General features: G+C 62.0%; 106 protein-coding genes and 2 pseudogenes (1 of these 108 cut by a window edge). 63 read left to right on the top strand and 45 right to left on the bottom strand.

Features of this window, described 5'->3' with window-relative positions; translation table 11 throughout:
- The 19 genes from yidD to glmS all read left to right on the top strand — a co-directional run.
- Positions 1-46 carry the end of a membrane protein insertion efficiency factor YidD gene (gene yidD / locus IRZ77_RS04740; protein ID WP_015268406.1) on the top strand. It extends 200 nt beyond the left edge of the window, so the window shows 46 of its 246 coding nt (coding positions 201-246); the start codon falls outside the window, past its left edge; the stop codon is at positions 44-46.
- A 2-nt stretch (positions 47-48) separates the two neighbouring features.
- Complete coding sequence (gene yidC, locus IRZ77_RS04735; RefSeq protein ID WP_046615326.1) at positions 49-1,731, top strand: membrane protein insertase YidC; 1,683 nt, start codon at positions 49-51, stop codon at positions 1,729-1,731.
- Positions 1,732-1,819: 88 nt separating this feature from the next.
- A complete protein-coding gene (mnmE, locus tag IRZ77_RS04730) occupies positions 1,820-3,190 on the top strand; it encodes a tRNA uridine-5-carboxymethylaminomethyl(34) synthesis GTPase MnmE (protein WP_085601066.1) in 1,371 nt (456 codons plus the stop codon).
- Between the two features lie 570 nt (positions 3,191-3,760).
- Entirely contained in the window at positions 3,761-5,653 is a 1,893-nt protein-coding gene (gene mnmG / locus IRZ77_RS04725; protein WP_108480426.1) for a tRNA uridine-5-carboxymethylaminomethyl(34) synthesis enzyme MnmG, read from the top strand.
- On the top strand, positions 5,650-6,300 hold the full coding sequence (rsmG, locus tag IRZ77_RS04720; RefSeq protein WP_046615330.1) for a 16S rRNA (guanine(527)-N(7))-methyltransferase RsmG: 651 nt from the start codon (positions 5,650-5,652) through the stop codon (positions 6,298-6,300). Before mnmG ends, rsmG begins: the two co-directional genes overlap by 4 nt.
- An 18-nt stretch (positions 6,301-6,318) precedes the next feature.
- Positions 6,319-7,110 (top strand): ParA family protein, encoded by a 792-nt coding sequence (locus IRZ77_RS04715; RefSeq protein ID WP_012274913.1) that lies wholly within the window; start codon positions 6,319-6,321, stop codon positions 7,108-7,110.
- A 9-nt stretch (positions 7,111-7,119) separates the two neighbouring features.
- Positions 7,120-7,992, top strand: a complete 873-nt coding sequence (locus IRZ77_RS04710) for a ParB/RepB/Spo0J family partition protein (RefSeq protein ID WP_046615331.1) — start codon at positions 7,120-7,122, stop codon at positions 7,990-7,992.
- A 149-nt stretch (positions 7,993-8,141) separates the two neighbouring features.
- Positions 8,142-8,549 (top strand): F0F1 ATP synthase subunit I, encoded by a 408-nt coding sequence (locus IRZ77_RS04705; RefSeq protein ID WP_008092225.1) that lies wholly within the window; start codon positions 8,142-8,144, stop codon positions 8,547-8,549.
- 16 nt (positions 8,550-8,565) lie between these two features.
- Positions 8,566-9,435, top strand: a complete 870-nt coding sequence (gene atpB / locus IRZ77_RS04700) for a F0F1 ATP synthase subunit A (protein WP_023383137.1) — start codon at positions 8,566-8,568, stop codon at positions 9,433-9,435.
- 144 nt (positions 9,436-9,579) lie between these two features.
- Positions 9,580-9,837, top strand: a complete 258-nt coding sequence (gene atpE / locus IRZ77_RS04695) for a F0F1 ATP synthase subunit C (RefSeq protein WP_003097235.1) — start codon at positions 9,580-9,582, stop codon at positions 9,835-9,837.
- A 57-nt stretch (positions 9,838-9,894) separates the two neighbouring features.
- Positions 9,895-10,365 carry a F0F1 ATP synthase subunit B gene (locus IRZ77_RS04690; protein ID WP_023383136.1) on the top strand — a complete coding sequence of 157 codons (471 nt, stop codon included), beginning with the start codon at positions 9,895-9,897 and terminating at the stop codon, positions 10,363-10,365.
- A gap of 12 nt (positions 10,366-10,377) precedes the next feature.
- Positions 10,378-10,914 carry a F0F1 ATP synthase subunit delta gene (locus IRZ77_RS04685; protein ID WP_043214190.1) on the top strand — a complete coding sequence of 179 codons (537 nt, stop codon included), beginning with the start codon at positions 10,378-10,380 and terminating at the stop codon, positions 10,912-10,914.
- 21 nt (positions 10,915-10,935) lie between these two features.
- Positions 10,936-12,480 carry a F0F1 ATP synthase subunit alpha gene (gene atpA / locus IRZ77_RS04680; protein ID WP_046615332.1) on the top strand — a complete coding sequence of 515 codons (1,545 nt, stop codon included), beginning with the start codon at positions 10,936-10,938 and terminating at the stop codon, positions 12,478-12,480.
- 48 nt (positions 12,481-12,528) lie between these two features.
- Positions 12,529-13,389, top strand: coding sequence for a F0F1 ATP synthase subunit gamma (atpG, locus tag IRZ77_RS04675; RefSeq protein ID WP_023383133.1), 861 nt, complete (start codon positions 12,529-12,531; stop codon positions 13,387-13,389).
- 27 nt (positions 13,390-13,416) lie between these two features.
- Positions 13,417-14,793: a F0F1 ATP synthase subunit beta gene (atpD, locus tag IRZ77_RS04670; protein ID WP_023383132.1), complete on the top strand. Its 1,377-nt coding sequence runs from the start codon at positions 13,417-13,419 to the stop codon at positions 14,791-14,793.
- Positions 14,794-14,836: 43 nt separating this feature from the next.
- Positions 14,837-15,256, top strand: a complete 420-nt coding sequence (locus IRZ77_RS04665; protein ID WP_003260039.1) for a F0F1 ATP synthase subunit epsilon — start codon at positions 14,837-14,839, stop codon at positions 15,254-15,256.
- Positions 15,257-15,378: 122 nt separating this feature from the next.
- The gene (glmU, locus tag IRZ77_RS04660; protein ID WP_108480427.1) at positions 15,379-16,746 is read left to right on the top strand and encodes a bifunctional UDP-N-acetylglucosamine diphosphorylase/glucosamine-1-phosphate N-acetyltransferase GlmU; all 1,368 of its coding nucleotides are present in this window, start codon (positions 15,379-15,381) and stop codon (positions 16,744-16,746) included.
- 275 nt (positions 16,747-17,021) lie between these two features.
- A complete protein-coding gene (locus tag IRZ77_RS04655) occupies positions 17,022-17,798 on the top strand; it encodes a DeoR/GlpR family DNA-binding transcription regulator (RefSeq protein ID WP_015268400.1) in 777 nt (258 codons plus the stop codon).
- A gap of 3 nt (positions 17,799-17,801) precedes the next feature.
- On the top strand, positions 17,802-19,637 hold the full coding sequence (gene glmS, locus IRZ77_RS04650) for a glutamine--fructose-6-phosphate transaminase (isomerizing) (RefSeq protein ID WP_108480428.1): 1,836 nt from the start codon (positions 17,802-17,804) through the stop codon (positions 19,635-19,637).
- A gap of 113 nt (positions 19,638-19,750) precedes the next feature.
- On the opposite strand, the gene lpdA is transcribed toward glmS, so the two are convergent.
- Entirely contained in the window at positions 19,751-21,151 is a 1,401-nt protein-coding gene (gene lpdA / locus IRZ77_RS04645) for a dihydrolipoyl dehydrogenase (protein ID WP_153670609.1), read from the bottom strand.
- 208 nt (positions 21,152-21,359) lie between these two features.
- On the opposite strand from lpdA, the gene cfaB reads away from it, so the two are divergent.
- Positions 21,360-22,544, top strand: coding sequence for a C17 cyclopropane fatty acid synthase CfaB (cfaB, locus tag IRZ77_RS04640; protein ID WP_085601071.1), 1,185 nt, complete (start codon positions 21,360-21,362; stop codon positions 22,542-22,544).
- Positions 22,545-22,665: 121 nt separating this feature from the next.
- On the opposite strand, the gene cls is transcribed toward cfaB, so the two are convergent.
- Positions 22,666-24,105, bottom strand: coding sequence for a cardiolipin synthase (cls, locus tag IRZ77_RS04635; RefSeq protein WP_108480430.1), 1,440 nt, complete (start codon positions 24,103-24,105; stop codon positions 22,666-22,668).
- A 132-nt stretch (positions 24,106-24,237) separates the two neighbouring features.
- Here cls and IRZ77_RS04630 point away from each other — a divergent pair, with 132 nt between their 5' ends.
- Positions 24,238-24,765, top strand: a complete 528-nt coding sequence (locus tag IRZ77_RS04630) for a DUF3617 domain-containing protein (protein ID WP_015272374.1) — start codon at positions 24,238-24,240, stop codon at positions 24,763-24,765.
- Here the strand turns inward: IRZ77_RS04630 and folE2 are convergent.
- On the bottom strand, positions 24,749-25,654 hold the full coding sequence (gene folE2, locus IRZ77_RS04625; RefSeq protein ID WP_135001763.1) for a GTP cyclohydrolase FolE2: 906 nt from the start codon (positions 25,652-25,654) through the stop codon (positions 24,749-24,751). The genes IRZ77_RS04630 and folE2 overlap by 17 nt on opposite strands.
- Positions 25,655-25,776: 122 nt before the next feature.
- Between folE2 and zigA the strand changes: the two genes are divergently transcribed.
- The 3 genes from zigA to IRZ77_RS04610 are packed head-to-tail and all read left to right on the top strand — an operon-like array spanning position 25,777 to position 28,617.
- Positions 25,777-26,985, top strand: coding sequence for a zinc metallochaperone GTPase ZigA (gene zigA / locus IRZ77_RS04620; RefSeq protein WP_085601073.1), 1,209 nt, complete (start codon positions 25,777-25,779; stop codon positions 26,983-26,985).
- On the top strand, positions 26,982-27,608 hold the full coding sequence (locus tag IRZ77_RS04615) for a DUF1826 domain-containing protein (RefSeq protein WP_046615340.1): 627 nt from the start codon (positions 26,982-26,984) through the stop codon (positions 27,606-27,608). The genes zigA and IRZ77_RS04615 overlap by 4 nt, the downstream gene beginning before the upstream one ends.
- Before the next feature lie 40 nt (positions 27,609-27,648).
- Positions 27,649-28,617, top strand: coding sequence for a CobW family GTP-binding protein (locus IRZ77_RS04610; RefSeq protein WP_108480433.1), 969 nt, complete (start codon positions 27,649-27,651; stop codon positions 28,615-28,617).
- Here the strand turns inward: IRZ77_RS04610 and IRZ77_RS04605 are convergent, their stop codons facing one another.
- Complete coding sequence (locus tag IRZ77_RS04605; protein WP_015272369.1) at positions 28,618-29,010, bottom strand: DUF3301 domain-containing protein; 393 nt, start codon at positions 29,008-29,010, stop codon at positions 28,618-28,620.
- A gap of 120 nt (positions 29,011-29,130) precedes the next feature.
- On the opposite strand from IRZ77_RS04605, the gene pdxY reads away from it, so the two are divergent.
- Positions 29,131-30,003 carry a pyridoxal kinase PdxY gene (gene pdxY / locus IRZ77_RS04600; protein WP_046615342.1) on the top strand — a complete coding sequence of 291 codons (873 nt, stop codon included), beginning with the start codon at positions 29,131-29,133 and terminating at the stop codon, positions 30,001-30,003.
- Here pdxY and IRZ77_RS04595 read toward each other — a convergent pair.
- Entirely contained in the window at positions 30,000-30,485 is a 486-nt protein-coding gene (locus tag IRZ77_RS04595; RefSeq protein ID WP_003260046.1) for an acyl-CoA thioesterase, read from the bottom strand. The genes pdxY and IRZ77_RS04595 overlap by 4 nt on opposite strands.
- A gap of 342 nt (positions 30,486-30,827) precedes the next feature.
- Here IRZ77_RS04595 and IRZ77_RS04590 point away from each other — a divergent pair, with 342 nt between their 5' ends.
- Entirely contained in the window at positions 30,828-32,588 is a 1,761-nt protein-coding gene (locus IRZ77_RS04590) for a cation:proton antiporter (RefSeq protein WP_108480434.1), read from the top strand.
- A 197-nt stretch (positions 32,589-32,785) separates the two neighbouring features.
- On the opposite strand, the gene IRZ77_RS04585 is transcribed toward IRZ77_RS04590, so the two are convergent.
- From IRZ77_RS04585 to zwf, 5 genes are all read right to left on the bottom strand, one after another.
- Positions 32,786-33,193: an SMI1/KNR4 family protein gene (locus IRZ77_RS04585; protein WP_085601078.1), complete on the bottom strand. Its 408-nt coding sequence runs from the start codon at positions 33,191-33,193 to the stop codon at positions 32,786-32,788.
- A gap of 114 nt (positions 33,194-33,307) precedes the next feature.
- Complete coding sequence (locus IRZ77_RS04580) at positions 33,308-34,162, bottom strand: Tim44 domain-containing protein (protein WP_013974842.1); 855 nt, start codon at positions 34,160-34,162, stop codon at positions 33,308-33,310.
- Between the two features lie 255 nt (positions 34,163-34,417).
- Complete coding sequence (uvrD, locus tag IRZ77_RS04575) at positions 34,418-36,604, bottom strand: DNA helicase II (RefSeq protein ID WP_196173017.1); 2,187 nt, start codon at positions 36,602-36,604, stop codon at positions 34,418-34,420.
- A gap of 130 nt (positions 36,605-36,734) precedes the next feature.
- On the bottom strand, positions 36,735-37,049 hold the full coding sequence (locus IRZ77_RS04570; RefSeq protein ID WP_046615345.1) for a hypothetical protein: 315 nt from the start codon (positions 37,047-37,049) through the stop codon (positions 36,735-36,737).
- A gap of 88 nt (positions 37,050-37,137) precedes the next feature.
- A complete protein-coding gene (gene zwf, locus IRZ77_RS04565) occupies positions 37,138-38,580 on the bottom strand; it encodes a glucose-6-phosphate dehydrogenase (RefSeq protein ID WP_085601080.1) in 1,443 nt (480 codons plus the stop codon).
- A 103-nt stretch (positions 38,581-38,683) separates the two neighbouring features.
- Between zwf and hexR the strand changes: the two genes are divergently transcribed.
- The gene (gene hexR / locus IRZ77_RS04560) at positions 38,684-39,550 is read left to right on the top strand and encodes a transcriptional regulator HexR (protein WP_011536461.1); all 867 of its coding nucleotides are present in this window, start codon (positions 38,684-38,686) and stop codon (positions 39,548-39,550) included.
- 216 nt (positions 39,551-39,766) lie between these two features.
- On the top strand, positions 39,767-39,985 hold the full coding sequence (locus tag IRZ77_RS04555; protein WP_080958475.1) for a PA3496 family putative envelope integrity protein: 219 nt from the start codon (positions 39,767-39,769) through the stop codon (positions 39,983-39,985).
- Here the strand turns inward: IRZ77_RS04555 and IRZ77_RS04550 are convergent.
- Entirely contained in the window at positions 39,927-40,889 is a 963-nt protein-coding gene (locus IRZ77_RS04550) for a LysR family transcriptional regulator (protein WP_085601081.1), read from the bottom strand. The genes IRZ77_RS04555 and IRZ77_RS04550 overlap by 59 nt on opposite strands.
- Positions 40,890-41,078: 189 nt before the next feature.
- Between IRZ77_RS04550 and IRZ77_RS04545 the strand changes: the two genes are divergently transcribed.
- The 4 genes and pseudogenes from IRZ77_RS04545 to IRZ77_RS04530 all read left to right on the top strand — a co-directional run bounded on the left by IRZ77_RS04545 (position 41,079) and on the right by IRZ77_RS04530 (position 45,181).
- Positions 41,079-42,494: an acetyl-CoA carboxylase biotin carboxylase subunit gene (locus tag IRZ77_RS04545; protein ID WP_013974837.1), complete on the top strand. Its 1,416-nt coding sequence runs from the start codon at positions 41,079-41,081 to the stop codon at positions 42,492-42,494.
- Between the two features lie 11 nt (positions 42,495-42,505).
- Positions 42,506-44,314 (top strand): sodium-extruding oxaloacetate decarboxylase subunit alpha, encoded by a 1,809-nt coding sequence (oadA, locus tag IRZ77_RS04540; protein WP_085601082.1) that lies wholly within the window; start codon positions 42,506-42,508, stop codon positions 44,312-44,314.
- An 88-nt stretch (positions 44,315-44,402) separates the two neighbouring features.
- A pseudogene (locus IRZ77_RS04535) lies at positions 44,403-44,906 on the top strand (type II toxin-antitoxin system HipA family toxin); the annotation flags it as partial.
- Entirely contained in the window at positions 44,903-45,181 is a 279-nt protein-coding gene (locus IRZ77_RS04530; RefSeq protein ID WP_046615350.1) for a helix-turn-helix domain-containing protein, read from the top strand. The pseudogene IRZ77_RS04535 and the gene IRZ77_RS04530, both read left to right, overlap by 4 nt.
- A gap of 48 nt (positions 45,182-45,229) precedes the next feature.
- Here IRZ77_RS04530 and IRZ77_RS04525 read toward each other — a convergent pair whose 3' ends face one another.
- From IRZ77_RS04525 to IRZ77_RS04515, 3 genes are read right to left on the bottom strand one after another with little or no spacing between them, the layout of a single operon-like run.
- Entirely contained in the window at positions 45,230-45,901 is a 672-nt protein-coding gene (locus tag IRZ77_RS04525; protein ID WP_085601083.1) for a GNAT family N-acetyltransferase, read from the bottom strand.
- Between the two features lie 7 nt (positions 45,902-45,908).
- Positions 45,909-46,355, bottom strand: a complete 447-nt coding sequence (locus tag IRZ77_RS04520) for a GNAT family N-acetyltransferase (protein WP_046615352.1) — start codon at positions 46,353-46,355, stop codon at positions 45,909-45,911.
- Between the two features lie 11 nt (positions 46,356-46,366).
- On the bottom strand, positions 46,367-46,996 hold the full coding sequence (locus IRZ77_RS04515) for an FMN-binding negative transcriptional regulator (RefSeq protein WP_046615353.1): 630 nt from the start codon (positions 46,994-46,996) through the stop codon (positions 46,367-46,369).
- Positions 46,997-47,086: 90 nt separating this feature from the next.
- Here IRZ77_RS04515 and pdxR point away from each other — a divergent pair, with 90 nt between their 5' ends.
- The gene (gene pdxR, locus IRZ77_RS04510) at positions 47,087-48,631 is read left to right on the top strand and encodes a MocR-like pyridoxine biosynthesis transcription factor PdxR (protein WP_196173015.1); all 1,545 of its coding nucleotides are present in this window, start codon (positions 47,087-47,089) and stop codon (positions 48,629-48,631) included.
- Positions 48,632-48,759: 128 nt separating this feature from the next.
- On the opposite strand, the gene IRZ77_RS04505 is transcribed toward pdxR, so the two are convergent.
- From IRZ77_RS04505 to aspA, 4 genes are all read right to left on the bottom strand, one after another.
- Complete coding sequence (locus IRZ77_RS04505; protein WP_196173013.1) at positions 48,760-49,863, bottom strand: polyamine ABC transporter substrate-binding protein; 1,104 nt, start codon at positions 49,861-49,863, stop codon at positions 48,760-48,762.
- The gene (locus IRZ77_RS04500) at positions 49,863-50,906 is read right to left on the bottom strand and encodes a histone deacetylase family protein (protein ID WP_085601087.1); all 1,044 of its coding nucleotides are present in this window, start codon (positions 50,904-50,906) and stop codon (positions 49,863-49,865) included. The genes IRZ77_RS04505 and IRZ77_RS04500 overlap by 1 nt, the downstream gene beginning before the upstream one ends.
- Before the next feature lie 231 nt (positions 50,907-51,137).
- Positions 51,138-52,130: an AraC family transcriptional regulator gene (locus tag IRZ77_RS04495; RefSeq protein WP_085601088.1), complete on the bottom strand. Its 993-nt coding sequence runs from the start codon at positions 52,128-52,130 to the stop codon at positions 51,138-51,140.
- Between the two features lie 229 nt (positions 52,131-52,359).
- Positions 52,360-53,784, bottom strand: a complete 1,425-nt coding sequence (gene aspA / locus IRZ77_RS04490) for an aspartate ammonia-lyase (protein ID WP_003260072.1) — start codon at positions 53,782-53,784, stop codon at positions 52,360-52,362.
- 182 nt (positions 53,785-53,966) lie between these two features.
- On the opposite strand from aspA, the gene IRZ77_RS04485 reads away from it, so the two are divergent.
- From IRZ77_RS04485 to IRZ77_RS04465, 5 genes are all read left to right on the top strand, one after another.
- Complete coding sequence (locus IRZ77_RS04485) at positions 53,967-54,899, top strand: LysR substrate-binding domain-containing protein (RefSeq protein ID WP_161797629.1); 933 nt, start codon at positions 53,967-53,969, stop codon at positions 54,897-54,899.
- 171 nt (positions 54,900-55,070) lie between these two features.
- Positions 55,071-55,562, top strand: a complete 492-nt coding sequence (gene purE, locus IRZ77_RS04480) for a 5-(carboxyamino)imidazole ribonucleotide mutase (protein WP_003253304.1) — start codon at positions 55,071-55,073, stop codon at positions 55,560-55,562.
- A gap of 10 nt (positions 55,563-55,572) precedes the next feature.
- On the top strand, positions 55,573-56,655 hold the full coding sequence (locus IRZ77_RS04475; protein WP_025341133.1) for a 5-(carboxyamino)imidazole ribonucleotide synthase: 1,083 nt from the start codon (positions 55,573-55,575) through the stop codon (positions 56,653-56,655).
- Positions 56,656-56,751: 96 nt separating this feature from the next.
- Positions 56,752-56,997: a GlsB/YeaQ/YmgE family stress response membrane protein gene (locus IRZ77_RS04470; protein ID WP_196173011.1), complete on the top strand. Its 246-nt coding sequence runs from the start codon at positions 56,752-56,754 to the stop codon at positions 56,995-56,997.
- Positions 56,998-57,045: 48 nt separating this feature from the next.
- A complete protein-coding gene (locus IRZ77_RS04465) occupies positions 57,046-57,579 on the top strand; it encodes a DUF3299 domain-containing protein (RefSeq protein WP_178081789.1) in 534 nt (177 codons plus the stop codon).
- Positions 57,580-57,702: 123 nt separating this feature from the next.
- Here the strand turns inward: IRZ77_RS04465 and IRZ77_RS04460 are convergent, their stop codons facing one another.
- Both IRZ77_RS04460 and IRZ77_RS04455 read right to left on the bottom strand, forming a co-directional pair.
- Positions 57,703-58,599 (bottom strand): D-hexose-6-phosphate mutarotase, encoded by an 897-nt coding sequence (locus IRZ77_RS04460; RefSeq protein WP_046613716.1) that lies wholly within the window; start codon positions 58,597-58,599, stop codon positions 57,703-57,705.
- Between the two features lie 71 nt (positions 58,600-58,670).
- Positions 58,671-59,069 carry an acyl-CoA thioesterase gene (locus IRZ77_RS04455; protein ID WP_003253317.1) on the bottom strand — a complete coding sequence of 133 codons (399 nt, stop codon included), beginning with the start codon at positions 59,067-59,069 and terminating at the stop codon, positions 58,671-58,673.
- A 359-nt stretch (positions 59,070-59,428) separates the two neighbouring features.
- Here IRZ77_RS04455 and IRZ77_RS04450 point away from each other — a divergent pair, with 359 nt between their 5' ends.
- The 8 genes from IRZ77_RS04450 to IRZ77_RS04415 all read left to right on the top strand — a co-directional run bounded on the left by IRZ77_RS04450 (position 59,429) and on the right by IRZ77_RS04415 (position 69,905).
- A complete protein-coding gene (locus IRZ77_RS04450) occupies positions 59,429-60,718 on the top strand; it encodes an MFS transporter (RefSeq protein ID WP_046613715.1) in 1,290 nt (429 codons plus the stop codon).
- A 223-nt stretch (positions 60,719-60,941) separates the two neighbouring features.
- Positions 60,942-61,940 (top strand): phosphate ABC transporter substrate-binding protein PstS, encoded by a 999-nt coding sequence (locus tag IRZ77_RS04445; RefSeq protein ID WP_013974822.1) that lies wholly within the window; start codon positions 60,942-60,944, stop codon positions 61,938-61,940.
- Between the two features lie 138 nt (positions 61,941-62,078).
- Complete coding sequence (locus IRZ77_RS04440; protein WP_108480438.1) at positions 62,079-64,367, top strand: ABC transporter permease subunit; 2,289 nt, start codon at positions 62,079-62,081, stop codon at positions 64,365-64,367.
- Between the two features lie 71 nt (positions 64,368-64,438).
- Positions 64,439-66,055: a phosphate ABC transporter permease PstA gene (pstA, locus tag IRZ77_RS04435; RefSeq protein ID WP_153670637.1), complete on the top strand. Its 1,617-nt coding sequence runs from the start codon at positions 64,439-64,441 to the stop codon at positions 66,053-66,055.
- Between the two features lie 72 nt (positions 66,056-66,127).
- Positions 66,128-66,961 (top strand): phosphate ABC transporter ATP-binding protein PstB, encoded by an 834-nt coding sequence (gene pstB, locus IRZ77_RS04430; protein ID WP_046613712.1) that lies wholly within the window; start codon positions 66,128-66,130, stop codon positions 66,959-66,961.
- 63 nt (positions 66,962-67,024) lie between these two features.
- A complete protein-coding gene (gene phoU, locus IRZ77_RS04425; protein ID WP_013974818.1) occupies positions 67,025-67,795 on the top strand; it encodes a phosphate signaling complex protein PhoU in 771 nt (256 codons plus the stop codon).
- A 164-nt stretch (positions 67,796-67,959) separates the two neighbouring features.
- On the top strand, positions 67,960-68,856 hold the full coding sequence (locus IRZ77_RS04420) for a response regulator (protein WP_046613711.1): 897 nt from the start codon (positions 67,960-67,962) through the stop codon (positions 68,854-68,856).
- 152 nt (positions 68,857-69,008) lie between these two features.
- The gene (locus IRZ77_RS04415; protein WP_046613710.1) at positions 69,009-69,905 is read left to right on the top strand and encodes a M23 family metallopeptidase; all 897 of its coding nucleotides are present in this window, start codon (positions 69,009-69,011) and stop codon (positions 69,903-69,905) included.
- Between the two features lie 100 nt (positions 69,906-70,005).
- On the opposite strand, the gene IRZ77_RS04410 is transcribed toward IRZ77_RS04415, so the two are convergent.
- From IRZ77_RS04410 to phoB, 3 genes are all read right to left on the bottom strand, one after another.
- Positions 70,006-71,346 carry a hemolysin family protein gene (locus IRZ77_RS04410; protein ID WP_013974815.1) on the bottom strand — a complete coding sequence of 447 codons (1,341 nt, stop codon included), beginning with the start codon at positions 71,344-71,346 and terminating at the stop codon, positions 70,006-70,008.
- A 173-nt stretch (positions 71,347-71,519) separates the two neighbouring features.
- Entirely contained in the window at positions 71,520-72,827 is a 1,308-nt protein-coding gene (gene phoR / locus IRZ77_RS04405; RefSeq protein WP_046613709.1) for a phosphate regulon sensor histidine kinase PhoR, read from the bottom strand.
- Between the two features lie 48 nt (positions 72,828-72,875).
- Complete coding sequence (phoB, locus tag IRZ77_RS04400) at positions 72,876-73,565, bottom strand: phosphate regulon transcriptional regulator PhoB (RefSeq protein ID WP_003253341.1); 690 nt, start codon at positions 73,563-73,565, stop codon at positions 72,876-72,878.
- Between the two features lie 173 nt (positions 73,566-73,738).
- Here phoB and IRZ77_RS04395 point away from each other — a divergent pair, with 173 nt between their 5' ends.
- Entirely contained in the window at positions 73,739-74,110 is a 372-nt protein-coding gene (locus IRZ77_RS04395) for a COG4315 family predicted lipoprotein (protein ID WP_085601096.1), read from the top strand.
- A 119-nt stretch (positions 74,111-74,229) separates the two neighbouring features.
- Here IRZ77_RS04395 and ubiA read toward each other — a convergent pair whose 3' ends face one another.
- Together ubiA and IRZ77_RS04385 are read right to left on the bottom strand one after the other, a co-directional pair.
- Positions 74,230-75,120 (bottom strand): 4-hydroxybenzoate octaprenyltransferase, encoded by an 891-nt coding sequence (gene ubiA / locus IRZ77_RS04390; RefSeq protein WP_015272345.1) that lies wholly within the window; start codon positions 75,118-75,120, stop codon positions 74,230-74,232.
- Complete coding sequence (locus IRZ77_RS04385; RefSeq protein WP_085601097.1) at positions 75,120-75,677, bottom strand: chorismate--pyruvate lyase family protein; 558 nt, start codon at positions 75,675-75,677, stop codon at positions 75,120-75,122. Before IRZ77_RS04385 ends, ubiA begins: the two co-directional genes overlap by 1 nt.
- A gap of 247 nt (positions 75,678-75,924) precedes the next feature.
- On the opposite strand from IRZ77_RS04385, the gene IRZ77_RS04380 reads away from it, so the two are divergent.
- The 4 genes from IRZ77_RS04380 (at position 75,925) to IRZ77_RS04365 (ending at position 78,266) form a co-directional block, all read left to right on the top strand.
- A complete protein-coding gene (locus IRZ77_RS04380; protein ID WP_003253349.1) occupies positions 75,925-76,092 on the top strand; it encodes a rubredoxin in 168 nt (55 codons plus the stop codon).
- Positions 76,093-76,108: 16 nt separating this feature from the next.
- Positions 76,109-77,257, top strand: coding sequence for an NAD(P)/FAD-dependent oxidoreductase (locus IRZ77_RS04375; protein ID WP_135002283.1), 1,149 nt, complete (start codon positions 76,109-76,111; stop codon positions 77,255-77,257).
- A gap of 186 nt (positions 77,258-77,443) precedes the next feature.
- Complete coding sequence (locus IRZ77_RS04370) at positions 77,444-77,743, top strand: HU family DNA-binding protein (protein ID WP_013974808.1); 300 nt, start codon at positions 77,444-77,446, stop codon at positions 77,741-77,743.
- Between the two features lie 148 nt (positions 77,744-77,891).
- Entirely contained in the window at positions 77,892-78,266 is a 375-nt protein-coding gene (locus IRZ77_RS04365; protein WP_025341122.1) for an SCP2 sterol-binding domain-containing protein, read from the top strand.
- A gap of 134 nt (positions 78,267-78,400) precedes the next feature.
- Here the strand turns inward: IRZ77_RS04365 and IRZ77_RS04360 are convergent, their stop codons facing one another.
- The 6 genes from IRZ77_RS04360 to exbB form a co-directional block, all read right to left on the bottom strand.
- Positions 78,401-79,804, bottom strand: a complete 1,404-nt coding sequence (locus IRZ77_RS04360; protein ID WP_046613705.1) for an aminoacyl-tRNA deacylase and HDOD domain-containing protein — start codon at positions 79,802-79,804, stop codon at positions 78,401-78,403.
- 78 nt (positions 79,805-79,882) lie between these two features.
- Positions 79,883-81,961: an ATP-dependent DNA helicase RecG gene (gene recG, locus IRZ77_RS04355; protein ID WP_153670616.1), complete on the bottom strand. Its 2,079-nt coding sequence runs from the start codon at positions 81,959-81,961 to the stop codon at positions 79,883-79,885.
- 3 nt (positions 81,962-81,964) lie between these two features.
- Positions 81,965-82,891 (bottom strand): hydrogen peroxide-inducible genes activator, encoded by a 927-nt coding sequence (locus IRZ77_RS04350; RefSeq protein WP_196173009.1) that lies wholly within the window; start codon positions 82,889-82,891, stop codon positions 81,965-81,967.
- 94 nt (positions 82,892-82,985) lie between these two features.
- The gene (locus tag IRZ77_RS04345; RefSeq protein WP_046613703.1) at positions 82,986-83,717 is read right to left on the bottom strand and encodes an energy transducer TonB; all 732 of its coding nucleotides are present in this window, start codon (positions 83,715-83,717) and stop codon (positions 82,986-82,988) included.
- A complete protein-coding gene (gene exbD, locus IRZ77_RS04340; RefSeq protein ID WP_013974803.1) occupies positions 83,714-84,142 on the bottom strand; it encodes a TonB system transport protein ExbD in 429 nt (142 codons plus the stop codon). The genes IRZ77_RS04345 and exbD overlap by 4 nt, the downstream gene beginning before the upstream one ends.
- 3 nt (positions 84,143-84,145) lie before the next feature.
- On the bottom strand, positions 84,146-85,105 hold the full coding sequence (gene exbB / locus IRZ77_RS04335; protein ID WP_085601102.1) for a tonB-system energizer ExbB: 960 nt from the start codon (positions 85,103-85,105) through the stop codon (positions 84,146-84,148).
- Positions 85,106-85,295: 190 nt separating this feature from the next.
- Between exbB and IRZ77_RS04330 the strand changes: the two genes are divergently transcribed.
- Positions 85,296-86,153 (top strand): SDR family oxidoreductase, encoded by an 858-nt coding sequence (locus tag IRZ77_RS04330; RefSeq protein ID WP_085601103.1) that lies wholly within the window; start codon positions 85,296-85,298, stop codon positions 86,151-86,153.
- A gap of 130 nt (positions 86,154-86,283) precedes the next feature.
- Here the strand turns inward: IRZ77_RS04330 and IRZ77_RS04325 are convergent, their stop codons facing one another.
- The 5 genes from IRZ77_RS04325 to IRZ77_RS04305 all read right to left on the bottom strand — a co-directional run bounded on the left by IRZ77_RS04325 (position 86,284) and on the right by IRZ77_RS04305 (position 91,045).
- On the bottom strand, positions 86,284-87,015 hold the full coding sequence (locus tag IRZ77_RS04325; RefSeq protein ID WP_085601104.1) for a hypothetical protein: 732 nt from the start codon (positions 87,013-87,015) through the stop codon (positions 86,284-86,286).
- A 59-nt stretch (positions 87,016-87,074) separates the two neighbouring features.
- A complete protein-coding gene (locus IRZ77_RS04320; RefSeq protein WP_009684531.1) occupies positions 87,075-87,455 on the bottom strand; it encodes a RidA family protein in 381 nt (126 codons plus the stop codon).
- Between the two features lie 23 nt (positions 87,456-87,478).
- Entirely contained in the window at positions 87,479-89,587 is a 2,109-nt protein-coding gene (spoT, locus tag IRZ77_RS04315) for a bifunctional GTP diphosphokinase/guanosine-3',5'-bis pyrophosphate 3'-pyrophosphohydrolase (RefSeq protein ID WP_013974799.1), read from the bottom strand.
- A gap of 59 nt (positions 89,588-89,646) precedes the next feature.
- A complete protein-coding gene (rpoZ, locus tag IRZ77_RS04310; RefSeq protein WP_003253383.1) occupies positions 89,647-89,910 on the bottom strand; it encodes a DNA-directed RNA polymerase subunit omega in 264 nt (87 codons plus the stop codon).
- Positions 89,911-90,172: 262 nt separating this feature from the next.
- Positions 90,173-91,045: a LysR family transcriptional regulator gene (locus IRZ77_RS04305; protein WP_013974798.1), complete on the bottom strand. Its 873-nt coding sequence runs from the start codon at positions 91,043-91,045 to the stop codon at positions 90,173-90,175.
- A 207-nt stretch (positions 91,046-91,252) separates the two neighbouring features.
- Here IRZ77_RS04305 and IRZ77_RS04300 point away from each other — a divergent pair, with 207 nt between their 5' ends.
- The 3 genes from IRZ77_RS04300 (at position 91,253) to IRZ77_RS04290 (ending at position 95,068) form a co-directional block, all read left to right on the top strand.
- Complete coding sequence (locus IRZ77_RS04300) at positions 91,253-92,635, top strand: glutamine synthetase family protein (protein WP_046613699.1); 1,383 nt, start codon at positions 91,253-91,255, stop codon at positions 92,633-92,635.
- Positions 92,636-92,639: 4 nt separating this feature from the next.
- Entirely contained in the window at positions 92,640-93,413 is a 774-nt protein-coding gene (locus IRZ77_RS04295) for a gamma-glutamyl-gamma-aminobutyrate hydrolase family protein (RefSeq protein WP_046613698.1), read from the top strand.
- A gap of 113 nt (positions 93,414-93,526) precedes the next feature.
- Positions 93,527-95,068, top strand: a complete 1,542-nt coding sequence (locus tag IRZ77_RS04290; protein ID WP_013974795.1) for an APC family permease — start codon at positions 93,527-93,529, stop codon at positions 95,066-95,068.
- Between the two features lie 123 nt (positions 95,069-95,191).
- On the opposite strand, the gene gmk is transcribed toward IRZ77_RS04290, so the two are convergent.
- Positions 95,192-95,812, bottom strand: coding sequence for a guanylate kinase (gmk, locus tag IRZ77_RS04285; protein ID WP_046613697.1), 621 nt, complete (start codon positions 95,810-95,812; stop codon positions 95,192-95,194).
- A 13-nt stretch (positions 95,813-95,825) separates the two neighbouring features.
- On the bottom strand, positions 95,826-96,689 hold the full coding sequence (locus IRZ77_RS04280; protein WP_046613696.1) for a YicC/YloC family endoribonuclease: 864 nt from the start codon (positions 96,687-96,689) through the stop codon (positions 95,826-95,828).
- A 228-nt stretch (positions 96,690-96,917) separates the two neighbouring features.
- Here IRZ77_RS04280 and rph point away from each other — a divergent pair, with 228 nt between their 5' ends.
- Together rph and IRZ77_RS04270 are read left to right on the top strand one after the other, a co-directional pair.
- Positions 96,918-97,640: a ribonuclease PH gene (gene rph, locus IRZ77_RS04275; protein WP_046613695.1), complete on the top strand. Its 723-nt coding sequence runs from the start codon at positions 96,918-96,920 to the stop codon at positions 97,638-97,640.
- A gap of 22 nt (positions 97,641-97,662) precedes the next feature.
- The gene (locus tag IRZ77_RS04270) at positions 97,663-98,031 is read left to right on the top strand and encodes a DUF4870 domain-containing protein (RefSeq protein ID WP_046613694.1); all 369 of its coding nucleotides are present in this window, start codon (positions 97,663-97,665) and stop codon (positions 98,029-98,031) included.
- Between the two features lie 116 nt (positions 98,032-98,147).
- Here the strand turns inward: IRZ77_RS04270 and IRZ77_RS04265 are convergent, their stop codons facing one another.
- On the bottom strand, positions 98,148-98,927 hold the full coding sequence (locus tag IRZ77_RS04265; RefSeq protein WP_003253401.1) for an exodeoxyribonuclease III: 780 nt from the start codon (positions 98,925-98,927) through the stop codon (positions 98,148-98,150).
- A gap of 80 nt (positions 98,928-99,007) precedes the next feature.
- Between IRZ77_RS04265 and pyrE the strand changes: the two genes are divergently transcribed.
- Positions 99,008-99,649: an orotate phosphoribosyltransferase gene (gene pyrE, locus IRZ77_RS04260; RefSeq protein ID WP_003253405.1), complete on the top strand. Its 642-nt coding sequence runs from the start codon at positions 99,008-99,010 to the stop codon at positions 99,647-99,649.
- 174 nt (positions 99,650-99,823) lie between these two features.
- Here pyrE and argB read toward each other — a convergent pair whose 3' ends face one another.
- The 4 genes and pseudogenes from argB to coaBC all read right to left on the bottom strand — a co-directional run bounded on the left by argB (position 99,824) and on the right by coaBC (position 103,944).
- Positions 99,824-100,729 (bottom strand): acetylglutamate kinase, encoded by a 906-nt coding sequence (argB, locus tag IRZ77_RS04255; protein ID WP_003258198.1) that lies wholly within the window; start codon positions 100,727-100,729, stop codon positions 99,824-99,826.
- 30 nt (positions 100,730-100,759) lie between these two features.
- Positions 100,760-102,127, bottom strand: a pseudogene (locus IRZ77_RS04250) (phosphomannomutase/phosphoglucomutase); the annotation flags it as partial.
- 144 nt (positions 102,128-102,271) lie between these two features.
- Positions 102,272-102,727: a dUTP diphosphatase gene (gene dut, locus IRZ77_RS04245; RefSeq protein WP_015272329.1), complete on the bottom strand. Its 456-nt coding sequence runs from the start codon at positions 102,725-102,727 to the stop codon at positions 102,272-102,274.
- Positions 102,728-102,732: 5 nt separating this feature from the next.
- Positions 102,733-103,944: a bifunctional phosphopantothenoylcysteine decarboxylase/phosphopantothenate--cysteine ligase CoaBC gene (coaBC, locus tag IRZ77_RS04240; protein WP_003253409.1), complete on the bottom strand. Its 1,212-nt coding sequence runs from the start codon at positions 103,942-103,944 to the stop codon at positions 102,733-102,735.
- Positions 103,945-104,072: 128 nt separating this feature from the next.
- On the opposite strand from coaBC, the gene radC reads away from it, so the two are divergent.
- Entirely contained in the window at positions 104,073-104,753 is a 681-nt protein-coding gene (gene radC / locus IRZ77_RS04235) for a RadC family protein (RefSeq protein ID WP_046613692.1), read from the top strand.
- Positions 104,754-104,857: 104 nt separating this feature from the next.
- On the opposite strand, the gene IRZ77_RS04230 is transcribed toward radC, so the two are convergent.
- Entirely contained in the window at positions 104,858-106,465 is a 1,608-nt protein-coding gene (locus IRZ77_RS04230) for an ABC transporter substrate-binding protein (RefSeq protein ID WP_135002285.1), read from the bottom strand.
- A 361-nt stretch (positions 106,466-106,826) separates the two neighbouring features.
- Here IRZ77_RS04230 and rpmB point away from each other — a divergent pair, with 361 nt between their 5' ends.
- Together rpmB and rpmG are read left to right on the top strand one after the other, a co-directional pair.
- Entirely contained in the window at positions 106,827-107,063 is a 237-nt protein-coding gene (gene rpmB, locus IRZ77_RS04225) for a 50S ribosomal protein L28 (protein WP_003258972.1), read from the top strand.
- 10 nt (positions 107,064-107,073) lie between these two features.
- Positions 107,074-107,229 carry a 50S ribosomal protein L33 gene (gene rpmG, locus IRZ77_RS04220; protein WP_003253507.1) on the top strand — a complete coding sequence of 52 codons (156 nt, stop codon included), beginning with the start codon at positions 107,074-107,076 and terminating at the stop codon, positions 107,227-107,229.
- Between the two features lie 70 nt (positions 107,230-107,299).
- On the opposite strand, the gene IRZ77_RS04215 is transcribed toward rpmG, so the two are convergent.
- The gene (locus IRZ77_RS04215; RefSeq protein WP_003258971.1) at positions 107,300-107,659 is read right to left on the bottom strand and encodes a cupin domain-containing protein; all 360 of its coding nucleotides are present in this window, start codon (positions 107,657-107,659) and stop codon (positions 107,300-107,302) included.
- A 196-nt stretch (positions 107,660-107,855) separates the two neighbouring features.
- On the opposite strand from IRZ77_RS04215, the gene IRZ77_RS04210 reads away from it, so the two are divergent.
- Together IRZ77_RS04210 and IRZ77_RS04205 are read left to right on the top strand one after the other, a co-directional pair.
- Positions 107,856-109,349 (top strand): aldehyde dehydrogenase, encoded by a 1,494-nt coding sequence (locus IRZ77_RS04210; RefSeq protein ID WP_046613689.1) that lies wholly within the window; start codon positions 107,856-107,858, stop codon positions 109,347-109,349.
- Between the two features lie 201 nt (positions 109,350-109,550).
- A complete protein-coding gene (locus tag IRZ77_RS04205; protein ID WP_085601128.1) occupies positions 109,551-110,690 on the top strand; it encodes an MFS transporter in 1,140 nt (379 codons plus the stop codon).
- Positions 110,691-110,821 lie beyond the last annotated feature (131 nt).

The raw sequence follows: 110,821 nt of genomic DNA, 5'->3' as shown, positions 1-110,821 counted from the left end.
CGTTCCTCCCGCTCCTTCCTCCCGAACTTCTTCGATAGCCGAGTAATCATGGATATTAAACGCACGATCCTGATCGTCGCCCTGGCAATCGTGTCCTACGTCATGGTCCTCAAGTGGAACCAGGACTACGGCCAGGCTGCCCTGCCGACTCAGAATACTGCTGCCAGCACCGTTGCCCCGGGTTTGCCGGATGGCGTACCGGCCGGTAATGCCGGCGCCAGCGCCGATGTGCCAAGCGCCAACGCCGAAACCAGCGCAGCCGAACTGGCACCGGTTGCGGTCAGCAAGGACCTGATCCGGGTCAAGACCGATGTCCTGGAGCTGGCTATCGATCCGGTTGGCGGTGACATCGTCCAGCTGAACCTGCCGCAATACCCACGTCGCCAGGATCACCCGGACATTCCGTTCCAGCTGTTCGACAACGGTGGCGAGCGTGTCTACCTGGCACAAAGCGGCCTGACCGGCGTAAACGGTCCGGATGCCCGTCCTGCCGGTCGCCCTCTATACGCTACCGACAAGAAGGGTTACCAGCTGGCCGATGGCCAGGAACAACTGGTGGTCGACCTGAAGTTCAGCGACAACGGCGTCAACTACATCAAGCGCTTCACCTTTAAGCGCGGCGAATATGACCTGACCGTCAGCTACCTGATCGACAACCAGAGCGGCCAGGCTTGGAGCGGCAACATGTTTGCCCAGCTCAAGCGTGACGCCAGCTCCGATCCGTCTTCGAGCACCGCCACCGGTACCGCCACCTACCTGGGCGCTGCCCTGTGGACTGCTTCCGAGCCTTACAAAAAGGTCTCGATGAAGGACATCGACAAAGGTAGTTTGAAAGAAAATGTGTCCGGCGGCTGGGTTGCCTGGCTGCAGCACTACTTCGTGACCGCCTGGATTCCGGCCAAGTCGGACAACAACGTTGTCCAGACCCGCAAGGACAGCCAGGGCAACTACATCATCGGCTACACCGGCCCGGCCATCAGCGTGCCTGCTGGCGGCAAGGTCGAAACCAGCGCCATGCTGTACGCCGGCCCGAAAATCCAGTCCAAGCTGAAAGAGTTGTCCCCAGGCCTGGAACTGACCGTCGACTATGGCTTCCTGTGGTTCATCGCCCAGCCGATCTTCTGGCTGCTGCAACATATCCACAGCCTGCTGGGTAACTGGGGCTGGTCGATCATCGTGCTGACCATGCTGATCAAAGGCCTGTTCTTCCCGCTGTCGGCTGCCAGCTACCGTTCGATGGCGCGCATGCGTGCCGTTGCGCCGAAGCTCGCTGCACTGAAGGAACGCTTCGGTGACGATCGCCAGAAGATGTCCCAGGCGATGATGGAGCTGTACAAAAAGGAGAAGATCAACCCGCTGGGCGGCTGCCTGCCGATCCTGGTGCAGATGCCAGTGTTCCTGGCCCTGTACTGGGTACTGCTGGAAAGCGTGGAAATGCGCCAGGCTCCATGGATGCTGTGGATTACCGACCTGTCGATCAAGGATCCGTTCTTCATCCTGCCGATCATCATGGGCGCCACCATGTTCATCCAGCAGCGCCTGAACCCGACGCCGCCGGATCCAATGCAGGCCAAGGTGATGAAAATGATGCCGATCATCTTCACCTTCTTCTTCCTGTGGTTCCCGGCTGGTCTGGTGCTGTACTGGGTTGTGAACAACTGCCTGTCGATCGCACAGCAGTGGTACATCACCCGCAGCATCGAAGCAGCCAGCAAAAAAGCTGCTGCTTGACAGGCTACTGCGCTAGCCTGTGAATAAAAAACGCCCCCTAGTGGGGCGTTTTTGCTATCTGTCGTTTTTGTCGTAGAGGCTTTCGAGCATGAACACTGTGCGTGAAACCATCGCCGCCATCGCCACCGCCCAAGGCCGTGGCGGTGTGGGTATTGTCAGGTTGTCCGGCCCTCTGGCTGCCAAGGCCGGCCAGTTGATCACCGGCCGTACGCTTACCCCGCGCCACGCCCATTACGGCCCGTTCCGCGACGAGGAAGGCCTGGTGCTGGACGAAGGGATCGCGCTGTTCTTCCCCGGGCCGAATTCGTTCACCGGCGAGGACGTGCTGGAACTGCAGGGCCACGGTGGCCCGGTGGTGCTGGATATGCTGCTGCAGCGCTGTGTACAGGTTGGTTGCCGGCTGGCTCGCCCGGGTGAGTTCAGCGAACGTGCATTCCTCAATGACAAGCTCGACCTGGCCCAGGCCGAAGCCATTGCCGACCTGATCGAAGCCAGTTCCAGCCAGGCTGCGCGCAACGCACTGCGTTCGCTGCAGGGCGAGTTCTCCAAGCGTGTGCACAGCCTGACCGAAGCACTGATAGCCCTGCGCATCTACGTCGAGGCGGCGATCGACTTCCCCGAGGAAGAAATCGACTTCCTCGCTGATGGCCATGTACTTTCGATGCTCGATAACGTTCGCGGCGAGTTGTCCACAGTGCAGCGGGAAGCCGGGCAGGGCGCTTTGCTGCGCGACGGCATGACCGTGGTCATCGCCGGTCGGCCGAATGCTGGCAAGTCGAGCCTGCTGAACCAGCTGGCGGGGCGGGAAGCGGCCATCGTCACCGATATTGCCGGCACCACGCGGGACATCCTGCGCGAACATATCCACATCGACGGCATGCCGCTGCACGTGGTCGATACTGCCGGTTTGCGCGACACCGATGACCATGTGGAAAAGATTGGCGTGGAACGTGCGCTGAAGGCCATTGGCGAGGCAGACCGGGTGTTGTTGGTGGTGGATTCCACCGCGCCCGAGGCCAGCGACCCGTTCGCCCTGTGGCCAGAATTTCTCGACCAGCGGCCAGACCCGGCCAAGGTGACGCTGATTCGGAACAAGGCCGATCTTAGTGGTGAGCAGGTAGCGCTGGAACAGTGCGATGACGGCCATGTAACGATCACCCTCAGTGCCAAAGGGGACGATGCAGGGCTGCAGTTGTTGCGTGACCACCTGAAAGCCTGCATGGGTTATGAACAGACGGCCGAGAGTGGTTTCAGCGCTCGCCGGCGCCATCTGGATGCCCTGCGCCAGGCCAGTGAGCACCTGGAACATGGCCGTGCACAACTGACCTTGGCTGGCGCGGGTGAGCTGTTGGCGGAAGACCTGCGCCAGGCGCAGCAGGCCCTGGGGGAGATTACCGGGGCATTCAGCTCTGACGACCTGCTGGGGCGGATTTTCTCCAGCTTCTGCATCGGTAAGTAATTCACAGCCAGGCAAAACCAAGAGCCGCTCCTTCGTGAGCGGCTTTTTTTTACCTCAAATTTCGCAGCTTCTACGGAAATCGCGCCGCACCTGAAGGCTGTGCAGAACCCTGTGGGAGCGGGTTCACCCGCGAAGAGGCCGGTGCAGGTTCATATTTTTTTCATTCACCTACCCCAATCTTCTCTCAGGAGCCCTGTGGAAAACTCGCCTTCAGCTCCGTTGATAAGCAGGATTTTTTTCTGAGGATAAACCCGCCTGTGGGTAACAAGCCATTTAATCCACAGGCTAAATCGTCTTATCCAGAGCCCTCATGGTACTCCAGCCACAGGGTTTAATTTTGCTCTACACAGCATGGGTAAAGGCCTGCATGAGCTTATCCACAGAAAAGCTTGTGCATAAGAATAAACATAAAAACAAAGCTTTTTTAACTTTCTCCTTTTTGATTTCTGTTGGCTGCCACTCATCCACAGACTGGTCAAAATTTGCTCAGACGGTTTCTTTAAAGGGTGTGAAGTCCCTATACTTGTCCGCTTACCTTCTCTATTCGCAAAAACAGGCACGAGGTGCGTGGTGGATTTCCCTTCCCGTTTTGAAGTGATCGTCATCGGCGGCGGCCATGCCGGTACCGAGGCTGCGCTTGCGTCTGCACGCATGGGTGTGAAAACCCTGCTGCTGACCCATAACGTGGAAACCCTCGGTCACATGAGCTGCAACCCCGCCATTGGCGGTATTGGCAAAAGCCATCTGGTCAAAGAGATCGATGCCCTCGGCGGCGCCATGGCGCTGGCCACCGACAAGAGCGGCATCCAGTTCCGCGTTTTGAACAACCGCAAGGGCCCGGCCGTACGCGCCACCCGTGCACAGGCCGACCGCGCTATCTACAAGGCAGTGGTGCGTGAAATCCTGGAAAACCAGCCGAACCTGTGGATATTCCAGCAGTCCTGCGACGACCTGATCGTCGAGCAGGACCAGGTCAAAGGCGTGGTGACCCAGATGGGCCTGCGTTTCTTCGCCGAATCGGTGGTACTGACCACCGGTACCTTCCTTGGCGGCCTTATCCACATTGGTCTGCAAAACCATTCCGGCGGTCGCGCCGGCGATCCACCTTCGATCGCCCTGGCCCACCGCATGCGTGAATTGCCGTTGCGCGTCGGCCGCCTGAAAACCGGTACTCCGCCGCGTATCGACGGCCGTTCGGTGGACTTCTCGGTGATGACCGAGCAGCCAGGCGATACGCCGATTCCTGTGATGTCCTTCATGGGCAATGCCCAGATGCACCCGCGCCAGGTGAGCTGCTGGATTACCCACACAAATGCGCGCACCCACGAGATCATCGCCTCGAACCTCGACCGTTCGCCGATGTACTCGGGTGTGATCGAAGGTGTCGGCCCGCGCTACTGCCCGTCGATCGAGGACAAGATCCACCGCTTCGCCGACAAGGAAAGCCACCAGGTGTTCATCGAGCCGGAAGGCCTGACCACCCATGAGCTGTACCCCAACGGTATTTCCACTTCGCTACCGTTCGACGTGCAGCTGGAGTTGGTACGGTCGATCCGCGGCATGGAGAACGCCCACATCGTCCGCCCGGGCTATGCCATCGAATACGACTACTTCGACCCGCGTGACCTCAAGTACAGCCTCGAGACCAAAGTCATCGGCGGCCTGTTCTTCGCCGGCCAGATCAACGGCACCACCGGTTACGAAGAAGCCGGCGCTCAGGGTTTGCTGGCCGGGACCAACGCAGCCCTGCGGGCGCTGGGCCGAGACAGCTGGTGCCCGCGCCGCGACGAGGCGTACATCGGCGTACTGGTCGACGACCTGATTACCCTGGGTACCCAGGAGCCGTACCGCATGTTCACTTCGCGTGCCGAGTACCGCCTGATCCTGCGCGAAGACAACGCCGACCTGCGCCTGACCGAAAAGGGCCGCGAGCTCGGCCTGATCGACGACCAGCGTTGGTCTGCCTTTTGCGCCAAGCGCGACGGCATCGAACGCGAGGAGCAGCGCCTGAAGTCGACCTGGGTACGCCCGAACACCGAGCAAGGTCAGGCCATTGTGGATAAGTTCGGTACCCCGCTCAGCCACGAGTACAGCCTGCTGAACCTGCTTGCCCGCCCGGAAATCGACTACGCCGGGCTGATCGAGGCAACCGGTGGCGAAGCGATCGATCCACAGGTCGCCGAGCAGGTCGAGATCCGCACCAAGTACGCCGGTTACATCGACCGCCAGCAGGATGAAATCGCACGTCTGCGCGCCAGTGAAGACACTCGCCTGCCTGTGGATATCGATTACTCGACGATTTCCGGCCTGTCCAAGGAAATCCAGGGCAAGCTTGGCCAGACCCGTCCGGAAACCCTGGGCCAGGCTTCGCGCATCCCGGGCGTGACCCCGGCAGCGATTTCCTTGTTGCTGATTCACTTGAAAAAACGCGGCGCTGGCCGCGAATTGGAGCAAAGCGCTTGAGTTCCCTGGTCACCCCGCAACACGCTGAAGAGTTGTCCACAGGTGCGCGCCAGCTCGGTGTCGAGCTGAACGCCGAGCATCATGAAAAGCTGCTCGGCTACCTGGCCCTGTTGATCAAATGGAACAAAGCCTACAACCTCACCGCCGTGCGCGACCCCGACGAGATGGTGTCGCGTCACCTGCTCGACAGCCTCAGTGTCATGCCGTTTATCCACAGCGAGCGTGACAACTGGCTGGATGTCGGAAGTGGCGGTGGCATGCCCGGTATCCCGTTGGCTATCCTGCATCCTCACAAGCGCGTGACGGTGCTGGACGCCAATGGCAAGAAGACCCGTTTCCTGACCCAGGTGAAAATGGAACTCAAGCTGGACAACCTCACGGTTATCCACAGCCGGGTCGAAGCCTTCCAGCCTACACAACCGTTCAGCGGAATCATCTCCCGCGCCTTCAGCAGCATGGAGAACTTCACCAACTGGACCCGCCACCTTGGCGACACCGGGACGCAATGGCTTGCAATGAAGGGGCTGCATCCTGCCGATGAACTGGTAGCATTGCCCGCAGACTTCACAGTGGAAAGCGAGCAGGCCCTGACCGTTCCAGGTTGCCAGGGCCAGCGCCATCTGCTGATACTGCGCCGCAAGGCATGACTGGGAACACACGCAACAATGGCTAAGGTATTCGCAATCGCGAACCAGAAAGGTGGTGTGGGCAAGACAACCACCTGTATCAATCTCGCTGCTTCGCTGGCCGCGACCAAGCGTCGTGTGCTGCTGATCGACCTCGATCCGCAGGGCAACGCCACCATGGGCAGCGGTGTGGACAAGCACGAGCTCGAGCACTCGGTCTACGACCTGTTGATCGGGGAATGCGACCTGGCTCAGGCCATGCATTACTCCGAGCACGGGGGTTTCCAGTTGCTGCCAGCCAACCGTGACCTGACCGCCGCCGAAGTGGTGCTGCTGGAAATGCAGGTCAAGGAGAGCCGCCTGCGCAACGCCCTGGCGCCGATCCGCGAGAACTACGACTACATCCTCATCGACTGCCCTCCGTCTTTGTCGATGCTCACGCTCAATGCCCTGGTCGCCTCCGATGGGGTGATCATCCCGATGCAGTGTGAGTACTACGCACTGGAAGGTCTCAGCGACCTTGTGGATAACATCAAACGCATCGCCGCCCGGCTTAACCCGGAGCTGAAGATCGAGGGCCTGCTGCGGACCATGTACGATCCGCGCCTGAGCCTGAACAACGACGTATCGGCGCAGTTGAAGGAGCACTTTGGTCCGCAGCTGTACGACACGGTCATTCCGCGCAACATTCGCCTGGCCGAGGCCCCGAGCTTCGGCATGCCGGCCCTGGCCTACGACAAGCAATCGCGAGGCGCGCTGGCTTATCTGGCCCTGGCCGGGGAACTGGTACGCCGTCAACGCCGTCAATCCCGCACTGCACAAACAACTTAAGGAATCCGTATGGCCGTCAAGAAACGGGGTCTCGGACGTGGGTTGGATGCACTGCTCAGTGGTCCTTCCGTCAGCGCGCTCGAAGAGCAGGCTGTGAAGATCGACCAGAAAGAACTGCAACACCTGCCGGTCGAGGTGATCCAGCGTGGCAAGTACCAGCCGCGCCGGGACATGGATCCGGAGGCGCTGGAAGAGCTCGCGCACTCGATTCGCAACCATGGCGTCATGCAGCCGATCGTGGTGCGCCCGATCGACGGCAACCGCTACGAGATCATCGCCGGTGAGCGCCGCTGGCGCGCCACCCAGCAGGCTGGCCTGGACAAGATCCCGGCGATGGTCCGCGAAGTGCCCGACGAAGCCGCCATAGCCATGGCGCTGATCGAGAACATCCAGCGCGAAGACCTCAACCCGCTGGAAGAGGCTCTGGCCCTGCAGCGCCTGCAGCAAGAGTTCGAGCTCACCCAGCAACAGGTGGCCGATGCCGTCGGCAAGTCGCGGGTGACCGTGGCGAACCTGCTGCGCCTGATCACCCTGCCCGATGCGATCAAGACCATGCTCGCCCATGGTGACCTGGAGATGGGCCATGCCCGTGCACTGCTCGGGCTGGAAGAACACCGTCAGGAAGAGGGGGCGCGTCATGTTGTCGCACGTGGCCTCACCGTGCGCCAAACCGAGGCACTGGTTCGTCAATGGCTCAGCGACAAACCTGATCCGGTCGAACCGAGCAAACCTGATCCGGATATCGCACGCCTTGAACAGCGGCTCGCAGAGCGCCTGGGCTCGGCCGTGCAGATCCGCCATGGCAACAAGGGCAAAGGCCAATTGGTTATTCGCTACAACTCGCTTGACGAGTTGCAAGGCGTGCTTGCTCACATCCGCTGAAACAATTCCCGTTGTAGCGCGCAGTCGGAAATCACTACCGAATAGTTGAATAGGGGTTAATCCACCCCTATACTCTGCGCGCATTTTGTCGGCACAAATTATGCCAAGTCATAACTGACTTGCTGGTCGACTTCCGAGGAGCAGTTGTGATGGAAATCCGCACGCCAAACCGCCTGCCTTTCCATCGCTGGGCGGTTTTCCCGGTACTGCTGGCTCAATTCGTCGTACTGCTGCTGGCAACGTTGGTGTTGTGGCAGTGGAAAGGGGCGGTCAGTGGATATTCAGGCCTTTGCGGAGGTTTGATTGCCTGGCTACCCAATGTGTATTTCGCCTGGAAGGCTTTTCGCTTCAGCGGGGCCCGGGCGGCACAAGCCATCGTCAAGTCGTTCTACGCTGGCGAGGCAGGCAAGATGATTTTGACGGCAGTGCTTTTTGCACTGACCTTCGCAGGAGTGAAGCCACTGGCGCCGTTAGCAGTATTCGGCGTCTTCGTGTTGACCCTTTTGGTCAGCTGGTTCGCGCCCCTGCTGATGAATAAAAGACTTTCGAGACCTTAGGGCGTTTGAGGCAACCATGGCAGCAGAAACCGCTTCGGGCTATATCCAGCACCACTTGCAGAACCTGACCTACGGTCAACTACCAGACGGCAGCTGGGGCTTCGCCCATTCGGCTGCAGAAGCCAAGGCAATGGGCTTCTGGGCGTTCCACCTGGACACCCTGGGTTGGTCCGTCGCGCTGGGTCTGATCTTCCTGTTCATCTTCCGCATGGCGGCCAAGAAGGCGACTTCGGGCCAACCTGGCGGCCTGCAGAACTTCGTTGAAGTGCTGGTAGACTTCGTCAACGGCAGCGTGAAGGACTCCTTCCACGGCCGTAGCCCGGTAATCGCTCCGCTGGCGCTGACCATTTTCGTCTGGGTGTTCCTGATGAACGCCATCGACCTAGTACCGGTCGACTGGATTCCTCAGCTGGCCATCCTGATCTCCGGTGATCCGCACATTCCGTTCCGCGCCGTGTCTACCACCGACCCGAACGCGACCCTGGCCATGGCCTTCTGTGTGTTCGCCCTGATCATCTTCTACAGCATCAAGGTCAAGGGCCTGGGCGGCTTCATCGGCGAGCTGACCCTGCACCCGTTCGGCAGCAAGAACATCTTCGTTCAGATCCTGCTGATCCCGGTCAACTTCCTGCTGGAATTCGTCACCCTGATCGCCAAGCCGATCTCGCTGGCACTGCGTCTGTTCGGCAACATGTACGCCGGCGAGCTGGTGTTCATCCTGATCGCCGTGATGTTCGGCGCCGGTATCCTCTGGCTCAGCGGCCTGGGTGTGGTGCTGCAGTGGGCGTGGGCTGTGTTCCACATCCTGATCATCACCCTGCAAGCCTTCATCTTCATGATGCTTACCATCGTCTACCTGTCGATGGCTCACGAAGATAACCATTAAGACCGCCTGGCGTGTCTGATAGCCTTCCCCGCTCGTTTGGGGGGAGGGCTTAAAAAGTCCGCAAGGGCATGCTGTACCAAACGATTTGTTTTACCGCTTCAAACTAAAAACCTAACCAATACGACGTAAAAGTCGGGAGGAAAGATGGAAACTGTAGTTGGTCTGACCGCTATCGCTGTTGCTCTGCTGATCGGCCTGGGTGCTCTGGGTACCGCCATTGGTTTCGGCCTGCTGGGCGGCAAGTTCCTGGAAGGCGCTGCTCGTCAGCCTGAGATGGTTCCGATGCTGCAGGTCAAAATGTTCATCGTTGCCGGTCTGCTCGACGCCGTAACCATGATCGGTGTTGGTATCGCTCTGTTCTTCACCTTCGCGAACCCCTTCGTTGGTCAGATCGCCGGCTAATCACTCGTTTCTACGAGTTGATTGGTGTGATGGACAAAGACCGAGCGAGGTGTTGGCGTGAACATTAATGCAACCCTGATTGGCCAATCCGTTGCTTTTCTGATTTTTGTACTCTTCTGCATGAAGTATGTATGGCCTCCGGTCATCACTGCCCTGCAAGAGCGCCAAAAGAAGATTGCCGACGGCTTGGACGCTGCCAACCGCGCAGCTCGCGACCTGGAGCTGGCCCAAGAGAAAGCGGGTCAGCAACTGCGTGAAGCGAAGGCACAGGCAGCCGAAATCATTGAGCAAAGCAAGAAACGCGCTGCTCAGCTTGTCGAGGAAGCCCGTGAACAGGCTCGCGTCGAAGCTGACCGTGTGAAGGCTCAGGCTCAAGCCGAGATCGAACAGGAACTGAACAGCGTCAAAGACGCCCTGCGTGCCCAAGTGGGTGCCCTGGCTGTTGGCGGTGCTGAAAAGATCCTTGGCGCCACAATCGATCAAAACGCGCATGCGGAGCTGGTTAACAAACTGGCCGCTGAAATTTAAGCGAGGGCGATCATGGCAGAACTGACCACGTTGGCCCGACCTTACGCTAAGGCTGCCTTTGAGCATGCCCAGGCCCATCAGCAACTGGCCAATTGGTCAGCCATGCTCGGCCTGGCTGCTGCGGTGTCGGAAGACGACACCATGCAGCGCCTGCTCAAGGCCCCGCGACTGACAAGCGCAGAAAAGGCCGCCGCATTCATTGAAGTGTGCGGTGACAAGTTCGATGCACAGGCACAGAATTTCATTCATGTTGCCGCGGAAAACGACCGTCTCCTGCTTCTGCCGGAGATTGCCGCCCTGTTCGACCTGTACAAGGCCGAGCAAGAGAAATCCGTGGACGTGGAAGTCACCAGTGCTTTTGCGTTGAACCAAGAACAGCAAGACAAACTCGCCAAGGTTCTCAGTGCACGGCTCAGCCGGGAAGTGCGCCTGCACGCGTCGGAGGATGCCAGCCTGATCGGCGGCGTCGTCATCCGCGCCGGCGACCTGGTAATCGATGGCTCGGTTCGCGGCAAGATCGCGAAACTGGCCGAAGCATTGAAATCTTGAGTTTGAAGGGGCAGCAGAGCAATGCAGCAACTCAATCCTTCCGAAATTAGTGAAATCATCAAGGGTCGCATCGAGAAGCTCGATGTCGGCTCCCAAGCCCGTAACGAAGGTACCGTCGTAAGCGTTTCCGACGGTATCGTACGGATCCACGGTCTGGCCGACGCTATGTACGGCGAAATGATCGAGTTCCCGGGCGGCGTATACGGTATGGCACTGAACCTGGAGCAAGACTCCGTAGGTGCGGTGGTACTGGGTGCGTACACCTCCCTCGCCGAGGGCATGAGCGCCAAGTGCACCGGTCGCATCCTGGAAGTTCCGGTCGGCAAAGGCCTGCTGGGCCGCGTCGTCGACGCTCTGGGTAACCCGATCGATGGCAAAGGTCCTCTGGCCACCACCGAAACCGACGCGGTCGAAAAGGTCGCTCCGGGTGTTATCTGGCGTAAATCGGTAGACCAGCCTGTACAGACTGGCTACAAGTCGGTTGACGCCATGATCCCGGTTGGCCGTGGCCAGCGCGAGCTGATCATCGGTGACCGTCAGATCGGTAAGACCGCCATGGCGGTCGACGCGATCATCAACCAGAAAAACAGCGGTATCTTCTGCGTATACGTGGCCGTAGGCCAGAAGCAGTCGACCATCGCCAACGTTGTGCGCAAGCTGGAAGAAGCCGGCGCCCTGGCCAACACCATCGTTGTTGCTGCCAGCGCCTCGGAATCGGCCGCGCTGCAGTTCCTGGCTCCTTATGCCGGCTGCACCATGGGCGAGTACTTCCGTGACCGCGGCGAAGACGCCCTGATCGTTTACGATGACCTGTCCAAGCAGGCCGTTGCCTACCGTCAGATCTCCCTGCTGCTGCGTCGTCCACCAGGACGCGAAGCGTACCCAGGTGACGTGTTCTATCTCCACTCCCGTCTGCTGGAGCGTGCATCGCGCGTTTCGGAAGAGTACGTCGAGAAGTTCACCAACGGCGCAGTCACTGGCAAGACCGGTTCCCTGACCGCCCTGCCGATCATCGAAACCCAGGCTGGCGACGTTTCCGCGTTCGTTCCGACCAACGTGATCTCCATCACCGACGGTCAGATCTTCCTGGAATCGGCCATGTTCAACTCGGGCATCCGCCCTGCAGTGAACGCCGGTGTTTCGGTATCCCGCGTAGGTGGTGCCGCTCAGACCAAGATCATCAAGAAGCTGTCCGGTGGTATCCGTACCGCTCTGGCTCAGTACCGTGAACTGGCTGCATTCGCCCAGTTCGCTTCCGATCTGGACGAAGCGACCCGCAAGCAGTTGGAGCATGGTCAGCGCGTTACCGAGCTGATGAAGCAGAAGCAGTACGCGCCAATGTCCATCGCGGACATGGCTCTGTCGCTGTACGCCGCTGAGCGTGGTTTCCTGACCGACGTAGAAGTCAACAAGGTCGGTAGCTTCGAGCAAGCTCTGATCGCCTACTTCAACCGTGATCACGCCGAACTGATGGCGAAGATCAACGTGAAGGGTGACTTCAACGACGAAATCGACGCTGGCATGAAAGCCGGTATCGAGAAGTTCAAGGCCACCCAGACCTGGTAAGCCGCAGCGGGGGCTGCGGCCCCCGCTTGCTAACCTGATAGGTGATACATGGCAGGCGCAAAAGAGATTCGCAGTAAGATTGCGAGCATCAAAAGCACGCAAAAAATTACCAGCGCCATGGAGAAAGTGGCGGTCAGCAAGATGCGCAAGGCACAACTGCGCATGGCTGCTAGCCGTCCTTACGCGGAGCGTATCCGCCAGGTGATCGGTCATCTGGCCAACGCCAACCCGGAATACCGCCACCCGTTCATGATCGAGCGCCCTGTAAAGCGCGCCGGTTATATCGTGGTGAGCAGTGACCGCGGTCTGTGCGGTGGCTTGAACACCAACCTGTTCAAGGCCCTGGTCAAGGACATGAACGAAAACCGCGAACAGGGCGTGGAAATCGACCTGTGCGTGATCGGCAGCAAGGGTGCGACTTTCTTCCGCATCTTTGGCGGCAACGTCGTAGCCGCGATCAGCCACTTGGGCGAAGAGCCATCGATCAACGATCTGATCGGCTCCGTCAAAGTGATGCTGGACGCCTACCTGGACGGCCGCATCGATCGCCTCTCGGTGGTTTCGAACAAGTTCATCAACACCATGACCCAAAAACCGACGGTCGAGCAATTGGTACCGTTGGTGGCAACCCCGGATCAGGATCTCAAGCATCACTGGGACTACCTGTACGAACCCGACGCAAAAGAGCTGCTGGACGGCTTGATGGTGCGTTACGTGGAGTCGCAGGTGTACCAGGCGGTGGTCGAGAACAACGCTGCTGAACAAGCGGCCCGGATGATCGCCATGAAGAACGCCACAGACAACGCCGGTGATTTGATCAGCGAACTCCAGCTGATCTACAACAAGGCGCGTCAGGCTGCGATCACCCAGGAGATCTCGGAAATCGTCGGCGGCGCTGCCGCGGTTTAACGGTTCAAAAATTCAGAGGATCCAGCTATGAGTAGCGGACGTATCGTTCAAATCATCGGCGCCGTCATCGACGTGGAATTCCCACGCGACGTCGTGCCGAGTGTTTACAACGCGCTGAAAGTACAAGGCGCGGAAACCACCCTGGAAGTTCAGCAGCAGCTGGGCGACGGCGTGGTTCGTACCATTGCGATGGGCTCTACCGAAGGCCTGAAGCGCGGTCTGGATGTCGTCGACACCGGCGCTGCCATTTCCGTTCCTGTTGGTAAGGCCACTCTGGGCCGTATCATGGACGTTCTGGGCAACCCGATCGACGAAGCTGGCCCGATCGGCGAAGAAGAGCGTCGTGGTATCCACCAGAAGGCTCCTTCCTTCGCTGACCAGGCAGGCGGCAACGACCTGCTGGAAACCGGCATCAAGGTTATCGACCTGGTTTGCCCGTTCGCCAAGGGTGGTAAGGTTGGTCTGTTCGGTGGTGCCGGCGTCGGCAAGACCGTTAACATGATGGAACTGATCCGTAACATCGCCATCGAGCACAGCGGTTACTCCGTGTTCGCCGGTGTGGGTGAGCGTACTCGTGAGGGTAACGACTTCTACCACGAGATGAAGGACTCCAACGTTCTCGACAAGGTAGCGCTGGTCTACGGTCAGATGAACGAGCCACCAGGAAACCGTCTGCGCGTAGCGCTGACCGGCCTGACCATGGCTGAGAAGTTCCGTGACGAAGGTAACGACGTTCTGCTGTTCGTCGACAACATCTATCGTTACACCCTGGCCGGTACCGAAGTATCCGCACTGCTGGGCCGTATGCCTTCCGCAGTAGGCTACCAGCCAACCCTGGCCGAAGAGATGGGCGTTCTGCAAGAGCGTATTACTTCGACCAAAGAAGGTTCGATCACCTCGATCCAGGCCGTATACGTACCTGCGGACGACCTGACCGACCCGTCGCCAGCCACTACCTTCGCCCACTTGGACGCCACCGTCGTTCTGTCCCGTGACATCGCCTCCCTGGGTATCTACCCAGCGGTCGATCCACTGGACTCGACTTCGCGCCAGCTGGACCCGAACGTGATCGGCAACGAACACTACGAAACTGCCCGTCAGGTTCAGTATGTTCTGCAGCGCTACAAAGAGCTGAAGGACATCATCGCGATCCTGGGTATGGACGAACTGTCCGAAGCCGACAAGCAACTGGTAGCCCGTGCTCGTAAGATCCAGCGCTTCCTGTCGCAGCCGTTCTTCGTGGCCGAAGTCTTCACCGGTTCGCCAGGCAAGTACGTTTCCCTGAAAGACACCATCGCTGGCTTCAGCGGCATCCTCAAAGGTGACTACGACCACCTGCCAGAACAAGCGTTCTACATGGTCGGCAGCATCGACGAAGCGATCGAGAAAGCCAAGAAACTGTAATTCCTGCGCCCCGCGAGGGGCGCTATCAGGTTGAGGCAAGCAGATGGCTATGACAGTCCATTGCGATATCGTCAGCGCGGAAGGAGAGATCTTCTCCGGCCTGGTCGAGATGGTAGTTGCGCACGGTAACCTGGGTGATCTTGGTATCGCTCCGGGCCACGCGCCGCTGATCACCAATCTCAAGCCTGGTCCGATCACGCTGACCAAGCAGGGTGGCGCCCAAGAGGTGTTCTACATCTCTGGTGGTTTCCTCGAGGTTCAGCCGAACATGGTCAAGGTGCTTGCCGATACCGTGCAACGTGCTGCAGACCTGGATGAAGCTCAGGCTCAGGAAGCCCTCAAGGCTGCCGAGAACGCCCTGAATCTGAAAGGCGCGGACTTCGACTACGGCGCCGCCGCCGCACGTCTGGCCGAAGCCGCAGCTCAGCTGCGTACCGTCCAGCAAATGCGCAGAGGCAAGTAATCGGCCCTCGGCTGATAACTTCTGTTGCGATTGAGTAAAAGGGTAGCCTCGGCTACCCTTTTTCTTTTTCTGATTTCTCCCTCCCGGTCATTTCACTGACCACCCAGGATTGGTAGCCAGTAATGTCACTCGATATCGTTATTCTCGCCGCCGGCCAAGGCACCCGAATGCGCTCGGCGCTGCCCAAGGTGCTGCACCCGGTGGCCGGCAACTCCATGCTCGGCCATGTTATCCACAGCGCGCGCCAGCTGCAGCCGCAAGGTATTCATGTGGTCATTGGCCATGGTGCCGAGCTGGTTCGCGAGCGCCTGGCCGCCGACGATCTGAACTTTGTCATGCAGGACAAGCAGCTGGGTACCGGCCATGCTGTTGCCCAGGCACTACCGGCCTTGACCGCCGAAACCGTACTGGTGCTGTACGGTGATGTTCCGTTGATCGAAGTGGAAACCCTGCAGCGTCTGCTGGCCAAGGCCAACGAGCAGCAGCTGGGCCTGCTCACGGTGACCCTCGACGACCCGACCGGCTATGGCCGCATCGTGCGTGACGAGCAGGGCAAGGTGACGGCCATCGTTGAGCACAAGGACGCCGACGATGCGCAGAGAGCGATCAAGGAAGGCAACACCGGTATCCTGGCACTGCCAGCCGCGCGCCTGGCCGACTGGATGGGCCGCCTGTCGAACAACAACGCCCAGGGCGAGTATTACCTGACCGACGTCATCGCCATGGCTGTGGCCGATGGCCTGGTGGTGGCTACCGAACAGCCGCACGACCCGATGGAAGTGCAAGGCGCCAACGACCGTCGCCAGCTGTCCGAACTGGAGCGCCACTACCAGATGCGCGAAGGCCGTCGCCTGATGGCCCTGGGTGTGACCCTGCGCGACCCGGCGCGCTTCGATGTCCGCGGTGAAGTGACCGTTGGCCGCGACGTGCTGATCGACATCAACGTGATTCTCGAAGGCAAGGTGGTCATCGAGGACGATGTGCAGATCGGCCCTAACTGCGTGATCAAGAACACCACCCTGCGCAAAGGCGCAGTGGTCAAGGCCAACAGCCACCTCGAAGGCGCCGTGATGGGCGAGGGCAGCGATGCCGGCCCGTTCGCCCGCCTGCGCCCGGGCAGTGTGCTGGACGCCAAGGCCCATGTGGGTAATTTCGTCGAACTGAAAAACGCCCACCTCGGGGAAGGCGCCAAGGCCGGTCACCTGACCTACCTGGGCGATGCCGAAATCGGTGCACGGACCAACATCGGCGCCGGCACCATCACCTGCAACTACGATGGCGCCAACAAGTTCAAGACAGTGATGGGCGAGGACGTCTTCATCGGCTCGAACAACTCATTGGTAGCGCCTGTGGAAATCAAGGCTGGTGCGACCACTGCTGCCGGTTCGACCATTACCCAGACTGTGGAAGCAGGCGACCTCGCAGTGGCTCGTGCGCGCCAGCGCAACATCTCGGGCTGGAAGCGGCCGGAAAAGATAAAGAAGAGCTGAGTTATACACAGCTGTTTCGATCGAAAGCCGACTTATGTGAATAAGTCGGCTTTTTTTGGCGAATCGTCTCTAAGGGCTGGCACGATCTCTGCGGGAGCGGCTTCAGCCGCGAACACCGGCGAAGCCGGTGCCATATCATTGCGTTGGTTTCTTCGCGGGTGAACCCGCTCCCACAGGGTGCCCATTTTCCGTTGGGGTTTATCCACAACTTGACGAATCGCTCATCTTAGGTTTTGATTGCCATCATTATCTTTCGAATCGAAACTTAAGCGCTTATGTCGAAACGAAACACCCCACAGCGGCGGCACAACATCCTGGCTTTGCTCAGCGAGCAGGGCGAGGTCAGTGTGGACGCGTTGGCCAAGCGTTTCGCTACCTCGGAAGTCACCATCCGCAAGGACCTTGCTGCCCTCGAAACCAACGGCCTGTTGCTACGGCGCTACGGTGGCGCGGTCCCGGTGCCACAAGAGCTGCTCGGTGAACCTGCCCAACCGGTGTCTTCCTATAAAAAGGCTATCGCCCGCGCTGCGGTGGCACGTATCCGCGAACATGCGCGCATCATCATCGACAGTGGCAGCACCACGGCAGCCATGATCCCCGAACTGGGGCGCCACCCTGGTCTGGTGGTGATGACCAATTCGATGAACGTGGCCCGCGCCATCTGCGACCTCGAACACGAGCCGGTGCTGCTGATGACCGGTGGCACCTGGGACCCGCATTCCGAGTCGTTCCAGGGCCAGGTGGCCGAGCAGGTGTTGCGCTCCTACGATTTCGACCAACTGTTCATCGGTGCCGACGGCATCGACCTCGGCCGCGGTACCACCACCTTCAACGAACTCCTTGGGTTGAGCCGGGTCATGGCCGAAGTCGCTCGCGAAGTGATCGTGATGGTCGAATCGGACAAGGTAGGGCGCAAAATCCCCAACCTCGAGCTGCCCTGGGGCAGCGTACACACTCTCATTACTGACGAACGCCTGCCCGCAGCGGCACGCGAACAAATTCAAGCCCGCGGCATCAACCTGATCTGCGCCGCGATCAGCCAGGAGCAATAAACCATGTGTGGAATCGTTGGTGCCGTCGCCGAGCGCAACATCACAGCCATCCTGATCGAAGGTCTCAAGCGCCTTGAGTACCGCGGCTACGACAGCGCCGGCCTGGCTGTCCTCACCCAGAACGGTGAACTGCAGCGCCGTCGTCGTATCGGCAAGGTCAGTGAACTGGAGGCCGCTGTTGCCGCCGAGCCACTGGCCGGCCAGCTGGGCATTGCCCACACCCGCTGGGCCACCCACGGTGCGCCGACCGAGGGCAACGCCCACCCGCATTTCTCGGGCAATGAAGTGGCCGTGGTGCACAACGGCATCATCGAGAACCACGAAGAACTGCGCGAAGAGCTGAAGGGCCTTGGCTATGTCTTCACTTCACAGACCGATACCGAAGTCATCGTCCACCTGATCCACCACACCCTGAAAAGCATTCCGGACTTGGCTGATGCCCTGAAGGCCGCGGTAAAGCGCCTGCATGGTGCTTACGGCCTGGCTCTGATCAGTGCCAAGCAGCCTGACCGCCTGGTAGCCGCACGCAGTGGTAGCCCGCTGGTCATCGGCCTGGGCCTGGGCGAGAACTTCCTGGCGTCCGACCAACTGGCCCTGCGCCAGGTCACTGACCGCTTCATGTACCTGGAAGAAGGCGACATCGCTGAAATTCGCCGTGACCAGGTCTCCATCTGGGACCAGGATGGCCATAAGGTCCAGCGCGAAACCGTGCAGTACCACGAAGGTGCCGAAGCTGCCGACAAGGGTGCCTACCGCCACTTCATGCTCAAGGAAATCCACGAGCAGCCAAGCGTGGTGCAGCGCACCCTGGAAGGCCGCCTGGGCAAGGACAACGTGATGGTCCAGGCCTTCGGCCCGCAGGCTGCCGAACTGTTCGCAAAGGTGCGCAACGTGCAGATCGTTGCCTGCGGTACCAGCTACCACGCTGGCATGGTCGCCCGTTACTGGCTGGAAAGCCTGGCTGGCATCCCATGCCAGGTCGAGGTGGCCAGCGAGTTCCGTTACCGCAAGGTGGTAGTGCAGCCGGACACCCTGTTCGTCTCCATCTCGCAGTCTGGCGAAACCGCCGACACCCTGGCCGCGCTGCGCAACGCCAAGGAGCTGGGCTTCCTCGGCAGCCTGGCGATCTGCAACGTCGGTATCAGCTCGCTGGTGCGTGAGTCGGACCTGACCCTGCTGACCCTGGCCGGCCCGGAAATCGGCGTGGCCTCGACCAAGGCTTTCACCACCCAGCTGGTTTCGCTGATGCTGCTGACTCTGGCTCTGGGCCAAGTGCGCGGTACCCTGGAAGCCGGTGTAGAGGCCGAACTGGTCGAAGAACTGCGCCGTCTGCCGGCCCGCCTGGGCGAAGCCCTGGCCATGGACGCCACCGTCGAAAAGATCGCCGAACTGTTCGCCGACAAGCACCACACCCTGTTCCTCGGCCGTGGTGCGCAGTACCCGGTGGCGATGGAAGGTGCACTCAAGCTCAAGGAAATCTCCTACATCCACGCCGAAGCCTATCCGGCAGGCGAGCTGAAGCACGGCCCGCTGGCGCTGGTGGACAGCGACATGCCAGTGGTAACCGTTGCGCCGAACAACGAACTGTTGGAGAAGCTGAAATCCAACCTGCAGGAAGTACGCGCCCGTGGTGGCGAGCTGGTAGTGTTTGCCGATGAGCAGGCCGGCATGACCAATGGCGAAGGTACCCACGTGATCAAGGTGCCGCACATCGCCGACGCCCTGGCGCCGATCCTGTACACCATCCCGCTGCAGTTGCTGTCTTACTACGTGGCGGTGCTCAAGGGTACCGACGTGGACCAGCCGCGTAACCTGGCCAAGTCGGTTACGGTCGAGTAAGCCAGAAGCCAGGGCGCTTTCCGCGCCCCATCGCGAAAGGCCGCTACGGAATCTCGTTTTCCTGTAGCGGCCTTGTCGCGATGGGCAGTAAGGAAGCCCCCGGCTATCTCGCATCAGATCTGCATCGCCATCCCGTCCACATTCATCGCTGCCTGGCGCAAGGCCTCGGAGCGGGTCGGGTGGGGGTGGCAAGTAAGGGCGATGTCTTCCGCCGAGGCCGAGAACTCCATGGCTACGCAGAACTCGCCGATCATCTCGCTGACACTTGGGCCTACCAGGTGCACACCCAGCACTTCATCGGTCTCGGCATCGGCGATGACCTTGGCGAAGCCTTCGGTCTCATGGTTTATCTTGGCGCGGCTGTTGGCCGTGAACGGGAACTTGCCGACTTTATAGGCACGCCCTTCGGCCTTGAGCTGCTCTTCGGTCTTGCCCACGGTAGCCAGCTCCGGGCGGGTGTAGATCACACCAGGGATAAGGTTGTAGTTGACCTCGTGAGGCTTGCCGGCGATGCGTTCGATGCAGGCAACCGCTTCGTCTTCGGCTTTGTGCGCCAGCATCGGGCCGGAGGTGACGTCGCCAATCACCCAGATACCCGGCACGGAAGTGCGGTGGTGATCGTTGCCGAGCATGCCGCGCTTGTCGGTCTCCAGGCCCACGCTTTCCAGGTTCAGCCCTTTGGTATAGGGGCGGCGGCCGATGGCGACCAGTACATAGTCAGCCTGCAGCGTTTCTGCGGTGCCGCCGGCGGCCGGCTCCAGGGTCAGGCTAACGCCATCGGCGCCGGCGCTGGCCTGTGTCACCTTGCTGCCCAGCTTGAACACCATGCCTTGCTTGGCCAAGGCCTTCTGCAGGGTCTTGGCGGTTTCTTCGTCAGTGCCCGGGCAGATGCGGTCGAGGTATTCGATGACCGTGACCTGGCTGCCCAGGCGGCGCCATACCGAACCCAGCTCGAGGCCGATCACGCCGGCGCCGATGACGACCAGATGCTTGGGCACCTGTGGCAACGATAACGCGCCAGTCGAGTCGATGATGCGCTGGTTGTCGATGATCACGCCCGGCAGGGGCGTAGGTTCGGAGCCGGTGGCAATGACCACATCCTTGGCTTGTAGTGTGGTTTCGCTACCGTCCTCAGCCTTCACCACCACCTTGCCGACGCCGTCCAGGCGACCCCAGCCCTTGACCCAGTCGACCTTGTTCTTGCGGAACAGGTACTCGATGCCCTTGGTCAGGCCGGTCACGCTCTCGTCCTTCTGTTTCATCATCTGGGCGAGGTTGAGGGTAGGTTTGACTTCGATACCGAGGTGGGCGAACTCGTCACCAATGGCGGCTTCGTACAGCTCGGAAGCATGCAACAACGCCTTGGAGGGCATACAACCCACGTTAAGGCAGGTGCCGCCCAAGGTGGAGCGGCCCTCCACGCAGGCTACGCTCAGGCCCAGCTGGCCGGCACGGATGGCTGCGTTATAACCGCCAGGGCCACCGCCGATGATCACCACGTCATAGGATTTCATGGGTTCAACTCCAGGATGAAGAAGCACAAGAGGGGGCACAAGGTTAAGCTGAGATGCAAAAATTGTATACAATCTGATGTGGGGATAAGATCAGTCGGCTCTAGACCATGGTCTCGTTTAGAGGAAACATCCCACGAATGAACTACTCTGATCCGGCGACGTTCGAAATATCAGGCGTCGTGGCCAAATACGGACAGGAGGGTCGTTCATGCTTGCGCAACTTCCACCGGCACTGCAGAGCCTGCATCTGCCGCTGCGGCTGAAACTGTGGGACGGTAACCAGTTCGATCTGGGGCCTAGCCCGCAGGTCACTATCCTGGTCAAGGAGCCACAGCTGATCAGCCAGTTGAGCCACCCGAGCATGGACCAGCTGGGCACGGCATTCGTCGAGGGCAAGCTGGAGCTGGAGGGCGATATTGGTGAAGCCATCCGCGTATGCGATGAGCTTAGCGAAGCGCTGCTGACCGATGAGGACGAAACCCCACCGCAGCGCCTGGCCCATGACAAGAGCACCGACGCCGAAGCCATTTCCTACCATTACGATGTTTCCAATGCGTTCTACCAGCTATGGCTGGATCAGGACATGGCCTACTCTTGCGCCTACTTCCGCGAGCCAGACAACACGCTGGATCAGGCACAGCAGGACAAATTCGATCATTTGTGTCGCAAGCTGCGCCTGGAAGCGGGTGAATACCTGCTCGACGTAGGCTGCGGCTGGGGCGGGCTGGCGCGTTTCGCTGCTCGTGAGTATGGCGCCAAGGTGTTTGGTATCACCTTGAGCAAGGAGCAGCTCAAGCTCGGCCGTGAGCGGGTTAAGGCCGAGGGGCTGGCTGAGAAGGTCGACCTGCAGATTCTCGACTACCGCGACCTGCCTCAGGATGGCCGCTTCGACAAGGTTGTCAGCGTCGGCATGTTCGAGCATGTCGGGCATGCCAACTTGGCGCTGTATAGCCAGAAGCTGTTCGGTGCCGTGAGGGAAGGCGGCCTGGTGATGAATCACGGTATCACCGCCAAGCACGTCGATGGCCGCCCGGTCGGGCGTGGCGCTGGTGAGTTCATCGATCGCTACGTGTTCCCCCATGGCGAGCTGCCGCACCTGTCGATGATCAGTGCCAGCATCTGTGAGGCGGGGCTGGAGGTGGTAGACGTGGAAAGCCTGCGTTTGCACTACGCCAAGACCTTGCACCACTGGAGCGAGAACCTGGAGAACCAGTTGCACAAGGCGGCGGCGCTGGTGCCCGAGAAGACCTTGCGCATCTGGCGCTTGTATCTGGCCGGGTGTGCCTATGCCTTCCAGAAGGGCTGGATCAACCTGCATCAGATTCTGGCCGTGAAGCCTTACGCGGATGGGCATCATGACTTACCCTGGACGCGCGAGGATCTGTATCGCTGAATTGCGACAAAGCACGCAAGCGCGACACCGAACCCTGTGGGAGCGGGTTGGCCCGCGAATGCGTCGGTACAGCCGCTGACGTCTTCGCGGGTAAACCCGCTCCCACAATGTACGCGACACGTCAGAGAATCGGCGAAATCAGCCGCGCAATCCGCATCCCCAGTTGCTGCAGCCGATGAGTATCGCGGCTGTCCTCCGCAGTAATTTCCCGAGCCTGTTCAAAGTCATTGATCAGCATGCGCTCGACCTGATCGGCGAAGCTGCGGTCGATCGTGAGCAGGGTGATCTCGAAGTTCAGGCGGAACGAGCGGTTGTCCAGGTTGGCACTGCCGATCGCGCTGACATCGTCATCCACCAGAACCACTTTCTGATGCAGGAAGCCCGGTTGGTAGCGGAACATGCGTACACCTGCACGTACCGCTTCGAAGGCGAAAAGGCTGGACGCGGCATAGACGATGCGATGGTCTGGGCGTGACGGAATCAGCACTCGCACATCGACCCCACGCAGTACCGCCAAACGCAACGCGGCGAACACTGCCTCGTCGGGGATGAAGTACGGGCTGGTGATCCACACGCGGCGGGTGGCTGAATGGATCGCCTCAAGGAAGAAAAGCGAGCAGGTTTCCTGTGGGTCGGCCGGGCCGCTGGCCAAGGCTTGGCACAGCACGCCGTTGTCCGGGTAGGCGTCCGGCAGAATCAGGGGCGGTAGCTGGCGTGTGGCCCAGTACCAGTCCTCGGCAAACGACTCCTGCAGGCAGGCCAGCACCGGCCCGCTGATCTGCACATGGGTGTCGCGCCAGGGTGAGAGCTGCGGGTGGCCACCGAGGTACTCATCGCCCACGTTGTGCCCGCCGATGAAACCGAGCAGGCCATCCACCACCACGATCTTGCGGTGGTTTCGGAAGTTCACCTGGAAGCGGTTGAACCAGCCACGACGGGTTGCGAAGGCATGAATCTGTACACCGCCGTCGCGCAGCAGTTGGCTGTAGCTTGCCGGCAAGGCATGGCTGCCGACGCGATCATACAGCACGAACACCTGCACCCCCTCGGCGGCCTTGCGCAGCAGCAGTTGTTGCAGCGCTTTGCCTACGCTGTCGTCATGGATGATGAAGAACTGTACCAGCACCACTTCGCGGGCTTTTTCGATGGCTGCGAATATTGCGTCGAATGTGGCCCCGCCATCGATCAGCAGTTTCACCTCGTTATTGGCAAGACAGGGCATGCGCCCGAGCTTGGGCATGGCACGCAACGCCGCATAGCTCTCCGACTCACGGGCGGTAAGTGCTTCTTCTACCCAAGGCCGCCAGTTGAGGTTGGCCATGGCCACATGCATTTCCTGGTTAGCTTGGCGCCGGGCCTTGATGTAGGCATAGAACGAGCGCGCACCGAAGATCAGGTAAGGGATCAGGGTTAGGTAGGGGATGAAAAACAACGGCATTGCCCAGGCGATGGCGCCTTGGGCTGTGCGCACGGTGAACAATGCGTGCAGTGCGGCGACAATACCCAGCAGGTGAACCAGGCCGAGTAGATAACCGAAGAAGTAGGGGCTGTGGTAGTCCATATGCATCCTGCTTGCCGAGTACACTTGAGTAACAGAACACGTTCCCGGTCCGCCTTGCAACCTGCAGGTTGATTTGGCGTCTAAGGCTCAGTCCGGCCCGCTTGGCCGGCTTTTTTTCAGGAGCGTTCGTCCATGAAGATTCGTCTGCCACTGTTGGCGTTGGCCCTAGGTGTGAGCAGCCCGCTGGTGCATGCTCAGATGTTGCAGCCTGGCTTGTGGGAGCTGACCACCAGCAACATGCAGGTCGATGGCAAGCCGTTACCTGACATGGAGTTCATGCTCGGCCAGTTGAAGAACCTGCCGCCGGAGCAGCGCGCGATGATGGAAGGGGTGCTGGCCAAACAGGGGGTGACTGTAGGGGGTAAGGGGGTGCGCTCGTGCCTCACGCCAGAACAGGTGGCAACCAACGATATCCCGCTGCAGGATCCGAAGTCAGGCTGTACCCAGAAGATCACCGATCGCACCGGCAATGTGTGGAAGTTTCAATTCAGCTGTCCCAAAGCGCAGGGCAGCGGTCAGGCGACTTTCCTCAGTGACCGGGAATTCACTACCCAGGTCAACGGTACGTTCAACGCGTCGGGTGTACAGCAGCAAGGCAGCATGAACACCCGTGCCGTGTGGTTGGGCAATGACTGCGGCTCGGTCAAGCCGCGCAGCTGACGTCCCATTGCCACTGGCTGGCCGCGACAGCGTCGTGGGCATGCAGGCTTTCTGCATGTTCCACGCGCAGCTTGAAAGCCGTGCTCCATTCTATTTGCCGTAGCGCCTTGTACAGGCGACGCGCGGCGTCTTCGCAGAACATCAGGTTCTGGCCGTTGGCTAAGGCAAAGGCTTGTTCGTCTGCGCGCTTGACTGCGGTCTGCACCGCTGTCCCAAGGCTTGCTTCTATGCGGTCGATCAGCTCGGTGATTGGCAGAACCTGCTGATTGCTGCGCAACCTTACCTGAATTTGCGCGTAACTACGTTGGCTATGGGGCGTCGCTACGATGCCTTCGGCGCTGCCAAGCCATTGTAGTACCGCTGATTTATCGACCAGCTCGGCGCTGAAATGCGCTTGGAACTGCTGCTGAATCAGCTGACGTGCAAGTGCGGCCGAGCACGGGCAGGTCGAGGAGTAAGGGATGGAAACGGATAGTTCCACGTGGAACATTTCATTTTCGATTTTTGCGTCGACTGCGACGGCATAGCTTTTCCAACCTTCCAATGGGCTGATCAAAGCAGGTCTTTTCAGCAGATGCTCGAAGCGCAGACGCAAATAAGCTGCGGAAGAAAGGCCTTCGTGGCTGCTCAGGAAGTCAGCCAGCAGTTTGCGTATTGTGAGCGGCGACAGGGGTTGGTGCTCCAAAGACTCCAGGGCGAGATAAAGCCGTGACATATGGATACCGCGTGAGCTTCCGTCTACCAGGCTAACGCCTGCGTCGACAGTAGCAGCTGCTGTGCGCCCTTCGAATTGCACAGGTTGGGCGATCCCGCACATGCCCACCCAGTTCAAAGGCAAGGCGTATTCCTGGGTTTGTGCGGCAATGTCGGGGAGCTTGAGCTGGGTCATTTGGCATTCCAAACAGAGGAGGAGCACGCGTCCATCGAGAACGGCTTGGCGAAATTGTATTGTTACTTTATAACATTGTGCAATGCATCGTTTCGAATGCGCTCGCCTGAAGAGGTTTCGCCATGTCCAACCGTCTCCCTGTCACCGTGCTGTCCGGCTTCCTTGGCGCCGGCAAGAGCACCTTGCTCAACCATGTACTGCGTAACCGCGACAACCTGCGGGTTGCGGTCATCGTCAATGACATGAGCGAAATCAACATCGATGCCAGCGAGGTGCAGCGCAACGTGAGCCTCAACCGTGCCGAGGAGAAGTTGGTGGAGATGAGCAATGGCTGCATCTGCTGCACGCTGCGTGAAGACCTGCTTGAGGAAGTCGCGAGGCTGGCCGAAGAAGGGCGCTTTGATTATCTGCTTATCGAGTCCACGGGGATCTCGGAACCACTGCCGGTGGCCGAGACCTTCACCTTCCGGGACGAACAGGGCCGCAGCTTGTCCGACATGGCGCGCCTGGACACCATGGTCACCGTGGTCGATGGGCTGAACTTCCTACGTGATTACCAGGCAGCAGACAGCTTGGCCAGCCGCGGCGAAACCCTGGGTGAGGAGGACGAGCGCTCGATCAGTGACTTGCTGATCGAACAGGTCGAGTTCGCCGATGTACTGTTGCTGAGCAAGATCGATCTGATCAGCCAGCACGAGCGCGAAGAACTCATGGCCATTCTGCGCAGCCTCAATGCCCGGGCACAGATCGTGCCCATGGTCATGGGCCGGGTACCGCTGGAGCGCATCCTCGATACCGGCCTGTTCGACTTCGACCAGGCTGCCCAGGCACCGGGCTGGCTGCAGGAGTTGCGTGGCGAGCATGTGCCGGAAACCGAAGAGTACGGCATTGCCGCCACCACCTGGCAGGCCCGGCGGCCCCTTCATCCACAGCGCTTTTTCGACTTTATCCACACGCCCTGGAGCAATGGCCGACTGTTGCGTTCGAAAGGTTTTTTCTGGCTGGCCAGCAAATACCAGGAAGCCGGAAGCTGGTCGCAGGCAGGCGGCATGATGCGCCATGGCCTGGCGGGCCGCTGGTGGCGTTTCGTGCCGCGCGAGCAGTGGCCACAGGACGTGGATAACACTGCCGCAATCTTGAAGAACTGGGTTGCCGAGAGCGGTGATTGCCGGCAGGAACTGGTGTTCATCGGACAGAATATCGACTTCGAAAAATTATCCACAGAACTCGATGCATGCCTTTTGACCGATCAGGAAATGGAGCTGGGGCACATGGGCTGGTTGCGCCTGCCCGATCCGTTTGGTCCATGGCATGAGGAGGCCGCAGCATGAACCCTGCACGCAAGCCTGTGGATATTTTCCAGGTATTTGGCGAGACACCGCAGGTGCTGACCGATGTGCTGCAGGATGGCGTGAACCTGGCGGTATGGCGACGACGTCTGCCGCCACAACTGGAGGACTTTGCCGCGCTGGTGGTCAGCCTTGGCCAGCCCTTGGCTGACCAGCGCGTCATCGATGTGGACGAGCAGCGCATGCCGGTATTCACCGAACTCTTGCGCGAAGCGGCCGATTTGCACGGCTATGAGGCATTCGTGTCGGATGTTGCCTGGCTGGTGGCGGCCTATACCTGCCTGGTGGGTGCGCAGCGGGTCGGTCTGCGCCTGCGGGTACTGACAGGTCCCATGTGCCCGCGCTTCCATGTGGATAACGTTCCGCTGCGCCTGCTCACCACCTACGCTGGCCCAGGTAGCGAGTGGTTGAAAGAGGACGCGAGCCCTCGGGGTGACTTACACACAGCAGTGCCGCCTGTGGATAACGTACAGCACTTGCAAGCTGGCGACGTGGCGGTGCTCAAAGGTGAAAAGTGGCAGGGCAACGAAGGCGCGGGCCTGGTGCATCGTTCGCCCTCGGGGCAGCTGGGGCGCCTGCTGCTCAGCCTTGACTGGCTGGCCTGACGGCGCATAGTGAGGCATCAACATCGCCCGAAGCCGCCCCATGTTGCAGAACATTCCAACTCACGTGATTGCCGGCCCGCTGGGGGCCGGCAAAACCACCCTGATCCGTCATTTGCTGGCCCAGCGCCCGGCCAATGAGCGCTGGGCTGTATTGATCAACGAATTCGGCCTGGTAGGCCTGGATGCGGCCTTGCTAAGCCGTGACGAGGACGGCATCGCCATCGGTGAGGTCGCAGGTGGCTGCCTGTGCTGCGTCAATGGCATGCCGTTCCAGGTGGGCCTGGGTCGACTGCTGCGCAAGTCCCGCCCTGACCGGCTGTTCATCGAGCCGTCCGGGCTGGGTCATCCTTTGCAGTTGCTTGCTCAGTTGCAACAACCTCCTTGGGCTGGCGTGCTGAAAATACAGCCATTACTGATGGTCGTGGACGCACAGTCCATGGTCCGGAACGAGCAGCTTCTGGAGGCTCAACGGCAGGCGTTCGATGCTGCTGATTGGATTGTCTTGAACAAATCCGAGGTTGTGGATGAAAAATATAAGTCATTGATAAATAATAAATTATCTGGGAAGAAAATATTCTGGACCGTCCAAGGGAAGCTGCCCTTGTCGGACCTTCCCGATGTAACCCATGGCATGGTCGACAGCTTGGTTGTGGATAACAGGATTACCGACAATTTTCGAAGTCCACCGGCGCTATGGGCTGATCCCGGCCAGCCTATCTGTCTTGCCCAGCAGGGAGAGGGGGGTTGGAGCATTGGCTGGCGATGGCACCCTGGCCAGCAGTTTTATCCACAACGGCTGCAGGCATTCTTGCGCACTTGGCCATGGCGGCGCGCCAAGGGGGTTATCCACAGCGTGGAGGGCTGGCAGTCGTTCAATGGCCTGAATGGGGACATGCCCGCCTGGCAGCCCAGCGACTGGCGCAGGGATACGCGTATCGAGCTGATTTTCGACCAGCCGCAATCGCAATCAGTGCTGCAGGCCGGGTTGAGCGAATGTCGTGTCAGCTGATCAATTGCGCCAGCGGTTGTGCTCCTGGCGCCACTGCTGCATCTCGATGACATTGTCGGTGCGCGGTGGGGTCTTGATCTCGAACGGGTAGGGCGCCAGTTCTATCTGCACGCTGTGGGCGCCGAACTGGGTCACGGTACCGGGGTGGCGCTGTTCGCCCGTGACGGTGAACTCGAAGGCGTAGACGCGCGCCAGGCGCTTGCGGCCGTTGGCGTCACGGACAAAGGCGATTCGCTTGAGCGCGACCGCGTCGTCGAGTAGTTCGAGGTCTAGCTTGGCGCAATGCTGTTTGACCCGTTCCAGGGCTTTCTCGCGCAACCCATGGTTGTGCCACAACCAGGCGCCTGCAGTGGCGACCAGCATCAGGACGAAGAGGTTTTCCAGGGTCAACATTTGCATATGCTCCAAACAGGTCGATCCAGCTTAACTGCGTCCCTGGCCTGTCGTACAGGTGGCAATCAAGTTCATACTGCGTTGCGCACAATCCCTGAAACAGCTTTGGAAACCTCCCGCATGAAACGTACCCCGCACTTGCTCGCCATTCAGTCCCACGTGGTGTTCGGCCACGCCGGCAACAGCGCCGCGGTGTTTCCCATGCAGCGCATCGGGGTCAACGTGTGGCCGCTCAATACCGTGCAGTTCTCCAATCACACACAGTATGGCCAGTGGGCAGGTGAAGTGCTTGCCCCTGCGCAAATTCCTGCGTTGGTGGAAGGCATTTCCAACATCGGCGAGCTGGGACATTGCGACGCGGTGTTGTCCGGTTACCTGGGCAGTGCCGAACAAGGTCGGGCGATTCTGGCCGGCGTCGAGCGGATCAAGGCGGTGAACCCAAAGGCTTTGTACCTGTGTGACCCGGTCATGGGGCACCCGGAGAAGGGCTGCATCGTGCCAGCAGAAGTCAGCGAGTTCCTGCTCGACGAGGCGGCCGCCAGGGCTGACATCCTGTGCCCCAACCAGCTGGAGCTGGACAGCTTCTGTGGCCGCCGAGCGCAGTCGCTGGAGGACTGCGTGAACATGGCGCGCAGCCTGCTGCAGCGCGGGCCGCAGGTGGTGCTGGTCAAGCACCTGGCCTACCCCGGACGCGCCGAAGATCAGTTTGAGATGCTGCTGGTGACCGCCGAGCAAAGCTGGCACCTGCGCCGCCCGCTGCTGGCGTTCCCGCGGCAGCCGGTAGGGGTGGGGGACCTGACTTCAGGCCTGTTCCTGGCCCGAGCCCTGCTTGGCGACAGCTGGGTGCAGGCGTTCGAATTCACCGCTGCGGCGGTACACGAAGTGCTGCTGGAAACCCAGGCCTGTGCCAGCTATGAACTGCAGCTGGTGCGGGCCCAGGACCGCATCGCGCACCCAAGGGTGCGCTTCGAGGCACAGCTGCTGGCGCTTTAAATCGCGTCGGTTTTCAGATCCTGGTAGCGTTTTTCCAGCTCCTGGCGGATCTGTCGGCGCTGCTGGCCCTGCAGGAAGCGGCGCTTTTCTTCACTGCTTTGCGGCTGGCGCGGCGGCACCTGCACCGGGCGACGGTTGTCGTCGACCGCGACCATGGTGAAGAAGCAACTGTTGGAATGGCGCACCGAGCGCTCGCGGATGTTCTCGGTCACCACCTTGATGCCCACCTCCATCGAGGTGTTGCCGGTGTAGTTTACTGATGCCAGGAAGGTCACAAGTTCACCCACGTGCACGGGCTCGCGGAAGATCACCTGGTCGACCGACAGGGTGACTACATAGCTGCCGGCATAGCGGCTGGCGCACGCATAGGCCACTTCGTCGAGGTACTTGAGCAGTGTGCCGCCATGTACGTTGCCAGAAAAGTTGGCCATGTCCGGGGTCATCAGGACGGTCATGCTCAGCTGGGCGTTTCCAGGTTCCATAGTGTGCTCACGGTGAGGTTGCGCTGAATCGGGCGAATGGGGGGCATTATCTGCAGACACTTCTGTTCCCCTCTTTTGAATTTGCCTTCCTGGTACGGGACGTTGGCTGACGCTCCATCGTCACGCCGATCATGCCATCACCGGCGCTTTTCCAGCCGATCTGTTTCTGCATATTGCACCGCCTTTTTGCGGCGGGGTGCGATGTTAACCTGACTACACCCATGCAACATGGGCTTTTCCTGCATTAAAACAGTATGTACTTGCTGCTCGCTCAGGGTTGCCTTGGCGGAGGAGCGGTCTGCCCAGGCACCCGGCAACGGACGAGAAAAGGAGTATCACGCCATGCATGCCATCAGCTTTATCCAGGACCTGGCAGTCATCATGCTGGTTGCTGGCGTGGTCACCATTCTCTTTCACCGCCTCAAGCAGCCTGTGGTGCTGGGCTACATCGTCGCCGGCTTCATCATCGGCCCGCACACTCCACCGTTCGGCCTGATCCACGACGAAGACACCATCAAGACCCTCGCCGAGCTGGGGGTGATTTTCCTGATGTTCTGCCTGGGGCTCGAATTCAGCCTGCGCAAGCTGTTCAAGGTAGGCGCCACGGCGTTCATCGCGGCGTTTCTGGAAATCGTGCTGATGATCTGGATCGGCTTCGAGATTGGCCGCTGGTTCGGCTGGAACACCATGGATTCGCTGTTCCTCGGCGCCATCCTGGCGATTTCCTCGACCACCATCATCGTCAAGGCGCTCAATGACCTTAAAATGAAGAACGAGCGTTTCGCCCAGCTGATATTCGGCGTGCTGATCGTCGAGGACATCCTCGGTATCGGCATCATTGCCCTGCTGTCGGGCATCGCCGTCAGCGGTACGGTCAGCTCGGGCGAGGTGTTCTCCACTGTCGGCAAGCTGTCGCTGTTCATGATCGTCGCGCTGGTCGTCGGCATCCTGTTGGTGCCGCGGCTGCTGGCCTACGTGGCCAAGTTCGAAAGCAACGAGATGCTGCTGATAACCGTATTGGGCCTGTGCTTCGGCTTCTGCCTGCTGGTGGTGAAGCTCGAGTACAGCATGGTGCTTGGCGCCTTCCTGATTGGCGCGATCATGGCCGAGTCGCGCCAGTTGCTGAAGATCGAGAGCCTGATCGAACCGGTACGCGACCTGTTCAGCGCCATCTTCTTCGTCGCCATCGGCCTGATGATCGACCCCCAGGTGCTGATCGACTATGCCTGGCCGATCGTGGTCATTACCCTGGCGGTGGTGATGGGCAAGATGCTCTCGTGCGGTATGGGCGCGTTCATTGCCGGCAATGACGGGCGTACATCGCTGCGAGTGGGCATGGGGCTTTCGCAGATTGGCGAGTTTTCCTTCATCATCGCCGCGCTGGGCATGACCCTGCAGGTGACCAGCGACTTCCTCTACCCGGTGGCGGTGGCTGTATCCGCAATCACCACGCTGCTGACACCCTACCTGATCCGTGCCGCCGACCCGCTGTCGCTCAAGCTGGGCAAGGTAGTGCCCAGCCGTCTGGCGCGGGTGCTGTCGTTGTATGGCGAATGGTTGCGCAGCATCCAGCCGCAGGGCGAGGGCGCCATGCTCGCGGCGATGATCCGGCGCATCCTGTTGCAGGTTGGGGTGAACCTGGCGCTGGTGATCGCCATCTTCTTCAGTGGTGGCTATTTCGCCGGGCGTATCGGTAACTGGCTCAGCGAGTGGGTCAGCGATGCCAGCCAACAGAAAGCACTGATCTGGGGCGCAGCGTTATTGCTGTCGTTGCCATTCCTGATTGCTGCCTATCGCAAGCTCAAGGCGCTGTCGATGCTACTGGCAGAGATGGGCGTCAAGCCGGAAACGGCCGGGCGGCATACCCAGCGGGTGCGCCGTGTGATTGCCGAGGTAATCCCGCTTTTGTCGCTGCTGGTAATTTTCCTGCTGCTGTCGGCGCTGTCGGCGAGCATTCTGCCGACCAGCGAGCTGCTGTTGGTGATTGCCGTGGTGGCTGCGGTGGTGGTGGCCTTGCTGTGGCGCTGGTTTATCCGCGTGCATACGCGCATGCAGATTGCCTTGCTGGAGACGCTGGAGAACAGCCGCGAGAATACGCACTGAAGGGGCAATGCTCCCTGCGCAAGATTTCACCGTCGTCCGAGGGGATGGAGCGGTAGCGATGTCGTCATGCGCAGAAAGCCTGGCGATCTTAACTATACCAGTGGCATTAGGCCATAAATTCCCATTTCTGTGCCGGCCTCTACGCAGGTAAACCCGCGAAGAGGCCGGCACAAGCAGCACCAGATCAGAGATCGAAATCAGCTCTCCAACCAGACATCCCGCGCCCAGTGCCACACCGATTCCCAGCTGTCTTCACCGACGATTTGCTCTTCGGCATCCCACAGCACCACGGTGCCATCCTCTTCGACGCAGTAGTAGTTGTCGCCGTCCTGGCATAGTGGAATCAGGTCACGTGGTACGCCGGCATCCCAGGCGTTGGCGGCGACTTCTGGCAGGTAGGTATGCGACTGTGGGTCGGTAACGGTCACCGGCTCCAGTGAGCCATAAACCACGTCACTGACGGTCAGCAGGAACTCTTTGAACACGAACGGAATGTTGATGAACAGCTCTTCTTCGATCTCGACCAGCTGGTCCTCATCGGGAAGCTCAAGGGGCACCGGCACTGGCTCATTGGCTTCACGGAGTTGCTCGATCACTTCTTCCACGGTTCACTTCCTCTGACCTAGATGACAACGCTGCGCGTTATACCCTAGTAGGCCACTCTGGCAAAAGCAAAAACCCCGGGGCAGGCCCGGGGTTTTTTGTGCAGCACGCAGCGGTTAGCCGTTTTGACGGATACCGGCCACCAGCCAAGGCTGGTTTTCGCCCTGGGCGCGGACCATGTGCCAGCTTTCGCTGAACACTTCGCCCTGGTCGAAGCGCGAGTTCTTCGACACGCCACGGAAGGTCAGGGTGGCGTCAGTACGGTCGGCACGGTCGTCGACACCGTCCAGCTGCACCTCGAGGTTGTCGATATAGGTGGACTGGAAGCCATCACCCAGTTCAGCGCGCTCGCGCTTGAGGAACTCGAGCATCTGAGGGGTGACGAACTCGGCGATCTTGTCCATCTCGTTAGCGTCCCAGTGCTGCTGCAGCGCCTGGAAGTGGTTACGGGCAGCAGCCAGGAAGTTCTGCTCGTTGAACCAGGCCGGGGCGTTGATCACCGGTGCGGCTGCGGCAGCAGGTGCAGCCGAACCACCGAAGATCGATGGCTGGGCAGGCTGTGCGTGAGCTTCACGCTGCATCGGCGCATGGCCCGGCATGGCCATTTGTGGCTGCTGCTGGCGACGGCGCGCTGCGATGAAGCGGAACACCAGGAAGGCGATGAGCGCCACGATCAGGAAGTCCATGATCTGGAAACCTTCGAAACCGTCGCCCATGAACATGGAAGCCAGCAGGCCGCCTGCGGCGAGGCCGGCCAGAGGGCCCAACCAGCGCGAAGCACCGCTGGCGGCCGGAGCGGCACGGCCAGGTGCGGTCGGCGCGGCGGCAGGCGTGGTTGGCGTGGCCTGGCGGGTCTGGTGAATAGGCGCGGAGCCCGAGCTCTTGCCGCCGCCAAAACGCTTGGCGTTGGCGTCCAGGCTCAGCGTCAGGCCGACGCAGAGCGCCAGAGCGATGCTAAGAAAACGTTGCATAAATGGGATATCCCCTGTTGTGGATTGCACGCGCGTCATGGTGCACAGGTTCCCGGGCACATGACCAGCGACATAATGTTTCTAGCTTTTGCCTGAGTGTTACAACGTGCTTTTGACGGACTTGTAGGAGCGGCCTTGTGTCACGAAAGGGCTGCGAAGCAGCCCCAAGATATCAGCGTCAACGCCACTATGGTGGGGCCGCTTTGCGGCCCTATCGCGACACAAGGCCGCTCCTACAAGGACCTGCGCAGGCTTTTAGATAGCCTCGAGCTTGGCATACCCCAGCATCAGCCACTTGCTGCCTTCGGCAAAATTCACCTGCACCCGCGCCTGGGCGCCGGAGCCCTCGAAGTTGAGGATCACGCCTTCGCCGAATACCGCATGCTGCACACGCTGGCCCAGGTTGAACGCGGTCTGCGGAATGCTGGCATTTGCGAACAGGTTGCTGTTCGTGGCCGTCTTTGCACCGCCGAACGGGCGGCTGACACTGTTGGACAGGCGCACTTCCTGAACCAGGCCCGCCGGAATTTCGCGTACGAAACGTGAAACCTTGTTGTAGGTCTCGCTGCCATACAGGCGACGCGTTTCGGCGTAGGTCATGACCAGCTGGCGCATGGCGCGGGTGATGCCCACATAAGCCAGGCGGCGTTCCTCTTCCAAACGGCCAGGCTCTTCCAGGCTCATCTTGTGCGGGAACAGGCCTTCTTCCATACCCACCAGGAACACATACGGGAACTCCAGGCCCTTGGCGCTGTGCAAGGTCATCAGTTGGACGCTGTCCTCATGCTCGTCGGCTTGGGCATCGCCTGCCTCGAGCGAGGCGTGGCCGAGGAATGCCGAGAGTGGCGAGAGGTCGGCGTCTTCGTCGGTGGACTCGAAGTTGCGCGCTGCGCTGACCAGTTCCTCAAGGTTTTCTACCCGTGCCTGGCCCTTCTCACCTTTTTCTTCCTGGTGATAGATGATCAGCCCGGACTGCTCGATGGTGGTCTGGGTCATGGTATGCAGTGGCATGTCCACGACCTTGGCAGCCAACCCCTCGATCAGCTCGATGAACGCACCCAGGGCACTGGCGGCGCGGCCTTTCAGGGCTTTGGCGGCGAGCAGCTGGCACATGGCCTCCCACATCGACAGCTGGCTGTGGCGGGCGTGCTCGCGGATGGCTTCGACGGTTTTTTCGCCAATGCCACGTGGCGGCACATTGATCACCCGCTCCAGGGCGGCATCGTTGCCACGGCCTTCGATCAGCCGCAGGTAAGCCATGGCGTTCTTGATTTCCGCGCGCTCGAAGAAGCGCTGGCCACCGTAGATGCGGTAGGGGATGCGTTCGCGCAGCAGTGCTTCTTCCAGCACCCGTGACTGGGCGTTGGAACGGTACAGAATGGCGATCTCGTTGCGTGCATTGCCCTGCTTGACCAGGCTCTCGATGGTTTCTACCACGTAGCGCGCTTCGTCATGCTCGTTGTAGGCCGCATACAGGGTCAGCGGTTCGCCTTCACCCATGTCGGTCCACAGCTCTTTGCCCAGGCGCCCGCTGTTATTGGCGATCAGCGCATTTGCAGCCTTGAGGATGCCGCCGGTGGAGCGGTAATTCTGCTCCAGGCGGATCATTTCGGCGTCGGGGAAGTCGGCAGTGTACTGGTGAATGTTCTCGATCTTGGCACCGCGCCAGCCGTAGATCGACTGGTCGTCATCGCCCACCGCCATCAGGCTGTCACCGCCGCGCGCCAGCAGGCGCAGCCAGGCGTACTGCACGGCGTTGGTATCCTGGAACTCGTCCACCAGCACGTGGCGGAAGCGCCGTTGGTAGTGCTCCAGCAGGCCCGGATGGTCGCGCCACAGGTCCAGGCCGCGCAGCAGCAGCTCGGAGAAGTCGATGACCCCGGCGCGCTCGCAGGCTTGCTCGTAGGCGGTATAGACGTCGCGCATGGTCGACAGGAACAGGTCGCCCCCGGCCTGGATATGCTGTGGGCGCAGGCCTTCGTCCTTCTGCCCGTTGATGAACCACTGGGCCTGGCGTGCCGGCCATTTCTGCTCGTCCAGGCCCAGCTCGCGCATCACCCGTTTGATCAGGCGCTGCTGGTCGTCGCTGTCGAGGATCTGGAAGTTCTGCACCAGCCGTGCTTCCTGCCAGTGGGCCCGCAGCAGGCGATGGGCCAGGCCGTGGAAGGTGCCGACCCACATGCCTGCCGGGTTGATGCCCAGCAGTTGCTCGATCCGCTGGCGCATTTCTGCCGCAGCCTTGTTGGTGAAGGTCACCGACAGGATCGAGTGCGGCGATGCCTGCTCCACCTGGATCAACCAGGCAATGCGGTGCACCAGCACGCGGGTTTTACCGGAACCGGCGCCAGCAAGCACCAGTTGACGCCCGAGCGTGGCCGCTACGGCCTGGCGTTGGGCATCGTTGAGGGAATTCAGCAGGAGGGAGAGGTCGTCTGTGCGCATCGGGCCATTCTAGGGCGCGGCAGGAAATGGGGCAAACCTCCACTGTATAAATATTCACCTGCCGCATGCCCGTTCATCGAGCTGATGGCAGGTGCCAGGCCACCGCTCGGGCGACCTGGCCGGCAGCGGCTCAGTCAATCGCCTCGATGGTGCGAATTTCGCAGCGCTGCGAACTGTCGGCATGGATTATCTCCACGGTTTTCCAGCCAGTGCCGCCTGCACGTTCGAAGACCACGGTTTTTTCCGTCAGCACCTGCGGTGTGATTGCGCCGCTATCCAGCAGTTGAAGCTCCAGCACTTCCCAGCCACCCCTGTGGCGCACCTTGGGCTCGACCAGTACCGGTTCGATGGCCGGGGAGGCGACCGTAACCGTGCCATGAACCCTGAAAACCTGCTTGCCGTGGGCGATGTCGTTGATTGCAACGAGGTTGGTGATAGTAGCCATTGTCTGCTCCTGTCTAGGGTTGAAAGTAGCGCCAGCGCGCTGGGGCTACTTTCTGCCCTTTCGCCTGACACGGGAGCAGGGCAGTGCTTCAGCTATGCCAGTGCCTGCCGTGCCTGGCCAGCAGGCTGTTGGCTTGCTCCGGCCCGTTACTGCCTGCCGGGTACGGGCGCGGTGCCTGGAAGTGCTCTTCACAGCCCTTGATGATCGGGTCGATCCAGGCCCAGGCCGCTTCCACTTCATCGCGGCGCATGAACAGCGTCGAGTCGCCCTCCAGTACATCCAGCAGCAGGCGCTCGTAGGCGTCCCAGCGGCGGGTCTGGCTGAACACCTGGGCCAGGTTCAGATCCAGGTCCACAGGTTCCAGGCGCATGCCCTTGCCCGGGCTCTTGGTCATCATGCGCAGGCTGATGCGTTCGTCCGGTTGCAACTGGATCAGCAGCTGGTTGACCTGGCCACCGTTGAACAGCTCGTGGGGCACCGGCCTGAACTGGATGACGATCTGCGATGAGCGCCGTGCCATGCGCTTGCCCGTACGCAGGTAGAAGGGCACGCCCGCCCAGCGCCAATTGTCGATGTGCGCCTCGATGGCGATGAAGGTCTCGGTGTCACTGTCGTTGTCGACGTCCTTTTCGAAATAATAGGCCGGCACTTCCTGGCCGCCGATGCGCCCGGCGCCATACTGGCCGCGTACGGTCTTGTCCTGCACATCCTGGCCAGTGATGGGCTTGAGAGCCCGCAGAATCTTCACCTTCTCGTCACGCACCGCTTCGGCTTCAAACTGCGCGGGGGGCTCCATGGCCACCAGGCATAGCAGCTGTAGCAAGTGGTTCTGCAGCATGTCGCGGGTCGCCCCGGCGCGGTCGTAGTAGGCGCCGCGGTTCTCTACCCCCAAGGTCTCGCATACGCTGATCTGCACGTGGTCGACCTGGTTGTTGCGCCACACCGGCTCCAGCAGGGCGTTGGCAAAACGCAGGGCCATGAGGTTCTGCACGGTTTCCTTGCCCAGGTAGTGGTCGATGCGAAATACCTGGTTTTCCTCCAGCACTGCGCCAATCGCTTCGTTGATGGCGGTAGCCGATTCCAGCGAGTGGCCGATCGGCTTTTCCAGCACGATGCGCGCTTCGGCGTCGGCCAGGCCGGCGTTATGCAGGTGCTTGGCAATAGGCACGAACAGGTTGGGAGCGGTGGCCAGGTAGAAGATGCGCGTCAAGCCGCCGGGCTCGCCCAGGTAGCGCGCCAGGCGGCCGAAATCGGCGCTTTGCGAAGCATCCATGGCGAAATAGTCGACTCGTGCTGAAAACCGCTGCCAGACCTCTTCGTCGAAGTCGTTGCGGGCAATCTGTGCCCGGCAATGGCGCTCGGCAAGCTTGAGATAATCGTTACGTGGCAAGTTGCGTCGTGCCAGCGCGATGATCCGCACGGCGTTGTTCAAACGGGCCTCGCGAAACAGGTGGTAGAGCGCCGGAAGCAATTTGTGCAGGGCCAGATCGCCGGTGCCGCCGAAGACCAGAATGTCGCAAGGAATAGTCAAACCACCACTCTCCACGTTCGTTTAACTGGGCGGGTTGGCGTCCATGTAGTATAACTACAAGAAAGCTACAACCCGGCCAGCCGATCATAACCGAGTCCAGCCTGTGAATCTGTTGCAACATATCGCCCAATCGCGCCACCTGCTGCGCAAATCGGAACTCAAAGTAGCCGACCACGTGCTGCTCGACCCGGCTGCCGTCATGCACAGCTCCATGGCCGACCTGGCGCACAGCGTGGGTATCAGCGAACCGACCATCGTGCGTTTCTGCCGCGCGATCGGTTGCTCGGGCTTCCAGGACCTGAAGCTGAAGCTGGCGCAAAGCCTGGCTGCGGGAGCCAGTTTCGGCCAGTTCGCTATCCATGAAGACGACTCGGTCGCCGACTACAGCCTGAAGATCTTCGACACCACGCTGCACACCCTTATGGAAGTGCGCGAGCACCTGGACCCGCAGGCGCTGCAGCAGGCAGTGACCGCCATGGCCCAGGCGCAGCGCGTGGAGTTCTATGGCTTTGGCGCCTCCGGTGCGGTAGCGGCCGATGCCCAGCACAAGTTCTTCCGGCTGCTGCTCAGCGCGGCAGCCTATTCCGACCCGCACATGCAGGCGATGTCGGCGGTGACCCTGAAGCCGGGTGATGTGGCGGTATGCATTTCCCAGTCGGGCCGTTCCAAGGACCTGCTGATCACTGCCAACCTGGTCCGTGAGAGCGGCGCCAACCTGATTACCCTGTGCCCCAGCCAGACCCCGCTGGCGGAGCTGTCGACGGTCAACCTGGCGATCGACGTGCATGAAGACACCGAAATCTACACCCCGCTGACTTCGCGTATCGCCCACCTGGTGGTGATCGACGTGCTGGCCATGGGCGTGGCCATGGCGCGCGGGCCGAGCCTGGTCAACCACCTGAAGAGCGTGAAGCGCAGCTTGCGCAGCCTGCGCTTGTCGCCCAAGTCGATCAAGGCTACCGACGACTGATCTGCATTGCCTGTGCTGGCCCTATCGCCGGCAAGCCAGCTCCCACAGGTACTCCACAGGACTCGAGGCCTGTGGTGACTGTGTGGGAGCCCGGCTTGCCGGCGATAGGGCCAGCACAGGCAGTAAAAATTCACGGTTTTGTCACAATTCCACAGCCAAACCGTAAACCATCAAAGCCAGTCTGAAACTCCCCGCATCCTATCAGGGAGACAGGCAATGGCTCGTGACTTCGACGGTACGTACCAACCCAGCGCCAAGGCTCGCAAGCAGCAGGAAAAGGATCAGCGCCGCATGGAATACCGCCGCGCGATCGAGAGCTATTGCGACCAACGTCAACTGCTTCGCGAACTCGTGGACTACCCCGAGCTGCGAGAGCTCACGGTCTGGCAGGCGTCGGCAGCAGCTTCCCCGAAAAACGCTCAACCAGTGCGCTGATCAGTGCACGTTCGCTACGGATGAACGCCAGGAAGGCCAAGGCCACCGGCGACTGCCGTTTGGCCTTGGACTGCACCACGCACCAGCTGCGGTACAGCGGTAGTTCCTCCACAGGCAGCTCCCTCAGCACCCCGGTGGCCAGCTCCAGGTTGACCGCATGGCGGGTAAGCAGGGCAATGCCAAGGCCGGCAATCACGCACTCGCGCTGGGCGTCGGCCGAAGCCACCTCCAAGGTCTGGGTGAAATGCACGCGCTTGTCCTTGAAGTATTCCTCGCAAGCCTTGCGCGTGCCCGAACCCTGTTCGCGGACCAGCAGGGTATGAGGCTCCAGGTCCTGCAGGCGCAGTTGTTCCAGCTTGCACAACGGGTGCTCGGGCGGCGCCACCGCGACGATCGGGTTGTTGAGGAATGGCAGAAACTCCAGGCCCATGTCCTGCGGCACCATGGACATGATGATCAGATCATCGCGGTTGTCCGAAAGGCGGCGGATTGCCTGGGCGCGATTGACCACCGTCAGGGTCAGGTTGACCTCCGGGTGACGCTGCTTGAAGGCCGCGAACAGGTGTGGCACGAAGTACTTGGCACTGGATTCGATAGCCAGTTTCAACTGCCCCTGCAATGAGCCCTGCATGTCCGACAACTGCATGTCCAGGCTCTCCAGGCGCCCGAAGATATCGCGGCTGGCGCGTTGCAGGGCCTCGGCAGCTTCAGTCAGGTAGAGTTTTTTGCCCACGTACTCGAACAGCGGCTGGCCGATCAGCTCTTCGAGCTGGCGGATCTGTAGACTTACGGCGGGTTGCGTCAGCGCCATCTCTTCCGCCGCACGGCTGTACGAACGCAAATCGCACACCTCGTTGAAGATCTGTAATTGACGCAAAGTCATACGCATCAAGGACTTACGCATTTTTATCCGCCCTTCGGCAACACCTTGTTACCGCACTATAAGCTTTTGCTAATACAGCCCCTAACAAATATTGATTTTTGTTTATCAACCTACAGCGCTAGGGTGAATGTGCGACTGGCCAGCAACGTCTGGTCACGCGCCGACCGGTAGAACCGGCTCGACTGTTCCTACGGCTTTGGGAAGACTCCAGTGATAAAAAAAATCCTGATCGCCAACCGGGGTGAAATCGCAGTTCGGATTGTCCGTGCCTGCGCCGAAATGGGCATTCGCTCTGTCGCGATCTATTCCGATGCCGACCGTCATGCCTTGCACGTCAAGCGCGCCGACGAAGCCCACAGCATTGGTGCCGAGCCGCTGGCCGGTTACCTGAACCCGCGCAAGCTGGTGAACCTGGCTGTGGAAACCGGCTGTGATGCCCTGCACCCGGGCTATGGCTTCCTGTCGGAAAACGCTGAACTGGCAGAGATCTGCGCCGAGCGAGGTATCAAGTTCATCGGCCCGGCCGCCGAGGTCATTCGCCGCATGGGCGACAAGACCGAAGCGCGTCGCACCATGATCGCCGCCGGTGTACCGGTAACTCCGGGTACCGAAGGCAACGTTGCCGATATTCACGAAGCCCTGAGCGAAGGTGACCGCATCGGTTACCCGGTCATGCTCAAGGCCACCTCTGGTGGTGGCGGCCGTGGTATTCGCCGTTGCAACAGCCGTGAAGAACTGGAACAGAACTTCCCTCGCGTCATCTCCGAGGCTACCAAGGCCTTTGGTTCCGCGGAAGTGTTCCTGGAAAAGTGCATCGTCAACCCCAAGCACATCGAGGCGCAGATCCTCGGTGACAGCTTTGGCAACGTCGTGCACCTGTTCGAGCGCGACTGCTCGATCCAGCGCCGCAACCAGAAACTCATCGAAATTGCCCCGAGCCCCCAGCTCACCCCCGAGCAGCGCGCCTACATCGGCGACCTGGCGGTGCGTGCGGCCAAGGCGGTCAACTACGAGAACGCCGGTACCGTGGAGTTCCTGCTCGCCGATGGCGAGGTGTACTTCATGGAAATGAACACCCGAGTGCAGGTGGAGCACACCATCACCGAGGAAATCACCGGTATCGACATCGTCCGTGAGCAGATCCGCATTGCCTCGGGCCTGCCGCTCTCGGTCAAGCAGGAAGACATCCAGCACCGCGGTTACGCGTTGCAGTTCCGCATCAACGCCGAAGACCCGAAGAACAACTTCCTGCCCAGCTTCGGCAAGATCACCCGTTACTACGCCCCCGGCGGCCCGGGCGTGCGTACCGACACGGCGATCTACACCGGCTACACCATTCCGCCGTTCTACGACTCCATGTGCCTGAAACTGGTGGTGTGGGCGTTGACCTGGGAAGAAGCCATGGACCGCGGCCTGCGGGCCCTGGACGACATGCGCGTGCAAGGGGTGAAGACCACCGCCGCGTACTACCAGGAAATCCTGCGCAATCCGGAATTCCGTAGCGGCCAGTTCAACACCAGCTTCGTCGAAAGCCACCCTGAACTGACCAACTACTCGATCAAGCGCAAACCCGAAGAGCTGGCCCTGGCCATCGCTGCCGCCATCGCCGCCCACGCAGGCCTGTGAGGAACCCCATAATGTCCAAGAAAATTCACGTAACCGACACGATCCTGCGCGACGCCCACCAGTCCCTGTTGGCCACCCGCATGCGTACCGAAGACATGCTGCCGATCTGCGACAAGCTCGACAAGGTCGGCTACTGGTCGCTGGAAGTCTGGGGTGGCGCCACCTTCGACGCCTGCGTACGCTTCCTCAAGGAAGACCCGTGGGAGCGCCTGCGCAAGCTGCGCGCGGCGCTGCCCAACACCCGCCTGCAAATGCTGCTGCGCGGCCAGAACCTGCTGGGCTACCGCCACTACAGCGACGACGTGGTCAAGGCGTTCGTCGCCAAGGCAGCGGTCAACGGTATCGACGTGTTCCGCATCTTCGATGCCATGAACGACGTACGTAACCTGCGCGTGGCCATTGAAGCGGTCAAGGCTGCCGGCAAGCACGCCCAGGGCACCATCGCGTACACCACCAGCCCCGTACACACCATCGAAGCTTTCGTGAACCAGGCCAAACAGATGGAAGCCATGGGTTGCGACTCGGTCGCGATCAAGGACATGGCCGGCCTGCTGACCCCGTTCGCCACCGGCGAACTGGTCAAGGCACTGAAGGCAGAGCAGTCGCTGCCGGTGTTCATCCACTCCCATGACACTGCCGGCCTGGCCGCCATGTGCCAGCTGAAGGCTGTGGAAAACGGCGCCGATCACATCGACACCGCCATCTCCAGCTTCGCCTGGGGCACCAGCCACCCAGGCACCGAGTCGATGGTTGCCGCGCTCAAGGGCAGCGAATTCGATACCGGCCTGGACCTGGAACTGCTGCAGGAAATCGGCCTGTACTTCTATGCCGTGCGCAAGAAGTACCACCAGTTCGAAAGCGAGTTCACCGCTGTGGATACCCGCGTGCAGGTCAACCAGGTACCGGGCGGCATGATTTCCAACCTGGCCAACCAGCTCAAGGAGCAGGGCGCCCTAAACCGCATGAACGAGGTGCTGGCAGAGATCCCGCGCGTGCGTGAAGACCTCGGCTTCCCGCCGCTGGTGACCCCGACCTCGCAGATCGTCGGCACCCAGGCGTTCTTCAACGTGCTGGCCGGCGAGCGCTACAAGACCATCACCAACGAGGTGAAGCTGTACCTGCAAGGCGGTTACGGCAAGGCCCCGGGTGTGGTCAACGAGCAGCTGCGCCGCCAGGCGATCGGCAGCGAAGAAGTGATCGACGTACGCCCGGCCGATCTGCTGAAGCCGGAAATGGCCAAGCTGCGTGCCGACATCGGCGCCCTGGCCCGTTGCGAAGAAGACGTGCTGACCTTCGCCATGTTCCCGGACATTGGCCGCAAGTTCCTCGAAGAACGCGAAGCCGGCACTCTGACCCCTGAAGTCCTGCTGCCAATTCCTGAAGCGGGCGCAGTAGCATCCCACAGCGGTGAAGGCGTACCGACCGAGTTCGTCATCGACGTGCACGGCGAAACCTACCGTGTCGACATCACCGGTGTGGGCGTGAAGGCCGAAGGCAAGCGCCACTTCTACCTGTCGATCGACGGCATGCCGGAAGAAGTGGTGTTCGAGCCGCTCAACGAATTCGTCGGTGGCGGCAGCAGCAAGCGCAAGCAGGCCAGCGCCCCGGGCCACGTCAGCACCACCATGCCGGGCAACATCGTCGATGTGCTGGTCAAGGAAGGCGACATGGTCAAGACCGGGCAGGCTGTGCTGATCACCGAAGCGATGAAGATGGAGACCGAAGTGCAGGCGGGTATCGCTGGCAAGATCGTGGCCATCCACGTGGCCAAGGGCGACCGCGTGACACCGGGCGAGATCCTGATCGAGATCGAAGGCTGAGATAAGCCCTCATCTACTGGCGGTTTACCTCGGGGGAGCGGATGCTCCCCTTTTTTTATGTACCGACTCACGCTCCAATTACATGACTCTGGAGTACGCCTACGAGCAGGGCGCGGCCATAGGTGGCGCGACAGGCGCCGGTGGAGAGGCGCCAAAGCTGCTGATGACCGAAGATAAAAACGGCCACCTGTACCCGGACGCGGTGCTTGCGGATGAGAGGGCCTGTCGCCATTGGTTCATCAAGTTCGCCAGGCACCAGGCCTTGGCCGATGATCAGGAGATCCTGCGGGCCGAGTACCTCTATTACAGGGCGTTGCAGCAGCTTGGCATCGAGACGGTGGCCAGTGAACAGACGAAGTGGCCCGCTTTGATCGAAAGAGCAGGCGAAATCGACTGGCAGGCAGCCTGTGTTGCGCTGGCCGAATTCATCGATCCGGATGAGGCTTACCAGCGTCTGCGTCAGGAGGCCCGGCACCTATTGGCATTGCCTGATATCTTGTCCGGCCTTGGGCTCCCGGAGGTAGTGATGAATCACCCGGCGATTGCGCTGGGCAAGCTTGAGCGCCGAATGGCGGACTGGGGGTTGGCATGACGGTTTCCATCGATGCCCGAGGTCTGATGATCGATGGCGTGCGCGAAGGTATTGCCGACGGCACAATCGAGCTGGGTGCTGCCGTTCGCCGCCTGCGCGTAGAAGTTGCAAAGATGCAGCAGACCCAGTTTGCGCTGATGTGCAAGATTTCCGTGCGAACGCTCATTCAGATCGAGCAGGGGGACGGTAACCCCACGCTCAAATCGTTGAACGCGGTATTCAAACCGTTCGGTTTGCAGATGGGCGTCGTCAGGCGTGCGAGCCCGATCAGATAACCGGCATAACCGATCGCGGGCCTGCCGGCCCGTGATCGGTTATGCCGTTCACCCCCTACGGCAGTCCTCAAGTGTCCGCACCTGGCCTTGCGGCCGCTGGTTCTCTTCACTCAACCAGCGCTCGAACGCGGTCGCCAGCGCCGGCCACTCCTCATCGGTAATCGAATACCACGCCGTATCTCGATTGTGGTCCTTCACCACCAGGTGCTTGCGGAACACTCCTTCATGGACAAAGCCAAACCGCTCAGCCGCACGCTTGGAGCGTGCGTTGGCGTTGTTGCACTTCCACTCCAGCCGGCGGTTGCCCAGCTCGAAGCCCAGCTTGCCCAGCAGGTACACCGCCTCGGTGCCCTTGGGCGTACGCTGCATGGCGGCGCCGAAGGCGACGTGCCCGATTTCGATGCGGCCGTGGTCGGGCACGATCGACATCAGGCTCAGGATGCCTTGGGCCTGGCCGCTGGGGCGGTCGATGACGGTGTAGAACAGCGGGTCGCGGCCAGCGGCGTTACCTTCCAGCCAACGGTCGAAGGCGGCACGTTCGGTGAATGGGCCATAAGGGAGGTAGTCCCACAGCACCGGGTCGGCCGCCGGGCCTTGCAGCACCTCCCAGAGGTCTTCGCCATGGCGCGCCGGGTCGAGCTTTTCCAGGCGGATGAAGCGGCCGTCGATGGGCTCGGCCTGGGGGGCTGCGGCGGGTTTCCAGTTCAATGCGTCGGTCATGTTCGGTTCAGAACTCTTTGCGGAATTGGATGAAGCCCGAGCGCTCGGCAACCTGTTGGTACAGGCTGATGGCGGTGGCGTTGGTCTCGTGGGTCAGCCAGTGCACCTTGCTGCAGTTTTCGGCCTTGGCTGCAGCGTAGACATGCTCGATTAGCTGGCGGCCGATACCCAGGCCACGTTGCATGCTGTCTACGTACAGGTCCTGCAGGTAACAGGCGTTGCCGATACTCCAGTTGGTACGATGGTAGATGAAGTTGACCATGCCCACTGCCTTGCCATCGACCCAGGCCAAGGCCGAATGGGTCGGTTCGTTCGGGTCGAGCAGGCGTTGCCATGTGCTGAGGCTGACCTCCTCGGTCAATTCGGACTCATAGAAGTGCAAGTAGGCCTGCCACAGGGCCTGCCAGGCAGCATGGTCTTGGGTGGTGACAGGGCGCAGGGTAACGCTGGACATGAGCTATTCCTTCAGAGTTGGCGCATGTGCGCCGCGAGTTGGTTATCCAGGTAATCGGGGCTGGCGCTCAGGCCTTCGCGCACGCCGGAAATGTCTTGCTCGGAGCGGTTCTGGCTGAGCTTGCGCGCGCCTTGCAGGCGGGCGATGGGCAAGCGGATGCCGACGATGGCTCGGAGCATGCCATCGAGGTAGTCACGCGGGGCATCGGTGACGTTCCACGGTTCGCCGCGGCCTTGCTCGTGGCGCTCGGTCAGGCGGCTGACAATGGCCAGCAATGGTTCGGCGTCGTGGATCACTTCGGCCGGACCATAGGCGTGCACGGCCAGGTAGTTCCAGGTTGGCACCACCTTGGGGTTGTCGGCCTTGCTCGGGTAGTAACCGGGGCTGACATAGGCATCGGCACCGGGGAACACCAGCAGGGCTTCGCCACCTTGCTTCAGGTCGTGCCACTGGGGGTTGGCCCGCGCGAGGTGGGCATAGACGGTGCCGAATTTGCCTTCGGCGATATCGACCAGCACTGGCAGGTGCGTGGCCAGCAGGCCTTGTTCGCCCTGGCTGACCAGGATGGCCAGGCGGGTGTCGAGCATGTGCTGGTGCAGGCGCCCGAGGTCGTGTTCCTGATGGGGTTTGCTGTTGTACATGCTCGGTTTCCTTGTGATATGGCTCCATCCTAGGCAGGCTATTGGTTCATAGTAAGAGCCATTGACAGCTGTTTTTATAGGTCCAATACCGTGAGCGAGCGCCCCTTCGTATTGCCTTTCGACCCTGCCGGGATCGCCCTCGATCGCCGTCGCGGGCTCAGCCAGCAGCTATACCAGGCGCTACGTGCGCGGGTGCTGGACGGGCGCCTGAGCAGTGGCACGCGGCTACCGGCCACTCGTGACTTGGCCGCCATGCTGGCGCTGTCACGCAACAGCGTGGTGCGGGCTTATGACCAGCTATATGCCGAGGGCTACATCGAAAGCCGGGTAGGCGACGGCACCTATGTCAGCCAGTTACCGAAACTCTCCACTGCAAAACTATCCACACAAGTATCCACAGGGTTATCCCAGTGGTTATCAACAGACTTATCCACATTTTCCTCGGAAAATACTGAGGATTTATCCAGCAGGCGCTGTTCCAGCGAGCCTTTGGAGCGCCTGAAAAGTAACCATCTTCAGCCCCCGAGAAGCGGTGCCCCGCGTGCTTTTCGTGTCGGTATTCCGGCGTTCGATCTGTTCCCGTTTGACGTCTGGGCCAAGCTGCAGGCGGGTTTCTGGCGCAACCCGGCTCCGGCGCAATTGGGTTATGGTGACCCGGCAGGCGAGCCGTTGTTGCGCGAACTGATCGCGGCCTACCTGCGTCGCTCCCGTGGGCTGAGTTGTACGGCTGAACAAATTGTGATCACCAGTGGTGCGCAGCAGGCCATCAGCCTTTGTGCACAGTTGCTGTTGCAGCCCGGCGACGGTGTGGCTGTGGAAAACCCGGGTTACCGCGCAGCCGGGCATGCCTTTGCGCTGGCCGGTGGCAGGTTGTGTGGCGTGCCGGTGGACGAGGATGGCATGGACTGTCACCGGCTCGGGCAACTGATGGATTGCCGGCTGGCCTATGTCACGCCAGCTCACCAGTACCCGACCGGGGTGACCATGAGCCTGGCGCGCCGCCTGGAGCTACTGGCCTGGGCCGAGCACAGCGATGGCTGGATCATCGAAGACGACTACGACGGCGAGTACCGTTACAGCGGTGCGCCCTTGGCCCCGCTTGCGGCGCTCGATCGGCACGGACGGGTGCTGTACGTCGGAACCTTCGGCAAGATCGCCTTTCCGGCGTTGCGCCTGGGCTACCTGGTATTGCCGCCGCAACTGGCACAGGCGTTCAGCCAGGCCAGGGCGTTGGCGGTGCGGCATTCGGAGGTCAGCAGCCAGTGCGTGATGGCCGAGTTCATGGCCCGGGGGCACTTCCAGCGGCATATCCGGCGCATGCGCAAGGCGGCGTTGAGCCGGCGCAATGTGCTGAAGGCTGGCTGGCCTGTGGATATTCCGGGTTTGGGCGGCATGCCGGAGGTGGCGGCCGGGCTGCATGTGAAGGTCGATGTGGATAACTTTGCGCGGGAGCAGGAGCTGGTGGCCAAGGCTGAAGCGGTGGGGGTGGAAGTGACGCCGCTGAGCAATTTCTGGCTGGTGGACAGCGAGCAGCCTGTGGATAAGCGCGCGGGGCTGGTGCTGGGGTTTGCTGCGGTGCCGGAGGGGGAGATTGCCGAGGCTTTGATGCGCTTGCGCAAGGCCTGGAGGAAGTGAATAGGGCCCCTGTGCGGCCCGATCGCCGGCAAGGCTCCCACAGGTACTGCATCTGCTTCGAAACAGTGGAGCTCCTGTGGGAGCTGGCTTGCCGGCGATTGGGCTGCAAAGCAGCCCCCGGCTCTAAATCAGGTACCGGACTTGATCCGCGTCCAAGCCCTGGTCCGAGCCCGCTCGGCATCCCGCGCCAGGGGCTTGAGGGTATAAAGCTTGGCCATCGCCTCCGCTGTCGGATACAGGTTGGGGTTGTTGCGAATCGCCGGGCTCACCTTGTCGGTCGCATCCTTGTTCGGGTTCGGGTACCCGACAAAGTCACTGATCGGCGCAATCACTTCGGGCCGCAGCAGGTAGTTGATGAACGCGTGGGCATCTTCCGGGTTGGCCGCGTTCTTCGGAATCGCCAGCATGTCGAACCAGATCGGTGCACCTTCCTTGGGTAGGCGCATGTCCACCACCACGCCATTCTTGGCCTCGACGGCGTGGTTGGCAGCCTGCGAGAAGCTGCCGCTGTAGCCCACTGCCACGCAGATATCGCCGTTGGCGATGTCGGCCATGTATTTCGAGGAATGGAAGTAGGTGATGTGCGGGCGAATCTTCAACATCAGCGCTTCGGCTTTCTTGTAATCAGCCGGTTTGTCGCTGTTCGGTGGCAAGCCCAGGTACTGCAACGCCAGCGGCATGATCTCCGACGGCGAGTCGAGCAGGGCCACGCCGCACTGCTTGAGCTTGGCGATGTTCTCTTCCTTGAAGATCAGGTCCCAGCTGTCCACCGGCGCGTTGTCGCCGAGCGCAGCCTTGACCTTGGCCGGGTTGAAGCCGATCAGCACGGTGCCGTACATGTAGGGCACGGCAAATTTGTTGCCGGGGTCGTTGGCCTCGATCAGCTTCATCAGTGCCGGGTCCAGGTGCTGCCAGTTCGGCAGCTTGCTGCGGTCCAGCGGCTGAAACACTCCCGCTTCGATCTGCTTGGCGAGGAACACGTTGGACGGCACTACCACGTCATACCCGGAGTTGCCGGTCAGCAGCTTGGCTTCCAGCGCCTCGTTGGTGTCGAAGATGTCGTAGACCAGCTTCACACCGCTTTCTTTCTGGAACTCGGTGAGGGTTTGCGGCGTGATGTAGTCGAACCAGTTGTACACCCGCAGGGTGCGCTGTTCGGCCTGGGCGTGCAGGGCACAGGAGAACAGGGTAGCGGCGATGAACGGGGCGAGCAGACGCTTGAGTCGGACCATTACCGGGCTCCTGGCTGGGCGTGCTGAAAGCCTTCCAGCACATTGACCGCGTTGATACCGATTTCTTCCACAGCGTAGCCGCCTTCCATCACGAACAGGGTCGGCTTGCCGAGCTGGGCGATGCGCTTGCCCATTTCCAGGTAGTCCGGGCTATCCAGCTTGAATTGCGAGATCGGGTCGTCCTTGAAAGTATCCACGCCCAGCGAGATCACCAGCACATCGGCGTCATAGGCAGCGATGCGCTGGCAGGCGTCCTCCAGGGCAGCGCTCCAGGCGGCCCAGTCGCTCCCGGCCGGCAGTGGGTAGTTGATGTTGCAGCCTTCACCGGCACCCTCGCCGGTTTCATCGGCATGGCCGAGGAAAAACGGGAACTCATCGCGCGGGTCGCCATGGATCGAGGCGAAGAACACATCGTTGCGGTTGTAGAAGATGTCCTGGGTGCCGTTGCCGTGGTGGTAGTCGACGTCGAGGATGGCGACCTTGCGCCGGCCCTGGTCGAGGAAGGCCTGGGCGGCGATAGCGGCGTTGTTCAGGTAGCAATAGCCACCCATGACTTCGCCGGCGGCATGGTGCCCTGGCGGGCGACACAGGGCGAAGGCGGAATGTGCGCCTTGCTGGATCGCCGCCTGGGCGGTCAGGGCGACCTGGGCAGCGCTGTAGGCGGCCTGCCAGGTGCCGGCGGTGATCGGTGCACCGGCATCGAAGCTGTAGTAGCCCAGCTCACCATGCAGGCCGGTGGGTTTTACCTGGCGCAGGGTGCGTGCGGGCCAGGTGAACGGCAGCAGGTCGCCTTCCTGGCCCAGTGCGGCCCAGCGCGCCCAGGCGCCTTCGAAGAAATCCAGGTAGCCGGCGCTGTGGATGCGCAGCAACGGTGCGCGGCCGAAGTCGCTGGGGCCCTGGATGTCGCCAAGGTTGCGCTTCTTTACCTGGTCGAGCACATGGTCGGCGCGTGACGGCATTTCGAAACACGGCATCAGCTTGCCGTCGATCAGCTCGCAGCGGCCGTGGTGCAGGCGGTGGTCATCGGAATAGATCGTCAGCATTGTTGTTCTCCGGTGGGTACTGGCGTGGGCCCATTTTCATGGGCGGGCCAGTGGGGGAGAACGACGCAAGTGGCCAAAAGGGGATCGATGTGGCCAAGCTCATTGGCTGAATTTGTTGGTGGCCTGTACTGGCCCCTTCGCGGGTGAACCCGCTCCCACAAGTACAGTGTTGCACTTGAGTGTGTGCAATCCCTGTGGGAACGGGTTCACCCGCGAAAGGGCCGGTACAGGTCAACCGCGAAAGTGGCTGGGCGCTACACCGCTCCAACGCTGGAAGGCATGCCGAAAACTGGCGGTCTCGCTGAACCCCAGGCACTCGGCAATCCGATAAATCGGCATTTGCTCATCAGCCAGCAACTGCTTGGCCCGCTCGAACCTCAGTTCATCCAGCAGCTGTTGATAACTGCTGCCCAGCGCCTGCAAATGCCGGCGCAGAGTGCGCGATGAGCAGTTCATCTGCCGCGCCAGCCCTTCCAGCCCGGGCGCTGCATCCAGTTGCTGGGCCAGCAGTTGGCGAATCCTCCCCAGCCAAGCCTGGCGGCCAGTGAACTCCAGGTTCAGGCGCCGGCAGCGTTCGCTCATGGCCTTGTGGGTAATCGGGTCTGCCAGCGGCAGTGGCGTGTCCAGCCAGCGCCGTTCGAAGGCAAAGGCATTGTCCTCGTCGTCGAAACCGACCGGGCACTGGAATGCCCCGGCATAGAGTGCGTGGTAGCCGGGCCGTGGGTGTTCGAAACGGGCTGCCAGCAGGGGCAGCGGGCGGCCAAGCAGGTCGTCGCAGATCACCTTCAGCGACACCAGACAGAACTCGGCGTTGAAGGCGGTCAGCGTCGGGCTGTCGTGGTAGTCGCTGGCGCTGAACCAGACGCGCTGGCCGTCGTCGAGCAAACGCAGCTTGAAGACTGTTCCCAGCAGTGCCGGATACTGCAGTGCCAGGCGCAAGGCGTCACCCAAAGTGGCACTGGAGAGCAGGGCGTAACCGAGCATGCCGTAGCACGACACATGCATGCGCCGGCCCAGTTCCAGGCCGATATCCTCGCGTCGGGCAACGGCGTTGGCGCACACCTGCAGTTCCTGCTGGGTGGTGATGCGTGCGTCGGCATGGCCCAGGTCTGCCGGGCCGATGCCGCTGCCGGCCAGCAGCGCCGACGCCTCGCAACCATCTGCCTGGAAGACGTTGAGGATCAGCGAAACCGCGTTGAGGGTGGTCAGGTGGCTGTGCAGCATGCTGGGTAATCCCGTTGGGCTGGGACGCATTATGGAGCAAGTTGTGTGCCGGAGTACGGAGGGCCAGGCAAGCCGCGGTCCCTGTAGGAGCGGCCTTGCGTCGCGATGGGCTGCAACGCAGCCCCAAAATCCTCAGGCAAAAAAAAGGCCCGAAGCATAGGCTCGGGCCTTGGAAAGGTTGAGAGGTGTCTAGTCCCTCGACCTGGTGAGACTGTTTACAGCGGCCTGGTTACGCCTTCAGCGGAACCAGACGTGGAGCGATCATGTTTTCCGGACGCAGGATGTCGTCGAGCATCGCGTCGTCCAGCAGCTTCTCTTCGCGCACCAGTTCCAGTACGCCGCGGCCGGTTTCCAGGGCAACGCGGGCGATACGGGTGGCGTTTTCGTAGCCGATGTACGGGTTCAGGGCGGTTACCAGGCCGATCGAGTGCTCGACCAGTTCGCGGCAGCGCTGTTCGTTGGCGGTGATGCCGACGATGCAGTGCTCGCGCAGCATGTCCATGGCGCGTTGCAGCAGGCGGATCGAGTCGAAGATCTTGTAGGCGATCAGCGGCTCCATAACGTTCAACTGCAGCTGGCCACCTTCGGCGGCGACGGTCAGGGCCAGGTCGTTGCCCATGATGGCGAAGGCCACCTGGTTGACGGCTTCCGGGATAACCGGGTTGACCTTGCCTGGCATGATCGAGCTGCCTGGCTGACGCGCTGGCAGGTTGATCTCGTTGATGCCGGTGCGCGGGCCGCTGGACAGCAGGCGCAGGTCGTTGCAGATCTTCGACAGCTTGACGGCGGTACGCTTGAGCATGCCGGAGAACAGCACGAAGGCGCCCATGTCAGAGGTGGCTTCGATCAGGTCGGCAGCCGGTACCAGCGGTTGGCCGCTGATGGCAGCCAGACGCTGCACGGCCAGGGCCTGGTAGCCAGGGTCGGCGTTGATGCCGGTGCCGATGGCGGTACCACCCAGGTTGATTTCGGTCAGCAGTTCCGGAGCCAGCGAGCGCAGGCGCTGCAGGTCTTCGGTCATGGTGGTGGCGAAGGCGCGGAATTCCTGGCCCAGGGTCATCGGTACGGCGTCCTGCAGCTGGGTACGGCCCATCTTCAGGACGTGGTCGAACTCTTTACCCTTGGCAGCAAAGGCCTGGATCAGGCTGTCGAGGCTGGCCAGCAGGGCGTCATGGCCCAGCAGCAGGCCCAGACGGATGGCCGTCGGGTAGGCGTCGTTGGTCGACTGCGCCATGTTCACATCGTTGTTCGGGTGCAGGTACTGGTACTCACCCTTCTGGTGGCCCATGGCCTCCAGCGCGACGTTGGCGATGACTTCGTTGGCGTTCATGTTGGTAGAAGTACCAGCACCGCCCTGGATCATGTCCACCACGAACTGGTCGTGGTAATCGCCTTTGATCAGGCGGGCGCAGGCTGCGGTGATGGCAGCGTGCTTGGCATCGCTCAGGTGACCTAGCTCACGGTTGGCGTCGGCAGCAGCCTGCTTGACCATGGCCAGGGCCACGACCAGCTTCGGGTAGTGCGACAGCGGAACACCGGAGAGGTGGAAGTTGTTGGCAGCGCGCAGGGTCTGGATGCCGTAGTAGGCATCTGCAGGAACTTCAAGGGTACCCAACAAATCTTTTTCGACGCGGAACGATGCAGCGGAGGACATGATGTATATCATCTCGATTTTGACCCGGCACATGCCGGAATGGCGCCAATCCTAGGCCTGAAGGTGATTTTGCGGCCAATGCTGTTGCACGCTAACCTATGCACAAACGGCATAGTGTTTCATGTGACGCCAATTGACATTCGAGCGTGTTCCATTTTGGTGCACGCCAGGAGATGTGCTTCGTGAACCTTGAAAGCAAATGGCTGGAAGACTTTAGCGCGCTGGCCGCCACCCGCAGTTTTTCCCAGGCGGCAGAGCGGCGTTTCGTCACCCAACCGGCCTTCAGCCGGCGCATTCGCAGCCTGGAAGCAGCCTTGGGCCTGCAATTGGTGAATCGTTCCCGCACGCCTATAGAGCTGACAGAGGCCGGCCAGCTGTTTCTCGTCACGGCACGCACTGTTGTCGACCAGTTGAGCGAAATTCTCCGCCACTTGCATCATCTGGAAGGCGGGCAGGGTGAAGTGGTGCAAGTGGCTGCGGCACATTCCCTGGCATCGGGCTTTTTCCCGCGTTGGGTGGCCCAGTTGCGCAACGACGGGTTGAACATCGCCACCCGCCTGGTTGCGACCAACGTCGGAGATGCCGTGCATGCATTACGCGAAGGTGGCTGCGACCTGATGCTGGCCTTCTATGACCCGGATGCCGCTCTGCAGATGGATGCCGAAATCTTTCCGTCGCTGCACATGGGCACCACTGAGATGTTGCCGGTATGCGCCGTGGATGCTGACGGCAAGCCGTTGTTCGACCTGGAAGGCGAGGGCAGCGTGCCGCTGCTGGCCTATACCGCAGGCGCATTCCTCGGTCGCTCGGTCAACTTGCTGCTGCGTCAGCGCAACCTGCGCTATACCACCGTCTATGAAACCGCCATGGCCGACAGTCTGAAGAGCATGGCGCTGGAGGGCATGGGCATCGCTTGGGTGCCGCGCCTGTCGATGCGTGGCGAACTGGAACGGGGCGAGCTGGCGATCTGCGGCGGCAGCCAGTGGCACGTGCCACTGGAAATCCGCCTGTACCGCTGCGCTCTGGTGCGCAAGGCCAATGTAAGGCTGTTATGGCGCAAGCTCGAGGGGGCGGCGATGGTTGACCCAAAAGTCAGTCAAAGCCCCGAAAAATAAGGGGCGACAGTTGGTCGCCGGGGTGCCTTAAACGCACCACCTTACGGTATACTGCGCAGCCTTTCGACCGGATGCGTCCGGTCCTGATCAGCAAACAAGCCACGCCGGTCGTCCCGCGTGGCTTGTTGTTTTTTGACGCGCCCAAGGGCGCACAAGCGAAGAGGCTCGACGATGAGTGCACTGGTTGGCGTGATCATGGGCTCCAAGTCCGATTGGTCCACCCTTAGCCACACCGCCGATATGCTGGAAAAACTCGGCATTCCCTACGAGGTGAAGGTGGTTTCCGCCCACCGTACGCCGGATCTGCTGTTCCAGTATGCCGAGGAGGCTGAGGGCCGTGGCATCGAGGTGATCATCGCCGGTGCCGGTGGCGCAGCCCACCTGCCAGGCATGTGCGCCGCCAAGACTCACCTGCCGGTGCTGGGCGTGCCCGTGCAATCGTCGATGCTGTCGGGTGTCGATTCGCTGCTGTCGATCGTGCAGATGCCGGCCGGCGTGCCGGTTGCCACCCTGGCCATCGGTCGTGCCGGTGCGGTCAACGCCGCGCTGCTGTCGGCCAGCATCCTCGGCGCCAAGTACCCGCAGTACCACGCGGCGCTCAAGCAGTTCCGCACGGAGCAGACCGACACCGTGCTGGACAACCCAGACCCGCGCCAGGCTTGAGGCTCAACCCATGAAGATCGGTGTAATCGGTGGCGGCCAGCTGGGCCGCATGCTGGCCCTGGCGGGAACCCCGCTGGGCATGAACTTCGCCTTCCTCGACCCGGCGCCGGACGCCTGTGCTGCACCGCTGGGCGAGCACCTGCGTGCTGACTACGGCGACCAGGATCACCTGCGCCAGCTGGCTGACGAAGTCGACCTGGTCACCTTCGAGTTCGAAAGCGTCCCGGCCGAGACCGTGGCCTTCCTCTCGCAGTTCGTGCCGGTGTACCCCAGCGCCGAAGCGCTGCGCATCGCCCGTGACCGCCTGTTCGAGAAGAGCATGTTCCGCGACCTGGGTATTCCTACCCCTGCTTTTGCCGACATCCTCTCGCAGGCCGACCTGGATGCCGCGGTGGCCAGTATCGGCCTGCCGGCTGTGCTGAAAACCCGCACCCTGGGTTACGACGGCAAGGGTCAGAAGGTGCTGCGTACACCTGAGGACGTGGTCGGTACCTTTGCCGAGCTGGGCAGCGTACCTTGCCTGCTGGAAGGCTTCGTGCCGTTCACCGGCGAAGTGTCGCTGGTGGCCGTGCGTGCCCGTGATGGCGAAACTCGCTTCTACCCGCTGGTGCACAACACCCACGAAAGCGGCATCCTGCGCCTGTCGGTCGCCAGCCAGGCGCACCCGCTGCAGGCCCTGGCCGAAGACTACGTGGGCCGTGTGCTCAAGCAACTGGACTATGTGGGCGTGATGGCCTTCGAGTTCTTCGAAGTCGACGGCGGCCTGAAGGCCAACGAGATCGCCCCGCGCGTGCACAACTCCGGGCACTGGACCATCGAAGGCGCCGAGTGCAGCCAGTTCGAGAACCACCTGCGTGCCGTCGCCGGCCTGCCGCTGGGCTCGACTGCCAAGGTCGGCGAGAGCGCGATGCTCAACTTCATCGGTGAAGTGCCGGCGGTGGACAAGGTGGTTGCCATCGGTGACTGCCACCTGCACCACTACGGCAAGGCCTTCAAGGTCGGGCGCAAGGTTGGCCACGCCACCCTGCGCTGCCACGACATGGCCACCCTCGAGCGCAAGATTGCCGAAGTAGAAGCCCTGATCGGCAACTGATCGAACTTCTACCAGCGGCTTGCCCTCTGAAATGGCAACGAGCCAAAGCGCTGTCTAGGCTTTGGCTTGTTCCATCTTCACTGCAGAGGGATTGCCATGGGTATCATCGGAACCATCTTCCTCGGCCTTATCGTCGGCCTGCTGGCCCGCTTCATCAAGCCGGGCGACGACAGCATGGGCTGGATAATGACCATCTTGCTGGGGATTGCCGGCTCGCTGCTCGCCACCTACGGCGGCCAGGCGCTGGGTATCTACCAGGCCGGGCAGGCTGCTGGTTTCCTTGGCGCGCTGATCGGCGCGGTGATCCTGTTGGTAATCTACGGATTCATCAAGAAACGCTGAATACTGGTTAGAATGCACGGCAATTCATTCGAGTTGCCGAGCATTTTCATGCGTGCCTTTTTCCTCGCCCCACTGTTGTTGGCCAGCGCCCTTGCCCATGCCGAACTGCCTGAAACCGACTGGCTGGAGCTGATGCCCAAGTCGGACCAGCAGGCGCTCGAGCAAATGCCTGATATCGACCACAACTCGCCGGAAGCCATGGGCACCTTTACCGACAAGGGCGGCCTGAAGCAGAGCAAGGGCCTGCCGGCGGTGATGTACTCGACCAAGACCGTGGCGGCCATGAATGGCAAGGATATTCGCCTGGGCGGCTACCCGGTGCCTCTGGAGAGCGATGCCAAGGGTAACAGCACGTTGTTCTTCCTGGTTCCTTACCCGGGCGCGTGCATTCATGTGCCGCCACCACCACCGAACCAGCTGGTGCTGGTGCGCTACCCGAAAGGTCTGAAGATCGATGATATCTACACACCACTGTGGGTCAGCGGCAAGCTGAAGGTGGAGAAGGTGAGCAATGACCTGGCCGATGCGGCCTATGCGCTGGATGCCGAGAAGGTGAGGGTGGTGGAGGATGCAGACCTCTGATTGCCTGCACCGGCCCCTTCGCGGGTAAACCCGCTCCCACAGGGTCTCCACAATATTCAAGGTTGTGGAGGCCCTGTGGGAGCGGGTTTACCCGCGAAGGGGCCTGAACAGGCCCTGCAAAACTCAGATCATTTCACAGCCAATCCTGACCCCCAGCGAGCTGCTGCCCCCAGGTTTCAATTCCACCAGGTCATCCCACACATTTGCCGTCTCGATGCAAAGCATCCGCTGCCACCCATCGTCGGCCATGTCCGGCAGTTCCCTGGCCCGTTCAGTCCATGGGTTCCAGATCACTGCCGAGCGCGACCCGCTGCTGGTCAAGGTAATGCGCCGCTCCCAATGCGGGTCGACGATGCTAAGGGTTTGCGGGGTCGCCAGGTAGATCCGGTCAGTCTCCCCGGCAAACGCCAGCGGCCCCTGTTGCTGGCGCTGCTCCCAGTCAGCCAGGGTCTCGATATAGCTCAGCCCCTCCACCCCTTCGACCCGCGCCTGGCGCACATCACTGACCGCGAAGTAACTGTGCAGAGCCTGGCTGATGGTGACGGGGGTATTGCCCATGTTGCGGCTGGTCAGGTTCAGCTGCAGGTCCTCGCCCAGCTTCACTACCAGCTTCAGCTCGACATCATGAGGCCAGCCAGGCAGGTCACCCTGCGCTTCCGGCAGTTCGAATTCGATGCGCAGGCCTTCGCCCGCTTCCTCGATACCCAGCAATTGCCAGTCGCGCGCGCGCGCCAGGCCGTGGGCGGGTGGCTGTTCGCCATGGTACATGGCCTGCACGGCCTGTGGGTTGCGCTGCAGGTTGCCGAACCACGGCCAGCACACCGGCACACCGGCGCGTACCGACTTGCCCTGACGGAAGATGGCCTGGTCGCTCAGCCACAGCAGCGGTGGCTGGCCAACGCGCTGGTAGCTGAGGATCTGCGCGCCCTGCTGGGCGATCAGTAGTTCGGCTCGGTCGCTGCTGATACGCCAGCAGTTGAGTTCGCCATGTTGCTCGGTTACGACCTGGAAGGTAGCCATTGCATTCATCTCATTGATTGCCAGTGGGCCTTGGACCCGGGCACATGCAATGAGTTTACCGCCGGCTTGGCTCAGCGACGAGGTACGGAGCGGGTGCGGCCACTGCCGTCGATGGCGACGAAGACGAAGACTGCTTCGGTGACCTTGCGCCATTCGCTGGACAGCGGGTCGTCGCTCCACACTTCGACCATCATCTGAATCGAGCTGCGGCCGATTTCCAGGGTCTGGGTATAGAACGACAGCTGCGCCCCGACGGCGACCGGGACCAGAAAGGCCATGCGGTCGATGGCTACGGTGGCCACGCGGCCGCCGGCGACACGGCTGGCCATGGCGGTACCGGCCAGGTCCATCTGGGCGACCAGCCAGCCGCCGAAGATGTCGCCAAAACCGTTGGTCTCGCGCGGCAATGCGGTGATCTGCAAGGCAAGGTCACCTTGCGGGATAGGATCTTCTTGTTCGAGCTCAATCATGCGATGGGGCCTCTGACCCGTGACGCTTTCGTTGATGTGGCGCAAAGGCCGGGTAAACGATTCAGCTTGAAACATACTACGCCGATTTCGTTTCACTGAGCGGCCGTAGGGAAACTCTGCGAAACCGCCTGACATAATGACCGGCGTTTTCGCACAACATCCCACGCTAGCAGCAACCATTTCCTACGAACTGCCAGTATATAGAGCATAACGGCCAGCGACGACCGCGCATTCATGAATATGTGTAGGGATTTTGTATCGCTTCCGGCGCAGCTCAGCAATTTGCTATCTTCGCCTGTCTCCCAATCCAGAAGCCGCGTGCCAAGCGGCCTGAATGCCTACAAAGAGAACAATCAGCGATGACTTCCGTGCCGAGCAGTATCGAGCAGCCCTCGCGGCCGCTGACCCGCAGTGACTACAAGACCCTTTCACTGTCCGCCCTGGGCGGCGCGCTGGAGTTCTACGACTTCATCATCTTCGTGTTCTTCGCCACGGTGGTCGGCAAGCTGTTCTTCCCCGCCGACATGCCCGAATGGCTGCGCCTGATGCAAACCTTCGGCATTTTTGCCGCCGGCTACCTGGCGCGGCCGCTGGGCGGCATCATCATGGCCCACTTCGGTGACCTGCTCGGGCGCAAGAAGATGTTCACCCTGAGCATCTTCATGATGGCCCTGCCAACGCTGATCATGGGCCTGCTGCCCACCTATGCACAGATCGGCATGTGGGCACCGATCCTGTTGCTGCTGATGCGCGTGATCCAGGGCGCGGCCATCGGTGGCGAGGTACCGGGCGCCTGGGTGTTCGTGTCCGAGCACGTGCCAGAGCGCAACACCGGCTATGCCTGTGGCACCCTCACCGCAGGCCTGACCGCGGGCATCCTGCTCGGATCGCTGGTGGCGACCCTGATCAACAGCGTCTACAGCGCACAGGAAGTGGCTGATTACGCGTGGCGTATCCCGTTCCTGCTTGGCGGTGTGTTCGGCCTGTTTTCGGTGTACCTGCGCCGCTGGCTGCACGAAACCCCGGTGTTCGCCGAGATGCAGCAGCGCAAGGCGCTGGCCGAAGAGCTGCCGTTGCGCGCGGTGCTGCGTGACCATCGTGGCGCGATCATCCTGTCGATGCTGCTGACCTGGATGCTGTCGGCCGCCATCGTGGTACTCATCCTGATGACCCCGGCGCTGCTGCAGAGCATCTACCACATCAGCCCCACCGACTCGCTCAAGGCCAACAGCCTTGCCATCGTGCTGCTCAGCTTCGGCTGCATCGGCGCTGGCAGCCTGGCCGATCGTTTTGGCGCGGGCCGGGTGTTCGTGATCGGTAGCCTGTTGCTGCTGGCGACTTCCTGGACCTTCTACCACAGCCTGCCTGCGCGACCCGAGCTGCTGTTCCCGCTGTATGCGGTGACCGGCCTGTGCGTGGGAGTCATCGGTGCGGTGCCTTATGTGATGGTCAAGGCATTCCCTGCGGTGGTGCGCTTCAGTGGGCTGTCGTTCTCGTACAACGTGGCCTACGCGATCTTCGGCGGGCTGACGCCGATGGTGGTGACTGCGCTGCTGAAAGTGAGCCCAATGGCACCTGCCTACTATGTGGCGGGGTTGTGTGCCGTTGGTCTGGTCGTGGGCGTGTACCTCCTGGCCAACAAGCGTTAAGGCTGCTGCCTCTTCGCGGCTAAAGCCGCTCCCACAGGAATCGCATCGGTTCCAAGGCAATGCCGCACCCGTTGGAGCGGCTTTAACCGCGAAGAGGCCAGACCTGCTTTTGATGATGGCCTTTCATCCAATTGTCATATTCGAGTCATATCGTATTCATGCGGCCTGCAGATACTTGGGCCCGTTCCATCCAACACCCCAATATTCCTGCTAGGAGCAAGGCATGAAACTGAAGCGTTTGATGGCGGCCCTCACCTTTGCCGCCGCTGGCGTTGCAACCGCCAACGCGGTAGCCGCTGTCGATCCTGCGATCCCGACCTACACCAAGACCACCGGTGTTTCGGGCAACCTCTCCAGCGTCGGTTCGGACACCCTCGCCAACCTGATGACTCTGTGGGCCGAGGCCTACAAGAAGGAATATCCGAACGTAAACATCCAGATCCAGGCTGCCGGCTCCTCCACCGCGCCACCCGCGCTGACCGAAGGCACCGCCAACCTCGGCCCGATGAGCCGCAAGATGAAGGACGTCGAGCTGCAGGCCTTCGAGCAGAAGTACGGCTACAAACCGACCGCCATCCCGGTCGCCGTAGACGCCCTGGCTGTGTTCGTGCACAAAGACAACCCGATCAAAGGCCTGACCATGGCCCAGGTCGACGCCATCTTCTCTTCCACCCGCCTGTGCGGTGGCAAGGCCGACGTCAAGACCTGGGGTGACCTGGGCGTGACCGGCGACCTGGCCAACAAGCCAGTACAGTTGTTCGGCCGGAACTCGGTATCCGGCACCTACGGCTACTTCAAGGAAGAAGCCCTGTGCAAAGGCGACTTCAAGCCTAACGTCAACGAACAACCTGGCTCGGCTTCGGTCGTGCAGTCGATCAGCTCCTCGCTGAACGGCATCGGTTACTCGGGCATAGGTTACAAGACCGCCAGCGTCAAGACCGTTGCCCTGGCCAAAAAGGAAGGTGGCGAGTTCGTTGAAGACAACGAAGCCAACGCCCTGAACGGCACCTATCCGCTGTCGCGCTTCCTGTACGTTTACGTCAACAAGGCCCCGAACAAGCCTCTGGCCCCGCTGGAAGCCGAGTTCGTCAAGCTGGTGCTGTCGCAAGCCGGCCAGCAGGTCGTGGTGAAGGATGGCTACATCCCGCTGCCGGCCAAAGTCGTCGACAAGACGCTGGCTGACCTGGGTCTGTCCCACGCAGGTAACGTTGCAAAAAAGTAAGTAACTGAGGGGAGGCCGGTGCTGATGCCCGGCTTCCTCCACGAATTTCCAGTCCGAAGCCAGGTTTCCTGTGCGGCGGGCTTTCGTGCGTCATCACTTTGTAATGTTTTTGTCACACGGGACCGCTAGGGTGTGCGCATGAATGATCTGGCCAACTCCAACATGACCCAAAACTCCCAGCCCGTGCGGATTGATTTCAATACGCCGGAGTTGCAACGCAAGCGCCGCATGCGCGCGCTCAAGGACCGCCTGACCCGCTGGTATGTACTGGTGGGCGGGCTTGCCGTATTGGCGGCGATCACCCTGATCTTCTTCTATCTGGCCTATGTGGTGCTGCCGCTGTTCCAGGGCGCCGAGCTGACCAGCAAGAAAGCCCTGGAGCCGACCTGGCTGCAACAGGATGCCGGCAAGCCGCTGATGATCGCGCTTGAAGAGCAGAACCTGGTGGGCATGCGCGTTTCGGACAAGGGCCAGGCACTGTTCTTCGATACCAAGACTGGTAACGAGCTAAAGCGTGTCGACCTGCCACTGCCGGCAGGCACCCAGGTCACTTCGATCAGTGCCGACCAGCCGGGCAGTCCACTGGTGGTGCTGGGCTTGTCCAATGGCCAGGCGCTGGTGTTCCACCACACTTACAAGATCACCTACCCGGACAACAAGAAAACCATCGCCCCCGACATCGACTACCCGTACGGCGAGCAGCCGTTCGTGCTCGACGAGCAGGGGCGTGCCCTGGAACATGTCAGCGTCAACGTCAATGGCGACACCCTGCTGATGGCCGGTTCCACCGGCGCGCATCTGCAGGTGGTCGAGCTGACCCGCACCGAAAACATGATGACCGAAGAGGTCACCACCGAGCAGAACCGCATCGAACTGCCGCAGATGACCGAAACGGTGAAGAACATCTTCATCGACCCTCGTCAGCATTGGCTGTACGTGATCAACGGTCGCGCCACCGCGGACGTGTTCAACCTGCGCGACAAGAGCCTGAACGGCCGCTACAAGCTTTCTGATAGCGCCGACACCGAAATTACCGCCACTGCCCAGTTGGTCGGCGGCATCTCGCTGATCATCGGCGATTCCAAGGGCGGCCTGGCCCAGTGGTTCATGGCCCGTGACCCGGATGGCGAATCGCGCTTCAAGCTGATCCGCACCTTCCAGATGGGCAAGGCAGCGGTCGTGCAGATTGACGCCGAAGAGCGCCGCAAGGGCTTCGTCGCCCTCGACGCCGCAGGCGAGCTGGGCGTGTTCCACAGCACCGCACACCGTACCTTGCTGGTCGAGCCGGCCGCCGAAGGCCCTGGCATCCTGGCCCTGTCGCCACGTGCCAACCGAATCATCATCGAAGAAGGCGGCAAGCTGCTGCCGCTGAGCCTGCGCAACCCGCACCCGGAAATTTCCTTCAGCGCGCTGTGGGGCAAGGTGTGGTACGAGAACTACGACGAGCCGAAATACGTCTGGCAATCGACCGCATCGAACACCGACTTCGAGCCCAAGCTGAGCCTGTCGCCGCTGACCTTCGGTACCCTGAAGGCCGCGTTCTACGCCATGATCCTGGCGGCCCCGCTGGCGATTGCCGCGGCCATCTACACCGCCTATTTCATGGCCCCGGGCATGCGCCGCAAGGTCAAGCCGGTGATCGAACTGATGGAAGCGATGCCGACGGTGATCCTCGGCTTCTTCGCCGGTCTGTTCCTCGCCCCGTACCTGGAAGGCCACCTGCCGGGCGTGTTCAGCCTGTTCCTGCTGATGCCGCTCGGTATCCTGCTGGCCGGCTTCGCCTGGACCCGCCTGCCCGAGTCGATTCGCCTGCGTATCCCGGATGGCTGGGAGGCGGCGATCCTGATCCCGGTCATCCTGTTCACCGGCTGGTTCGCCCTGACCATGAGCCCGCACCTCGAAAGCTGGTTCTTCGGCGGCGACATGCGCCTGTGGATCACCAATGACCTGGGGATAACCTACGACCAGCGCAACGCCCTGGTCGTGGGTATCGCCATGGGCTTCGCGGTCATCCCGAACATCTACTCCATCGCCGAAGACGCCGTGTTCAGCGTACCGCGCAGCCTTACCTTGGGTTCCCTGGCCTTGGGGGCGACGCCCTGGCAGACCCTGACCCGCGTGGTCATCCTCACCGCCAGCCCGGGTATCTTCTCGGCGCTGATGATCGGCATGGGCCGTGCGGTGGGCGAGACCATGATCGTGCTTATGGCCACCGGCAACACCCCGGTGATGGAGTTGAACCTGTTCGAGGGCATGCGCACCCTGGCCGCCAACGTGGCCGTGGAAATGCCGGAATCGGAAGTCGGCGGCAGCCACTATCGCGTGCTGTTCCTGGCCGCGCTGGTGCTGCTGATGTTCACCTTCATCATGAACACCTTGGCCGAGCTGATTCGCCAGCGTCTGCGCAAGAAATACTCGTCGCTTTGATAGAAAGGTAGAGATCCGTGAAAAAGGATTCCCTCAAAGGCTGGTTCAAGAGCGGCGCCCCAGGCGTCTGGATGAGCGGCGGCGCGGTGGCCATGGCAGTGATCATGACCGTTGGCCTGCTGGCGGTAATTGCCGTGCGCGGCCTGGGCCACTTCTGGCCGGCCGATCTTGTCCAGGCCACCTACAAGGTGCCGGGCCAGGCCGACCACGTCGTCATTGGCGAAGTGGTGCAAAAGGAAGAAGTACCTCGTGCCCGCCTGAAGGGCGCCGGCCTGCCAGTGCCTGATCAAGGCCCGGAGTTCATGACCCGTGAGCTGATCAAGGTGGGCAACCGCGACCTCAACGGCAGCGACTTCACCTGGGTGGTCGGCGACTGGCTGGTCGACGAAAAGCACCCGACCGACCTGATCGCCCTGGAGCGCCGCGAGTGGGGCAACTTCTACGGCTACCTGGTCAGCGTCAAGGAAGAAGGCCGCGTGGTCGCCGAAGGTGCTGCCGCCTGGACCGAACTGCAGGCCCGCCTCAAGCGTGCCAACCAGCTCAACAGTGAGCTGCAAAGCCTCGAAAAGAAAGACATCGGTGCCATCAATCATGGCCTCGAGCGCCTGCGCCTGCAGGCGCGCAAGCTGGAACTGGACGGCAAGCTGGACGCCGCCGCTCAGGCTGACATGGACGCCGAACGCGCCGAGCTGAACAGCCGCTACAAGGCCATTGAAGACCGCCTGACCGGCCTGCACCAGGCCTTCGCCCGCGACAGCCTGGTGGCCCGCGATGGCAACGGCCGTGAAGTGGAAATCAACCTCAGCAAGGTGGTGCACGCCATCCAGCCGAACGCCATGTCGGGGTTCACCAAGCTGGGTACCTACTTCACCAAGGTCTGGGAGTTCCTAAGCGACGATCCGCGTGAAGCCAACACCGAGGGCGGTATCTTCCCGGCCATCTTCGGTACCGTGATGATGACCCTGATCATGGCTGTTATCGTCACCCCGTTCGGTGTACTGGCTGCCGTGTACCTGCGCGAATACGCCAGACAGGGCCCGGTGACCCGCCTGATCCGCATCGCGGTGAACAACCTGGCCGGTGTACCGGCGATCGTCTACGGCGTGTTCGGCCTGGGCTTCTTCGTCTATGTGCTGGGTGGCTCGATCGACCGCCTGTTCTTCCCTGAAGCGCTGCCGGCTCCAACCCTGGGTACTCCTGGCCTGCTGTGGGCATCGCTGACCCTGGCGCTGCTGGCCGTGCCGGTGGTGATCGTGGCAACCGAGGAAGGCCTGGCGCGTATCCCGCGTACCGTGCGCGAAGGCTCGCTGGCCCTGGGCGCGACCAAAGCCGAAACCCTGTGGAAGATCGTTCTGCCGATGGCCAGCCCGGCGATGATGACCGGCATGATCCTCGCCGTGGCCCGCGCTGCCGGTGAAGTGGCACCGCTGATGCTGGTAGGTGTGGTGAAGCTGGCCCCGTCGCTGCCGGTGGACGGGAACTACCCGTACCTGCACCTGGACCAGAAGATCATGCACCTGGGCTTCCACATCTATGACGTCGGCTTCCAGAGCCCCAACGTCGAAGCCGCGCGGCCGTTGGTATACGCCACCGCGTTGCTGCTGGTGCTGGTGATCGCGGCCCTCAATCTCTCGGCCGTGTGGATCCGCAACCACTTGCGCGAGAAGTACAAGGCTCTCGACAGTTGATCCTGATTGCAAGCGTGCCGCCCGTGAGCCGGGTGGCCCTTTGAAACGAATTGTTAGCGTATGGAGTTGACCATGCAGCAAGAATCCCATGCCCACGGCATCGACATGTCTGCCCTGGGCCGCGACAAGCAGAGCCTGCGCCTGGCCGAAGAAACCGTAGCCATCGAAGTGCCGGGCCTGAGCCTGTTCTACGGCGACAAACAAGCGCTGTTCGATGTGCAGATGAACATCCCCAAGCAGCGTGTGACCGCCTTCATCGGACCGTCCGGCTGCGGCAAGTCGACCCTGCTGCGCACCTTCAACCGCATGAACGACCTGGTTGACGGCTGCCGCGTGGAGGGCGCCATCAACCTGTACGGCAACAATATCTACCGCAAGGGCGAGGATGTGGCCGAGCTGCGCCGCCGTGTGGGCATGGTGTTCCAGAAGCCCAACCCGTTCCCCAAGACCATTTACGAAAACGTGGTATACGGCCTGCGCATCCAAGGCATCAACAAGAAGCGCGTGCTGGACGAAGCGGTCGAGTGGGCGCTGAAGGGCGCGGCCCTGTGGGACGAGGTCAAGGACCGCCTGCACGACTCGGCACTGGGCCTGTCCGGTGGCCAGCAGCAGCGTCTGGTCATTGCCCGCACCATCGCCGTGGAGCCGGAAGTGCTGCTGCTCGACGAGCCGTGCTCGGCACTGGACCCGATCTCGACCCTGAAAGTCGAGGAACTGATCTACGAACTGAAATCCAAGTACACCATCGTCATCGTGACCCACAACATGCAGCAGGCGGCCCGTGTTTCGGACTACACCGCATTCATGTACATGGGCAAACTGGTCGAATTCGGGGATACCGACACCCTGTTCACCAACCCGGCGAAGAAACAGACCGAAGACTACATCACCGGTCGCTACGGCTAAGCCTGGCCAGCCAGGGCACGACACGAACTACTTGAAGCTTGCAGCTTCTTCGCGGAGCGAACGATGATCAACAAAGAAAGCCTTACGCATCACATTTCCCAGCAGTTCAACGCCGAGCTCGAAGAGGTGCGTAGCCACCTGCTGGCCATGGGCGGCCTGGTCGAAAAGCAGGTCAACGACGCAGTCACTGCGCTGATCGAAGCCGACTCGGGCCTGGCCCAGCAAGTGCGCGAAGTCGACGAGCAGATCAACCAGATGGAGCGCAACATCGACGAGGAGTGCCTGCGCATCCTCGCCCGTCGTCAGCCGGCGGCCTCCGACCTGCGCCTGATCATCAGCATCTCCAAGTCGGTGATCGACCTGGAGCGCATCGGTGACGAGTCGACCAAGATCGCCCGTCGCGCCATCCAGCTGTGCGAGGAAGGCGAGTCGCCGCGCGGCTATGTCGAGGTGCGTCACATCGGCGATCAGGTGCGCAACATGGTCCGCGACGCGTTGGACGCCTTTGCCCGCTTCGACGCCGACCTGGCGCTGTCGGTGGCCCAGTACGACAAGACCATCGACCGTGAATACAAGACCGCCCTGCGTGAGCTGGTGACCTACATGATGGAAGACCCGCGCTCGATCTCGCGGGTACTGAGCGTGATCTGGGTGCTGCGTTCACTGGAGCGTATCGGCGACCATGCGCGCAACATCTCCGAGCTGGTGATCTACCTGGTGCGCGGCACAGACGTGCGTCACATGGGCCTCAAGCGCATGACGGCAGAAGTGCAGGGCACTGCTGTTTCCGACGGCGAAAACGCTAATGTTCCGGCCGAACCTGACGATAAGTAAGGTTGCTCCCGAGCATCGACGCCCGGCCTTGGCCGGGCGTTTTCGTTTGCGGTCGAGGAGCCGGCAGGCACCCGCGAACGATGTGAAGAAGTCCCGGCGTGACCAGGTTGTAGCAAGTGGCCATTATTCGGCGGTAGGCTAGTCGGGATTCAGAAGGAGTATCGATGAGTAAAGTGAATGTGCTGGTCGTGGATGACGCCCCGTTTATCCGTGACCTGGTCCGCAAATGCCTGCGCAATGCCTTCCCGGGCATGACCATCGACGACGCCGTCAACGGTCGCAAGGCCATGGCCATGCTGGGCAAGGAAGCGTTCGACCTGGTCCTGTGCGACTGGGAAATGCCGGAAATGTCCGGTCTGGAGCTGCTCACCTGGTGCCGCCAGCAGCCGGAGTTGAAGAGCCTGCAGTTCATCATGGTGACCAGCCGAGGCGACAAGGAAAACGTCATCCAGGCGATTCAGGCGGGCGTTTCCGATTTTGTCGGCAAGCCGTTCACCAACGAGCAATTGCTGACCAAGGTGAAAAAGGCCCTGACCAAGATCGGTAAGCTCGACAGCCTGATGGCCAGCGGTCCGGCACGGGTCAACTCGGCGTTCGCCAATGACTCGCTGAATGCGCTGACAGCCGGCAAGCCTGAAGCGGTGAAAGTCACGGCTCCAGCGCCGGCGCCTGCACCCGCCAGGCCAGTGGCCAGTGCCCCCCGGCCCGCCGCTCCAGCGCCGACCGGCCGTGGCCAGGGCCAGTTGCGGCTGGCCGGCGGCATGCAGCCGTGCGTGATCAAGGCGCTGAGCTTGAAAGAGGCCTTGCTGGTGGTGCGCCGTGGCGAAGCGCTGCCCCAGGTGCTGGAAGGCGCGGTGCTGGACCTGGAGCAGGGCGACAACGCCGAAGTCGCGCGGCTGAACGGCTACCTGCATGCCGTAGCGGCACTGGAACCCAAACCCGACAGTGACTGGTTGCAACTGACCTTCAAGTTCGTCGACCAGGATGCCCAGAAGCTCGACTACCTGTCGCGGCTGATTGCCCGCGGGACGGCGCAGAAGCATTTCACCCCCGGCGCCTGACCGCAGCCTCACACCGCACTTTTTGTAGGAGCAGCACAAGGCTGCTCCTACAAAAACGCTGCGCAACCCAGGGCCATCCGACCAACTGTCATACCCGCCACAAAACCCCCTGCTAGGCTTCGACAAATCATAACTGTCAAAAAGCCACTATCATGCCCGCCCGCCTGCTGCTGTTCTGTGCATTGCTCATGGCCTCGGCGTCGAGCCTGGGCATGACCATCTACGAGATCACCGATGACGGCCGTGTGACCTCCTATTCCGATCGGCCCGGCCCCGGTGCCAAAACCTTTGTGCGGCGCGTGCCCATGGTCGAGGTGCCCGAAGGCCAGGTGCTGCTGAACGCGATAACCTTCAACGGCGGCGTGAGCTTTTCGGCCCGCAACCAGATGCATGTGCCGGTGGAGGTGGAACTGCGCCTGGACAACCTGGTGAACGCTCAAGGTGGCAATGCCCCGCGTACCGTGCGCCGGGTACTGCCGCCGCGCACCACGCAAATGCTAAGCGTGCTCAGGGGGCGGCCCGGGATGCTGCTGAACTACCGCTCGACCCTGCTGCAGGCCATGGGCGACCCGGGCAAGCGGCCCCAAGGCTTCCGCTATGCATTCCCCTGGATCGGCGGGCCGTTCCGCGTGACCCAGGGCCCCAATGGCCGGATCAGCCATTTTGGGCCCAAAGGGCGTTATGCCATGGATATCGCCATGCCCGAGGGCACCACAATCGTTGCGGCGCGGGAAGGGGTGGTGGTGAAGACGGAGAACAGCCAGAGCGGGCGCGGCCCCAACCCGTCGGGCAATTTCGTCAGGATCCTGCACCCGGACGGCACCATGGGCGTATACCTGCACCTGATGCGCGGTTCGGTGGTGGTGGCGGAGGGGCAACGGGTGCGGCAGGGGCAGATGCTGGCCAAGTCGGGCAATACCGGCAACAGCACCGGGCCGCACCTGCATTTCGTGGTGCAGCGCAATGTGGGGTTGGCGCTGGAGTCGATACCTTATCGGTTCGACAGGCCGATTAGCGGGTTGCCTGACTTCACTGCGGGTAACCCTTGATCCGTGCCGGCTTCTTCGCGGGCTCGCCCGCTCCCACAGGTAATCTGAAAGGCCCGGCCTTTGGCGATCCTGTGGGAGCGGGCGAGCCCGCGAATGACCCTCAATCCAGCTTGAGCACCTTGGCCAACACGATCTTCGGCCCTTTCATCTTCTTGATGATGATGCGCAGCCCTTCGACCTCCAGCACTTCCTCTTCTTCAGGCACGCGCTTGAGCGTCTCGTAGACCAGCCCGGCCAGGGTTTCTGCCTCGATGTGGTCAAGGTCGACGCCCAGCAGACGTTCGACCTTGAACAGCGGCGTGTCGCCGCGCACCAGCAGCTTGCCCGGCTGGTAGGCAAGGATGCCGCGCTCGGTCTTGCGGTGTTCGTCCTGGATGTCGCCTACCAGCACTTCCAGCACGTCTTCCATGGTCAGGTAGCCAATCACCTTGCCATCGGCTTCCTCCACCAGTACGAAGTGCGCACCGCCCTTGCGGAACTGCTCCAGCAACTGCGCCAGCGGCATGTGCCGTGACACGCGCTCCAGTGGCCGAGCCAGGTCGTCGAGGTCGATGGTTTCGGGCAGGTGCTCGAGTTCGGCCAGCTCCAGCAGCAGGTCCTTGATGTGCAGCAGGCCGGTGAACTCCTCACGCTCGGCGTCGTACACCGGGTAGCGGCTGAATTTGTGACGGCGCACCAGGGCCAGGATCTGCTTCAACGGCGCATGGGCATCGATGCTGACCATGTCCTCGCGCGAGTTGGCCCAGTCGACTACTTCCAACTCGCCCATTTCCACGGCCGAGGCCAGCACGCGCATGCCTTGGTCGCTCGGGTCCTGGCCACGGCTGGAGTGCAGGATCAGCTTGAGCTCTTCACGGCTGTAGTGGTGCTCGTGGTGTGGGCCGGGCTCGCCCTGGCCGGCAATGCGCAGGATGGTGTTGGCGCTGGCATTGAGCAGGTAGATGGCCGGGTACATCACCCAGTAGAACAGGTACAGCGGCACGGCGGTCCACAGCGACAGCAGTTCGGGCTTGCGGATGGCCCAGGACTTGGGCGCCAGCTCGCCGACCACGATATGCAGGTACGAGATGACGAAGAAGGCGACGAAGAACGAGATGGCCTTGATCAGCTCGGGCGTGTCCACGCCCAGGTAGGCCAGCAGCGGCTCGAGCAGGTGGGCGAACGCCGGTTCACCGACCCAGCCCAGGCCCAGCGAGGCGAGGGTGATGCCCAGCTGGCAGGCCGACAGGTAGGCGTCGAGCTGGTTGTGTACCTTGCGCAGGATGCTGCCACGCCAGCCATGCAGCTCGGCGATGGACTCGACGCGGGTGGCGCGCAGCTTGACCATGGCGAACTCGGCGGCAACAAAGAAGCCGTTGAGCAGCACAAGAAGCAAGGCAAAGATGATCATGCCGAAATCGGCGAATAACGAGGTGAGGCTGATACCAGGGGAAGGGTCCATGATGGAGTTTTTACGGGGTCCGTCTTCGAGATAGAGAGAAAAAAAGTGCCAGCTCTTGCTGGCACAGGGGGTCCAATGTAGCGGCTGGGGCCGTAAAAGCAAAGGGTGGCGGACTTATTGCGGTCCTTGTGGGAGAGGGCGTGCCCGCGAAGGGCTGCGCAGCAGCCCCGATCTCAAGCCTTGCCGTTAGCCAATTGTGCCGGCGCGAAGTGACAGGTAAAGGTACTGCCATGCCCCGGCACGCTGCTGATCTCCAGCTTGCCGCGGTGGCGCATCAGCACATGTTTGACGATCGCCAGCCCCAGCCCGGTGCCACCGGTATTCGAGGCACGGCTGGAGTCGACCCGGTAGAAGCGCTCGGTCAGGCGTGGCAGGTGCTTGGCATCGATGCCCACCCCCGAGTCCTGCACCGACAGGTGCGCGCCCTGAGCATCGGCCCACCAGCGAATACGGATGCTGCCTTCGTCCTGGGTGTACTTGACCGCGTTGAACACCAGGTTGGAAAAAGCACTGCGCAGCTCCGACTCGCTGCCTTTCAGCTGTACGCCGGGTGCGGCTTCCAGGGTAATGCGCTGGTTGCGGGGCCCGGACAGCGCCTGGGCGTCGTTCTTGATCGCGGCGAGCAAGGCATCGACCGCCACTGGCTGGTTGTCCGACGGGTAGTCGGTGGCCTCCAGCTTGGCCAGCAGCAGCAGGTCGTTTAGCAGCGTCTGCATGCGCGAACCTTGCTGGCTCATCTGCTGCAGGGCTCGGCTCCAGCGCGGGTTCACGTCTTCGACGTTGTCCAGCAAGGTTTCCAGATACCCGGTGATCACCGTCAGTGGTGTGCGCAGCTCGTGGGATACGTTGGCGACGAAGTCCTTGCGCATCTGCTCCAGCTGGTGGATGCGGGTAACATCGCGCACCAGCATCAGGTGCTCGTTGTTGCCATAGCGGGTGATGTGCAGCTGTACGCGCATGCGGTCGTTGATCGGCGAGGGGATTTCCAGCGGCTCAAGGTAGTTCCCTGCCTCGAAATATTCCTTGAAGCGCGGGTGGCGCACCAGGTTGGTCACCTGCTGGCCGCCGTCCTGTGGGGTCTTGAAGCCCAAGAGGGTTTCGGCGGCGCGGTTCCACCATTCCAGGTTGCCGTCGCTGTCCAGCATGATCACCGCGTCACGCAGCGCGGCGGTAGACTCCTGCACCCGGTCGATCACCGCCTGCAGGCGGCCGCGCACGCGCTGGTCGCGGCGTTGCAGGTGGTAGATGCTGTCGAACACCTCGCCCCACAGGCCGTAGCCATCGGGCGGTGCTTCGTCGGGTTGGTGGTTGCGCAGCCAGTCATGCAGGCGCAGCAGTTGCTTGAGGGTCCAGCCCAGGTAGAGCGCCAGGCCGATGGCCAGGCTCCAGCCATAGTAGCCGCTGACCAGCCCGCCGATCAGGCAGACGGTTATCAGCAGCAGCAGGTGGCGAATCAGGGTCGCGTGCCAGTTCTGGTTCAATTGACGGTCCTTGTACAACGACGTGCAGCTTGGCGCTTTTCAGCTCGATCAGCTCTTGGTCGAGAAGCGGTAGCCGGTGCCCCGGACGGTTTGTACCAGATTTTCATAGGCTTCACCCAGCGCCTTGCGCAGGCGGCGGATGTGTACGTCGACGGTGCGCTCTTCGACATAGACGTTACCGCCCCACACCTGGTCCAGCAGCTGGCCACGGGTGTAGGCGCGCTCCTGGTGGGTCATGAAGAACTGCAGCAGGCGGTATTCGGTAGGGCCCATTTCGGCTGGCTTGCCGTCGATGGTCACGCGGTGGCTGATCGGGTCGAGCAGCAGGCCGCCGACTTCGATCGGTGCCTCGCTATCGCTTGGGCCGGTGCGGCGCAGAACGGCTTTCAAACGGGCGACCAGTTCACGCGGCGAGAACGGCTTGGTGATGTAGTCGTCGGCCCCCACTTCCAGCCCTTGGATCTTGTTGTCCTCTTCACCCTTGGCGGTGAGCATGATGATCGGGATGTCGCCGGTCAACTCGTCGCGCTTGAGGCGGCGGGCCAACTCGATGCCAGAGGTGCCCGGCAGCATCCAGTCGAGCAGGATCAGGTCCGGTTTGCGGTCGACGATGATCGCGTGGGCCTGTTGGGAGTTTTCCGCTTCCAGGCAGTCATAGCCGGCCATTTCCAGGGCAACGGCGATCATCTCGCGAATCGGTGCTTCGTCGTCGACGATCAGAATGTTCCTGCCAACCATGCTCAAAACCTCTCCTGGATACGGTGTCTTGGCCCGCATTAGATAACGGAATTATTGCAGCTGTGTGACAGGGTGTTGGCCGTTCTGGCGACATTCCATGACTGAACTAGGCTTGAAAGGGCCGTAGTTGTGGCAATCAGAACTTAAAACCCCCCGAAACAATGGTGAATCCAATGACACGACAAACGCTGAGCTGGATGGCCCTTTTCACTGCGCTGGCGCTCCCGGGGGTGGCCTTGGCCGACCATGCGATGGAGAAGGGCGGCATGTTGGTCGATCATGCCGGCATGACCCTGTACACCTTCGACAAGGATGCGGGCGGCAAGTCGATGTGCAATGGCGAATGCGCCACCAATTGGCCGCCGCTGATGGTCAAGGCCAATGACGAACCGGCCAAGGATAAGTGGACAGTGGTGATGCGCGATGATGGCAGCAAGCAGTGGGCCTATGACGGCAAGCCGCTTTACACCTTCATCAAGGACAAGAAGGCCGGGGACAAGACCGGCGATGGTGTGAAGGATGTCTGGCACGTTGCCAAGCCTTGAGGTCCCGGGGCCGCTTTGCGGCCCATCGCCGGCAAGCCAGCTCCCACAGGTTATGTGCAGGCTGTAAAGGCAGCGCTGTACGTGTGGAAGCTGGCTTGTCGGCGATAGGGCAATCAGCCTTAACGCAATGCGTAATCCAGCACCACACCAATGAACACCAGCATCCCCGCCCAGTGGTTGTGCAGAAACGCCTTGAAGCACGACTCCCGGTCCAGCTTGCGCGTCGACCAGTATTCCCAGGCAAAGCACGCCGCCGCGCCCAGCAGCCCCAGATGGAACCAGCCACCCAGCTCGAAGCGGCTGCCGGCCAGCAACAGGCACCCCAGCGACAGCAGCTGCAAGGTCAGGATGATGGTGCGGTCGGCGTCGCCGAACAGGATAGCGGTCGACTTCACGCCTATCTTCAGGTCGTCATCACGGTCAACCATGGCGTAGTAGGTGTCGTAGCCCACCGTCCACAGCAGGTTGGCGATATACAGCAGCCAGGCGCTGGCCGGCAGCTCGCCACCCGCTGCGGTGAAGGCCATGGGAATGCCCCAGGAATACGCCGCCCCCAGCACCACCTGGGGGTAATAGGTGTAGCGCTTCATGAACGGGTAGCAGAACGCCAGTGCCACCGCACCGAACGACAGCCAAACCGTGCGGCTGTTGGTACACAGCACCAGCAGGAAGCTCACTCCGACCAGGATGGCGAACAGCGCCAGTGCTTCGCGCGGGCGGACCCGGCCACTGGCCAGGGGGCGGTCGGCGGTGCGTTTGACGTGGCCGTCCACCTTGCGGTCGGCAAAGTCATTGATGCAGCAACCTGCGGCGCGCATCAGCACCACACCGAGGCCGAAGATCAGCACGTTGGCCAGGGTTGGTGAACCGTTGCCGGCAATCCACACCGCCGACAAGGTCGGCCACAGCAGCAGGTAGATTCCAATCGGCCGGTCCATGCGGCTGAGCTGGACGAAGTCCCAAGCCCGTGGGTGCAGGCGGTTGAGCGACTTGAGCAGTTGCAGGTACATCAGCGGTTTTCCTCCTTGGCCGCTTGCCACAATGCTGGCAGAAACACCTCCGCCACCAGCAGGTCCAGGCCGCCACGTTCGAAGCGCGAACGGCGGCCCCACAGCGATGCGTGGGCGGCTTCGTCGGGCAGCCAGGCCTGTGGATAACTGCACACCTCGATGGGGTGGCGGATGAACGCCTGGTCGCAGAACAGCAACTCGCCCAGCGAGCGGCTGCCGAGGGTTTCGAGGTCCAGCCCGCCGCGCTCCAGGGCGCTGCGGCTGGCGACGCTGCGGGCGAATACCCAGGGTTGGCCATGGCCGCGCAGGTACACCTCGCGCACCCAGCCTTCGGCACCGGCGGCGATGCCCAGTGCCTGGCATTCGTCATCGCGCAGCGGTTGCCAGCCTTCGAACAGCGGGGTGACGGAGAAGTGGTCGTCGGACAGGCGGGTCAGGCGGCGGGTCAGCGAGCCTTCGTCGAACAGCCAGTCAAGGGTGGGCTGGTCGATGTCGGTGGCCAGCTGTGAATACGGCAGCCACGCGACAGCGGCTGCTTGCGGGGATTCGTACGACACGTCGGTCTGCTTGTTACAACCAGAGAGGCGGCGAGCTTAGCATGATTGCCCCAACTGCTTGCATACTGCCGACAGGGCCGCTACAAAGCCCCACGCATTGCGCGCCGGCTTCTTCGCGGCTAAAGCCGCTCCCACAGGGACCGCACAACCTCTGATGCTGTGCGGTTCCTGTGGGAGCGGCTTCAGCCGCGAAAGGGCCATCAGCAGCAACACAAAGCCCCAGCCTGAACCGAGGAAACCACCCCCCATGAAAAAGTGGCAATGTATAGTCTGCGGCCTGATCTACGACGAAGCCGAAGGCTGGCCCGACGACGGCATCGCCCCCGGCACCCGCTGGGAAGACGTGCCGGAAGACTGGCTGTGCCCCGACTGCGGCGTCGGCAAGAGCGACTTTGAAATGATCTCCATCGGCTAATCGAGGAAAGCACGACATGACGTCCCCTGTGGTAATCATCGGTACCGGCCTTGCGGGCTACAACCTGGCCCGTGAGTTTCGCAAGCTCGATGCGCAGACGCCGCTGCTGCTGATCACCGCCGATGACGGTCGGTCCTATTCCAAGCCCATGCTGTCCACCGGCTTTGCCAAGCAGAAGGACGCCGACGGCCTGTGCATGGCCGAGCCGGGTGCCATGGCCGAGCAACTGAATGCCGAGATTCGCACCCATACCCGCATCAGCGGCATCGACCCGGGCCACAAGCGTTTGTGGATAGGTGAAGAGGCGGTGGAATACCGCGATCTGGTGCTGGCCTGGGGCGCGCAGACGGTGCAGGTGCCGATCGAAGGTGATGGCGGCGATCGGGTGTTCCCGATCAACGACCTGGAAGACTACGCGCGCTTCCGTGCCGCCGCCGTCGGCAAACAGCGTGTGTTGATCCTCGGTGCCGGCCTGATCGGCTGCGAATTCGCCAACGACATGAGCCTGGGCGGCTTCGAGGTCGATGTGGTGGCGCCGTGCGAGCAAGTCATGCCGACCCTGCTGCACCCGGCCGCTGCCACTGCCGTGCAGGCCGGGCTGGAAGGTCTGGGCGTGCGCTTTCACCTTGGCCCGGTACTGACCCGCCTGCAGCAGGTGCCCCTGGGCCTGGAGGCGCACCTGTCCGACGGCAGCGTGATCGCCTGCGACCTGGTGGTTTCGGCCATCGGCCTGCGCCCGCGCACCGACCTGGCCGCCGCTGCCGGCCTGCAGACCAACCGCGGCGTTTGCGTCGACCGCCAGTTGCGCACGTCCCACGCCAACATCTTTGCCCTTGGCGACTGTGCCGAAGTCGATGGCATCAACCTGCTCTATGTGATGCCGCTGATGAGCTGTGCCCGAGCCCTGGCGCAAACCCTGGCCGGCAAGCCGACAACGGTCGCCTACGGGCCGATGCCGATCACCGTGAAAACCCCGGCCTGCCCGCTGGTGGTCTCGCCGCCGCCCCAGGTTCATGAAGGCACCTGGCAGGTAGAGGGGCAGGGCAGTGACCTCAAAGTGCTCTGCATTGATGCAGAGGGCAAGCTGCTGGGCTACGCCCTCACCGGGGCGGCCGTGATGGAAAAGCTGGCCCTGAATCGCCAGCTGCCGGCCGTGATGGCGTAAATAGCTGGTGTTCTGTCGGATTTATCCTGTTGTTGCTTGCACAATGGCCGCCCAGATACTGGCGCGGCCCCTGTGCACGTGCCATCCTCACTTCCGTCTGCCGCAGATTAGAGCCTGCGGTGCCTTGAGCGCTGCTCCCAGGGCAGCACGGCATAACAACAAGAATTCCGTCAAAGAGGCTTCACTATGCGCAAACCAGAACTCGCCGCCGTCATCGCCGAAAAGGCCGATCTGACCAAGGAAAAGGCCAATCAGGTTTTGAACGCGATTCTCGACAGCATCACGGGTGCCCTGGACAAGGACACCGTGACCCTGGTCGGTTTCGGCACTTTCGAAAAACGTCATCGCGGTGCGCGTACCGGCAAGAACCCGCAAACCGGTGAACCGGTCAAGATCAAGGCCAGTAATACCGTGGCCTTCAAGCCAGGCAAGAACCTGCGCGACAGCGTCAACGCCCCCGTCAAGCCGGCCAAGAAAGGCAAGTGATCGCTCCCTGACAACCCCAGTGTCAGCCAAGCGGGCGCCCCAGGGCGCCCGTTGTGCTTTCTGCAGGCAAAATGTTTCGAACTTGCATAAATAGTTCCGGAAAAGGATAGACTGCGCGCCTTAGTCACTTTTAATTCGAGGCGCGTTGATGAAGTTCCGCTTTCTTCTCTGGGCCATGGGGCTGTTGATGGCCAGGGCCAGCCGAAACAACCCGGCGTTCCAGCAGCAGCTCAAGGGCAAGGACCTGGTGTTCCAGATGCAGACCCTGGACGGCAAGGTCGCCCGGCACTTCATCGTCAACAACGAACGCGTCAGCAGCAAGGGCGGCGCGCACCCGCAGCCGGCGTTCGCCATTGCCTTCAAGGATGCCGCCTATGGCTTCGCCACCATGCAGGCAGGTAACAAGCAGTTGGCGTTCATGCAGGGGATTCAGGACAAGCACATCCAGATCAAGGGCAACCCGGCGCTGGTGATGTGGTTCCAGGGGTTGATGAAGTACCTGAAGCCGAAGAAGAAGGGCTGAAATTGTAGGGGCTGCTTTGCAGCCCAATCGCCGGCAAGCCAGTTTCCACAGAGATAGCACTGCCCTCAGGCCAGTGTCGAACCTGTGGGAGCCGGCTTGCCGGCGATTGGGCCGCAAAGCGGCCCCTTTTGATATCAGTGCGGTGCGTGGAACTGCGAAGCCAGCTCACGCAGCAGGCTCTCTGCCTCGAGCACCTTGTTCACTACATCCTCGGCCTTGTCCCGGGTAATCCCCAGCCGCTCCAGCAATTCGTCTGGAATCTCTTGCTGCGGCCCCGAGCCAATCCCCCGCGAGCGCAGCAGGCGGGTAGCCAGGCACACCAGGTTGGGGAACGCTGAAAACTCGCCTTCATAGGCCGGGTCGTGCTGGAAGCGCAGCGCGGTGGATAGTTCTTCCGGCATGTCCCACAGCTTCATCAGCCAGGCACCGATCTGCTCGCGGCTGATGCCCAGCAGGTGTTGCTCCACGTAGGTGTGACACAGGTGCGGGTTGACCTCCAGGTGGCGGCAGATCAGCGAGAAGTGCGGCGGGAAAACATGCGCCAACAGCAGGTAGCCAAAGTTGTGCAGCAGCCCGGCCAGGTAGGTCAGGCCGGCCTCGGGGCGCTCGGCCCGTGGCATGGCGCGGGTCAGGCCTTCGATGATCGCGGCGGTGTAGATCGACTGCTGCCAGTACGGCGTGGCCTGTTGCGGGTGGTCTTTCGGCAGGCTCAGGGTCTTGCCAAGCGCCAGACCCAGGGCCAGATTGATCACCAGGTCGAAGCCCAGCACACGCACGATGGCATCTTCCACCGAGCGGATCTTGCCAGGTGAGGCGTAGTAGGGCGATGCCGCCCAGCTCACCACCTGTGCTGCCAGCGCCGGGTCGGTTTCGACCACGCCGGTGATATCGTCGATGCTGGCGTTGGGGTCTACCCGCAGCTTGATGATCTTTTGCGCGGTATCGGCCAGCGGTGGGATTTCGATTGTTTCTTCCAGGCGCTTCTGGATGCGCCGTGCAGTGAAGGCCTGGACGGCGTTGGTGATTTCACGGGTGTCATCATCGGGGCGGTCGAGGTTGGGGCTGATGGCCTCCAATTCCTGGCCAAAGCTGCTGGCGCTGGCCTTGGCCAGCATGCGCTTGAAGTGCGCGCGCTCGATTTCCAGCAGCAGACCGGCTTCGCCAGACTGGATAAACACGGTTTCAGCGTCGAGCAGGCTCTTTTCGTACTGGCACGGCGAGCTGGTCAGCGCCGGGATGCCTGGCAGGGCCTTGAGCTGGTGTTTGTCCAGCATCTGCTTCAGGCGTGGCACCGAAACCGCGGTGAGCTTGCGCCCGGTCAGTTCGGCCAGGCGGTTGAGGTCCAGCAGCTGGCTCTGCGGGAACAGCACCATCAGGGCGCCGACCTCGTCGTCGAGCAGCACGGCCTGTACCCGCGACGATGCCGGCAGCTGCGGATGTTCGACCACCTCGCGGTAGGCCACGCCGAGTTTGTCGAGCAGCAGCCGGATGACCGAGGGAGCGTGTGGGGTTGCGGTGTCCAGGGCAACTTCAGTCATGGTCCGTATCCACTGATTCTTTTAAACGCGAAGTATAACCAGCCTGGGCGCAGAACTGGATCCATTATGGGACTAGCGTCACACTTGGCCATATTGCTGGCCATGGCGCAGCCAGCGATCGAGCAGTGGGCTGACGTGCTCCGGCCAGCGAGCCATCAGGGCCTGGGCGGCATCGCGCACGGCCGGCAGCAGGTCGGCGTCGCGCATCAGGTCGGCGACCTTGAACTGCAACAGGCCGGTCTGGCGGGTGCCGAGCATCTCGCCCGGGCCACGCAGTTCCAGGTCTTTCTCGGCGATGATGAAGCCGTCGTTGGTTTCCCGCATGATCCCTAGCCGCTCGCGGCCAATCTGCGACAGTGGCGGATGGTACAGCAGCACGCAATGGCTGACGGCGCTGCCACGGCCAACGCGGCCGCGCAGCTGGTGCAACTGGGCCAGGCCCAGGCGCTCGGGGTTCTCGATGATCATCAGACTGGCGTTGGGCACATCCACGCCCACCTCGATGACCGTGGTGGCGACCAGCAACTGCAGGTTGCCAGCCTTGAATTCGGCCATGATCTCGGCCTTTTCCGCCGGTTTCATGCGCCCGTGGATCAACCCCACCCGCAGCTCACCCAGGGCACTGCCCAGCTCCTCGTAGGTGCTTTCGGCGGCTTGGCAGGTCAGCTCTTCGGATTCTTCGATCAGGGTGCACACCCAATAGGCCTGGCGCCCTTCGGCGCAGGCGGCGCGTACCCGCTCGACCACTTCGAAGCGACGGCTGTCGGCCACCAGCACGGTGTTCACCGGGGTACGCCCGGGTGGCAGCTCGTCGAGCACCGAGGTGTCCAGGTCGGCGTAGGCGCTCATGGCCAGGGTTCGAGGAATTGGCGTGGCGGTCATGATCAGCTGGTGCGGGCATAATTCCCCGGCCACGCCCTTCTTGCGCAGGGCCAGGCGTTGCTGCACGCCAAAACGGTGCTGTTCATCGATGATCGCCAGAGCCAGGTGCTTGAACTTCACCTCCTCCTGAAACAGCGCGTGGGTGCCGACTACCATTGGCGCACCGTTGGCGATCTGCTCCAAGGCGCCTGCCCGGGCCTTGCCCTTGAGCTTGCCGGCCAGCCAGGCCACTTCGATGCCCAACGGTTCGAGCCAGCGCTTGAAGGTGATGTAGTGCTGTTCGGCGAGGATCTCGGTGGGTGCCATCAAGGCCACCTGGTAGCCGGCTTCCAGCGCCTGCAGCGCAGCCAGGGCGGCGACCACGGTCTTGCCGGCACCCACGTCGCCCTGCACCAGGCGCATCATCGGCTCGTGCTGGCTGAGGTCGTAGGCAATTTCGTTGGCCACCCGCTGCTGCGCGCCGGTCGGCTGGAAGCCCAGATTGGCCAGGTACTGCGCCTGCAGGCGCTGGGCCTTGGGCAGCACCGGCGCGCGCAGGCTGCGCAGGCTTTCGCGCAGGCGTTGCTGCGACAGCTGGTGGGTCAGCAGTTCTTCGAAGGCCAGGCGGTGCTGGGCCCAGTGCTGGCCTTCGGCAAGTTCGTCGAGGTCGGCGTCGGCCGGCGGGTTGTGCAGGTAGCGTATGGCATCGTCCAGCGGCGCCAGCTGGTAGTCCCGGGCCAGCTCTTCGGGCAGCCAGTCCGGCAGGCTGCGCGGGCCGAGCAGACCCAGGCTCTGCTGGCACAGCAGGCGCAGGCGTTGCTGGGTAAGGCCTTCGGTGGACGGGTAGATCGGCGTCAGGGTCTGCTCGACCGGTGGCGGCGGCTCGTCGCCGTTCAGCGCACGGTATTCCGGGTGGTAGATTTCCAGGCCCGAAGCGCCGGGGCGGGCTTCGCCGTAGCAGCGCAGGTGGGTACCGCGCTTGAGGCCTTCCTTCTGCGCGTTGCTGAAGTGGTAGAAGCGCAGGCTCAGCACGCCGCTGCCGTCACCCAGGCGCACCACCAGGCTACGGCGCTTGCCCATGGTTACGTCGGCGCCGCTGACCACGCCCTCGATCACCGCGTCCTGGCCAGGGCGCAGTTGGCCTATCGGCACCACGCGGGTGCGGTCCTGGTAGCGCAGGGGCAGGTGGAACAGCACGTCCTGCAGGTTCTCCAGGCCGACCTTGGCGAGTTTCTCCGCCATGGCCTCGCCTACCCCCTTGAGTACCGTGACCGGGACCTTCGACAGCTCACTCATGACTCAGGCCGGTTGTTCCGCAGGGACTTTGGCGACCGAGCACAGGCGGATCGAGTCGGCGAGGATCTCGATGGCCTTCGGCCGCGGGAAGCTGGCGCGCCAGGCGATGGCCACGGTGCGGAATGGTGCCGGTGCAGTCAGTGGGCGGACCTCGATGACGCCGGGGGCATAGTGGTGGCTGTGCACCGCCGACAGCGGCAAAATCGACACGCCCAGGCCCGAGGCCACCATGTGGCGGATGGTTTCCAGCGAGCTGGACTCCACCGTGGTGTGCTTGGAGCCTTCACCGCCCTTGTTCAGCGTAGGGCAGGCTTCCAGTACCTGGTCGCGGAAGCAGTGGCCTTCACCGAGCAGCAACAGGCTCTTGTCGTTGAGCATGGCGGTGTCGATGGTCTTTTTCGCGGTCCACGGGTGGTCGGCCGGCATCAGGGCGCAGAACGGTTCATCGTAAAGCGGCAAGGTGAGCACGTCGGCTTCGTTGAACGGCAGGGCTATGATCACCGCGTCCAGTTCGCCGTTGCGCAGTTTTTCGCGCAGTACGTGGGTGAAGTTCTCTTCGATGTACAGCGGCATTTGCGGCGCCACGCGGTGCAGCTGCGGGATCAGGTGCGGGAACAGGTACGGGCCTACGGTGTAGATGGCACCGACCTTGAGCGGGGCAGTCAGCTGGTTCTTGCCGGCCTGAGCCAGCTCGCGAATGCCTTGGGCCTGCTCCAGTACCTTTTGCGCCTGGGCGACGATGCTTTCGCCGACCGGGGTCAGGCGGACCGCGCTCTTGCTGCGCTCGAAGATCAGCACGCCAAGCTCATCCTCGAGCTTCTTCACACCGACCGACAGGGTCGGCTGGCTCACGTGACAGCGTTCGGCGGCATGGCCGAAGTGCTGTTCCTGGGCGAGTGTGACGATGTAGCGTAATTCTGTGAGGGTCATAACGTGCGTCCATGAAGTTGCGAGCCCAGCATAGCGGCTGCAATCGATAGACGCACGTTATCAGACTTGCCGATTTGTGACAGAAACAAAAGTCTCAGCGGCGGTCCAGCGAGTAGACGAACGGTGCCACGACTTCGATCGTGCCATTGTTCAGCAACTCGGGTGGCGGCTTGGGTACCGTGCCGGCCCGACGGATCATTTCCAGGGTCGCCCGGTCCAGGGCGGCACTCCCCGACCCACCGGCCATGGAGTACGACACCACCTTGCCTTCGGCGTCGACCACGAAGCGCAGGCGGTTGATGCCCTGCAGGCCGCGACGGCGCGCGTCTTCCGGGTAACGCTTGTACTTGGCCAGGTGACGCAGCAGGTCGCTCTGCCAGGTCGGCAGGGCGTTGCTGTTGGACGCAATGCTCGGCGCCGGTGCCGCGGACTTCTGCGGCGGCGTGTTGCTGGGCGGTGCGTCTACCGTTTGTTCGGTCGGCGGTGCTTCCTTCGGCGGCTCAGGCTTTTTCTCGGGCTTGGGCGGCTGTGGCTTGGCCTTCGGCTTGGGCGGCTTGGGAATGGCGATCTTGGGCTTTGGTGCCTCGGCCAGCTTCGGCAGCGGCGGTTCCTCGACCGGTGCCGGTGGCTGCGGCGCCGCTTTAGGGGGCGGTGGTGGCGCAGGCTCCGGCAACGGCGCCAGCTCGACCATCATGGCTGCCGGTGGCAGTTCGATGGCTTGGGGCACCGACCAGTTGAGCGTCAGCAGCACGGCGATCACGTGCACGCCCAGCACGATCGCCAGGCTGCCACCGTAGCGCGCCATGTTAGAGCGCGTTCTTGTCATTTCTTGGCTGCCGTCTCGAGACCTACCAGACCGACCTTCAGGTAGCCGGCCGCGCGCATGTTGTTCATCACTTCCATCAGGTCACCGTAATCCACGCCTTTGTCAGCCTGGAAGAAGATGGTTGTTTCCTTGTCGCCCTTGGTCTTGGCATCGAGCATCGGGCCAAGCTGGTCGGGGGCAGGGACCTGATCGTCGCCGACGTACAGCTTCTGGTCGGCCTTGACGCTGACGAACACCGGTTTCTCGGGCCTCGGCGCCGGCTTGGCAGTCGAGGCCGGCAGGTCGACCTTGATGTCGACCGTGGCCAACGGGGCTGCGACCATGAAGATGATCAGCAGCACCAGCATCACGTCGATGAACGGCGTAACGTTGATTTCGTGGTTTTCGGCGAGGTCGTCGCCACCTTCGTTGAGATGCAGGCCCATGGCTTACCCCACTTTCACCATGTGCGGGGCAACACGCTCGCTGCCTTGGTGGTCCAGGTCACGGCTGACCAGCAGCAGTACCTGGGCGGAGGCGTCAGACACCTGGGCCTTGTAGCCGGCGATAGAGCGGGCGAAGACGTTGTAGATGACCACGGCCGGGATTGCGGCGACCAGGCCCAGGGCGGTGGCCAGCAGGGCCTCGGCGATACCTGGGGCAACCACGGCCAGGTTGGTGGTCTGGGTCTTGGCGATGCCGATGAAGCTGTTCATGATGCCCCATACGGTACCGAACAGGCCGACGAATGGTGCAGTGGAGCCGATGGTGGCGAGTACGCCGGTGCCGCTGCTCATGGTGCGGCCGCTAGCGTGTACCAGGCGCTCCAGGCGGAAGCTGACGCGCTCCTTGATGCCTTCTTTTTCGCGGGCATTGGCCGACAGGCGCATCTCTTCGAGCGCGTCGTGGACCAGGGTGTGAGCCAGGGTGCCTTCCTTGTTGGAAACGTCGCTGGCTTCCTTGAGGCTGGCGGATTTCTTCAGCAGGGCAATTTCACCACGCAGGCGACGCTTGGCGCCCATCAGCTCGAAGCCTTTGGCAATCCAGATGGTCCAGGTGATGATGGAGGCGATGGCCAGGCCGATCATCACCGCCTTCACCACCACGTCGGCGTTCTTGTACATGCCCCATGGGGACAGGTCGTGGGCCATGCCCAGCGAGGTGTCTTCAACCAGGGCTTCGACGCTCGGGTCTGCTGCGGCCGGGGCAGCAACTGCGTCGGCAGCCGGTGCTGCGGCTGGGGCAACGGCCGGTGCAGCTGGTGCAGTAGCGGCAGCAGGCGTGGCAGCATTGGCGGTTGGCTCATCGGCCATGGCCACCGGGGCCAGCACCAGGCTGAGCGTTAGCGCGGCGATGGCGCGCCAGGCGCGCGACGGGGTTGGCGAAGCGGAAGGTTGAGTACGTGTCATGCTGGCCGGACCTGATGAAGAATGAAGTGAGCGTTCTCCAAGGCCTCGAGGTAGGCCGAGAACAATTTGGCGGCCATTATTGCAAGTAATTCTTGTTAACAAAAGTAATCTTGTTGCTTTTTTCGCCTATGGTCTAGCCATCCATCGTGTAGCGTGGTCGGCCTGATCAATTGGTCTAGGGAGTTTAGAGATGTCAGACCATTCCGTGATGGTGGTGGGATGTGGTGATGTAGGCGGGCGCCTTGCCCGGCAGATGCTTGCGCGCGGCTGGCAGGTGAGCGGCCTGCGTCGCTCGGTCGGGCAGTTGCCTGCGGGAGTCGTGCCGGTGGCGGCGGACTTGTCCGAACCATCGATTCCTGACGCCTGGCCGCAGCGCGCGCCGGACTACCTGGTGTACTGCGTGGCGGCCAGCCAGCACGACGAGGCGGGTTACCAGGCAGCCTATGTCGACGGTTTGCGCCATGTGCTGGACTGGCTGGCCGAGCGCGGCCAACGCCCACGGCGCCTGCTGTTCGTGTCCAGCAGCAGCGTGTATGCACAGAAGGAAGGCGAGTGGATCGAGGAAGGCGCGGCCACCGAGCCTGAAGGATATTCCGGGCGATTGATGCTGAAGGCAGAGCGGTTGGCACTGGCCAGCGGCATCCCGGCCAGCGTGGTGCGCCTGACCGGCATCTATGGTCCCGGACGCGAGTGGCTGCTCAGTCAGGTGCGCCAGGGCTACCGCGTGGCCGAGGAGCCACCGCTGTATGGCAACCGCATCCATGCCGAGGATGCTGCAAGCCTGTTGGCGTTTCTGTTGCAGGCAGATGCCGACGGCAAGGTGCTTGAGGACTGTTACATCGGTGTCGACGACGACCCGGCGCCGCTGGCCGATGTGGTGGCCTGGCTGCGGGCGTACATGGGTGTAACCGAGTGGTCGGATGAGCAGCGAGTGCGGCGTACCGGCAGCAAGCGCTGCAGCAATGCCCGAGCGCGGGCGTTGGGTTGGGCGCCGATGTATCCGAGTTACAAGGAAGGCTATGCGGCGATCCTGAAAGGCGGGTGCTGAGTCTACTGTGCTCTTCGCGGGCAAACCTGCTCCCACAGGTGCACCGTTGGTTTCAAGCCTGGCGGTGTACCTGTGGGAGCGGGTTTACCCGCGAAGAGACCAGTGTGTTCGACCACGATCTCAGCAGGTTTCAGTCCTGTTCCAGCAGCCACTGGCGTTTACCGGCTGCCAACACTGGCATTTCATCCGGTTGCGCGCTGTTCACCGCCTGGAAGATCTCCAGCTTGTCGCCATCGCGCTTGAGGATGAACGGCGCGCCACGTTGGTTCCGCTCCAGCCACAGGCTGTCATTGCTGCCACCCATGGTCGCGCAGTCGCCCGCCAGGCACAGGGCGAAACGATCTGGCCCTGGCAGGCCGGTGACATTGCCGGTGTCGCCGAAGCGCACGCTGGCACCTTTTCCCTGCCCTTCGACGATCTTCCAGTTGCCGCCCAGGTAGGCCTGGTACAGTGCTTTCTCGAAGCTACCGCCTAGTGGTGCATTTGCTGCAGGTGGAGATTTGACGCGCACGAAAGTCTGTTCACCAAAGGTGCGGTTTGCCACTTTCAATTCGTCGCCACGCAGCGTCAATCGGGCAGGTTCTTCACCTTCGGTACTAACCTGCCACTGGTCCTCATTGAGGATCAGCTGACCATCCACGCCTTCGAAGCCGTTACTGAAGCTCGCTTTCTGGTTTGCAACGTCCAGTTTCCATTCGAGTTCAATGCCGTGTTTGTTCAGGGTTTGAGTAACGCGGCCGCTTTCGACCACCTCATCGATGGCTTTCTGGTTGATCCAGGTGCCGTTCAGGTCTTCAGGTTTGTGGCTGGCGCAGCCGCCCAGAAGCAGGGCTGCCAGCACGATGGGCAGTGCTTGACGCATGACGGGGTAACCTTGCAGAGAAGGGAAGGTGACGGGCAGGGCACCCGTCACCGGAGGCATCACTCGATGACCAGGATGGCGTCCATTTCGACCTGGGCACCTTTCGGCAGCGCGGCAACGCCGATGGCGGCGCGGGCCGGGTAAGGCTGCTCGAAGTAGCGGCCCATCACCTCGTTGACCTTGGCGAAGTGGCTCAGGTCGGTGAGGAAGATGTTCAGCTTGACGATGTCCTTGAACGAACCGCCAGCGGCTTCAGCCACGGCCTTGAGGTTCTCGAACACCTGTACGGTCTGGGCTTCGAAGCCTTCGACCAGTTCCATGGTCTTCGGGTCCAGCGGGATCTGGCCCGACATGTACACGGTGTTGCCGGCCTTGATCGCCTGCGAGTAGGTGCCGATGGCGGCAGGGGCCTTGTCGCTGTTGATGACGGTCTTGCTCATGATGACTCCTTGCGGTTGGCGGACTACGTACGCATGCGGGTGATGCGGACCACACCGGTCAGGGTACGCAGCTTCTTGATCACACGCGCCAGGTGCACGCGGTCGTGCACGCTGACCACCAGTTGGACCACGCTGATACGGCCGTCGCGTTCGTCCATGCTGATCTTCTCGATGTTGCCGTCGGCGGCGTTGACACTGCTGGCCAGCAGGGCAATCAGGCCGCGCTGGTGTTCCAGTTCGACGCGCAACTCGACATTGAATTCACCGGTGATGTCCTTGGCCCAGGAGAGCTGTACGCACTTCTCCGGGTTGTGGCGGATTTCACTGATGTTGCGGCAGTTTTCCAGGTGCACGACCATACCCTTGCCTGCCGACAGGTGGCCGACGATCGGGTCGCCCGGGATCGGCGTGCAGCACTTGGCGTAGCTCAGCACCAAGCCTTCGGTGCCACGGATCGCCAGCGGGCCTTCCGGTGCCGGGAGCTGCTCGCCTTCGGCCGACAGCAGGCGGCGCGCTACCACGTAGGCCATGCGGTTGCCCAGGCCGATGTCTTCGAGCAGGTCTTCGATAAGCTCCAGGCGGTACTCGGCGAGAATCGCCTGTATACGCTCCTGGGGGATCATCTCCAGGCTGCTGTCGAAGCCGGTGAGCACCTTGTTTAGCAGGCGTTCGCCCAGGCTGATGGACTCGGAGCGGCGCTGTTGCTTGAGCGCGTGGCGGATGTGCGTGCGCGCCTTGCCGGTAACCACGAAGTTGAGCCAGGCCGGGTTCGGCCGCGCGCCCGGGGCGCTGACGATTTCCACCGTCGAGCCGCTTTGCAGCGGTTCGGACAGCGGCGCCAGGCGGCGGTTGATGCGGCAGGCGATGCAGCTGTTGCCGACGTCGGTGTGCACCGCGTAGGCGAAGTCGACCGCCGTGGAGCCTTTGGGCAACTCCATGATGCGGCCTTTGGGCGTGAACACGTAGACCTCGTCCGGGAACAGGTCGATCTTCACGCTTTCGATGAATTCCAGCGAGTTGCCGGCACGTTGCTGTAGTTCGAGGATGCCCTTGACCCACTGGCGGGCACGGGCGTGGCTGCCCTTGGGCTGCTCGTCGTCGTTGGATTTGTACAGCCAGTGCGCGGCGATGCCGTTGTTGGCCATCTCTTCCATCTCGCGGGTGCGGATCTGGATTTCGATGGGCACGCCGTGCATGCCGAACAGTGTGGTGTGCAACGACTGGTAGCCGTTGGCCTTGGGGATCGCGATGTAATCCTTGAAGCGACCGGGCAGCGGCTTGTACAGGTTGTGCACCGCGCCGAGAACGCGGTAACAGGTGTCGACCTTGTCGACGACGATGCGGAACGCGTACACGTCCATGATTTCGTTGAAGGCGCGGCGCTTGCCGCGCATCTTCTTGTAGATGCCATAGAGGTGTTTTTGCCGGCCGCTGACCTCGCCCTCGATACCGTCGGCGGCCAGGCAGTTGGCCAGCGAATGCTCGATCTTGGCGACGATCTCCTTGCGGTTGCCGCGAGCGCTTTTCACCGCGCGGTGGATCAGCGACGAACGCATCGGGTGCATGGCCTTGAAGCCGAGGTCCTCGAACTCCACGCGCACGGTGTGCATGCCCAGGCGGTTGGCAATGGGGGCGTAGATCTCGAGGGTTTCCTTGGCGATGCGCCGGCGTTTTTCGCCGGACAGCACTTCCAGGGTGCGCATGTTGTGCAGGCGGTCGGCCAGCTTGACCAGGATCACGCGGATATCGCGGGCCATGGCCATGGCCATTTTCTGGAAGTTTTCGGCCTGCGCCTCGGCCTTGGTCTCGAAGTTCATCTGGGTCAGCTTGCTGACCCCATCGACCAGTTCGGCCACGGTCTCGCCAAACTGCTGGCTGAGGGCTTCCTTGGCGATGCCGGTGTCTTCGATCACGTCGTGCAGCATGGCTGCCATCAGGCTCTGATGGTCCATGTGCATGTCAGCGAGGATGCTGGCCACGGCCAGCGGGTGGGTCACGTAGGGTTCGCCACTGCGACGGCGCTGCCCATCGTGGGCCTGTTCGGCGTAGAAATAGGCGCGCCGGACCAGGTTGACCTGTTCGGGGCCAAGGTAGGTCGACAGCCGTTCGGCCAAGGCTTCTATACCCGGCATGGGTTCACCTCCTGCCGAGGAAGAGGGCCTTGCGCCGTGCGACGTCGACCTGGCATCAATCAGACAGCCTCGTTGTTCTCGTCCTCGAACGCGGCGAACACCGGATCCTCGGTGACGATCTCTTCAGCGGCGATGAACTCGTTGGTGACGATGCCTTCGGCGATTTCACGCAGGGCAACAACGGTCGGCTTGTCGTTTTCCCACGCAACGCGTGGCTCTTTGCCGCCGGTCGCCAGCTGGCGAGCGCGCTTGGTCGAGAGCATGACCAGCTCAAAGCGGTTATCCACGTGTTCCAGGCAGTCTTCAACAGTTACGCGGGCCATGGTCTTCCTCAGTAGCAATTGCGGTGGGCGTGCAGCCCAATAATGGGCAGGCGGACTCGATAGTTTAAAAAATCACCAGCCAATAGGGAAGCGCTGTTTTGTCGGGTGGTCACCTTCAAGCCCTGTGTTGCCTTCTTCGCGGCTGAAGCCGCTCCCACAGGGGCCGCATTGTCCTCAGGCTCATCACCGCACCCAGTGGGAGCGGCGTCAGCCGCGAAAGGGCCGGAACAGACACCCTCGATACCTGAGCCCGACGATAACCTCAGAGCATCGCGTCACGCAACCGCGGGGTCAGCTCCTCGAACAGGGTCTGCACCGAGCGCAACGCCCGGCAGTCCGGGCGGGTCAGCAGCCACAGCTGGGTGTCGCAACCCGGCAGCGGTCCGCTCAGCGCATCCACCCCGGGCAGCGCGTGCACCATGTAGTCTGGCAACGCTGCCACGCCGAGCCCGGCCGTGACCAGCTGGGCGATGGTCGACATGCCGCTGCACTGGTAACGCGGGCTCAAGCCCGGGTGCTGCTGGTTGCGCCAGACCACCGTGGGGTGGTCCTGCATCGAGTCGTCGGGGGCGATCCACGGTACGCTGGCAGGTGACTCGGCCAGGCGCTCACGCCACTGCGGCTGGCCGCAGACCACGTAAGAGGTGGACCCCAGGTTGCGGCCCACCAGGTGCTCCGGCGGCGTGTTGGTCAGGCGCAGGGCAATGTCAGCATCGCGCCGGCTGAGGTTGGCGAAGGTATTGGAGGTGCCCATCTCCAGCGACAAGGCCGGGTAGTTCGGCATGAACTCGGCCAACGCCGGCAGCAGCAGGCTGTGCATCACCGCCTCGGTACAGGTCAGGCGCACGGTGCCGCTGACCACCTGCTCGCCACTGGTCATGGCGATGCGCGCCGCCTCCAGCGCCTGCTCGGCGCGCTCGGCCTGCTCGGCCAGGGCCTGGGCGGTGTCGGTCGGCAAGTAGCCCTTGCGGCTCTTGACGAACAAGGCGGTGCCCAGCGCCGATTCCAGCCGGCGGATCGAGCGGAACACCGTCGACACATCGACCTTGAGCAACTCGGCAGCCTTGGCCAGCGAGCGGCCACGTTCCAGGGCCAGGACCAGGGAGAGGTCGGCATGGGTAATCTGATATTGCATTGGTGCACGCTCTGCTTGCCGAATTGCCAATGTCTGTTGCGTTTTGGCCATTTTATAGTGAAACGGCCCCCGGGAATCAATGCGCCCGGTCGGGTAACCAATCCCCACGATGGGAAAGTGAAAAGAACAACAGCTGCAACCATCGTCGCCCGTGAGGCGCCAGCCGTATCCCCCACATCGCCGCAGCAAATCAAAGGATGTACAGCCATGACGTCGGTAACCCCGTGCGCCAGTTCTTCCAGCGAGATGAATGACTTCCTCCAGGCCCATCCGGACACGCAGTACGTCGACCTGCTGATCTCCGACATGAATGGCGTGGTACGTGGCAAGCGCATCGAGCGGGCCAGCCTGCACAAGGTGTACGAGAAGGGCATCAACCTGCCGGCATCGCTGTTCGCCCTGGACATCAACGGGTCCACCGTCGAGAGCACCGGCCTTGGCCTGGACATCGGCGATGCCGACCGCATCTGCTTCCCGATCCCCGGCACGCTGTCGGACGAGCCGTGGCAGAAGCGCCCCACAGCCCAGTTGCTGATGACCATGCACGAACTGGATGGCCAGCCGTTCTTCGCCGACCCGCGCGAAGTACTGCGCCAGGTGGTGAGCAAGTTCGATGACCTGGGTCTGGATATCTGCGCCGCGTTCGAGCTGGAGTTCTACCTGATCGACCAGGACAATCTCAACGGTCGCCCGCAGCCGCCGCGCTCGCCAATTTCCGGCAAGCGCCCGCAATCGACCCAGGTGTACCTGATCGACGACCTCGATGAATATGCCGACTGCCTGCAGGACATGCTCGAAGCGGCCAAGGAACAGGGTCTGCCCGCCGACGCCATCGTCAAGGAAAGCGCCCCGGCACAGTTCGAGGTCAACCTGCATCATGTGGCCGACCCACTGAAGGCCTGCGACTACGCGATCCTGCTCAAGCGCCTGATCAAGAACGTTGCCTACGACCATGAAATGGACACCACGTTCATGGCCAAGCCCTACCCGGGCCAGGCAGGCAATGGCCTGCACGTGCACATTTCGTTGCTGGACAAGAAAACCGGCAAGAACATCTTCGCCAGCGACGACCCGCTGCAAAGCGACGCGCTGCGCCATGCCATCGGTGGTGTGCTGGAGACCATGCCGGCGTCGATGGCCTTCCTCTGCCCGAACATCAATTCCTACCGCCGCTTCGGCGCGCAGTTCTACGTGCCCAATGCGCCAAGCTGGGGCCTGGACAACCGCACCGTGGCGGTGCGCGTGCCCACCGACAGTAGCGAAAACGTGCGCTTGGAGCACCGCGTGGCCGGTGCCGACGCCAACCCCTACCTGATGCTCGCGGCGATCCTCGCCGGTGTTCACCACGGCCTGACCAACCAGGTCGAGCCGCAGGCACCGATCGAAGGCAACTCCTACGAACAGCTGGAGCAGAGCCTGCCGAACAACCTGCGCGATGCCCTGCGCGCGCTGGACGACAGCGAAGTCCTCAACCAATACATCAGCCCGGACTACATCGATATCTTCGTGGCCTGCAAGGAAAGCGAACTGGCCGAGTTCGAAGTGTCGATTTCCGACCTCGAGTACAACTGGTACCTGCACACGGTGTAAGCCCATGAGCGCAAATGCGGTCCCCTTGATCGGTGTCAGCGCCTGCCGTCAGCAGGTGGGGAAGAACTCGTCGCACACGGTAGGCGACAAGTATGTCGAGGCGGCCGGCTTTGCCGGCTTGCCACTGATCTTGCCGGCCCGTGACGGGGGCAGCGACACGCAGGCGCTGCTGGCCCGTCTGCACGGCATTGTTTTTACCGGCTCACCTTCAAATATCGAACCGCATCATTACAATGGCGCCCCCAGCGCGGCGGGTACCCGGCATGATCTGGCACGCGATCGCCTGACCCTGCCGCTGTTGCAGGCGGCCATTGCCGCCGGTGTGCCGGTGTTCTGTATCTGCCGCGGCTACCAGGAATTGAACGTAGCCCTGGGCGGCAGCCTGCACCAGCGCGTGCAGGAACTGCCTGGCTACCTTGACCACCGTGAACCTGAGGACGCACCCCTGGAGGTGCAATACGGCCCTCGTCACCTTGTCGGCATAGAGCCTGGCGGGTTGTTCGAGCGCCTGGGCCTGGCGGCGCAGTTCGAGGTCAACTCGCTGCACAGCCAGGGCATCGACCGCCTGGCCCCAGGCCTGCGTGTCGAGGCACGGGCCCCGGATGGCCTGATCGAAGCGGTGTCCATGCCTGCGGCGCCAGGTTTTGTGCTCGGCGTGCAGTGGCACCCGGAGTGGCGATTTACCGAAAACCCGGTCTCGCTGCGCCTGTTCCAGGCGTTTCGCGAGGCCTGCATTGCTTACGCTACACGGGAGGGCGCACGGCAGGAGGCATTCTGACGTCACCCGAAGGTCTCGGATGACTTGTTCCCGGCAGCAAGCTTTCAATGAGTGAAAGCGGGCCTTGTACGCAAGGCCTGTGAAAACAATTCCAAAATTTACGGCAAATACTCATGAGCAATTACACAGAAGCCGGCCGCCCACCCGATGTGGCGGCCGACGCGGGCAACACCCAGCGCAGCAAGGGCCTGGCCACCGGCCGGCTGGGCTTGCTGGCCAGCGTGGTGCTGGGCATTTCCACCATCGCCCCGGTCTACACCCTTACCGGCGCCCTTGGCCCGACCGTGCGTGAAGTGGGAGCGCACCTGCCGGCGGTGTTCATCGTCGGCTTTCTGCCGATGCTGCTGGTGGCCTTGGGCTACCGCGAACTGAACTCGGCGGAGCCGGATAGCGGTACTTCGTTTACCTGGTCGGCGCGTGCCTTCGGCCCGATGATCGGCTGGATCGGCGGCTGGGGCCTGGTGGTCGCCACCACCATCGTGTTGTCGAACCTGGCAGGGGTGGCGGTCGACTTCTTCTACCTGTTCCTTGGCCAGATCACCGGCAAGCACGAGCTGGCGGCCTTGGCCGACAACCTGCTCATCAACATAACCACCTGTTGCGTGTTCATCGCCCTGGCGGTGTGGATCTGCTGTCGCGGCATGACCACCACCATGACCGTGCAATACGGCCTGGTTGCCCTGCAGTTGCTGGTGCTGATCGGCTTTGCCTTTGCCGCTTTCGGCGAAACCACCGCGCCGCCACCGCTGGAATTCGATTTCGCCTGGTTCAACCCGTTCGGCGTCGAATCGTTCTCGGCCTTTGCCGCCGGGCTGTCGCTGTCGATCTTCATCTTCTGGGGCTGGGACGTCTGCCTGACTGTCAGCGAGGAGTCGGTCGGCAGTGACGAGGTACCGGGCAAGGCGGCCACCTGGACCGTGCTGCTTATCCTCGGCCTGTACCTGTTCACCGCCATTGCCACCCTGCAGTTTGCTGGTATCAGCGAACAAGGCCTGGGTCTGAACAACCCCCGCATTCAGGAAAACGTCTTCGCCCACCTGGCAGGCCCGGTCATGGGGCCGCTGGCGATCCTGATGTCCATCGCGGTGCTGGCCAGTACCGCAGCATCGCTGCAGTCTACCTTCGTGTCGCCGGCGCGCACTCTGCTGGCCATGGGTTACTACGGTGCGGTGCCGCAGAAGTTTGCCAGCGTCTGTCCTCGTTCGCAGACCCCGCGTTACGCCACTATCTGCGCTGGCGTGGCTGCGGGCCTGTTCTACGTGACCATGCGCACCCTGAGCGAGAATGTGTTGGCGGATACCATCACTGCACTGGGCATGATGATCTGCTTCTACTATTCGCTGACGGCCTTCGCCTGTGTCTGGTACTTCCGCCACAGCCTTTTCGACAGCTTGCGCCACTTCCTGATGCGCGGCCTGTGCCCGCTGGTGGGTGGGGTGATCTTGTCGGTGATCTTCGTGCGTACCGCCATCGACAGCGCCTCGCCGGACTTCGGCAGCGGCTCGCATGTGGGCGGGTTGGGGCTGGTGTTCGTGATTGCCGCCATCATCTCGGTGCTGGGGATCGTGCTGATGATGCTGTCGCGCCTGCGCGCGCCGGCGTACTTCCTGGGGGCTACTCTGCGTCAGCAGGCTACCTTGCCACTGCAGGAATAAGGCTGGGGGTGCTTCGCGCCCCTTTCGCGACACAAGGCCGCTCCTACATCGGAAGGCGTACGCCGTACTGTTGTAGGAGCGGCCTTGTGTCGCGAAAGGGCCTCGAAGAGGCCCCGGCAATCTTCAGCCGATCATTTGCTTCAGCAATGCCGCATGACGCTGTTGCTGCTTCTTCAGCCGCAGGCGGTTCGAGCGGAATACCGCCTTCAAGTCTTCCAGCGCAACGTCGAAGTCATCGTTGATGATCACGTAGTCATACTCGTCGTAGTGCACCATCTCGCTGACCGCTTCCTTCATGCGCCCGGCGATGATCTCTTCGCTGTCCTGCCCGCGGCCATCCAGGCGTTCGCGCAGGGCCTGCTGGCTTGGCGGTAGGATGAACACCGACAAAGCCTCGGGCATCAGCTTGCGTACCTGCTGGGCGCCTTGCCAGTCGATTTCCAGGATCAGGTCATTGCCCTGGTCGAGTACCTCTTGCAGCGCGCTGCGCGAAGTCCCGTAGAAGTTGCCGAACACTTCGGCGTGTTCGAGGAAGTCACCCTTGGCGATCAGCCCCTTGAAGTCGTCATGGCTGACGAAGTGGTAGTTCACGCCGTGCTGCTCGCCCGGGCGCATGGCGCGGGTGGTGTGCGAGACCGAGACGCTTACGCGCTTGTCGGCCTTGATCAGGGCGGTGACCAGGCTGGTCTTGCCGGCGCCCGAAGGGGCCGAAACGATATAGAGGGTGCCGCTGCTGTGGTTCATGGTCGGGGTGGCCTTACTCGATGTTCTGTACTTGTTCACGCATCTGTTCGATCAATACCTTCAGGTTGACCGCCGCTTGCGTGCTGCGTGGGTCGAAGGCCTTGGAGCCGAGGGTGTTGGCCTCGCGGTTGAGTTCCTGCATCAGGAAGTCCAGGCGCCGGCCGGCGGCACCGCCACCCTTGAGCACTCGGCGCACTTCGGTGACGTGGGTGTTGAGGCGGTCGAGTTCCTCGGCCACGTCGCTCTTCTGGGCCAGCAATACCATCTCCTGCTCCAGGCGCTGTGGGTCGAGTTCGGCCTGCATGTCGCCGAAGCGGTCGAGGATCTTCTGCCGCTGAGCTGCCAGCATCTGCGGCACCAGGGCGCGCAGGGTGGTGACTTCGCTGGCCATGTTGTCCAGGCGTTCGTTGATCAGTCGGGCCAGTTCCTGGCCTTCACGCTGGCGCCCGGCCTTGAGCTCGGCCAGCGCTTGATCGAACAGCGCCATGGCTTCGGCATTCAGTGCCTGCGGGTCGCTGGCGTCGGCCACCAGCACGCCTGGCCACGACAGCACCTCCAGCGGGTTCAGTGGTGCCGGCTGCTTGATCAGGCCGGCCACTTCCTCGGCGGCGGCAACCAGCTGCGCGGCGCGCTCGCGGTCCACCTTCAGCGGTTTGCCGTTGCTGTCTTCGTTGAGGCGCAAAGTGCATTCCACCTTGCCCCGCGACAGGCCCTGGCGCAGGCCTTCGCGCACAGCGCCTTCGAGGTCGCGCAGGGCCTCGGGCAGGCGCAGGTGCGGCTCCAGGTAACGGTGGTTGACCGAACGCAGCTCCCAGACCAGGGTGCCTTGGCTGCCGGCGCGCTCGACACGAGCAAAAGCGGTCATGCTGTGCACCATGGGGAGTACCTCGCGTATATGAATGAACGGTGGGAGCCTCTCGGCTGCAAGGCGCAGGATTGTAGCGCAGTGGGGCCTTGGCGCCCAATCCACCCATGTTACCGACGGGTGGATTGGCCGGTAGGAAAAGGCGACGGGCTGTGGCGGGCGCGACAATAGGCATGTCTTCCCCGGGCCGTGGGCTCTATAATGCTCGGCAGATTCAAAGTCCCAGTACAGGTATCCCAGATGAAACGTCCAAGTGGTCGCGCCGCCGATCAGCTCCGCTCGATCCGCATCACCCGCAACTACACCAAGCACGCCGAAGGGTCGGTACTGGTCGAGTTCGGTGACACCAAAGTCATCTGCACGGTCAGCGTGGAAAACGGTGTGCCGCGCTTCCTCAAAGGCCAGGGCCAAGGCTGGCTGACCGCCGAATATGGCATGCTTCCGCGTTCCACCGGCGAGCGTAACCAGCGCGAAGCCAGCCGTGGCAAGCAGGGTGGCCGTACCCTGGAAATCCAGCGCCTGATCGGCCGTTCGCTGCGCGCCGCGCTGGACATGAGCAAGCTTGGTGACATCACCCTGTACGTCGACTGCGACGTGATCCAGGCCGATGGTGGCACCCGTACCGCGTCCATCACTGGTGCCATGGTCGCCCTGTGTGACGCCCTGGCGGTGATCAAGAAGCGCGGTGGCCTGAAGGCTGGCAACCCGCTCAAGCACATGATCGCCGCAGTGTCGGTGGGCATGTACCAGGGCGAAGCGGTGCTCGACCTGGACTACCTGGAAGACTCCGCAGCCGAAACCGACCTGAACGTGGTCATGACCAGCGCCGGTGGCTTCATCGAAGTGCAGGGTACTGCCGAAGGTGCGCCGTTCCAGCCTGAAGACTTCAACGCCATGCTCGCCCTGGCACAGAAGGGCATGAACGAGATCTTCGAACTGCAGCAGGCGGCACTGGCCGACTGACCCAGCCATGGAGGTGCGGGGCATGAGCGAATCGAACCTGTCGATCACCCCGCCCAATGCCGAAATCCGGCAGTGGGCGATGTTCTGCCACCTCTCCGCGCTGTTGGGTTTGGTGGTGCCGCTCGGGCACTTGCTGGGTCCGCTGGTGCTGTGGCACCTCAAGCGCGAGCAAGACCCTTTCATCGACGCCCAGGGCAAAGAGGCGCTGAATTTTCAGATCAGCGTGACCATTGCCGGGTTTATCTGCTTCCTGCTGATGTTCGTGTTCATCGGGCTGATGCTGTTCGCCATGCTGATGGTGGCGGTGCTGGTGCTGATCATCATTGCCGCGGTGCGGGCCAATGAAGGCAAGCCGTATCGCTACCCGATGATCTGGCGGCCGATCAAATAATGCTGGGGCTGCTTTGCAGCCCTATCGCGACACAAGGCCGCTCCTACAGGGGAATGCGTAATCCTGTAGGAGCGGCCTTGTGTCGCGATGGGCCGCAAAGCGGCCCCAATCGGCTTTTAGATGGTCAACGTCCAGTCATAGTCGACAATCAGCGGCGCATGCTGGGAGAAGCGCGGCTGACGCGGCAGGCGGGCGTTGCGCACGAAGCGACGCAGGCCCGGGGTGAGGATCTGGTAGTCGAACCGGTAGCCCAGGTTGAGCATCTCGGCCTGCTCGTTGTCCGGCCACCAGCTGTACTGGTCGCCCTCACGGCTGACTTCGCGCAAGGCATCGACGTAACCCATCTCGCCAGTGATCGCGTCCATCCAGGCACGCTCCGGAGCCAGGAAGCCCGGCGACTGCTGGCTGTCACGCCAGTTCTTGATGTCGAGCTTCTGCTGCGCCACGTAGAACGAGCCGCAGTAGATGTATTCGCGACGCTTGCGACGCTGTTTGTCCAGGTACTTGGCGAAGTCGTCCATCAACTTGAACTTCTGGTTCAAGTCTTCGTCGCCGTTCATACCCGAAGGCAGCAGCAGGCTGGCAATACTGACTTTGTCGAAATCTGCTTGCAGGTAACGCCCGTAGCGGTCGGCTGTCTCGAAGCCCAGGCCGGTGATGACTGCCTTGGGCTGCATGCGCGAATACAGGGCCACACCACCTTGGGCAGGCACCTCCGCGTCGCAGGCATAAAGGAAATAGCCATCGAGCTGGAAAGCTGGGTCATCGAGTTCAAAGGCCGAGGCGCGGGTATCCTGAAGGCAGATGACGTCGGCATTCTGGGCTTGCAGCCAGCTGAGCAAACCACGCTCGGCCGCAGCCTGAATGCCATTTACGTTCACACTGATGATCCGCATAAATGGCCCCAAAAATCTCGTGCGTGTATGATACCCGAGCTCAACCCATTTAGCTAAATCCGTGGTGTCCGGGACTATCCATGCAGCCGTATCAGCGCGACTTCATCCGTTTTGCCATCGATCGCGGGGTACTGCGTTTCGGTGAATTCACTCTGAAATCGGGGCGTACCAGCCCGTATTTCTTCAATGCCGGCCTGTTCAACACCGGTTCCGCCCTGGCCGAACTGGGCCGTTGCTATGCCGCAGCCATCGTCGACAGCAAGATCCCCTTCGACGTGTTGTTCGGCCCGGCCTACAAGGGTATCCCGCTGGCAGCGACTACTGCAGTGGCCCTTGCCGATCAGCATCAGCTCGATGTGCCATGGTGCTTCAACCGCAAGGAAGCCAAGGACCACGGTGAAGGTGGCAGCCTGGTCGGCGCACCGCTGGCCGGTGACGTGCTGATCATCGACGACGTGATCACTGCCGGTACCGCCATTCGTGAGGTCATGCAGATCATCAATGCCCAGCAGGCCAAGGCCGCTGGTGTGCTGATCGCGCTGAACCGCGAAGAGCGTGGCAATGGCGAGCTGTCGGCGATCCAGGAAGTGGAGCGTGACTTCGGTATTCCGGTGGTCAGCATCGTTTCTCTGACCCAGGTGCTGGAGTTCCTGGCCGATGACCCACAGCTGAAGCAGCATCTGCCAGCTGTCGAGGCTTACCGGGCGCAGTACGGTATCTGATCCGGGCCCGGAAATGAAAAAGGCGACCTTCGCATGAGGGTCGCCTTTTTTGTTTCGCCTGTCCCGGCCTCTTCGCGGGTAAGCCCGCTCCCACAGGATCTCCACAGCCCTCAAAGGCGGTGCTGTACCTGTGGGAGCGGTTTTACCCGCGAAGAGGCCGGGACAGGTTGACGATCAGCGCTGCTTGCGGTTGGTAATCAGGGTACCCACGCCGCTGTCGGTGAAGATCTCCAGCAGCACCGCATTCGGCACGCGGCCATCGATGATGTGCGAGCTGTTCACACCGCCCTGCACCGCATCCAGCGCGCACTTGATCTTCGGCAGCATGCCGCCGTAGATGGTGCCGTCGGCGATCAGTTCGTTGACCTGCTCGGTGGTCAAGCCGGTCAGTACCTCGCCCTGCTTGTCCATCAGGCCGGCGATGTTGGTCAGCAGCATCAGCTTTTCGGCCTTCAGCGCCTCGGCTACCTTGCCTGCCACCAAGTCGGCGTTGATGTTGTACGACTCACCGTTGGCACCTACGCCGATCGGCGCGATCACCGGGATGAAGTCACCCTTCACCAGCATGTTCAGCAGGTCAGTGTTCACGCTGACCACTTCGCCAACGTGGCCGATGTCGATGATTTCCGGGGTGGTCATCTCGGGCGTCTGGCGGCTGACCGTCAGCTTGCGGGCGCGGATCAGCTCCGCGTCCTTGCCGGTCAGGCCGATGGCGCTGCCGCCGTGGCGGTTGATCAGGTTGACGATGTCCTTGTTGACCTGGCCGCCCAGCACCATCTCCACCACGTCCATGGTCGCCGAGTCGGTGACGCGCATGCCGTCGATGAAGTGGCTTTCGATCGACAGGCGCTTGAGCAGGTCGCCGATCTGCGGGCCACCACCGTGGACCACCACCGGGTTGATGCCCACAGCCTTCATCAGCACGATGTCACGGGCGAAGCCGGTCTTGAGCTCCTCGCTCTCCATCGCGTTGCCGCCGTACTTGATCACCAAGGTCTTGCCGACAAAGCGGCGGATGTAAGGCAGTGCTTCGGACAAAACTTCGGCTACATGGGAAGCGGCATCGCGATCGAGGGTCATGCAGGGCTCCTGTAAGGAACAGATAGTCGGTCAGAACGGCAGTTGCAGCTCAGGCTCAACCCGCAGCAACTGGGTACGGAAAACATCCTTGATACGTTGCAATTCGGCGTCGCTGTCGGCCTCGAAGCGCAGCACCAGCACCGGGGTGGTGTTGGAGGCGCGAACCAGGCCCCAGCCGTGGGCGTAGTCCACCCGCACACCGTCGATGGTGGTCAGGTTGGCTTCGCCCCAGTCGGCGTCGCGTTGCAGTGCATCAATGATGCTGAATTTACCCTCGTCGGTCACATCAATATTGATTTCCGGCGTGGAAATATCGTTCGGGAACGCGGCGAACAGGTTTTCGGCGCTCTGCCCGGCCTTGCTGAGGATCTCCAGCAGGCGCACGGCGCTGTAGATGCCGTCGTCGAAACCGTACCAGCGTTCCTTGATGAAGATGTGACCGCTCATCTCGCCGGCCAGCAACGAGCCGGTCTGCTTCATCTTCTTCTTGATCAGCGAATGGCCGGTCTTCCACATCAGTGCGCGGCCGCCGTGCTGCTCGATCAGTGGGGTCAGGCGACGGGTGCATTTGACGTCGAAGATGATCTCGGCGCCCGGATTGCGCGACAGCACGTCCTGGGCAAACAGCATCAGCAGGCGGTCGGGGTAGACGATGCTGCCGGTGTTGGTCACCACGCCGACGCGGTCGCCGTCACCGTCGAAGGCCAGGCCGATGTCGGCGCCGGTTTCCTTGACCTTGGCGATAAGGTCTTCGAGGTTTTCCGGCTTGCCCGGGTCCGGGTGGTGGTTGGGGAAGTTGCCGTCGACCTCGCAGAACAGCGGGATCACTTCGCAGCCCAGGGCTTCGATCAATTGCGGCGCGACCACCCCGGCGGCACCGTTGCCGCAGTCCACGACCACCTTGAGCTTCCTGGCCAGCTTTACGTCCTCGACGATCTGCTGGAAGTAGCGGTCAAGAATCTCGACCTTTTCCACGCGGCCTTCGGCGCGGGTCAGGTCGTTGGTTTTCAAACGGGTCAGCAGGGCCTGGATCTGTTCGTTGGCCAGGGTATCGCCGGCAATGACGATCTTGAAGCCGTTGTAGTCCGACGGGTTGTGGCTGCCGGTCAGCATCACACCAGACTTGCCGGCCAGCACGTTGGCTGCGTAGTACAGCGCCGGGGTGGGCACCAGGCCGACGTCGCTGACATGGCAACCGGCATCGACCAGGCCCTTGATCAGCTGTTCGACCAGCATCGGGCCGGACAGGCGGCCATCGCGGCCGACCGAAACCTGGGGTTCGCCCTGTGCCAGGCTCTGCGCGCCGATGGCGCGGCCGATCCAGTAGGCGGTTTCGGCGTGAAGGGTCTTGCCGACCACGCCGCGAATGTCATACGCGCGGAAAATGCTGTCTGGCAGTGCGGCGGGTGCCAGGTGGGCCATGTCGTTCATCTCTGGAAGCTCCATTAGTCAAAGGCTTTCTGGGCAGGCGCAAACTGAACGCTTGGACGGTGGTTTCGCCAGAGAGTTCGCCATCCTTGGCCTGAACGGTCATTTCTCGGCTCAGTGGCTGCCGGAATGGCCGAAGCCGCCAGCGCCGCGCTGGCTTTCATCGAACGCTTCGACGATGTCGAAATGGGCCTGTACCACCGGTACCAGCACCAGCTGGGCAATGCGCTCGCCAACGGCGATGGTGAACGGGGTGTTGCCGCGGTTCCAGCACGACACCATCAACTCGCCCTGGTAGTCCGAGTCGATCAGCCCGACCAGGTTGCCCAGCACGATGCCGTGCTTATGGCCCAGGCCCGAGCGCGGCAGGATCACCGCCGCCAGGCCCGGGTCGCCGATGTAGATCGACAGGCCTGTGGGGATCAGCAGGGTCTGGCCTGGCTCGAGGACTGTGTCTTCCTTGAGCAGGGCGCGCAGGTCCAGGCCGGCGGAGCCAGGGGTGGCGTACTGCGGCAGTGGGAATTCGGTGCCCAGGCGTGGGTCGAGGATCTTGGCTTGAAGAGCGTGCATGTAACTTATTGAACCTGATTGAGCCGTTCGGCGATGAAGGCGACCAGTTGCCGGGCAATCTTGCCCTTGCTGGTCTGCGCGAAGAGGGTCTGGTGCTGCTGGCGGTCGATCACGGTCAAGGCGTTTTCCTCGCTGTTGAAGCCGATGCTGGGGTTGGCCACATCATTGGCGACGATCAGGTCGAGGTTCTTGTCCTTGAGCTTGCGCGTGGCGTAATCGAGCAAGTGTTCGGTCTCGGCGGCGAAGCCGACGCTGAACGGGCGGTCGGCGCGGCCAGCGATGGTGGCAAGGATATCGGGATTGCGCACCATCTGCAGCAGCATGCCGTCGCCGGTCGTAGGATCTTTCTTGAGTTTTTGCGTGGCAACGACTTCCGGGCGGTAGTCCGCAACCGCCGCAGAGGCGATGAACAGGTCGCACGGCATGGCCGCTTCACAGGCCGCGAGCATGTCCCGCGCGCTGACCACGTCGATCCGGCTGACCCGGTCGGGGGTCGGCAAGTGCACCGGGCCGGTGACGAGGGTGACCCGAGCCCCGGCCTCGGCGGCCGCTTCGGCCAGGGCGAAGCCCATCTTGCCGGAGCTATGATTGGTGATGTAGCGCACCGGGTCGATGTTTTCCTGGGTCGGGCCGGCAGTGATCAGCACGTGCTTGCCGGTCAGTGCCTGGCGCTTGAAGCTTTCCGCGGCACACCAGGCCAGGTCGGTGGCTTCGAGCATGCGGCCCAGGCCAACGTCGCCACAGGCCTGGCTGCCGGATGCCGGGCCGAACACCTGGATGCCCCGGCTCTTGAGCAGTTCGAGGTTGGCCTGGGTGGCCGGGTCGCGCCACATGGCCTGGTTCATGGCCGGGGCCACGGCGACGGTGGCATCGGTAGCCAGTACCAAGGTGGTCAGCAGGTCGTCGGCCATGCCTTGGGCCATACGCGCCATAAGGTCGGCGGTGGCCGGGGCGATCAGCACCAGGTCGGCCCACTTGGCCAGTTCGATGTGGCCCATGGCCGCTTCGGCGGCAGGGTCGAGCAGGTCCATGTGCACCGGGTGGCCCGACAGCGCCTGCAGGGTCAGCGGGGTGATGAACTCTGCACCACCACGGGTCATGACGACGCGCACCTGCGCGCCGTGCTCCAGGAGTCGGCGAATCAGTTCGGCGCTTTTGTAGGCGGCAATGCCGCCACCCACGCCGAGAACGATGCGCTTGCGATACAGCCGCTGCATAGGCTTGCCTTTTTCCAGTGAGAGCGGGCGGCGACGTTTGAAGATGCCTGCGGCAGAACGTCGCATGTACGAGGCGAAATAGATTAACACAGGGCCGAAATGGGCCGCAGCAAGGGCAGAGGGACGGGATGAATATCAGGGAGTGGCCGGCTGAAGAGCGGCCGAGAGAGAAGTTGCTGCAGCGTGGGGCCGCAAGCCTGACGGATACGGAATTGCTTGCTGTGTTTCTCGGCTCAGGTGTGCGTGGGCGCAATGTCGTGGAGTTGGCGCGAGGTCTGCTCGTGAAGTTCGGAGGCTTGCGCCAGTTGCTGGAGGCCGACCGTGAGGCCTTCGTCGGTGAGCTTGGGTTGGGCCCGGTGAGGTACAGCCAGCTGCAGGCGCTGCTGGAGATCGGGCGCAGGCATCTTGCAACGTCAATTGAGCGTGAATCCGCGATGGACAGCCCGGCAACGGTGAGGCGCTATCTGAAAGCGATGCTGCGACATGAGGTCAGCGAGGTGTTTGGATGCCTGTTTCTCGATACCAAGCACAGGCCGTTGGCGTTTGAAATCCTCTTCCGAGGCACGATAGATCGGGCCAGTGTCTACCCGCGGGAAGTGGTGCGGCGGGCATTGCTGCATAACGCAGCGGCCTTGATCCTGTGCCACAACCACCCCTCGGGCAACAGTGAGCCCAGCCAGGACGATGTGCATTTGACCCTGTCGTTGAAGCGAGGGCTGGCGTTGATCGATGTGCGGGTGCTGGATCACATCATCATCGGTGACGGGGAGCCGCTGTCGATGGTCGAGCATGGGTGGATTGTGGCTTAGGCAATTGTGCTGCCTGTCCCGGCCCTTTCGCGGGTAAACCCGCTCCCACAGGGATAGCGCCATGTTGAAAGTTGGCGCGGTCCCGCGAAGAGGCCGGTGCAGGCTTACTTGCTCACTGACACCTTGCTGAAATCCTGCCGCCCGAACGGGCTCACCTGATAGCCCTCCACCCCTTGGCGCAGCAGTGCCGCCGCCGTCGGATGCGCCAGCGGCACCCACAGCGCCTGCTGCTGAATCAAGGTTTGCGCCTGCTGGTACAGCCGGCTGCGCACGCTCTGGTCGTTGGTGGTGCGCCCGGCGCTGATCAACTGGTCCAGGCGGCTGTCGCAGAAGCGTGCGAAGTTGGTCCCCGACTGCACCGCCGCGCAGGAAAACTGCGGGCTGAGGAAGTTGTCCGGATCGCCGTTGTCACCCGCCCAGCCCATGAACAGCAAGTCATGCTCGCCCGCCTTGGCGCGGCGGATCAGCTCGCCCCACTCGATCACGCGGATCTCGGCCTTGATGCCGATCTTGGCCAGGTCGGCCTGCAGCATCTGCGCACCGAGGCTGGGGTTGGGGTTGAGCAGGCTGCCCGACGGGCGGGTCCAGATCGTGGTGCTGAAGCCCTCGGCCAGGCCAGCCTTGGTCAGCAGGGCCTTGGCTTTTTTCAGGTCCAGCGGGTAGCCGGGCAGGTCCTTGGCGTAGCTCCAGGTGTTGGGTGGGTAGGGGCCGTTGGCCGCCACCGCGGAGTCTTCGAACACGGCCTTGAGGTAGGCCTGCTTGTCGAAGGCCAGGTTGATGGCCTGGCGCACTTCCGGCTTGTCCAGCGGTGGGTGCTGGCTGTTGATGGCGACGAAAGCGGTCATGAACGCCGGCGTGGTGGCCACCTTGAGGTTGCCGTCCTTGCCGGCTTCGGCAATGTCCAGCGGCTTGGGCGACAACGCGACCTGGCACTCGCCACGCTTGAGCTTCTGGAGGCGCACGTTGGCATCGGTGGTGATGGCGAAGATCAGCGGGTCGACCGCCGGCTTGCCGCCGAAGTAGTCGGGGTTGGCGCGGTAGCGCACCACGGCGTCTTTCTGGAAACGCTGGAAGATGAACGGCCCGGTGCCGACCGGCTGGCTGTTGAGCTTCTCCGGCGTGCCGACCTTGAGCAGCTTGTCGGCGTACTCGGCTGAATAGATCGAGGCGAAGCCCATGCTCAGGGTGGCCAGGAAGGTGGCGTCCGGGTGGCTGAGGGTGAAGCGCACGGTGTTCGGTGCCGGCGCCTCGATCGCCTTGATCAGGCTGCCCAGTTGCAGCGACTGGGCATGCGGGTAGCCGCCCGGCGCGGTCTTGTGCCAGGCATGGGCGGGGTAGAGCATGCGCTGGAAGCTGAACAGCACATCGTCGGCGTTCATTGCGCGGCTTGGCTTGAAGTAGGCGGTGGTGTGGAATTTCACGTCATCGCGCAGGGTGAAGTCGTAGATCAGGCCATCGGCCGATACCGTCCAGCTGGCCGCCAGGCTCGGCACCACCTTGCCTTGCGCCGCGTCGAACTCCACCAGGCGGTTCATCAGCACATCGGCCGTGGCGTTGGTGGTGGTCAGCGAGTTGTACTGCACCACGTCGAAGCCTTCGGGGCTGGCCTCGCTGCAGACGCTCAGCGGGGCGGCCTGGGCAACGCCGGCGGCGAACAGGGCGCCTGCGGCGAACAAGGAGTTGAACAATAAGGAAAGGGCGGCAGCACGCATGGTGGCTCCTTGGCTGTCAGTGGCCCATCTGCCAGTGCAGTCTGGAAAAGGCCTACCCTAGTGTGCTCGTAGGGAAATGACCACACCCTTTTTTACAAAACTGGCGACGAGCGGTCGACGGCTGGCGGGGCCTGCCGCTATGCTGGCCCGGCGCGCTTGGCCGGCGCCGGAAACGTATCTTCTGTTGTTGTGGCCAAGTCTTTCTGGTATAAAGCAGCGCTCTTTTCTAGGGGCTCGGCCTGTCGCGTCAGCGTATCCGGTCGGTAAGACCTCCAGAATCACGGCGCCCAGGCGCCAAAGACTGAGAGATTAAGCGGCCAACCCATGCCGGGTTGGGCATGTGGTTTTAGAGGGCTGAGTCATGTCGAGAGTCTGTCAAGTTACTGGTAAGGGTCCAGTAACCGGGAACAACATTTCCCACGCAAACAACAAAACCCGTCGTCGTTTCCTGCCGAACCTGCAGCACCACCGTTTCTGGGTTGAATCCGAGAAGCGTTTCGTGCGTCTGCGCGTATCTGCCAAAGGCATGCGCGTCATTGACAAGCGTGGTATCGACGTAGTGCTGGCCGAGCTGCGCGCTCGCGGCGAAAAGTTCTAAGGAGAACGTCATGCGTGAATTGATCCGTCTGGTTTCGAGTGCTGGCACTGGCCACTTCTACACCACCGACAAGAACAAGCGCACCACTCCGGACAAAATCGAGATCAAGAAATACGATCCGGTTGTTCGCAAGCACGTGGTGTACAAGGAAGCCAAGATCAAGTAATTGATCGGCGACCTGAAAAAACCCGCCTCCGAAAGGATGCGGGTTTTTTTTTGCCTGTTCGGGCCTCAGATCATTTCTGCTCGAACATCACATAGATCTTGCGGCAAGGCTCCAGCACCTCCCAGGTGCCCTTGAACCCCGCCGGGATGACAAACCGGTCACCGGCACGCAAAGTCTTGGCCCCACCATCCTGGTCACGCAGCACCGAAACGCCTTGGACGATCTCGCAGTACTCATGCTCGGTGTAGTTCACCGTCCACTGCCCCACCTCGCCTTCCCACACGCCTGCAGCAAACTGCCCGCAGGGGCTGGAATAATGGTTGTAGACCGCCTGGTCTGGCTCGCCCTTGAGGATTTTTTCAGCTGCCGGGCGGTAGCGTTCGGCCTCGGTGATGACCTGCGCGAAGTCGATGATGCTGTCGATGCTCATGGTGCGGCTCCTGTTTTTGTTTAATAAAATGCACATCAGTAGGCTTTTGAGCCTTCTGTGTCAAATATATTGATAGTTTACCCGGGCTGGTTTAGGGTATCGCTTGCCAGTGTGCGCTCGTCGCCCGGCCAGAATTCTGACAACGCCTGTGAGTCCTCAGTGCGGCGTTGCACCTAAACAAGAGGAGGAGTTTCGTATGACCACCCTGACTCGTGCGGACTGGGAACAACGTGCCCAGCAACTGAAGATCGAAGGCCGTGCCTTCATCAACGGCGAATACACCGATGCCGCATCCGGTGAAACCTTCGAGTGCCTGAGCCCGGTCGACGGACGCTTCCTGGCCAAGGTTGCCAGCTGCGATTTGGCCGATGCCAACCGCGCTGTGGAAAACGCCCGTGCCACCTTCAACTCCGGCGTGTGGTCGCAGCTGGCTCCGGCCAAGCGCAAGGCCAAGCTGATCCGCTTCGCCGACCTGCTACGCAAGAACGTCGAAGAGCTGGCGCTGCTGGAAACCCTGGACATGGGCAAGCCGATCGGCGACTCCTCCAGCATCGACGTACCTGGCGCGGCCAATGCCATCCATTGGACTGCCGAAGCCATCGACAAGGTTTACGACGAAGTCGCCCCGACTCCGCATGACCAGCTCGGCCTGGTTACCCGCGAAGCGGTGGGTGTGGTCGGTGCCATCGTACCGTGGAACTTCCCGCTGCTGATGGCCTGCTGGAAGCTCGGCCCGGCACTGGCCACCGGTAACTCGGTAGTGCTCAAGCCGTCTGAAAAATCGCCGCTGACTGCCATTCGCATTGCCCAGCTGGCCATCGAAGCCGGTATCCCGGCTGGCGTGCTGAACGTGCTGCCAGGCTACGGCCACACCGTGGGCAAGGCCCTGGCCCTGCACATGGACGTCGACACCCTGGTATTCACCGGTTCGACCAAGATCGCCAAGCAGCTGATGGTTTATGCGGGCGAATCGAACATGAAGCGCATCTGGCTGGAAGCCGGCGGCAAGAGCCCGAACATCGTCTTCGCCGACGCTCCGGACCTGCAAGCTGCCGCCGAAGCTGCCGCCAGCGCCATCGCCTTCAACCAGGGCGAAGTGTGCACCGCCGGCTCGCGCCTGCTGGTCGAGCGTTCGATCAAGGACAAGTTCCTGCCAATGGTGGTCGAGGCCCTGAAAGGCTGGAAGCCAGGCAACCCGCTGGACCCACAGACCACTGTCGGTGCCCTGGTCGACACCCAGCAGATGAACACAGTGCTGTCGTACATCGAAGCTGGCCACAAGGACGGTGCCAAGCTGGTGGCTGGCGGCAAGCGTACCCTGGAAGAAACTGGTGGCACCTATGTAGAGCCGACCATCTTCGACGGCGTGACCAACGCCATGAAGATCGCCCAGGAAGAAATCTTTGGCCCGGTGTTGTCGGTGATCGCCTTCGATACCGCAGAAGAAGCCGTCGCCATTGCCAACGACACGCCGTATGGCCTGGCCGCTGGCATCTGGACCTCGGACATCTCCAAGGCCCACAAGACCGCCCGTGCCGTGCGTGCTGGCAGCGTCTGGGTCAACCAATACGACGGCGGCGACATGACCGCGCCATTCGGTGGCTTCAAGCAGTCGGGCAACGGCCGTGACAAGTCGCTGCATGCACTGGAGAAGTACACCGAGCTGAAGGCGACCTGGATCAAGCTGTAATCGTAAGGGGCCGCTTTGCGGCCCAATCGCCGGCAAGCCAGCTCCCACAAGTTATTCGCAGCCCTTGAGGCCAGTGCTGTACCTGTGGGAGCTGGCTTGCCGGCGATGGGCTGCACAGCAGCCCCAACAATAGCCGGGTCGGCTCACGCTGCCCCGGCTTCGTCGTTTTTGCTGTTCAAGAATTCTGCCTGGGAGGCTGCAATGCGTTGGGGTACCTACTTCGCCGTACTGGCATCGGTGCTAAGCGTCGGGCTGGCACTCGGCGTGAGCATGCCGCTGGTATCCCTGCGCCTGGAAGCCTGGGGCTACGGCAGCTTCGCCATCGGTGTGATGGCCGCGATGCCGGCGCTGGGTGTACTGCTGGGTGCCAGCCTGGCCAGTCGCCTGGCCGGCTGGGTCGGCGTGCCCTCGGCCATGCGCCTGTGCCTTTGGGGCGGGGCGCTGTCGATCGGCCTGGTCGCACTGCTGCCTAGCTACCCGCTGTGGCTGCTGTTGCGCCTGCTGATCGGCATGTCGCTGACTGTGGTGTTCATCCTCGGCGAAAGCTGGATCAACCAACTGGTGGTCGAGCAATGGCGTGGCCGCCTGGTGGCGCTGTATGGCAGCAGCTACGCCCTCAGCCAGTTGGCCGGGCCGCTGGTGCTGGGCTTTCTCGGCTCGGATGACGACTTCGGCTTCTGGGCCGCGACCGGCCTGCTGCTGGTCGCGCCGCTGATTCTCCTTGGCCGTGGCGGTGCGCCCAGCACAGAGGCTTGCAGCGTCACCTTCGGCGACCTGTTCGCCTTCTGCCGGCGTTTGCCGGTGATCGCCTGGGCCATTGCCCTGTTTGCCTCGTTCGAGGCAATGATCCTGACCTTGTTGCCGGTGTATTGCCTGCAGCAGGGCTTCAGCACCGAAATCGCCCTGTTCATGGTCAGTACCGTGGTGGTGGGCGATGCGGTGCTGCAGCTGCCCATCGGCGCGCTGGCCGATCACATGTCGCGGCGTACCCTGTTCACCGGCTGTGCGGTGACCCTGCTGGTATCCAGCCTGGCGATTCCGCTGCTGCTGCATACACCGGCGATCTGGCCGTTGTGGGTACTGTTCGGCGCCAGTGCCGGGGGCTTGTTCACCTTGTCGCTGGTGCTGATTGGCGAGCGCTACCGCGATGATGAACTGGTGCGGGCCAATGCCCATGTGGCGCAGCTATGGGGTATTGGCTGCCTGCTCGGGCCGTTGTTGGCCGGGGCAGGCAGCCAGTGGATCAGCGGGCATGCGTTGCCGTTGCTCATGGCTGCGGGGGCTGCGGGGTTGGTGGTGTTGACCCGGCGGCGCGGGGCCTTCGAGCCTGCTTCTGCCTGAGGCATTTTTGGGGCCGCTTTGCGGCCCATCGCGACGCAAGGCCGCTTGTATGGTGATACTCGAAGGGGTGGTGGGACGAAAAAGCCGAATCTGACTGTTCACAGCAGTACAGACCGTGGGAGAACTCGCCC

Origin of the sequence: Pseudomonas pudica, assembly GCF_015680405.1 — a bacterium.
Taxonomy (GTDB): domain Bacteria; phylum Pseudomonadota; class Gammaproteobacteria; order Pseudomonadales; family Pseudomonadaceae; genus Aquipseudomonas; species Aquipseudomonas pudica.
This window is presented reverse-complemented; position numbering and strand designations above follow the sequence as displayed.

Excerpts from the sequence above, each read along its gene's own strand:
- yidC (WP_046615326.1), top strand. The coding sequence starts at position 49 with ATGGATATTAAACGCACGATCCTGATCGTCGCCCTGGCAATCGTGTCC.
- mnmE (WP_085601066.1), top strand. The coding sequence starts at position 1,820 with ATGAACACTGTGCGTGAAACCATCGCCGCCATCGCCACCGCCCAAGGC.
- IRZ77_RS04715 (WP_012274913.1), top strand. The coding sequence starts at position 6,319 with ATGGCTAAGGTATTCGCAATCGCGAACCAGAAAGGTGGTGTGGGCAAG.
- IRZ77_RS04710 (WP_046615331.1), top strand. The coding sequence starts at position 7,120 with ATGGCCGTCAAGAAACGGGGTCTCGGACGTGGGTTGGATGCACTGCTC.
- IRZ77_RS04705 (WP_008092225.1), top strand. The coding sequence starts at position 8,142 with ATGGAAATCCGCACGCCAAACCGCCTGCCTTTCCATCGCTGGGCGGTT.
- atpB (WP_023383137.1), top strand. The coding sequence starts at position 8,566 with ATGGCAGCAGAAACCGCTTCGGGCTATATCCAGCACCACTTGCAGAAC.
- atpE (WP_003097235.1), top strand. The coding sequence starts at position 9,580 with ATGGAAACTGTAGTTGGTCTGACCGCTATCGCTGTTGCTCTGCTGATC.
- IRZ77_RS04685 (WP_043214190.1), top strand. The coding sequence starts at position 10,378 with ATGGCAGAACTGACCACGTTGGCCCGACCTTACGCTAAGGCTGCCTTT.
- atpA (WP_046615332.1), top strand. The coding sequence starts at position 10,936 with ATGCAGCAACTCAATCCTTCCGAAATTAGTGAAATCATCAAGGGTCGC.
- atpG (WP_023383133.1), top strand. The coding sequence starts at position 12,529 with ATGGCAGGCGCAAAAGAGATTCGCAGTAAGATTGCGAGCATCAAAAGC.
- atpD (WP_023383132.1), top strand. The coding sequence starts at position 13,417 with ATGAGTAGCGGACGTATCGTTCAAATCATCGGCGCCGTCATCGACGTG.
- IRZ77_RS04665 (WP_003260039.1), top strand. The coding sequence starts at position 14,837 with ATGGCTATGACAGTCCATTGCGATATCGTCAGCGCGGAAGGAGAGATC.
- glmU (WP_108480427.1), top strand. The coding sequence starts at position 15,379 with ATGTCACTCGATATCGTTATTCTCGCCGCCGGCCAAGGCACCCGAATG.
- IRZ77_RS04655 (WP_015268400.1), top strand. The coding sequence starts at position 17,022 with ATGTCGAAACGAAACACCCCACAGCGGCGGCACAACATCCTGGCTTTG.
- glmS (WP_108480428.1), top strand. The coding sequence starts at position 17,802 with ATGTGTGGAATCGTTGGTGCCGTCGCCGAGCGCAACATCACAGCCATC.
- lpdA (WP_153670609.1), bottom strand. The coding sequence starts at position 21,151 with ATGAAATCCTATGACGTGGTGATCATCGGCGGTGGCCCTGGCGGTTAT.
- cfaB (WP_085601071.1), top strand. The coding sequence starts at position 21,360 with ATGCTTGCGCAACTTCCACCGGCACTGCAGAGCCTGCATCTGCCGCTG.
- cls (WP_108480430.1), bottom strand. The coding sequence starts at position 24,105 with ATGGACTACCACAGCCCCTACTTCTTCGGTTATCTACTCGGCCTGGTT.
- IRZ77_RS04630 (WP_015272374.1), top strand. The coding sequence starts at position 24,238 with ATGAAGATTCGTCTGCCACTGTTGGCGTTGGCCCTAGGTGTGAGCAGC.
- folE2 (WP_135001763.1), bottom strand. The coding sequence starts at position 25,654 with ATGACCCAGCTCAAGCTCCCCGACATTGCCGCACAAACCCAGGAATAC.
- zigA (WP_085601073.1), top strand. The coding sequence starts at position 25,777 with ATGTCCAACCGTCTCCCTGTCACCGTGCTGTCCGGCTTCCTTGGCGCC.
- IRZ77_RS04615 (WP_046615340.1), top strand. The coding sequence starts at position 26,982 with ATGAACCCTGCACGCAAGCCTGTGGATATTTTCCAGGTATTTGGCGAG.
- IRZ77_RS04610 (WP_108480433.1), top strand. The coding sequence starts at position 27,649 with ATGTTGCAGAACATTCCAACTCACGTGATTGCCGGCCCGCTGGGGGCC.
- IRZ77_RS04605 (WP_015272369.1), bottom strand. The coding sequence starts at position 29,010 with ATGTTGACCCTGGAAAACCTCTTCGTCCTGATGCTGGTCGCCACTGCA.
- pdxY (WP_046615342.1), top strand. The coding sequence starts at position 29,131 with ATGAAACGTACCCCGCACTTGCTCGCCATTCAGTCCCACGTGGTGTTC.
- IRZ77_RS04595 (WP_003260046.1), bottom strand. The coding sequence starts at position 30,485 with ATGGAACCTGGAAACGCCCAGCTGAGCATGACCGTCCTGATGACCCCG.
- IRZ77_RS04590 (WP_108480434.1), top strand. The coding sequence starts at position 30,828 with ATGCATGCCATCAGCTTTATCCAGGACCTGGCAGTCATCATGCTGGTT.
- IRZ77_RS04580 (WP_013974842.1), bottom strand. The coding sequence starts at position 34,162 with ATGCAACGTTTTCTTAGCATCGCTCTGGCGCTCTGCGTCGGCCTGACG.
- uvrD (WP_196173017.1), bottom strand. The coding sequence starts at position 36,604 with ATGCGCACAGACGACCTCTCCCTCCTGCTGAATTCCCTCAACGATGCC.
- IRZ77_RS04570 (WP_046615345.1), bottom strand. The coding sequence starts at position 37,049 with ATGGCTACTATCACCAACCTCGTTGCAATCAACGACATCGCCCACGGC.
- IRZ77_RS04555 (WP_080958475.1), top strand. The coding sequence starts at position 39,767 with ATGGCTCGTGACTTCGACGGTACGTACCAACCCAGCGCCAAGGCTCGC.
- IRZ77_RS04550 (WP_085601081.1), bottom strand. The coding sequence starts at position 40,889 with ATGCGTAAGTCCTTGATGCGTATGACTTTGCGTCAATTACAGATCTTC.
- oadA (WP_085601082.1), top strand. The coding sequence starts at position 42,506 with ATGTCCAAGAAAATTCACGTAACCGACACGATCCTGCGCGACGCCCAC.
- IRZ77_RS04530 (WP_046615350.1), top strand. The coding sequence starts at position 44,903 with ATGACGGTTTCCATCGATGCCCGAGGTCTGATGATCGATGGCGTGCGC.
- IRZ77_RS04525 (WP_085601083.1), bottom strand. The coding sequence starts at position 45,901 with ATGACCGACGCATTGAACTGGAAACCCGCCGCAGCCCCCCAGGCCGAG.
- IRZ77_RS04520 (WP_046615352.1), bottom strand. The coding sequence starts at position 46,355 with ATGTCCAGCGTTACCCTGCGCCCTGTCACCACCCAAGACCATGCTGCC.
- IRZ77_RS04515 (WP_046615353.1), bottom strand. The coding sequence starts at position 46,996 with ATGTACAACAGCAAACCCCATCAGGAACACGACCTCGGGCGCCTGCAC.
- IRZ77_RS04505 (WP_196173013.1), bottom strand. The coding sequence starts at position 49,863 with ATGGTCCGACTCAAGCGTCTGCTCGCCCCGTTCATCGCCGCTACCCTG.
- IRZ77_RS04500 (WP_085601087.1), bottom strand. The coding sequence starts at position 50,906 with ATGCTGACGATCTATTCCGATGACCACCGCCTGCACCACGGCCGCTGC.
- IRZ77_RS04495 (WP_085601088.1), bottom strand. The coding sequence starts at position 52,130 with ATGCTGCACAGCCACCTGACCACCCTCAACGCGGTTTCGCTGATCCTC.
- aspA (WP_003260072.1), bottom strand. The coding sequence starts at position 53,784 with ATGTCCTCCGCTGCATCGTTCCGCGTCGAAAAAGATTTGTTGGGTACC.
- purE (WP_003253304.1), top strand. The coding sequence starts at position 55,071 with ATGAGTGCACTGGTTGGCGTGATCATGGGCTCCAAGTCCGATTGGTCC.
- IRZ77_RS04475 (WP_025341133.1), top strand. The coding sequence starts at position 55,573 with ATGAAGATCGGTGTAATCGGTGGCGGCCAGCTGGGCCGCATGCTGGCC.
- IRZ77_RS04470 (WP_196173011.1), top strand. The coding sequence starts at position 56,752 with ATGGGTATCATCGGAACCATCTTCCTCGGCCTTATCGTCGGCCTGCTG.
- IRZ77_RS04465 (WP_178081789.1), top strand. The coding sequence starts at position 57,046 with ATGCGTGCCTTTTTCCTCGCCCCACTGTTGTTGGCCAGCGCCCTTGCC.
- IRZ77_RS04460 (WP_046613716.1), bottom strand. The coding sequence starts at position 58,599 with ATGGCTACCTTCCAGGTCGTAACCGAGCAACATGGCGAACTCAACTGC.
- IRZ77_RS04455 (WP_003253317.1), bottom strand. The coding sequence starts at position 59,069 with ATGATTGAGCTCGAACAAGAAGATCCTATCCCGCAAGGTGACCTTGCC.
- IRZ77_RS04450 (WP_046613715.1), top strand. The coding sequence starts at position 59,429 with ATGACTTCCGTGCCGAGCAGTATCGAGCAGCCCTCGCGGCCGCTGACC.
- IRZ77_RS04445 (WP_013974822.1), top strand. The coding sequence starts at position 60,942 with ATGAAACTGAAGCGTTTGATGGCGGCCCTCACCTTTGCCGCCGCTGGC.
- IRZ77_RS04440 (WP_108480438.1), top strand. The coding sequence starts at position 62,079 with ATGAATGATCTGGCCAACTCCAACATGACCCAAAACTCCCAGCCCGTG.
- pstA (WP_153670637.1), top strand. The coding sequence starts at position 64,439 with ATGAGCGGCGGCGCGGTGGCCATGGCAGTGATCATGACCGTTGGCCTG.
- pstB (WP_046613712.1), top strand. The coding sequence starts at position 66,128 with ATGCAGCAAGAATCCCATGCCCACGGCATCGACATGTCTGCCCTGGGC.
- phoU (WP_013974818.1), top strand. The coding sequence starts at position 67,025 with ATGATCAACAAAGAAAGCCTTACGCATCACATTTCCCAGCAGTTCAAC.
- IRZ77_RS04420 (WP_046613711.1), top strand. The coding sequence starts at position 67,960 with ATGAGTAAAGTGAATGTGCTGGTCGTGGATGACGCCCCGTTTATCCGT.
- IRZ77_RS04415 (WP_046613710.1), top strand. The coding sequence starts at position 69,009 with ATGCCCGCCCGCCTGCTGCTGTTCTGTGCATTGCTCATGGCCTCGGCG.
- IRZ77_RS04410 (WP_013974815.1), bottom strand. The coding sequence starts at position 71,346 with ATGGACCCTTCCCCTGGTATCAGCCTCACCTCGTTATTCGCCGATTTC.
- phoB (WP_003253341.1), bottom strand. The coding sequence starts at position 73,565 with ATGGTTGGCAGGAACATTCTGATCGTCGACGACGAAGCACCGATTCGC.
- IRZ77_RS04395 (WP_085601096.1), top strand. The coding sequence starts at position 73,739 with ATGACACGACAAACGCTGAGCTGGATGGCCCTTTTCACTGCGCTGGCG.
- ubiA (WP_015272345.1), bottom strand. The coding sequence starts at position 75,120 with ATGTACCTGCAACTGCTCAAGTCGCTCAACCGCCTGCACCCACGGGCT.
- IRZ77_RS04380 (WP_003253349.1), top strand. The coding sequence starts at position 75,925 with ATGAAAAAGTGGCAATGTATAGTCTGCGGCCTGATCTACGACGAAGCC.
- IRZ77_RS04375 (WP_135002283.1), top strand. The coding sequence starts at position 76,109 with ATGACGTCCCCTGTGGTAATCATCGGTACCGGCCTTGCGGGCTACAAC.
- IRZ77_RS04370 (WP_013974808.1), top strand. The coding sequence starts at position 77,444 with ATGCGCAAACCAGAACTCGCCGCCGTCATCGCCGAAAAGGCCGATCTG.
- IRZ77_RS04365 (WP_025341122.1), top strand. The coding sequence starts at position 77,892 with ATGAAGTTCCGCTTTCTTCTCTGGGCCATGGGGCTGTTGATGGCCAGG.
- IRZ77_RS04360 (WP_046613705.1), bottom strand. The coding sequence starts at position 79,804 with ATGACTGAAGTTGCCCTGGACACCGCAACCCCACACGCTCCCTCGGTC.
- recG (WP_153670616.1), bottom strand. The coding sequence starts at position 81,961 with ATGAGTGAGCTGTCGAAGGTCCCGGTCACGGTACTCAAGGGGGTAGGC.
- IRZ77_RS04350 (WP_196173009.1), bottom strand. The coding sequence starts at position 82,891 with ATGACCCTCACAGAATTACGCTACATCGTCACACTCGCCCAGGAACAG.
- IRZ77_RS04345 (WP_046613703.1), bottom strand. The coding sequence starts at position 83,717 with ATGACAAGAACGCGCTCTAACATGGCGCGCTACGGTGGCAGCCTGGCG.
- exbD (WP_013974803.1), bottom strand. The coding sequence starts at position 84,142 with ATGGGCCTGCATCTCAACGAAGGTGGCGACGACCTCGCCGAAAACCAC.
- exbB (WP_085601102.1), bottom strand. The coding sequence starts at position 85,105 with ATGACACGTACTCAACCTTCCGCTTCGCCAACCCCGTCGCGCGCCTGG.
- IRZ77_RS04330 (WP_085601103.1), top strand. The coding sequence starts at position 85,296 with ATGTCAGACCATTCCGTGATGGTGGTGGGATGTGGTGATGTAGGCGGG.
- IRZ77_RS04325 (WP_085601104.1), bottom strand. The coding sequence starts at position 87,015 with ATGCGTCAAGCACTGCCCATCGTGCTGGCAGCCCTGCTTCTGGGCGGC.
- IRZ77_RS04320 (WP_009684531.1), bottom strand. The coding sequence starts at position 87,455 with ATGAGCAAGACCGTCATCAACAGCGACAAGGCCCCTGCCGCCATCGGC.
- spoT (WP_013974799.1), bottom strand. The coding sequence starts at position 89,587 with ATGCCGGGTATAGAAGCCTTGGCCGAACGGCTGTCGACCTACCTTGGC.
- rpoZ (WP_003253383.1), bottom strand. The coding sequence starts at position 89,910 with ATGGCCCGCGTAACTGTTGAAGACTGCCTGGAACACGTGGATAACCGC.
- IRZ77_RS04305 (WP_013974798.1), bottom strand. The coding sequence starts at position 91,045 with ATGCAATATCAGATTACCCATGCCGACCTCTCCCTGGTCCTGGCCCTG.
- IRZ77_RS04300 (WP_046613699.1), top strand. The coding sequence starts at position 91,253 with ATGACGTCGGTAACCCCGTGCGCCAGTTCTTCCAGCGAGATGAATGAC.
- IRZ77_RS04295 (WP_046613698.1), top strand. The coding sequence starts at position 92,640 with ATGAGCGCAAATGCGGTCCCCTTGATCGGTGTCAGCGCCTGCCGTCAG.
- IRZ77_RS04290 (WP_013974795.1), top strand. The coding sequence starts at position 93,527 with ATGAGCAATTACACAGAAGCCGGCCGCCCACCCGATGTGGCGGCCGAC.
- gmk (WP_046613697.1), bottom strand. The coding sequence starts at position 95,812 with ATGAACCACAGCAGCGGCACCCTCTATATCGTTTCGGCCCCTTCGGGC.
- IRZ77_RS04280 (WP_046613696.1), bottom strand. The coding sequence starts at position 96,689 with ATGGTGCACAGCATGACCGCTTTTGCTCGTGTCGAGCGCGCCGGCAGC.
- rph (WP_046613695.1), top strand. The coding sequence starts at position 96,918 with ATGAAACGTCCAAGTGGTCGCGCCGCCGATCAGCTCCGCTCGATCCGC.
- IRZ77_RS04270 (WP_046613694.1), top strand. The coding sequence starts at position 97,663 with ATGAGCGAATCGAACCTGTCGATCACCCCGCCCAATGCCGAAATCCGG.
- IRZ77_RS04265 (WP_003253401.1), bottom strand. The coding sequence starts at position 98,927 with ATGCGGATCATCAGTGTGAACGTAAATGGCATTCAGGCTGCGGCCGAG.
- pyrE (WP_003253405.1), top strand. The coding sequence starts at position 99,008 with ATGCAGCCGTATCAGCGCGACTTCATCCGTTTTGCCATCGATCGCGGG.
- argB (WP_003258198.1), bottom strand. The coding sequence starts at position 100,729 with ATGACCCTCGATCGCGATGCCGCTTCCCATGTAGCCGAAGTTTTGTCC.
- dut (WP_015272329.1), bottom strand. The coding sequence starts at position 102,727 with ATGCACGCTCTTCAAGCCAAGATCCTCGACCCACGCCTGGGCACCGAA.
- coaBC (WP_003253409.1), bottom strand. The coding sequence starts at position 103,944 with ATGCAGCGGCTGTATCGCAAGCGCATCGTTCTCGGCGTGGGTGGCGGC.
- radC (WP_046613692.1), top strand. The coding sequence starts at position 104,073 with ATGAATATCAGGGAGTGGCCGGCTGAAGAGCGGCCGAGAGAGAAGTTG.
- IRZ77_RS04230 (WP_135002285.1), bottom strand. The coding sequence starts at position 106,465 with ATGCGTGCTGCCGCCCTTTCCTTATTGTTCAACTCCTTGTTCGCCGCA.
- rpmB (WP_003258972.1), top strand. The coding sequence starts at position 106,827 with ATGTCGAGAGTCTGTCAAGTTACTGGTAAGGGTCCAGTAACCGGGAAC.
- rpmG (WP_003253507.1), top strand. The coding sequence starts at position 107,074 with ATGCGTGAATTGATCCGTCTGGTTTCGAGTGCTGGCACTGGCCACTTC.
- IRZ77_RS04215 (WP_003258971.1), bottom strand. The coding sequence starts at position 107,659 with ATGAGCATCGACAGCATCATCGACTTCGCGCAGGTCATCACCGAGGCC.
- IRZ77_RS04210 (WP_046613689.1), top strand. The coding sequence starts at position 107,856 with ATGACCACCCTGACTCGTGCGGACTGGGAACAACGTGCCCAGCAACTG.
- IRZ77_RS04205 (WP_085601128.1), top strand. The coding sequence starts at position 109,551 with ATGCGTTGGGGTACCTACTTCGCCGTACTGGCATCGGTGCTAAGCGTC.